At 71.8% G+C, this 108,917-nt stretch carries 108 protein-coding genes and 1 pseudogene (2 of these 109 running past the window's edge); 65 read left to right on the top strand and 44 right to left on the bottom strand.

Annotation, left to right across the window (positions count from 1 at the left end):
* Positions 1–559, top strand: the 3' portion of a protein-coding gene (locus tag ACFYUV_RS15305; protein WP_387669090.1) for a YihY/virulence factor BrkB family protein. 452 nt of this gene lie to the left of the window's left edge; only the last 559 of its 1,011 coding nucleotides appear in the window; its start codon lies off the left edge, out of view; it ends in the stop codon at positions 557–559.
* A 25-nt stretch (positions 560–584) separates the two neighbouring features.
* Here the strand turns inward: ACFYUV_RS15305 and ACFYUV_RS15300 are convergent, their stop codons facing one another.
* A complete protein-coding gene (locus tag ACFYUV_RS15300) occupies positions 585–1,514 on the bottom strand; it encodes a D-alanyl-D-alanine carboxypeptidase family protein (RefSeq protein ID WP_387669089.1) in 930 nt (309 codons plus the stop codon).
* 261 nt (positions 1,515–1,775) lie between these two features.
* Between ACFYUV_RS15300 and ACFYUV_RS15295 the strand changes: the two genes are divergently transcribed.
* Complete coding sequence (locus tag ACFYUV_RS15295; RefSeq protein WP_352326812.1) at positions 1,776–2,006, top strand: SCO4848 family membrane protein; 231 nt, start codon at positions 1,776–1,778, stop codon at positions 2,004–2,006.
* Here ACFYUV_RS15295 and ACFYUV_RS15290 read toward each other — a convergent pair.
* Entirely contained in the window at positions 1,978–3,369 is a 1,392-nt protein-coding gene (locus tag ACFYUV_RS15290) for a peptide ligase PGM1-related protein (RefSeq protein ID WP_387669088.1), read from the bottom strand. The genes ACFYUV_RS15295 and ACFYUV_RS15290 overlap by 29 nt on opposite strands.
* 486 nt (positions 3,370–3,855) lie before the next feature.
* On the opposite strand from ACFYUV_RS15290, the gene ACFYUV_RS15285 reads away from it, so the two are divergent.
* Entirely contained in the window at positions 3,856–5,079 is a 1,224-nt protein-coding gene (locus ACFYUV_RS15285) for a M20 family metallopeptidase (protein WP_364389280.1), read from the top strand.
* Positions 5,080–5,126: 47 nt separating this feature from the next.
* Here the strand turns inward: ACFYUV_RS15285 and ACFYUV_RS15280 are convergent, their stop codons facing one another.
* Positions 5,127–7,007: a Xaa-Pro dipeptidyl-peptidase gene (locus ACFYUV_RS15280; RefSeq protein WP_387669086.1), complete on the bottom strand. Its 1,881-nt coding sequence runs from the start codon at positions 7,005–7,007 to the stop codon at positions 5,127–5,129.
* 288 nt (positions 7,008–7,295) lie between these two features.
* Here ACFYUV_RS15280 and ACFYUV_RS15275 point away from each other — a divergent pair, with 288 nt between their 5' ends.
* From ACFYUV_RS15275 to ACFYUV_RS15250, 6 genes are all read left to right on the top strand, one after another.
* On the top strand, positions 7,296–8,363 hold the full coding sequence (locus ACFYUV_RS15275) for a BMP family protein (protein ID WP_387669084.1): 1,068 nt from the start codon (positions 7,296–7,298) through the stop codon (positions 8,361–8,363).
* A 95-nt stretch (positions 8,364–8,458) separates the two neighbouring features.
* A complete protein-coding gene (locus ACFYUV_RS15270) occupies positions 8,459–10,066 on the top strand; it encodes an ABC transporter ATP-binding protein (protein WP_387669082.1) in 1,608 nt (535 codons plus the stop codon).
* On the top strand, positions 10,066–11,208 hold the full coding sequence (locus ACFYUV_RS15265; RefSeq protein WP_387669080.1) for an ABC transporter permease: 1,143 nt from the start codon (positions 10,066–10,068) through the stop codon (positions 11,206–11,208). Before ACFYUV_RS15270 ends, ACFYUV_RS15265 begins: the two co-directional genes overlap by 1 nt.
* The gene (locus ACFYUV_RS15260) at positions 11,205–12,494 is read left to right on the top strand and encodes an ABC transporter permease (RefSeq protein WP_387669078.1); all 1,290 of its coding nucleotides are present in this window, start codon (positions 11,205–11,207) and stop codon (positions 12,492–12,494) included. Before ACFYUV_RS15265 ends, ACFYUV_RS15260 begins: the two co-directional genes overlap by 4 nt.
* Positions 12,491–12,886, top strand: a complete 396-nt coding sequence (locus tag ACFYUV_RS15255; RefSeq protein WP_387669077.1) for a cytidine deaminase — start codon at positions 12,491–12,493, stop codon at positions 12,884–12,886. Before ACFYUV_RS15260 ends, ACFYUV_RS15255 begins: the two co-directional genes overlap by 4 nt.
* A 2-nt stretch (positions 12,887–12,888) precedes the next feature.
* Positions 12,889–14,160: a thymidine phosphorylase gene (locus tag ACFYUV_RS15250; protein ID WP_364338263.1), complete on the top strand. Its 1,272-nt coding sequence runs from the start codon at positions 12,889–12,891 to the stop codon at positions 14,158–14,160.
* Positions 14,161–14,221: 61 nt separating this feature from the next.
* Here the strand turns inward: ACFYUV_RS15250 and ACFYUV_RS15245 are convergent, their stop codons facing one another.
* A complete protein-coding gene (locus ACFYUV_RS15245) occupies positions 14,222–14,617 on the bottom strand; it encodes a MarR family transcriptional regulator (protein WP_358282389.1) in 396 nt (131 codons plus the stop codon).
* 87 nt (positions 14,618–14,704) lie between these two features.
* Here ACFYUV_RS15245 and ACFYUV_RS15240 point away from each other — a divergent pair, with 87 nt between their 5' ends.
* Positions 14,705–16,111 carry an MFS transporter gene (locus tag ACFYUV_RS15240; protein ID WP_387669075.1) on the top strand — a complete coding sequence of 469 codons (1,407 nt, stop codon included), beginning with the start codon at positions 14,705–14,707 and terminating at the stop codon, positions 16,109–16,111.
* A gap of 70 nt (positions 16,112–16,181) precedes the next feature.
* Here ACFYUV_RS15240 and ACFYUV_RS15235 read toward each other — a convergent pair whose 3' ends face one another.
* On the bottom strand, positions 16,182–18,068 hold the full coding sequence (locus ACFYUV_RS15235; RefSeq protein ID WP_387669073.1) for a hypothetical protein: 1,887 nt from the start codon (positions 18,066–18,068) through the stop codon (positions 16,182–16,184).
* Between the two features lie 124 nt (positions 18,069–18,192).
* Between ACFYUV_RS15235 and ACFYUV_RS15230 the strand changes: the two genes are divergently transcribed.
* The 4 genes from ACFYUV_RS15230 (at position 18,193) to ACFYUV_RS15215 (ending at position 21,067) form a co-directional block, all read left to right on the top strand.
* The gene (locus tag ACFYUV_RS15230) at positions 18,193–18,795 is read left to right on the top strand and encodes a hypothetical protein (RefSeq protein ID WP_364338266.1); all 603 of its coding nucleotides are present in this window, start codon (positions 18,193–18,195) and stop codon (positions 18,793–18,795) included.
* Positions 18,796–18,800: 5 nt separating this feature from the next.
* A complete protein-coding gene (locus ACFYUV_RS15225) occupies positions 18,801–19,151 on the top strand; it encodes a cupin domain-containing protein (RefSeq protein ID WP_387669071.1) in 351 nt (116 codons plus the stop codon).
* Positions 19,152–19,358: 207 nt separating this feature from the next.
* Positions 19,359–20,432: an adenosine deaminase gene (locus ACFYUV_RS15220; RefSeq protein ID WP_364338267.1), complete on the top strand. Its 1,074-nt coding sequence runs from the start codon at positions 19,359–19,361 to the stop codon at positions 20,430–20,432.
* The gene (locus ACFYUV_RS15215) at positions 20,429–21,067 is read left to right on the top strand and encodes a PH domain-containing protein (protein ID WP_387669070.1); all 639 of its coding nucleotides are present in this window, start codon (positions 20,429–20,431) and stop codon (positions 21,065–21,067) included. The genes ACFYUV_RS15220 and ACFYUV_RS15215 overlap by 4 nt, the downstream gene beginning before the upstream one ends.
* A gap of 79 nt (positions 21,068–21,146) precedes the next feature.
* Here ACFYUV_RS15215 and ACFYUV_RS15210 read toward each other — a convergent pair whose 3' ends face one another.
* The 3 genes from ACFYUV_RS15210 to ACFYUV_RS15200 are packed head-to-tail and all read right to left on the bottom strand — an operon-like array spanning position 21,147 to position 23,996.
* On the bottom strand, positions 21,147–21,875 hold the full coding sequence (locus ACFYUV_RS15210; protein ID WP_387669069.1) for an enoyl-CoA hydratase/isomerase family protein: 729 nt from the start codon (positions 21,873–21,875) through the stop codon (positions 21,147–21,149).
* On the bottom strand, positions 21,872–23,359 hold the full coding sequence (locus tag ACFYUV_RS15205) for an AMP-binding protein (protein ID WP_387669067.1): 1,488 nt from the start codon (positions 23,357–23,359) through the stop codon (positions 21,872–21,874). The genes ACFYUV_RS15210 and ACFYUV_RS15205 overlap by 4 nt, the downstream gene beginning before the upstream one ends.
* Positions 23,319–23,996 (bottom strand): TetR/AcrR family transcriptional regulator, encoded by a 678-nt coding sequence (locus ACFYUV_RS15200; RefSeq protein ID WP_387669066.1) that lies wholly within the window; start codon positions 23,994–23,996, stop codon positions 23,319–23,321. The genes ACFYUV_RS15205 and ACFYUV_RS15200 overlap by 41 nt, the downstream gene beginning before the upstream one ends.
* A gap of 111 nt (positions 23,997–24,107) precedes the next feature.
* On the opposite strand from ACFYUV_RS15200, the gene ACFYUV_RS15195 reads away from it, so the two are divergent.
* The 4 genes and pseudogenes from ACFYUV_RS15195 to ACFYUV_RS15180 all read left to right on the top strand — a co-directional run bounded on the left by ACFYUV_RS15195 (position 24,108) and on the right by ACFYUV_RS15180 (position 26,078).
* Positions 24,108–24,926 carry a MerR family transcriptional regulator gene (locus tag ACFYUV_RS15195; protein ID WP_387669064.1) on the top strand — a complete coding sequence of 273 codons (819 nt, stop codon included), beginning with the start codon at positions 24,108–24,110 and terminating at the stop codon, positions 24,924–24,926.
* Positions 24,887–25,075 (top strand): annotated as a pseudogene (locus ACFYUV_RS15190) (sigma factor); the annotation flags it as partial. The gene ACFYUV_RS15195 and the pseudogene ACFYUV_RS15190, both read left to right, overlap by 40 nt.
* Before the next feature lie 68 nt (positions 25,076–25,143).
* Positions 25,144–25,578, top strand: a complete 435-nt coding sequence (locus ACFYUV_RS15185) for a nuclear transport factor 2 family protein (RefSeq protein WP_387669063.1) — start codon at positions 25,144–25,146, stop codon at positions 25,576–25,578.
* Positions 25,579–25,592: 14 nt separating this feature from the next.
* Positions 25,593–26,078 carry a GyrI-like domain-containing protein gene (locus ACFYUV_RS15180; protein ID WP_387669061.1) on the top strand — a complete coding sequence of 162 codons (486 nt, stop codon included), beginning with the start codon at positions 25,593–25,595 and terminating at the stop codon, positions 26,076–26,078.
* An 8-nt stretch (positions 26,079–26,086) separates the two neighbouring features.
* On the opposite strand, the gene ACFYUV_RS15175 is transcribed toward ACFYUV_RS15180, so the two are convergent.
* On the bottom strand, positions 26,087–27,592 hold the full coding sequence (locus ACFYUV_RS15175) for an MFS transporter (RefSeq protein WP_387669060.1): 1,506 nt from the start codon (positions 27,590–27,592) through the stop codon (positions 26,087–26,089).
* Between the two features lie 157 nt (positions 27,593–27,749).
* Here ACFYUV_RS15175 and ACFYUV_RS15170 point away from each other — a divergent pair, with 157 nt between their 5' ends.
* The gene (locus tag ACFYUV_RS15170; RefSeq protein WP_364338275.1) at positions 27,750–28,118 is read left to right on the top strand and encodes a YciI family protein; all 369 of its coding nucleotides are present in this window, start codon (positions 27,750–27,752) and stop codon (positions 28,116–28,118) included.
* Between the two features lie 34 nt (positions 28,119–28,152).
* Here ACFYUV_RS15170 and ACFYUV_RS15165 read toward each other — a convergent pair whose 3' ends face one another.
* Genes ACFYUV_RS15165 through ACFYUV_RS15150 form a run of 4 tightly spaced genes read right to left on the bottom strand, consistent with a single transcriptional unit; the run spans position 28,153 to position 32,923 of the window.
* Positions 28,153–29,787 (bottom strand): phospho-sugar mutase, encoded by a 1,635-nt coding sequence (locus ACFYUV_RS15165; RefSeq protein ID WP_387669272.1) that lies wholly within the window; start codon positions 29,785–29,787, stop codon positions 28,153–28,155.
* Positions 29,788–29,834: 47 nt separating this feature from the next.
* Complete coding sequence (locus ACFYUV_RS15160; protein WP_352361985.1) at positions 29,835–30,638, bottom strand: purine-nucleoside phosphorylase; 804 nt, start codon at positions 30,636–30,638, stop codon at positions 29,835–29,837.
* 3 nt (positions 30,639–30,641) lie between these two features.
* A complete protein-coding gene (locus tag ACFYUV_RS15155) occupies positions 30,642–31,946 on the bottom strand; it encodes a M20/M25/M40 family metallo-hydrolase (protein WP_358282414.1) in 1,305 nt (434 codons plus the stop codon).
* A complete protein-coding gene (locus tag ACFYUV_RS15150) occupies positions 31,943–32,923 on the bottom strand; it encodes an Lrp/AsnC family transcriptional regulator (protein WP_352361981.1) in 981 nt (326 codons plus the stop codon). The genes ACFYUV_RS15155 and ACFYUV_RS15150 overlap by 4 nt, the downstream gene beginning before the upstream one ends.
* Before the next feature lie 114 nt (positions 32,924–33,037).
* Between ACFYUV_RS15150 and ACFYUV_RS15145 the strand changes: the two genes are divergently transcribed.
* On the top strand, positions 33,038–34,342 hold the full coding sequence (locus ACFYUV_RS15145; protein ID WP_358282416.1) for an MFS transporter: 1,305 nt from the start codon (positions 33,038–33,040) through the stop codon (positions 34,340–34,342).
* On the opposite strand, the gene ACFYUV_RS15140 is transcribed toward ACFYUV_RS15145, so the two are convergent.
* A complete protein-coding gene (locus tag ACFYUV_RS15140) occupies positions 34,339–34,764 on the bottom strand; it encodes a gamma-glutamylcyclotransferase (protein ID WP_387669057.1) in 426 nt (141 codons plus the stop codon). The genes ACFYUV_RS15145 and ACFYUV_RS15140 overlap by 4 nt on opposite strands.
* Positions 34,765–35,011: 247 nt before the next feature.
* Between ACFYUV_RS15140 and ACFYUV_RS15135 the strand changes: the two genes are divergently transcribed.
* On the top strand, positions 35,012–36,406 hold the full coding sequence (locus ACFYUV_RS15135; protein WP_352325471.1) for an NAD(P)H-quinone dehydrogenase: 1,395 nt from the start codon (positions 35,012–35,014) through the stop codon (positions 36,404–36,406).
* A 138-nt stretch (positions 36,407–36,544) separates the two neighbouring features.
* Positions 36,545–37,051, top strand: a complete 507-nt coding sequence (locus tag ACFYUV_RS15130) for a hypothetical protein (RefSeq protein WP_387669055.1) — start codon at positions 36,545–36,547, stop codon at positions 37,049–37,051.
* 28 nt (positions 37,052–37,079) lie between these two features.
* On the opposite strand, the gene ACFYUV_RS15125 is transcribed toward ACFYUV_RS15130, so the two are convergent.
* On the bottom strand, positions 37,080–37,625 hold the full coding sequence (locus ACFYUV_RS15125; protein WP_352361973.1) for a TIGR03086 family metal-binding protein: 546 nt from the start codon (positions 37,623–37,625) through the stop codon (positions 37,080–37,082).
* Here ACFYUV_RS15125 and ACFYUV_RS15120 point away from each other — a divergent pair.
* Positions 37,624–38,451 (top strand): DUF6597 domain-containing transcriptional factor, encoded by an 828-nt coding sequence (locus tag ACFYUV_RS15120; protein WP_387669053.1) that lies wholly within the window; start codon positions 37,624–37,626, stop codon positions 38,449–38,451. The genes ACFYUV_RS15125 and ACFYUV_RS15120 overlap by 2 nt on opposite strands.
* A gap of 4 nt (positions 38,452–38,455) precedes the next feature.
* Here the strand turns inward: ACFYUV_RS15120 and ACFYUV_RS15115 are convergent, their stop codons facing one another.
* Together ACFYUV_RS15115 and ACFYUV_RS15110 are read right to left on the bottom strand one after the other, a co-directional pair.
* The gene (locus ACFYUV_RS15115; RefSeq protein WP_387669052.1) at positions 38,456–38,797 is read right to left on the bottom strand and encodes a DUF5713 family protein; all 342 of its coding nucleotides are present in this window, start codon (positions 38,795–38,797) and stop codon (positions 38,456–38,458) included.
* Between the two features lie 83 nt (positions 38,798–38,880).
* Positions 38,881–39,327 (bottom strand): hypothetical protein, encoded by a 447-nt coding sequence (locus ACFYUV_RS15110; protein WP_387669050.1) that lies wholly within the window; start codon positions 39,325–39,327, stop codon positions 38,881–38,883.
* Between the two features lie 90 nt (positions 39,328–39,417).
* On the opposite strand from ACFYUV_RS15110, the gene ACFYUV_RS15105 reads away from it, so the two are divergent.
* The 3 genes from ACFYUV_RS15105 (at position 39,418) to ACFYUV_RS15095 (ending at position 41,264) form a co-directional block, all read left to right on the top strand.
* Positions 39,418–40,230, top strand: a complete 813-nt coding sequence (locus ACFYUV_RS15105) for a helix-turn-helix domain-containing protein (RefSeq protein ID WP_387669049.1) — start codon at positions 39,418–39,420, stop codon at positions 40,228–40,230.
* Between the two features lie 80 nt (positions 40,231–40,310).
* On the top strand, positions 40,311–40,700 hold the full coding sequence (locus tag ACFYUV_RS15100; protein ID WP_387669048.1) for a VOC family protein: 390 nt from the start codon (positions 40,311–40,313) through the stop codon (positions 40,698–40,700).
* Between the two features lie 60 nt (positions 40,701–40,760).
* Positions 40,761–41,264, top strand: a complete 504-nt coding sequence (locus ACFYUV_RS15095; protein ID WP_387669046.1) for a GNAT family N-acetyltransferase — start codon at positions 40,761–40,763, stop codon at positions 41,262–41,264.
* Here ACFYUV_RS15095 and ACFYUV_RS15090 read toward each other — a convergent pair.
* Positions 41,198–41,575 (bottom strand): hypothetical protein, encoded by a 378-nt coding sequence (locus ACFYUV_RS15090; RefSeq protein WP_387669045.1) that lies wholly within the window; start codon positions 41,573–41,575, stop codon positions 41,198–41,200. The genes ACFYUV_RS15095 and ACFYUV_RS15090 overlap by 67 nt on opposite strands.
* Before the next feature lie 169 nt (positions 41,576–41,744).
* On the opposite strand from ACFYUV_RS15090, the gene sigJ reads away from it, so the two are divergent.
* Both sigJ and ACFYUV_RS15080 read left to right on the top strand, forming a co-directional pair.
* A complete protein-coding gene (gene sigJ / locus ACFYUV_RS15085) occupies positions 41,745–42,638 on the top strand; it encodes an RNA polymerase sigma factor SigJ (RefSeq protein ID WP_387669044.1) in 894 nt (297 codons plus the stop codon).
* 66 nt (positions 42,639–42,704) lie between these two features.
* Positions 42,705–43,205: a carboxymuconolactone decarboxylase family protein gene (locus tag ACFYUV_RS15080; RefSeq protein ID WP_387669043.1), complete on the top strand. Its 501-nt coding sequence runs from the start codon at positions 42,705–42,707 to the stop codon at positions 43,203–43,205.
* A gap of 10 nt (positions 43,206–43,215) precedes the next feature.
* On the opposite strand, the gene ACFYUV_RS15075 is transcribed toward ACFYUV_RS15080, so the two are convergent.
* The 7 genes from ACFYUV_RS15075 to ACFYUV_RS15045 form a co-directional block, all read right to left on the bottom strand.
* The gene (locus tag ACFYUV_RS15075) at positions 43,216–43,977 is read right to left on the bottom strand and encodes a PIG-L deacetylase family protein (RefSeq protein ID WP_387669042.1); all 762 of its coding nucleotides are present in this window, start codon (positions 43,975–43,977) and stop codon (positions 43,216–43,218) included.
* 8 nt (positions 43,978–43,985) lie between these two features.
* Positions 43,986–45,122, bottom strand: a complete 1,137-nt coding sequence (locus tag ACFYUV_RS15070; RefSeq protein WP_387669039.1) for an ROK family protein — start codon at positions 45,120–45,122, stop codon at positions 43,986–43,988.
* Between the two features lie 2 nt (positions 45,123–45,124).
* Positions 45,125–45,901 (bottom strand): carbohydrate ABC transporter permease, encoded by a 777-nt coding sequence (locus ACFYUV_RS15065; RefSeq protein WP_387669037.1) that lies wholly within the window; start codon positions 45,899–45,901, stop codon positions 45,125–45,127.
* 46 nt (positions 45,902–45,947) lie between these two features.
* Complete coding sequence (locus ACFYUV_RS15060) at positions 45,948–46,829, bottom strand: sugar ABC transporter permease (RefSeq protein ID WP_352325487.1); 882 nt, start codon at positions 46,827–46,829, stop codon at positions 45,948–45,950.
* A 3-nt stretch (positions 46,830–46,832) separates the two neighbouring features.
* Positions 46,833–48,260: an N-acetylglucosamine/diacetylchitobiose ABC transporter substrate-binding protein gene (gene ngcE, locus ACFYUV_RS15055; protein WP_387669034.1), complete on the bottom strand. Its 1,428-nt coding sequence runs from the start codon at positions 48,258–48,260 to the stop codon at positions 46,833–46,835.
* 112 nt (positions 48,261–48,372) lie between these two features.
* Complete coding sequence (locus ACFYUV_RS15050) at positions 48,373–49,350, bottom strand: N-acetylglucosamine kinase (protein WP_387669031.1); 978 nt, start codon at positions 49,348–49,350, stop codon at positions 48,373–48,375.
* A complete protein-coding gene (locus tag ACFYUV_RS15045) occupies positions 49,344–50,594 on the bottom strand; it encodes a 6-phospho-beta-glucosidase (RefSeq protein ID WP_387669028.1) in 1,251 nt (416 codons plus the stop codon). Before ACFYUV_RS15045 ends, ACFYUV_RS15050 begins: the two co-directional genes overlap by 7 nt.
* A 179-nt stretch (positions 50,595–50,773) precedes the next feature.
* On the opposite strand from ACFYUV_RS15045, the gene ACFYUV_RS15040 reads away from it, so the two are divergent.
* On the top strand, positions 50,774–51,373 hold the full coding sequence (locus ACFYUV_RS15040; protein WP_387669026.1) for a dihydrofolate reductase family protein: 600 nt from the start codon (positions 50,774–50,776) through the stop codon (positions 51,371–51,373).
* Here ACFYUV_RS15040 and ACFYUV_RS15035 read toward each other — a convergent pair.
* Complete coding sequence (locus ACFYUV_RS15035) at positions 51,342–51,788, bottom strand: ATP-binding protein (RefSeq protein WP_387669023.1); 447 nt, start codon at positions 51,786–51,788, stop codon at positions 51,342–51,344. The genes ACFYUV_RS15040 and ACFYUV_RS15035 overlap by 32 nt on opposite strands.
* A gap of 220 nt (positions 51,789–52,008) precedes the next feature.
* Here ACFYUV_RS15035 and ACFYUV_RS15030 point away from each other — a divergent pair, with 220 nt between their 5' ends.
* The 4 genes from ACFYUV_RS15030 (at position 52,009) to ACFYUV_RS15015 (ending at position 54,838) form a co-directional block, all read left to right on the top strand.
* On the top strand, positions 52,009–52,824 hold the full coding sequence (locus ACFYUV_RS15030; protein ID WP_387669021.1) for a Scr1 family TA system antitoxin-like transcriptional regulator: 816 nt from the start codon (positions 52,009–52,011) through the stop codon (positions 52,822–52,824).
* The gene (locus ACFYUV_RS15025; RefSeq protein WP_387669019.1) at positions 52,812–53,018 is read left to right on the top strand and encodes a DUF397 domain-containing protein; all 207 of its coding nucleotides are present in this window, start codon (positions 52,812–52,814) and stop codon (positions 53,016–53,018) included. Before ACFYUV_RS15030 ends, ACFYUV_RS15025 begins: the two co-directional genes overlap by 13 nt.
* A gap of 220 nt (positions 53,019–53,238) precedes the next feature.
* Positions 53,239–53,844, top strand: a complete 606-nt coding sequence (locus ACFYUV_RS15020; RefSeq protein ID WP_387669017.1) for an RNA polymerase sigma factor — start codon at positions 53,239–53,241, stop codon at positions 53,842–53,844.
* Positions 53,834–54,838 (top strand): CU044_5270 family protein, encoded by a 1,005-nt coding sequence (locus ACFYUV_RS15015; protein ID WP_387669014.1) that lies wholly within the window; start codon positions 53,834–53,836, stop codon positions 54,836–54,838. The genes ACFYUV_RS15020 and ACFYUV_RS15015 overlap by 11 nt, the downstream gene beginning before the upstream one ends.
* A 190-nt stretch (positions 54,839–55,028) precedes the next feature.
* Here ACFYUV_RS15015 and ACFYUV_RS15010 read toward each other — a convergent pair whose 3' ends face one another.
* The 3 genes from ACFYUV_RS15010 to ACFYUV_RS15000 all read right to left on the bottom strand — a co-directional run bounded on the left by ACFYUV_RS15010 (position 55,029) and on the right by ACFYUV_RS15000 (position 59,060).
* Positions 55,029–56,429 (bottom strand): hypothetical protein, encoded by a 1,401-nt coding sequence (locus ACFYUV_RS15010; RefSeq protein WP_387669012.1) that lies wholly within the window; start codon positions 56,427–56,429, stop codon positions 55,029–55,031.
* 105 nt (positions 56,430–56,534) lie between these two features.
* Positions 56,535–58,286 (bottom strand): acetyl/propionyl/methylcrotonyl-CoA carboxylase subunit alpha, encoded by a 1,752-nt coding sequence (locus ACFYUV_RS15005; RefSeq protein WP_387669010.1) that lies wholly within the window; start codon positions 58,284–58,286, stop codon positions 56,535–56,537.
* Between the two features lie 54 nt (positions 58,287–58,340).
* Complete coding sequence (locus ACFYUV_RS15000) at positions 58,341–59,060, bottom strand: SDR family NAD(P)-dependent oxidoreductase (protein WP_387669007.1); 720 nt, start codon at positions 59,058–59,060, stop codon at positions 58,341–58,343.
* Between the two features lie 124 nt (positions 59,061–59,184).
* Between ACFYUV_RS15000 and ACFYUV_RS14995 the strand changes: the two genes are divergently transcribed.
* The 3 genes from ACFYUV_RS14995 to ACFYUV_RS14985 all read left to right on the top strand — a co-directional run bounded on the left by ACFYUV_RS14995 (position 59,185) and on the right by ACFYUV_RS14985 (position 63,138).
* Positions 59,185–59,457, top strand: coding sequence for a WXG100 family type VII secretion target (locus tag ACFYUV_RS14995; RefSeq protein WP_352326956.1), 273 nt, complete (start codon positions 59,185–59,187; stop codon positions 59,455–59,457).
* Positions 59,458–59,547: 90 nt separating this feature from the next.
* Positions 59,548–60,696, top strand: a complete 1,149-nt coding sequence (locus ACFYUV_RS14990) for a S8 family serine peptidase (RefSeq protein ID WP_387669005.1) — start codon at positions 59,548–59,550, stop codon at positions 60,694–60,696.
* 150 nt (positions 60,697–60,846) lie between these two features.
* The gene (locus ACFYUV_RS14985; protein ID WP_387669003.1) at positions 60,847–63,138 is read left to right on the top strand and encodes a protein kinase; all 2,292 of its coding nucleotides are present in this window, start codon (positions 60,847–60,849) and stop codon (positions 63,136–63,138) included.
* A 149-nt stretch (positions 63,139–63,287) separates the two neighbouring features.
* On the opposite strand, the gene ACFYUV_RS14980 is transcribed toward ACFYUV_RS14985, so the two are convergent.
* From ACFYUV_RS14980 to eccCa, 3 genes are read right to left on the bottom strand one after another with little or no spacing between them, the layout of a single operon-like run.
* Positions 63,288–64,358, bottom strand: coding sequence for a transglycosylase SLT domain-containing protein (locus tag ACFYUV_RS14980; RefSeq protein WP_387669000.1), 1,071 nt, complete (start codon positions 64,356–64,358; stop codon positions 63,288–63,290).
* Positions 64,355–64,639 carry a hypothetical protein gene (locus ACFYUV_RS14975; RefSeq protein ID WP_358282484.1) on the bottom strand — a complete coding sequence of 95 codons (285 nt, stop codon included), beginning with the start codon at positions 64,637–64,639 and terminating at the stop codon, positions 64,355–64,357. Before ACFYUV_RS14975 ends, ACFYUV_RS14980 begins: the two co-directional genes overlap by 4 nt.
* The gene (eccCa, locus tag ACFYUV_RS14970) at positions 64,639–68,628 is read right to left on the bottom strand and encodes a type VII secretion protein EccCa (protein ID WP_387668998.1); all 3,990 of its coding nucleotides are present in this window, start codon (positions 68,626–68,628) and stop codon (positions 64,639–64,641) included. Before eccCa ends, ACFYUV_RS14975 begins: the two co-directional genes overlap by 1 nt.
* A 183-nt stretch (positions 68,629–68,811) precedes the next feature.
* Here eccCa and eccD point away from each other — a divergent pair, with 183 nt between their 5' ends.
* Positions 68,812–70,167, top strand: a complete 1,356-nt coding sequence (gene eccD, locus ACFYUV_RS14965; RefSeq protein WP_387668995.1) for a type VII secretion integral membrane protein EccD — start codon at positions 68,812–68,814, stop codon at positions 70,165–70,167.
* A 5-nt stretch (positions 70,168–70,172) separates the two neighbouring features.
* On the opposite strand, the gene ACFYUV_RS14960 is transcribed toward eccD, so the two are convergent.
* Positions 70,173–70,601: a YbaB/EbfC family nucleoid-associated protein gene (locus tag ACFYUV_RS14960; protein WP_387668993.1), complete on the bottom strand. Its 429-nt coding sequence runs from the start codon at positions 70,599–70,601 to the stop codon at positions 70,173–70,175.
* A 125-nt stretch (positions 70,602–70,726) separates the two neighbouring features.
* Between ACFYUV_RS14960 and ACFYUV_RS14955 the strand changes: the two genes are divergently transcribed.
* The 9 genes from ACFYUV_RS14955 to ACFYUV_RS14915 all read left to right on the top strand — a co-directional run bounded on the left by ACFYUV_RS14955 (position 70,727) and on the right by ACFYUV_RS14915 (position 76,857).
* Positions 70,727–71,041 carry a hypothetical protein gene (locus ACFYUV_RS14955; RefSeq protein ID WP_387668991.1) on the top strand — a complete coding sequence of 105 codons (315 nt, stop codon included), beginning with the start codon at positions 70,727–70,729 and terminating at the stop codon, positions 71,039–71,041.
* Positions 71,038–71,952: a WXG100 family type VII secretion target gene (locus ACFYUV_RS14950; protein ID WP_387668989.1), complete on the top strand. Its 915-nt coding sequence runs from the start codon at positions 71,038–71,040 to the stop codon at positions 71,950–71,952. The genes ACFYUV_RS14955 and ACFYUV_RS14950 overlap by 4 nt, the downstream gene beginning before the upstream one ends.
* A 46-nt stretch (positions 71,953–71,998) precedes the next feature.
* Entirely contained in the window at positions 71,999–72,442 is a 444-nt protein-coding gene (locus ACFYUV_RS14945; RefSeq protein ID WP_387668986.1) for a YbaB/EbfC family nucleoid-associated protein, read from the top strand.
* Between the two features lie 126 nt (positions 72,443–72,568).
* Positions 72,569–72,895 (top strand): WXG100 family type VII secretion target, encoded by a 327-nt coding sequence (locus ACFYUV_RS14940; RefSeq protein ID WP_358282492.1) that lies wholly within the window; start codon positions 72,569–72,571, stop codon positions 72,893–72,895.
* 13 nt (positions 72,896–72,908) lie between these two features.
* Positions 72,909–73,223 carry a WXG100 family type VII secretion target gene (locus tag ACFYUV_RS14935; protein ID WP_357994585.1) on the top strand — a complete coding sequence of 105 codons (315 nt, stop codon included), beginning with the start codon at positions 72,909–72,911 and terminating at the stop codon, positions 73,221–73,223.
* 52 nt (positions 73,224–73,275) lie between these two features.
* Entirely contained in the window at positions 73,276–73,680 is a 405-nt protein-coding gene (locus ACFYUV_RS14930) for a hypothetical protein (RefSeq protein WP_387668983.1), read from the top strand.
* 6 nt (positions 73,681–73,686) lie between these two features.
* On the top strand, positions 73,687–75,111 hold the full coding sequence (locus tag ACFYUV_RS14925; protein WP_387668980.1) for a hypothetical protein: 1,425 nt from the start codon (positions 73,687–73,689) through the stop codon (positions 75,109–75,111).
* 10 nt (positions 75,112–75,121) lie between these two features.
* A complete protein-coding gene (locus tag ACFYUV_RS14920; RefSeq protein WP_387668978.1) occupies positions 75,122–75,580 on the top strand; it encodes a hypothetical protein in 459 nt (152 codons plus the stop codon).
* A 5-nt stretch (positions 75,581–75,585) separates the two neighbouring features.
* A complete protein-coding gene (locus ACFYUV_RS14915; RefSeq protein WP_387668975.1) occupies positions 75,586–76,857 on the top strand; it encodes a hypothetical protein in 1,272 nt (423 codons plus the stop codon).
* A 181-nt stretch (positions 76,858–77,038) separates the two neighbouring features.
* Here the strand turns inward: ACFYUV_RS14915 and ACFYUV_RS14910 are convergent, their stop codons facing one another.
* Positions 77,039–77,962: a M23 family metallopeptidase gene (locus tag ACFYUV_RS14910; RefSeq protein WP_387668973.1), complete on the bottom strand. Its 924-nt coding sequence runs from the start codon at positions 77,960–77,962 to the stop codon at positions 77,039–77,041.
* 130 nt (positions 77,963–78,092) lie between these two features.
* Here ACFYUV_RS14910 and ACFYUV_RS14905 point away from each other — a divergent pair, with 130 nt between their 5' ends.
* Entirely contained in the window at positions 78,093–79,154 is a 1,062-nt protein-coding gene (locus ACFYUV_RS14905) for a hypothetical protein (RefSeq protein ID WP_387668971.1), read from the top strand.
* Between the two features lie 13 nt (positions 79,155–79,167).
* Complete coding sequence (locus ACFYUV_RS14900; RefSeq protein WP_387668969.1) at positions 79,168–79,926, top strand: hypothetical protein; 759 nt, start codon at positions 79,168–79,170, stop codon at positions 79,924–79,926.
* Positions 79,927–79,986: 60 nt separating this feature from the next.
* Here ACFYUV_RS14900 and eccB read toward each other — a convergent pair whose 3' ends face one another.
* Positions 79,987–81,393 carry a type VII secretion protein EccB gene (gene eccB, locus ACFYUV_RS14895; RefSeq protein WP_387668966.1) on the bottom strand — a complete coding sequence of 469 codons (1,407 nt, stop codon included), beginning with the start codon at positions 81,391–81,393 and terminating at the stop codon, positions 79,987–79,989.
* Between the two features lie 55 nt (positions 81,394–81,448).
* Positions 81,449–83,062 (bottom strand): prolyl oligopeptidase family serine peptidase, encoded by a 1,614-nt coding sequence (locus ACFYUV_RS14890; protein WP_387668964.1) that lies wholly within the window; start codon positions 83,060–83,062, stop codon positions 81,449–81,451.
* Between the two features lie 3 nt (positions 83,063–83,065).
* Between ACFYUV_RS14890 and ACFYUV_RS14885 the strand changes: the two genes are divergently transcribed.
* Positions 83,066–83,341 carry a hypothetical protein gene (locus tag ACFYUV_RS14885; RefSeq protein WP_387668961.1) on the top strand — a complete coding sequence of 92 codons (276 nt, stop codon included), beginning with the start codon at positions 83,066–83,068 and terminating at the stop codon, positions 83,339–83,341.
* A 139-nt stretch (positions 83,342–83,480) separates the two neighbouring features.
* Positions 83,481–84,044, top strand: coding sequence for an ArsR/SmtB family transcription factor (locus tag ACFYUV_RS14880; RefSeq protein ID WP_387668959.1), 564 nt, complete (start codon positions 83,481–83,483; stop codon positions 84,042–84,044).
* Between the two features lie 217 nt (positions 84,045–84,261).
* Here the strand turns inward: ACFYUV_RS14880 and ACFYUV_RS14875 are convergent, their stop codons facing one another.
* The gene (locus tag ACFYUV_RS14875) at positions 84,262–89,004 is read right to left on the bottom strand and encodes an FtsK/SpoIIIE domain-containing protein (protein WP_387668957.1); all 4,743 of its coding nucleotides are present in this window, start codon (positions 89,002–89,004) and stop codon (positions 84,262–84,264) included.
* A 351-nt stretch (positions 89,005–89,355) separates the two neighbouring features.
* On the opposite strand from ACFYUV_RS14875, the gene ACFYUV_RS14870 reads away from it, so the two are divergent.
* From ACFYUV_RS14870 to ACFYUV_RS14815, 12 genes are all read left to right on the top strand, one after another.
* A complete protein-coding gene (locus ACFYUV_RS14870; RefSeq protein WP_387668954.1) occupies positions 89,356–90,033 on the top strand; it encodes a hypothetical protein in 678 nt (225 codons plus the stop codon).
* 1 nt (position 90,034) lies between these two features.
* Positions 90,035–90,751, top strand: a complete 717-nt coding sequence (locus tag ACFYUV_RS14865; protein WP_357969990.1) for a hypothetical protein — start codon at positions 90,035–90,037, stop codon at positions 90,749–90,751.
* Positions 90,748–92,043, top strand: coding sequence for a CpaF family protein (locus ACFYUV_RS14860; RefSeq protein ID WP_387668951.1), 1,296 nt, complete (start codon positions 90,748–90,750; stop codon positions 92,041–92,043). Before ACFYUV_RS14865 ends, ACFYUV_RS14860 begins: the two co-directional genes overlap by 4 nt.
* Before the next feature lie 2 nt (positions 92,044–92,045).
* Positions 92,046–92,894 (top strand): type II secretion system F family protein, encoded by an 849-nt coding sequence (locus ACFYUV_RS14855; RefSeq protein ID WP_352325815.1) that lies wholly within the window; start codon positions 92,046–92,048, stop codon positions 92,892–92,894.
* Complete coding sequence (locus ACFYUV_RS14850) at positions 92,887–93,807, top strand: type II secretion system protein (RefSeq protein WP_358282519.1); 921 nt, start codon at positions 92,887–92,889, stop codon at positions 93,805–93,807. Before ACFYUV_RS14855 ends, ACFYUV_RS14850 begins: the two co-directional genes overlap by 8 nt.
* Positions 93,807–94,040, top strand: a complete 234-nt coding sequence (locus ACFYUV_RS14845) for a hypothetical protein (RefSeq protein WP_357969997.1) — start codon at positions 93,807–93,809, stop codon at positions 94,038–94,040. The genes ACFYUV_RS14850 and ACFYUV_RS14845 overlap by 1 nt, the downstream gene beginning before the upstream one ends.
* Positions 94,024–94,446 (top strand): TadE/TadG family type IV pilus assembly protein, encoded by a 423-nt coding sequence (locus ACFYUV_RS14840; protein WP_357969999.1) that lies wholly within the window; start codon positions 94,024–94,026, stop codon positions 94,444–94,446. Before ACFYUV_RS14845 ends, ACFYUV_RS14840 begins: the two co-directional genes overlap by 17 nt.
* Positions 94,443–94,838, top strand: a complete 396-nt coding sequence (locus tag ACFYUV_RS14835; RefSeq protein ID WP_387668947.1) for a TadE family protein — start codon at positions 94,443–94,445, stop codon at positions 94,836–94,838. Before ACFYUV_RS14840 ends, ACFYUV_RS14835 begins: the two co-directional genes overlap by 4 nt.
* A gap of 20 nt (positions 94,839–94,858) precedes the next feature.
* The gene (locus ACFYUV_RS14830; protein WP_387668944.1) at positions 94,859–95,245 is read left to right on the top strand and encodes a pilus assembly protein TadG-related protein; all 387 of its coding nucleotides are present in this window, start codon (positions 94,859–94,861) and stop codon (positions 95,243–95,245) included.
* A gap of 70 nt (positions 95,246–95,315) precedes the next feature.
* The gene (locus ACFYUV_RS14825) at positions 95,316–98,063 is read left to right on the top strand and encodes a BTAD domain-containing putative transcriptional regulator (RefSeq protein ID WP_387668942.1); all 2,748 of its coding nucleotides are present in this window, start codon (positions 95,316–95,318) and stop codon (positions 98,061–98,063) included.
* Positions 98,060–98,680 carry a hypothetical protein gene (locus tag ACFYUV_RS14820; protein ID WP_387668939.1) on the top strand — a complete coding sequence of 207 codons (621 nt, stop codon included), beginning with the start codon at positions 98,060–98,062 and terminating at the stop codon, positions 98,678–98,680. Before ACFYUV_RS14825 ends, ACFYUV_RS14820 begins: the two co-directional genes overlap by 4 nt.
* A complete protein-coding gene (locus tag ACFYUV_RS14815) occupies positions 98,677–99,609 on the top strand; it encodes a hypothetical protein (protein ID WP_387668937.1) in 933 nt (310 codons plus the stop codon). The genes ACFYUV_RS14820 and ACFYUV_RS14815 overlap by 4 nt, the downstream gene beginning before the upstream one ends.
* A gap of 63 nt (positions 99,610–99,672) precedes the next feature.
* Here ACFYUV_RS14815 and ACFYUV_RS14810 read toward each other — a convergent pair whose 3' ends face one another.
* The 4 genes from ACFYUV_RS14810 to ACFYUV_RS14795 form a co-directional block, all read right to left on the bottom strand.
* Positions 99,673–100,104, bottom strand: coding sequence for a MarR family transcriptional regulator (locus ACFYUV_RS14810; RefSeq protein WP_352361855.1), 432 nt, complete (start codon positions 100,102–100,104; stop codon positions 99,673–99,675).
* Between the two features lie 116 nt (positions 100,105–100,220).
* Positions 100,221–100,730, bottom strand: a complete 510-nt coding sequence (locus ACFYUV_RS14805; RefSeq protein WP_387668934.1) for a methylated-DNA--[protein]-cysteine S-methyltransferase — start codon at positions 100,728–100,730, stop codon at positions 100,221–100,223.
* Entirely contained in the window at positions 100,727–102,130 is a 1,404-nt protein-coding gene (locus ACFYUV_RS14800) for an AlkA N-terminal domain-containing protein (protein WP_358282535.1), read from the bottom strand. Before ACFYUV_RS14800 ends, ACFYUV_RS14805 begins: the two co-directional genes overlap by 4 nt.
* A gap of 77 nt (positions 102,131–102,207) precedes the next feature.
* Positions 102,208–103,434, bottom strand: a complete 1,227-nt coding sequence (locus ACFYUV_RS14795) for an MFS transporter (protein WP_387668931.1) — start codon at positions 103,432–103,434, stop codon at positions 102,208–102,210.
* A 90-nt stretch (positions 103,435–103,524) separates the two neighbouring features.
* Between ACFYUV_RS14795 and ACFYUV_RS14790 the strand changes: the two genes are divergently transcribed.
* Entirely contained in the window at positions 103,525–104,523 is a 999-nt protein-coding gene (locus ACFYUV_RS14790; protein ID WP_387668929.1) for a DUF5937 family protein, read from the top strand.
* Here ACFYUV_RS14790 and ACFYUV_RS14785 read toward each other — a convergent pair.
* From ACFYUV_RS14785 to ACFYUV_RS14775, 3 genes are all read right to left on the bottom strand, one after another.
* Positions 104,481–105,422, bottom strand: a complete 942-nt coding sequence (locus ACFYUV_RS14785; protein ID WP_352361843.1) for an NYN domain-containing protein — start codon at positions 105,420–105,422, stop codon at positions 104,481–104,483. The genes ACFYUV_RS14790 and ACFYUV_RS14785 overlap by 43 nt on opposite strands.
* Before the next feature lie 107 nt (positions 105,423–105,529).
* A complete protein-coding gene (locus tag ACFYUV_RS14780) occupies positions 105,530–105,730 on the bottom strand; it encodes an acyl-CoA carboxylase subunit epsilon (protein WP_352361841.1) in 201 nt (66 codons plus the stop codon).
* Entirely contained in the window at positions 105,727–107,316 is a 1,590-nt protein-coding gene (locus tag ACFYUV_RS14775; RefSeq protein WP_364325929.1) for an acyl-CoA carboxylase subunit beta, read from the bottom strand. The genes ACFYUV_RS14780 and ACFYUV_RS14775 overlap by 4 nt, the downstream gene beginning before the upstream one ends.
* Before the next feature lie 36 nt (positions 107,317–107,352).
* Here ACFYUV_RS14775 and ACFYUV_RS14770 point away from each other — a divergent pair, with 36 nt between their 5' ends.
* Complete coding sequence (locus tag ACFYUV_RS14770; protein ID WP_387668924.1) at positions 107,353–108,222, top strand: ABC transporter ATP-binding protein; 870 nt, start codon at positions 107,353–107,355, stop codon at positions 108,220–108,222.
* Positions 108,219–108,917 carry the 5' end (the start) of a hypothetical protein gene (locus tag ACFYUV_RS14765; protein WP_387668921.1) on the top strand. 954 nt of this gene lie beyond the right edge of the window, so 699 of the gene's 1,653 nt are visible here — the first part of the coding sequence; it begins with the start codon at positions 108,219–108,221; its stop codon lies off the right edge, out of view. The genes ACFYUV_RS14770 and ACFYUV_RS14765 overlap by 4 nt, the downstream gene beginning before the upstream one ends.

Below are 108,917 nucleotides of genomic sequence, written 5' to 3'. Positions count from 1 at the left end.
ACTGCGCGACCTGATCTCGGTCATCCTGCTCGGGGCGACGCTGGTCGTGTCCACGCTGGTGTCCGGGGCTGCCACCACGGTCACGGACAAGGTGCTCGACCACGTCTTCGGCGACAACTCGCCGCTCAGCACCGAGGCGTTCCGGATCTTCGTGGTGATGGCGAGCGTCGTGGCCGACTGGGTGCTGTTCGTGATCCTGCTCGGCTGGGTCGCCAAGCCGGCCGAGCCGTTCAAGGTCATCGTCAGGGGCGCGCTGCTCGGCGCGATCGGGTTCGGGCTGCTCAAGCAGGTGGCGAGCCTGCTGCTCAGCACCACGCTCAGCAACCCCGTCTACGGCGCGTTCGCCGCCATCGTGGGGTTGCTGGTGTGGATGAACTTCTCGGCCAGGCTCGTGCTGCTGGCCGCCGCGTGGACGTCCACCACGGGGTTGTGCCCGCCGCCGTCCCCGTCGCCGATCCCGTCGATCGGCGACCCGCTGGAGGTGCCGGCGGCCGATCCGCGCCAGGCGGCCCGCCCCGAGTGCAGGGGCACGACCCCGCACCCGACCTCGGAGCCCTGACCCGGCCCTGACGCGCCCCCTGGCGTCAGAGGCGGGACCTGTTGCGCTTGCGGCGGATGCCGAAGCCGAGCCAGACCAGCCCGAACAGCAGGCCGCCGCCGATGACGGCCGAGCCGACCGTCCGGGTGGAGTCGGTCTGCTTGGAGGCCGCCGCGTCCAGCAGCGGCGGCTGGGCGGCCGGCGTCACCCGCGACATGGGCGCCGACGCCTGCGGCGCGGCCCGCACCTGCTCGGGCACCGGCTCGACGAGCCGCCCGACGGGGGTCGCCTTCCCCCTGACCGTGAAGCCCCAGTCGAGCAGCTTGGCCACCTCGTCCCAGAAGTAGCCCTCGTGCCGCATGATCGTGACGAGGATCGTGTGGCCGCCGCGGGTGGCCGCGCCGACGAAGCTGCCCTGCGCCTTGGACGTCCAGCCGTTCTTGACGCCGATCATGCCCTGGTAGCGCCAGAGCAGCTTGTTGTGGTTGCTGATCTCGTAGTAGTCCTTGGGCGCCGGAAACTTGGCAACCTTTGTACTGATATATCGCCGGAAATCGGGGTTTGCGAGGCCAGCACGGGCGATGAGCGCCAAGTCGTACGCCGAGCTGCTCTGGCCGGGCTTGTCCAGGCCACTCGGGGTCTTGGCCACCGTGTCGTACGCCTGCAGCCGCCTGGCCTCGGCGTTCATGTCGCGCATGGTCTGGGCCACGCCGCCGTTCGTCTCGGCCAGGGCCATGGCCGCGTCGTTGCCGGAGGACATCATCAGCGCCCGGAACAGGTCGTCGACCTTGTACGTCATCTTGGGCGTCAGCCCGACCGCCGTGCCCTCCTGGTTGCAGGCGTTCTGGCTGGGCCGGACCCTGCGGTTCTTGTCGAGCTTCGGCAGCAGCGTCAGCGCCGTGAGCGTCTTGAGCGTGCTCGCCGGCAGGTAGCGGCCGTGCGCGTCCTTCGCGGCGAGCACCTGACCCGTCTCCACGTCCGCGATGACGTAGGAAGTAGCCTTGCTCTCGGGGGGCGCTTTGACACCCTTGGGTTGCACCAGCCCACGGCTTCCCAGCGCGTCACCGCCGACGGGTGTCGCCGGGGCGGCGGATGCGGTCCCGCTCGTGAGCGTGACCGCGGCGAGAAGTGCCGTAACCGGCACAAATTTCGTCCACATGGCGGTCTCAGCGTAGCTCCGTGTGAATGCCCATGTGGCGACACATTCCCCGGATGATCCGCCTTCGATACTGGAGAGATGACCATGTCACCAAAGATCGCCGGTTTCCTCGTCATCCTCGGCGTGTTCATGATCGTCGAGTGGATCAACCTCGGGTTTAACTTGGCCGACGGGCATCCCACCGGCTTCTACGTCGTGCACGGGATCCTGATCGGGGTCAACGTGATCCTCGGTGCGGTGCTGGCCGTGATCGGGTGGCGCGGACTGCGGGAGGCGGGGATCAGGCGTCGCAGAGAAGGCGGCGGGTGAGCGCGTGCAGCTCGTCGGCCTCCTCGCGGGAGTCGCCGATGGAGGTGAAGCCCAGCTTGCCGTACTCGGGGATGGCGCCGAGCAGGTGGAAGACGTTGCCCGTGCGCCGGTCGGCGTCGAAGCCGATCCCGAGCCGCCGGGCGGTGCGCATGACCTCGCCCGGCGTGCGGCCGCGCAGGCAGGAGGAGGAGCAGTTGTCGGTCGCGGTGTAGTACTTCGGCTGGTCCCCGGCCATCAGGAGGCCGGTGACCGGGTCGTACCTGGCCCCGGTCGTCAGCACCACCGCGCCGTACGGGTGCGTCGTGCCGCCGATCCGCAGGTTGATCTCGCACAGCAGCGCGGCGTACCCGGCGTCGGCCTTGAGGGCGAAGAAGTCCATGCCGAACAGGCCGACCACGCCCCGCTCGGCCAGGATGCCGGCGATGCGCGCGGCCGACTCGCCCACCTCGTGCCGGTACTCGGGGGCGGCGGGGAACGTGCAGCCCTGGTAGACGTCGTTGTTGGGGCCGCCGAGCACCTGGTCGTGCGTGGCCAGCACGGCCGCGTGCCCGCCGGGCGTGATTCGGGCCAGGGCGCTCGGGTAGTAGAGCGGGCGATGTTCGATGAACTCCTCCACCACCGCGCCGCGTTCCCTGATCTTCGTCGTGAAGCTCGTCCAGGTCTCCCCGGCCGCCGAAAATCGGGTCAGCGAGCGGTCGGCCTTGTCGACGATGGCGTTGCCGAGGCCCGAGTAGCCGTCGTTGAGCTTGACGATCACCCGTTCGCCGGGGAGCGAGTCGATGGCCTCATCGATCGCGATGATGCTGTGCACGTCGCCGAAACCGCGTGCCATGGGCACGCCGGCCTCGTGCCCGACCTCGCGGGCGCCGCTCTTGGAGCCGTAGTAGGCCAGCGCGGTGGCGGGGCCGTAGATGGGGACGTTGAGTGACGCGGCCAGCTCCTCCTCGGTCTCGCTGAGGACGAACGGCACCAGCCAGGTGTCGGCGTCGATCGCCGACCGTAACCGGTCGAGGACGTCGGGTCGGCGCAGCAGCGTCCGGGTGAGGGGTTGCGACCAGGGCTCGTCGAGACTGATGAGCTCCAGGCGCTTGGCGGCGTCGTCCGGGTCGGGGAGGAAGCCGAGGTAGTAGTCGATGATGTCGGGATCGATCGGCGCGGAGGAGAGGTAGATCACCTTGACCCCGGGTTCCCGGAGCGTCAGGAGGAGGAAGAGCAGGCGCTCCTCGTACGACCGGGCTGCCGTGATGCGGCGCAGCTCGTCCTGCGGCAGGGAGAGCGAGGGTACGACCACCAGGGTCCCCTCGCTCGGCTCGAAGATGCTCAACCCGGCATACTTCTCCCCGAACGGGATATTAGTGATCATATAGCGAGTGAAACACGCATTCTTCACAAATGCAGCAAGCGCCAAAGTGTCATGACCATGACAGAAGGTGACAGGATTCGAAATCGGTGAGCACGTTTGGAAGTGGCGACATCGGGTCACCATCTAATGATCCCTTGTGACTATTTTCCGGATCAGGTAGGCATGTGCGGAACGTGACCACCTGCGGTTACGGGCATGCCGTCGGCCAACTTTTGGTGTATCTGTCGGCGCGAAGGCGCACGGGAGCGATAAAGTCAGAAGCATCGCCACCGGGCTCGCGGCTTACCGCCGTGCACCCGGGCTGCTGCGACCGATGAACGCGAAGCCCGTGCTGACGATCTCGCACCGAAACCTACGGGTGTGGCTTTTGATTCGCCGAACGGCCGCCTCAACCAGGTGGCTGCCGCAGGATGGACTTTTTCGAGAGCGTTATGAGCCGACGTCCGTGCGTGGGACGCGCGGCCTCGACGGGATGGATGGTGACATATGCGGGGACGTGAGCTGCGGGGAGAGCTGGACGCGTTCCTGGCGGAGATCGAGCAGGAGCTGGTGGCGTTCCGTCGCGACCTTCACATGCATCCTGAGCTCGCCTTCGCCGAATACCGCACGACCCAGCGCATCGCCGACCGGCTGACCGCCGCGGGGCTGACGCCCTCGGTGCTGCCGCGCGGCACCGGTCTCATCTGCGACGTGGGCAGCGGCGACGGGCCGACCATCGCGCTGCGGGCCGACATCGACGCGCTGCCGCTCCAGGACGAGAAGGACGTGCCCTACCGCTCCACCGTCCCCGGCGCGTGCCACGCCTGCGGGCACGACGTGCACACCACCGTCCTGCTCGGCACCTCGCTCTTCCTGGCCCAGCAGGCCGCCGCCGGGCTGCTGCCCGGCCGGGTCCGGCTGATCTTCCAGCCCGCCGAGGAGCTGCCCGGCGGCGCCCTTGAGGTCATGGCCCACGGCGGCATCAGCGGCGTCGACCGCATCTTCGGCCTCCACTGCGACCCGCGCGTCGACGTCGGCCAGCTCGGCCTCCGGAGCGGCCCGATCACCTCGGCCTGCGACAAGATCGTGGTCAGGGTCTCCGGCCCCGGCGGCCATACGGCCCGTCCCCACCTGACGGCCGACCTGGTCTTCGCCCTGGCCAAGATCCTCACCGAGCTGCCCGCCGCGCTCTCCCGCCGGATCGACCCGCGCTCCTCGCTCAGCCTCGTCTGGGGCCGGGTCGAGGCGGGCTCGGCGGCCAACGCCATCCCCGACGACGGCATCGCCGAGGGCACGATCCGCTGCCTCGACGAGAACGCCTGGCACGCCGCCCCCGACCTGATCAAGGCCCTGCTGGAGTCCGTCGCCGGCGCGTACGGCGTCGAGGCCGTCATGGACTACACGCGCGGCGTGCCCCCGGTCGTCAACGACGAGGTCAGCGTCGAGATGCTGGCCGAGGCGGCCGAGCGGGCCCTCGGCGCGGGCGCGGTGGTGCCCACCCAGCAGTCGCTCGGCGGCGAGGACTTCGCCTGGTACCTGGAGTCGATCCCCGGCGCCTTCGCCCGGCTCGGCACGCGCTCGCCCGACGGCGTCACGTACGACATCCACCAGGGCACCTTCGACGTCGACGAGAAGGCGATCGCGATGGGCGTGCGGGTGATGGCCGCCACCGCGCTGACCGCGCTGTGGGACGTCGGCCCGATCGACTCCATCAGCAACGCCATGGCCTGAGCGCCGCTCCGACGGCCCGCCGCGTCGCGCGGCGGGCCGTCGGCATGTCAGCCGAGCCTGCCGAACACCACCGGCAGCCGCAGGGACGAGTGCCCCGGCGACACGGTGACCCGGGTGCCCGCCGGATAGCGCAGGGTGTAGTCGCGGTCGGTCGAGATGATCACCAGGCCCAGCCGGTGGCCCTTCTTGAACAGGTAGTCCTTGGGCTGGAAGTCCCAGGTGAAGGTGTACTCCTTGCCGGGGCGCAGCGGCTGCGTGCGGTCGGCGCGGTGGCGGTTGCGCACGTCGAGCCACCCTCTGGAGACGATCTTGTACGCGGTCGTCGCCGTGCCGAGCCGCCTGAGCGTCGTGCAGCCCGTGTCACCCGGGACGCCCTCGCCGTAGCAGTAGGTCTGGCCGGTCGACAGCAGGGTGCCGTCCGGGCGCACGTCGGTGCCGTAGTCCACCAGCAACGCCGTCAGGTACGGCGAGGCGCCGTCCTTGAACGAGGCCCGCACCGAGACCGTCGGCGTGCCGGAGATGCGCACGTCGGCGGGCAGCTCGCCGGTCCGGTACGCCAGCCGGTTCGGGTCCGGCCCGGCCGCCTCCACCAGTTGCTCGGCCGTCCGCGCGCTCTGGTCCACGAAGGACTCCGCGGGCGACAGCGGCCGGGGCAGCAGGCCGAGCCGTTCGCCCGCGGCCGGGTGCAGCGCGACCGTGGTGGCCCCGGGCAGCGGCCAGGAGGAGTGCTGCTGCCACTCGCCGACGCCGATCTCGACGTCGGCCTGCGGCTCGCGCATGATGCCCGAGTCGATGCCCTGCAGCCAGTAGTCGAACCAGCCGTGCAACTGGCGCAGCCACTCGACGGTGCGCAGGTTGAAGGGGTTCATGTGGGTGCCCTGGTGCAGCCAGATCTTGCGCGGCACGTGCCGCTCGGCCAGGGCGTACCACCATTGGGCGAACTGCTTGGTCTTGACGTTCCAGTCGTTGAGCCCGTGCACGAGGAAGACGCTGGCCTTCACCTTGTCCACGTCGTTGAGGTAGTTGCGGGCGTCCCAGAGCGGGCCGTAGTCGCCGGTGATCCGGTCCTGGCTCGCGGTCAGCGCGTCCATCTTGGCGCCGCAGACCTCGAAGCCCCGGTCCCTGGTCAGCACGAACTTGGCCAGGACGTCCAGGTCCTCGCCCTGGTAGCCGCCGGGGGCCAGGACGCCGCCGTTGGCCCGGTAGTAGTCGTACCAGCTGGAGATGGCGGCGATCGGCACGATGGTCTTCAGGCCCTCGACGCCGGTCGAGGCGACGGCGTTGGGCAGGGTGCCGTTGTAGGAGACGCCGATCATGCCGACCTTGCCGGTGGACCAGGTGGCGCTGACCTCGTTGCCGTCGGCGTCGAAGCCGCGGGCGCGGCCGTTCAGCCAGTCGATGGCGGCCTTCGGGCCGGCCGTCTCGTTCCGGTCGCCGGTGGACGGGCAGCCGGTGGCGCGGGCGCTGCCGACGTTCTCGACCAGGGCGATGGCGTAGCCGCGGGGCACGAAGTAGTTGTCGTAGTAGCCGTCGAAGGGCTCGCCGGCGAGCTTGTTCGACAGGGACTTCAGGGTGGGCAGCGGGTTGCCGTTCGCGTCGACGTCCACCGGGTGGTTGGGCACGTCGTTGCCGGGGGCGTAGTAGGGGCTGGCCTCCATGATCACCGGGACCTTGAGGCCCTGGTCGGTCTCCTTGGGGCGCAGGATGTCCATGGCGACGCGGTCGGGCTGCCCGTCGTCGTCGCTGTCGGTCCCGGCCACCTCGACGAAGACCGTCTGCTTGACGGCGTCGGCGCGGGAGAAGACGGGCTGGGTGGCGTTGTTCTCGATCTTGAGGGTGGGGGTGGCGGCCGTCGCCGGGGCGGGCCCGCCCAAGGTCACGGCGAGGATCGCGACCAGCGGTACGGCCAGTGTCTTCCAAGGCTGCATACGGGGCTCCGATACGAAATTTCCACCGTTGATCGGAATCTCTGCCATGATCGACCGCTCGGCAAGGGCCCCTCCCATACCAAACTTGGGCAAAACTCTGCGGGAGCCGTCCCAAGTGCCTGAACCCAGATTCAGGTCACGGACGCGCTTGATGTCGATAACGGAGCGGTTGCGACCCTGTGTGCCGGTTTGGTCTGCCCTGGTCAAGCAACTATCTTCCGTGCAGGTGCCGTACGTTTCTTCGCGCCTGCGATGAAGTTCGACGGCGAGGAAATGGAAGGAGTCGCCTTGCTCGGCAAGCGATTCAGCAGGATTGCCGTCGGCTCGGTAGCCGGCGTCATGCTCATGGCAGTCGCGGCCTGTGGCGGCGATGGTGGCGGCACCTCGGCGAGCACGCAGCCGAGCTCCGGCGCCAGCAGCGAGGCCCCCAAGGGCGGCCTGAAGGTCGGTCTGACGTTCGACGTCGGCGGCCGCGGCGACAAGTCGTTCAACGACGCCGCCTACGCCGGCCTGGAGAAGGCCAAGACGGAGCTGAACGCCGACATCAAGGAGCTCAGCCCGGCGGCCGACGGCTCCAACCGCGGCGACCTGCTGCGCCAGCTCGCGGACGCGGGCTACAACCCCATCGTCGCCGTCGGCTTCGCCTACGGCGACGACGTCAAGAAGACCGCCGCCGAGTACCCCGACGTGCAGTTCGCCATCGTCGACTCGGCCTCCAACGGCCCGAACGTGACCGGCCTGCTGTTCGCCGAGGAGCAGGGCTCCTACCTGGCGGGCGTCGCCGCGGCGACCAAGTCGGAGGCCGGCCACGTCGGCTTCGTGGGCGGCGTCGAGAACGACCTGATCAAGAAGTTCCAGGCGGGCTTCGTGATGGGCGCCAAGTCCGTCAAGCCGGACATCAAGATCGACATCAAGTACCTCACCCCCGACGGTGACTTCTCCGGCTTCAAGGCCCCCGACAAGGGCAAGGTCGCGGCCGAGAAGATGTACCAGGACGGCGCGGACATCGTCTACCACGCCGCCGGCGACTCCGGCCTCGGCGTGTTCCAGGCGGCGGCCGCGGCCAAGAAGAAGGCCATCGGCGTCGACTCCGACCAGCGCCAGACGGTCAAGGAGGCCGACCTGCAGTCGGTCATCATGACCTCGATGATCAAGCGCGTGGACGTCGGCGTGTTCGAGTTCGTCAAGGCTGTCCAGGGCGGCACCAAGGGCGGCAGCAACACCGTCTACGACCTCAAGGTCGACGGTGTGGGCCTGTCCACCACCGGTGGCGAGATCGACGACATCAAGGACAAGCTCGACGCTGCCAAGAAGGACATCGTCGACGGCAAAATCACGGTTCCGTCCAAGCCGTAATCTGGGTAGGAACGGACGACCGAGGGCCCGGAGTCCCCACTTCGGGCCTTCTGGCTATCCGCCCCGTCCGCCCCCCATGCTCTAGGAGAGGCGAAATGAGCTCGGACACCCTCGCCGCGGTGCAACCCGCCGTAGAGCTGGAGGGCATCACCAAGCGTTTCCCCGGCGTCGTCGCCAACCACGACATCCGCATCACCGTCGAACCCGGCACGGTCCACGCGATCGTCGGGGAGAACGGCGCGGGCAAGTCGACCCTGATGAAGATCCTCTACGGCATGCAGAAGCCGGACGAGGGCACGATCAGGGTCAACGGCCGGGAGGTCAGCTTCCGCACCCCCAGCGACGCCATCGACGTCGGCATCGGCATGGTCCACCAGCACTTCATGCTGGCCGACAACTTCACCGTGCTGGAGAACATCGTCCTCGGCGCCGAGCCCACCAGGGCCGGCGTGCTCGACACCGGCAGGGCGCGGGCCCGCATCGCCGAGCTGGCCAGCAGCCACGGCCTGCGCGTCGACCCCGACGCGCTGGTGGAGGACCTCGGCGTCGGCGACCGCCAGCGGGTGGAGATCCTCAAGGTCCTCTACCGCGGCGCCCGCATCCTCATCCTCGACGAGCCGACGGCGGTCCTCGTGCCGCAGGAGGTCGAGGAGCTGTTCGAGAACCTGCGCGAGCTCAAGGCCGAGGGCCTGACCGTCATCTTCATCTCGCACAAGCTCGACGAGGTGCTGAACATCGCCGACGCGATCACCGTGATCCGCCGCGGCACCACCGTCGCCAGCGTCAACCCCGCCGAGGTGACCGCCCGCCGGCTCGCCGAGCTGATGGTCGGCAGCGAGCTGCCCACGCCGGAGACCCGCGAGTCCACCGTGCGCGAGAGCGTCACGCTGAGCGTGTCGCGGCTGACGATGGAGGCCGACGGCTTCCGTCCCGTCCCCAGGGGCGCCTCCGTCGACCTGTACGTCGACAAGCTGCGCGAAGAGGGCAAGCGCCTGATCCTCGACGACGTCTCCTTCGACATCCACGCGGGCCAGATCCTGGGCATCGCCGGCGTCGAGGGCAACGGGCAGTCCGAGCTGATCGAGGCGATCATGGGCATGCGTGCCGCCCACGGCACGATCACTCTCGGCGGCGTGGACATCAGCGCCTGGTCCACGCTGAAGCGCAGGGAGGCCGGCATCGGCTACATCCCCGAGGACCGCCACCGGCAGGGCCTGCTGCTGGAGGCGTCCCTGTGGGAGAACCGGGTGCTCGGCCACCAGACCAGGCCCCCGGCGCGCAGCGGCATCTGGGTCGACCGCCGCGCCTCCAAGGCCGACACCGAGCGCATCGTCAAGGAGTACGACGTGCGCACCCCCAGCGTGGAGACCCTGGCCCTGGCCCTGTCCGGCGGCAACCAGCAGAAGCTGATCGTCGGACGCGAGATGAGCGGCGAGCCCTCGTTCCTCATCGCCGCCCACCCCACCCGCGGCGTGGACGTCGGCGCCCAGGCCGCCATCTGGGACCACCTGCGCAACGCGCGGGCCGCCGGCCTGGCCGTGCTGCTGATCTCGGCCGACCTCGACGAGCTGATCGGCCTGTCCGACACGATCAGGGTCATCCTGCGCGGCCGGCTCGTGGCCGAACTCGATCCTTCCGACGTCACGCCCGAGCGGCTTGGCGGTTACATGACCGGCGCCATCGCCGGCACTGAGGAGACGTGATGCCCGCCGGGCTCAACCGGGCGCTGCTCACCGTCGCAGGCGCCGTCGTCGCCATCGTCCTGGCGATCGCGATCTCCAGCGTGGCCATCATCGCGGCGGGCGCCAGCCCGATCGACGCGTTCGCCGCCTTCTTCAACTTCGGCGAGACCGAGCGGGCGGTGTCCAACGGCATCGCGGCGTTCCTCAACCGGGCGGTGCCGCTGTTCATCGCGGGTCTGGCGGTGGCCGTCGGCTTCCGCATGAACCTGTTCAACATCGGCGTCGAGGGTCAGTACCGCATCGCGGCCATCTGCGCGGCCTACGTCGGTTCGACGTTCACCGCGCCGAAGCCGATCCAGATCCTGGTGATCATCGTGGTCGCGGCCGTCGTGGGCGGCGCGTACGCGCTGATCCCCGCGGTGATGAAGGTGACCCGCGGCGTGAACGAGGTGATCTCCACGATCATGCTCAACTACATCGCGATCGCCCTGGCCTCCTACCTGGTCCGCGGCCCGTTCGCGGGCCAGCGGGCGGCCGGCCAGCTCACCACGACCACGCCGCAGCTGCCCGAGTCGGCCATGTTCCCCAACCTGAACTTCGTCTTCGACTGGTTCGGGCTGCTGGCGCCCACCCGCGGCGGTGGCGTGTGGGGCTTCCTGCTCGTGGCCGTCGTGCTCGGCCTGGTGGTCTGGGTCGTGCTGGAGCGCACCCGCTTCGGCTTCAACGTCAAGGCCAGCGGGCTCAACGGCCCGGCCGCCTTCGCCTCGGGCGTCAACCCGAAGAAGATGGTCATCGCGGCCATGGTGCTGTCCGGCGCGATCGCGGGGCTCATCGGCCTGCCCGAGATCCTCGGCGACAAGGGCGCCTTCAACTCCAACTTCACCGCCGGCCTCGGCTTCCTCGGCATCGCGGTGGCGCTGCTGGGCAGGAACAAGCCCGTCGGCATCGCGATCGCCGCGCTGCTGTTCGCCTTCCTCGACCGGGCGCAGGGCGCGCTGCAGATCGCGGACGTGCCCTCGTCGGTCATCACGATCATCCAGGGCGTCATCGTCCTGCTGGTGGTCATCGCGAACGAGGTGACCAACCGCATCGCCATGCGGCTTGAGGAGCAGCGGGCCGCCCGGCAGCTCGACACGAACAGACCGGTTGAGGTGGCAGCATGAGCAGGGTCGGCAAATACCATCTGGCGCTGCTCGGCGTCGCCGCGCTCATCCTGCTGCTGTCGCTGGTGCGGATCATCTCCGGCCAGGACGACCTGACCTCCTCCGGCACGTTCAACGCGGCGCTGCTGCTCGCGGTGCCGATCGGCCTGGCCGGGCTCGGCGGCCTGTGGGCCGAGCGGGCCGGCGTGGTCAACATCGGCCTCGAAGGCATGATGGTGCTCGGCACCTGGTTCGCCGGCTGGGCCGGATACCAGTGGGGCGCCGTGGCCGCGCTGGTCGCCGGGCTGCTCGGCGGCGCGCTCGGCGGGCTCATCCACGCGATCGCGACCGTCACGTTCGGCGTCGACCACATCATCAGCGGCGTCGCCATCAACCTGCTCGGCCCCGGCATCACCCGCTTCCTGTCCGAGGTCCTCTACGGCGAGGGCACCTCGGCCAGCGCGAAGGGCGCCGGCATCACCACCTCGCCGGCGATCAGCTCGGGTGCGCCCGAGGTGAGCCTGCCCGTCCTGTCCGACGGCCCCGACCTGCTCGGCAAGCTGGAGAGCACCCACTGGTTCCTGCTCTCCGACCTGGCCGGCATCCTGCGCGGGCTCACCCACGACGTGAACGCGCTGGTCATCCTGGCCGTGCTGCTGCTGCCGGTGACGTACCTGGTGCTCTGGCGCACGTCGTTCGGGCTGCGGCTGCGGTCGGCGGGGGAGAACCCGTGGGCGGCCGAGTCGCTGGGCGTGAACGTCTACCGGATCAAGTACCTCGCGGTCGTCGTCTCCGGCGCGTTCGCCGGGCTCGGCGGCGTGTTCCTGGTCTTCGTCTCCAACAAGTACGTCGAGGGCCAGACGCAGGGACGCGGCTTCATCGGCCTGGCCGCCATGATCTTCGGCAACTGGCGGCCCGGCGGGCTCGCGGCCGGCTCGTCCCTGTTCGGCTACGCCAGCGGTCTGCAGCTGCGCAGCTCCGGCGAGGCCAACGCGGTCACCACGTTCTTCCTGTTCGGCGCGCTGCTGCTGGTGGTCTACCTCGCGCTGCAGATCCGCAGGCTGGTCGTGCCGAGCCAGCCGGCCGAGATCGTGGCCAGGGGCGTCAAGGACTACACCGTGATCGCCGCCGCGGCGGTCGGCGCGCTCCTGCTGTTCTGGCTCTGGCGGACCGTGGAGACGCTGCCGGGCGAGTTCGTCTTCATCACGCCACACGTGCTCACGCTGCTCGTGCTCCTGGTCGCCTCGCAGCGTCTGCGGATGCCCAAGGCCGACGGCGTACGCTTCCGTCGGGGGGATCAACATTGAACATCGATTGGGACGGCCTGCGCGCCGAGGCCGCCACGGCCATGCGCAACGCCTACGCGCCGTACTCCAAGTTCCCGGTGGGGGCGGCGGCGGTCGTCGACGACGGCCGGATCGTCACCGGCTGCAACGTCGAGAACGCCTCGTACGGGCTCGGCCTGTGCGCCGAGTGCGGCCTGGTGTCGGCGCTGCAGATGTCGGGCGGCGGCCGGCTGGTGGCCTTCACCTGCGTGGACGGCCACGGCGAGCTGCTCATGCCGTGCGGGCGCTGCCGTCAGCTGCTGTACGAGTTCGGCGGTGAGAACCTGCTGGTCGAGACCGTCGACGGCCCCAAGCGCATGGCGCAGATCCTGCCGTACGCGTTCGGCCCCGACGACCTCAGCAGGAGTACGTGACCATGGACGCCATCGAGGTCATCCGCGCCAAGCGCGACGGCGGCGAGCTCACCACCGCCCAGATCGACTGGGTGATCGCCGCCTACACCCGCGGTGACGTGGCCGACGAGCAGATGTCCGCCCTGGCCATGGCCATCCTGCTCAACGGCATGAACCGGCGCGAGATCGCCGACTGGACGCAGGCCATGATCCGGTCGGGCGAGCGCATGGACTGGTCGATGCTCGACCGGCCCACGGCCGACAAGCACTCCACGGGCGGCGTCGGCGACAAGATCACCCTGCCGCTGGCGCCTCTGGTGGCGGCGTGCGGGGCGTACGTGCCGCAGCTGTCCGGGCGCGGGCTCGGGCACACCGGCGGCACCCTGGACAAGCTGGAGTCCATCCCCGGCTGGCTGGCCTCGCTCTCCAACGACCAGATGCTGCACGTCCTGCGCACGGCCGGCGCGGTGGTCTGCGCGGCGGGCTCCGGGCTGGCCCCGGCCGACAAGAAGCTCTACGCGCTGCGCGACGTCACCGGCACCGTCGAGTCGATCCCGCTGATCGCCTCGTCGATCATGTCGAAGAAGATCGCCGAGGGCACCGGCTCGCTGGTGCTCGACGTGAAGGTGGGCTCCGGGGCGTTCATGAAGACGACCGAGAGCGCCCGCGAGCTGGCCGAGACCATGGTCGCGCTCGGGAGCGACGCGGGCGTGCGCACGGTCGCCCTGCTGACGGCCATGGACCGGCCGCTCGGCCGGGCGGTGGGCAACGCGCTGGAGGTCGAGGAGTCGATCGAGGTGCTGGCCGGCGGCGGGCCGTCCGACGTGGTCGAGCTGACCGTACGGCTGGCGCGCGAGATGCTGGCGGCGGCCGGGGTCTCCGGCAAGGACCCGGCCGACGCGCTGCGCGACGGCTCGGCCATGGACGCGTGGCGGCGGATGATCTCCGCCCAGGGCGGCAACCCCGACGCGGTCCTGCCGCGGGCGGCCGAGAGCATGACGGTGGCGGCGCCGTCGTCCGGCGTGCTGGCCCACCTCGACGCGTACGCCGTGGGGCTGGCCGCCTGGCGGCTGGGCGCCGGACGGGCGCGCAAGGAGGACCCGGTGTCGTTCGGGGCCGGGATCGTGCTGCACGCCAAGCCCGGCGACCTGGTGCGCGAGGGCCAGCCGCTGCTGACGCTGCACGCGGACGAGACGGCCAGGTTCGAGCGGGCGCTGGACGCGCTGGACGGCGGCTACGAGGTCGCCGAGTCGGGGCGCGAGCTGCTGCCCCTGGTCATCGACCGCATCGGCTGACCGCCGGAAGCACGCGTGTGCGGCGGCCGGACCCCTGCCCCGGGGACGGCCGCCGCCGCCTTCAGGTGGTGACGGCGGGGACCTCGGGCACGTCGGTGAACACGCCCGCGAGCACCGCGCGCTGCGTGGGCAGCGCCTCGGTGTACCGGGCGCGCCCCTCGTCGGTGATGCAGACGAACACGCCCCGGCGGTCGGAGTCGCACGTGCCGCGGGTGACGAACCCGCTCTTCTCCAGCCTGGCCACGACCCTGGACAGGGCGCTCTGGCTCAGGTGGACCTCTTCGCAGAGCTCCTGGATGCGCAGCTTCCTGTCGTGGTGGACGATCCGGTCGAGCACCTCGAACTCGCTGGGCCCGAGCCCGTGCCGCTCGCCCAGCTCCCGCTCCAGCGCGCACATGGCCTTCGCGTGTTTGGCCAGGACGTAATGCCAGGTCTCGACCACGAACTCCTCGTCCATGTCGCGGAGGTTACCATCTCGGGAAGATTCATGCAACGGCATTAAATGCGCTTGCATTAGATGCTGGTGCATGTATTGTTCTGACTCATGTCCTCTTCCTCATCCCGTTGGGGCGCGCTCGCCGTGCTCTGTGCAGTGATCTTCCTTGACGCCCTTGATGTCTCCATGGTCGGTGTCGCCCTGCCGGCCATCCAGCACGATCTGGGCCTCAGCACCTCTTCCCTGCAGTGGGTGGTCAGCGGCTACGTGCTCGGCTATGGCGGTCTTCTGTTGCTCGGGGGCAGGACCGCCGACCTGCTCGGGCGGCGCAGGGTGTTCCTGGTCGCTCTGGGCGTCTTCGCCGTCGCGTCGTTGCTGGGTGGCGTCGTGGACGACGGGGGCCTGCTGATCGCCGCCCGGTTCGTCAAGGGCGTGGCCGCCGCGTTCACCGCGCCCGCCGCTTTGTCGATCATCACCACCACGTTCCCGGAGGGTCCGGAGCGCAACAAGGCGTTGAGCATCTTCACCGCCTGCGGCGCGAGCGGCTACTCGCTCGGCCTCGTGCTCTCCGGCCTGCTGACCGAGATCGGCTGGCGGTGGACGCTCCTCATGCCGGTGCCGGTCGCGGTCATCGCGCTGATCGCCGCATTGAAGGTGCTGCCGAAGGGCCGGGAGGAGCGCGCCGAGGGCGGCCACGACCTCGTCGGCGCCGTGCTGATCACGGCCTCGATGCTGCTGCTGGTCTTCACCGTCGTGCAGGCTCCCGAGGCCGGTTGGGCCTCGTTCCAGACGATCGGCTCGCTGGTCGCCGTGGCGGTGCTGCTCGGCCTGTTCGTCCTCACCGAGCTGCGGATGAAGCACCCGCTGGTGCGGCTCGGCATCCTGCGCTCGGGCCACATCGTCCGGGCCAACCTGGGGCTGCTCATCCTGATGGGCTCGTACGTGGCCTTCCAGTTCGTGGCCATGCAGTACTTCCAGAACCTGCTCCACTGGTCGGCGCTCGGCACCGCCCTGGCGTTCCTGCCCGCGGGCCTGCTCGTCGCGGTCAGCTCGACCAAGATGGGCGACTTCGCCGACAGGTTCGGCACCGGCAAGCTGATCGTCATCGGCGCCGCGGCCCTGGCCGGCGGTTACGCGATCTTCCTGGGCATCGACGAGACGCCGAGCCTGGGCGGCATGGTGCTCCCCGGCATGGTCCTGCTGGGCATCGCGTTCGCTCTGTCCTTCCCCTCGCTGAACATCCAGGCCACCAACGGTGTGGACGACGACGAACAGGGCCTGGCCTCCGGGCTGCTCAACACCTCCGGCCAGGTCGGCGGCGCGATCGTGCTGGCCGTGGTGACCGCCGTGCTGACCTCGGGCGGCGAGACGCTGTCGATCGGCGCGCTGCGCTCGGCGATCGTGGTCGCGCTGGTGCTGGCCCTGGTCGGGCTGGTGATCTCGGCCACCGGGCTGCGCTCGCGCAAGGCCGCCGCGGTCGAGGCGGAGGACGTGAAGGTCTTCGAGGCCGTCTGACCTCCCTGTGATCGGGAAGAGGGTTCCGCCGGGGGGCGGGGCCCTCTTCCTCGTTTCTCCAGGGCCTTCCTCATCTCTCCAGGGCGCCGAGCGGGTCGGAGTAGTCGATCCACTCCGTCGCCGAGTCGCCGAGGTCGGCGCTCTCACCGGTGCGGACGTCCACCTGGACCAGGTGGACGTCCTCCTCGTCCCACAGGCGCACGAGGACCTTGTCGCGGCTCAGCCAGCGCTCCACCCGGATCACTTCGAGGTCGTCGACGTCCAGGCGGGGGCGGGGGCCGGTGACGCGGCCGGTGCGGGCGTCCATGGTGACCAGCCGGTCGTCGGCCGTCACCAGGGCCAGCGAGCGGCCGTCGGGGGCGAGCGCGGCGCCGTGCTCGATGAGGGCGGGGTCGATCCGGAAGCCCTTCGTACGGGCGCCCGCGCCGTCCAGCCTCAGCGTGCTGACGGAGGCGTGGCCGGGGACGGCGGTGGTGTCCCGGCGTTCGGCGACCACCCGCGTGCCGTCGTCGTGGACGGCCAGGATCTCGACGTCCGCGCCGCGTACCGTGCGGGTCGTGCCCGTGCGGAAGTCGAGCACCGCGCTGTCGTCCGCGTCGCCGAAGGACAGCGCGAAGTAGCGGCCGTCCGGGGACGAGCTGATGTGCGCCTCGCCGTCCCCCGCCCTGGCGTCGATGCGCTTGACCACACCCGTGGGCAGGTCGTGGACCAGGTAACGGCCCTGCGGGTTCTGGTAGAGGAGCCGGTGGCCGTCCTGGCTGAGGGCCAGCGGCATGTACTCGCCGGTGGCCGGGTCGTAGCCGGCCCGCGCGTCCGGCAGCCGCCACTCCGCGCCCGAGCGGGTCGTGAGCACCCACTGGCCGCAGGGTTGCGGGTCGCGGGCGTCGGCCTCGGCGTCGCGGCAGTAGCCCGGGTAGGCGAAGCGGACCGGTTCGGGGAGCGCGGCGGGCAGCGGGTCGCGGATCTCCTGGGCGGGGGCCCGCGTCCCGGGGGCGAAGGGGGAGCGGTCCGTCGCCTCGTCCATGCGGGCGGCCAGCGCGGACAGCCCCGCGGCGGCCGCCGCGACCATCGCGGCGACCAGGCCGAGGGAGGCGAGCGTCCACACCGACGCCCGGATCCGGCGCCGCGCCGTGACCCGGCGCAGCACGGTCTCGGCGAGGTCGGCGAGGCCGGCGCGCGGCATCCCGGCGGCCAGGGCGAGCAGGGCGGCCCGCAGGGCCGGATCCCCGGGGGCGGCGTCGTGGAGGCCCGCCGCCGGGGCGGCGAGCTCGGGAGCGGGGGCGAGCGTCCAGGGGGAGGCGGATTCGGGAGCGGGTGCGAGCGTCCAGGGGGAGGCGGACGTCGCGCCTTCCCGCGACCGGTCGCCCTGGCGACCCCCGGCCGGGTCCGCATGGTCCTCGGCCGGGTTCGCGCGTTCCTCGGCCGGGTTCGCACGTTCCTCGGCCGGGTTCGCGCGTTCCTCGGCCGGGTCCGCCGGGTTCTCGGACGGGTTCGCGCGTTCCTCGGGCGGGTTCGCGGGGTCCTTGGTCAGGTCTGCGGGGTTCTCGAACAAGGTCGGGTGGGTGGCGCGGAGCTGGGTGTGGGCTCTTTGCAGCTCGTCGTCCAGCGCGCCGATCCACAGGCCCGTGACCTGGGCCGCGTGCGGCAGGCTCAGCCCGTCGTGGAAGGTGACGACGACGGCCGCGCGGGTCCTCGGGGCGAGCCCGGCGAGCAGGTGGCCCGCCGGGACCGGCCAGGGCGCGCCCGTCGCGCCCAGGAACCGTCCGTACAGCTCGCGCAGCACCGCGTCGGCCGGGCGGTGGTAGCGGATCGCGGACCACCGGCGGCAGGACGCGACGAGGGACGCGGTGGCCAGCTCGCGGGCCTTGTCCGCGTCGCCCGTCAGCAGGTAGGCCGTGCGAGCGAAAGAGGGGGCATAAGACGCCAGAAAAGCCGATAAGTCGTGGGATTTGCTCACTTGTATGACTCCTTGGAGGTTGATCAGCGTAGAGGCAGTCCCGGCTCCGCGGAAGTGCCCGGGAAACCCGGGCCGATCCGTCGCCAAGCCGCTTGCAGGCCCGTGGGCTGGGCATCTACCGGGCATGCGCCCGTCATCCCCGGCCGGCGAGCGGTCGTCGCGCCTTCGCCTCGCCGTCCCGCTCGCCTGCCTCGCCGTCCTGACCGCGTGCGGCACCTCCTCGCAGACCGCCCGGCTGGACACCCCCGCGGACACCGGTCCCGGCACCGCCACCCCCCGCAGCGCCCCCTCGGACGTCCCCACCAGCACCGCCGAGGTGGACGTCGAGCGCGACGGCCTCGACCCGGCCGTGGTGACCGGCGTCCGGTACGCGACCCACGACGGCTACGACCGGGTGGTGATCGACCTCAAGGGCGACATCCCCGGCTACAAGGTGAAATGGGTGGACGAATTCCTCCAGGACGGTTCCGGCGAGCCCATGGGCGTCCAGGGCGGCGCGTACCTGCAGCTCACCCTCTTCCCCGCCAACGCGCACGACGACGACGGCTACCCCACCTGGAAGGGCGGGCCCGTCTACCGGGCCGGCCTCAGGAACGTCTCCCACGTCGTCAGGACTGGCGACTTCGAGGGACGCGTGGGCGTCGGCCTGGCGCTCGCCCGCCGGGCCGGCTTCCGGGTGAAGGAGCAGTCCGCGCCGAGCCGGCTGGTGCTCGACGTGGCACACTGAAGCCCGTGGTGAGAAAGATCGAGGGCCCGACCCGCATCCCCGTCCCCGGCGGCAAGATCATCGACGAGCACGTGGGGCGCGTCAACAGCGGCGACGAGCAGGTCTCGATCGCCCACATGACCGCCCCGCCCGGCTGGACCGAGCCCGCCCAGACCCCGTCGTTCGCCGAGTACACCGTGGTCCTGCGCGGCAGCCTGCTCGTCGAGCACGACGGCGGCATGGTCGAGGTCGGCGCGGGCCAGTCGGTGGTGACGTCGCCGGGGGAGAAGGTGCGCTACAGCGTGGGCCCCGACGGCGCCGAGTACGTCGCCGTGTGCCTGCCCGCCTTCACGCCGGAGAGCGCCGGCCGCGACTGACCGCCCGCGACTGGACTGGCCGCGACTGGACTGGCCGCGACTGGACTGGCCGCGACCGACCCCGCCGCGACTGACCGGGCGCGCCTCCCTGACGGGCGCGCCTCACGAGCGGGCTGACGGCCGTGCCTCACGGGTGTGTCGGAAGGGTTGTCCACAGGCGGGCGCGACGTGTGCGGCGGCGGAGGAGTGTGCTCATATCATGGCCAGATGAGCCCCACGCTTGACAAGATCCGGCAGGCTCCCAAGGTGTTGTTGCACGATCACCTCGACGGCGGGCTGCGCGCCGAGACGATCGTCGAGCTCGCACGGGAGATCGACTACGGGCGGCTGCCCTCCACCGACCCCGACAATCTGCGCCTCTGGTTCGAGGAGGCCGCCGACTCCGGCTCGCTGGAGCGCTACCTGGAGACCTTCGACCACACGGTCGCGGTCATGCAGACCCGCGAATCCCTGGTCCGGGTGGCCGCCGAGTGCGCCCGCGACCTCGCCGACGACGGCGTGGTCTACGCCGAGGTGCGCTTCGCCCCCGAGCAGCACACCACCATGGGGCTGAGCCTCGACCAGGTGGTGGAGGCGGTGCTCGAAGGGTTCACGCTGGGCTCGCAGGGTCGCGGCATCCGGGTCGGCACGCTGCTGACCGCGATGCGCCACATGGCCCGCTCGATGGAGATCGCCGAGCTGGCCGTCCGCTACCGCGATGTCGGCGTCGTGGGGTTCGACATCGCCGGGGCCGAGGCCGGCTACCCGCCCACCCGGCACCTCGACGCCTTCGAATACCTCCAGCGGGAGAACGCGCACTTCACGATCCACGCCGGCGAGGCGTTCGGGCTGCCGTCGATCTGGCAGGCCATCCAGTGGTGCGGCGCCGACCGGCTGGGCCACGGCGTCCGGATCATCGACGACATCACCGTGGCCGGCGACGGGTCGGCCAAGCTGGGGCGGCTGGCGGCGTACGTGCGCGACAAGCGCATCCCGCTGGAGATGTGCCCCACGTCCAACCTCCAGACCGGGGCCGCCGACTCGATCGCCGAGCACCCCATCGGGCTGCTGCGCAGGCTGCACTTCCGGGTCACCGTCAACACCGACAACCGGCTGATGAGCTCGACGAGCGTGTCCCTTGAGTTCGCCAAGCTGGTCGAGGCGTTCGGCTACGGCTGGGACGACCTGCAGTGGTTCACGGTCAACGCGATGAAGTCGGCCTTCCTGCCGTTCGACGAGCGGCTGGCGTTGATCAACGGCGTGATCAAGCCGGGGTTCGCGCAGATCAAGTGGCAGCCGTGAAACACACCTACCGGTCCAAGACCGGGTTCGTGCTGGGCTGCGCCTGGCTGGTCTTCGTGGCGTTCAACGTGTGGGACCTGACGGCCCACTACAACGGCAAGCCGTCCATGGTGGCGCTGGCCGTGCTCGGGGCGATGACGGCGCTCGTCTACGCGATCGCGGTCCGGCCCGCCACCGTGGTCGGCGAGGAGGGGCTGCTGGCCCGCAACCCGCTGCGCACGACGTTCCTGCCGTGGGCGTCCGTGGGCGAGGTGACGGTCACCCACTCCATCGCGGTCCGTTACGGCGGCGAGGGCGCCGACGAGCAGGTGCTGCGGTTGTGGACGCCCATGAGCAGCGCCAGAGAGCGGTCCAAGGCGCAGCGGCGCGGCGTGCCCAAGCCCCAGCGGGGCGGCGGCCGGTTCCGGGTCGAGGCCACGGTCAGCAAGGCCGAGCAGGCCGCCGCCGAGGCGTTCACCGGCAAGACCCACGCCGACTTCGTGGGCGACCAGATCCGCGACCGCGCCGAGGCCGCCCACCGCCGCGCGGACCCGGCGGCCGCGGCCGCCCCGGTCAAGGTCACCTGGTCCTACGACTCGATCGCCGTCCTCGTGGTCGCCGTCGCCCTGATCATCGCCGCCATCGTCATCGCCTGACCGCCCCCGGCCCGAAGGCGAGGGCTAGGGGGCAGGGGTTCAGCGAGCCGAAGGGCCCGGGGGCAGGAGGTTCGGCGGGTCAGGGGGTTCGGCGGGTTAGGAAGCGGGTCATGCCGGCCTGGGCGAGGCCCGACTGCTCCACCTGCCGGGCGGCCACGGTCTCGGCCTCGAAGGCGCGCTCGACCTCGGCCGGCTGCGGGCGCAGCAGCCCCAGGTGCACGGCGGTGGCGGTGCCCGGCCGGGTCCAGTGGCGCACCCGCGCGATCGCCGTCTCCACCAGCTCCTCGGCGGGCACGAGCTCGTCCAGCAGCCCGGCCGCCAGCGCGTCGGCGGCGCTCAGCCGGGCCGAGTCCAGCACCAGCCGCAGCGCGCGGCCGCCGGCCAGCCGGAGCAGCAGGTGGCTTGCGGCGTTCGAGATCGACAGGCCGAGGTGGTTCTCGGGGAAGAAGTACTCGGCGGCGGGGGCGCCGATGCGGCTGTCGAAGCAGAGCGTCCACTCGGCGGCGCCGCCGACGGCCAGGCCGTTGACCGCGGCGACCACGGGCACCGGGGTCTCCAGCACGGCCCTGGTCATGTCGTGGAACAGCTCGACCTCCGCCTCCAGCGGCTTGCCCGCCGCCTCGGCGATGTCCTCGCCCGCCGAGAACGCCCGGCCGGTGCCGGTCACCACGATGCCCCTGGCGGTGCGGCCATGCGAGCGGACGGCCGCGGCCAGGTCCTTGCGCATGCCGGCGGTCAGGGCGTTCAGCTTCTCGGGGCGGGCGAGGGTGATCAGGGCCACCTCGTCGCGTACGGTCACGTCGATCATGCCGGGTCCTCCGTGGGGATGGCGGGGGCGGCGCGCTGGTCGCGGCCGGGGCGGAGCAGGTGGCGCTTCTCGATGCGGGCGGACGGGGTGAGCGTGAACGACTCCACGAACTCCACGTACGCCGGCACCTTGAAGCGGGCCAGGCGTTCCCTGGCGTGGGCGATGACGGCGGCGGCCGTGCCGGCGTCGGCGGCGTGACCGGGGCGGAGCTGGAGGAACGCCTTGGGCAGCTCGCCGAAGAGGTCGTCGGGGATGGGCACCAGGGCCGCGGACAGGACCGCGGGATGCCCGGCGAGCACGCTCTCGACCTCGGCGCACGAGATGTTCTCACCGCCCCTGCGGACCATGTCCTTCAGCCGCCCGGCGTGCCGGATGCGGCCCCGCGCGTCGCGGACGCCGAGGTCGCCGGTGTGGTACCAGCCGCCGCGGAAGGCGTGCGCGGTGGCCTCGGGGTGGTTCCAGTAGCCGGTCATCATGGGCGTGCCGCGGACCAGGATCTCGCCCGTCTCCTCGTCGAGCCGGACCTCCTTGCCGGGCGGCGGCGTGCCCAGCGCGCCGGTGCCCACGGTGTCGTCGGCGTCCGGGTCGGCCATCAGGTCGCAGCCGCTCTCGGTGGAGCCGTACAGCTCGCGCCAGGGCGCGCCCCAGCGCTCCTCGAACGCGCGGTGCAGGGCGGGCGCGATGCCCGAGCAGAGCACGAGCCGCATCCGGTTGTCGCGGTCGAGGGGGCTCGGCGGCTGCTTGTGCATCAGCAGGGGCATGGTGCCCAGCACGTACGTGAGGGTCGCGCCGTGCTCCCGGACGGCGGGCCAGAAACCCGAGGCGGAGAAGCGGGGGAGCACCACCTGCGGGATGCCGCCGAGCAGGCAGAGCAGGGTGGTCCACTGCGGGTCCATGTACGAGTACGCCTGGGCGATCAGCAGCACGTCGTCGTCGCGCAGACGGACGAGGTCGGCGACGACGCGGGCGGTCCTGACCCAGTAGTCGTGGGTGAGCAGGCAGGCTTTGGGGAACCCCGTCGTCCCCGACGTGTACTGAAAATTGGCGACATTGTCCGCAACGAGGGATATGTCGAGAGGTGGGCCATCCGTCAGCTCGTCCACGAGGTGCACCACGCCCGGCACGCGCGCGGCATGCTCCGCGCCGGTCAGGGTGGCGACCGCGCCGGAGTCGCGCAGGACGTGCTCCAGGTCGGCGGCCTGGTACCGCACGTTCACGGGGACGGTGACCGCCCCCGCCTTCAGGACGGCGAACCAGCTCAACGGCCACCACGGCTCGTTGTCCAGCATGACGGCCACCCGGTCGCCGGGGCGTACCCCCTGGCCGGCCAGCGCGCGGGCCAGACGGTCGGAGACGGCGTCGGCCTCGGCGAAGCTCAGCGAGGCCGCCGGGAGGGCGGGTGAGGAAGCGGGGAAACGGAGGAACTCGCGCTCGCCGTACGTGCTAGCGGCGTGCCTCAGCAGGTCGGGGATCGTGGTGTGCATCCGGCGGCTCCCACGGGAAGACGGGCAGCAGGCTTCGATCGAGGGGCGCCACGACCGGGCCGGCGGCGCGTACGGCGGCCAGGCCGATCGTGACGAACTCCGCGCACACCTGCTCCAGCGTCGAGTCCCCGTCGGGGCGGTACCACTCGCTGGTGCCGGTGCACATGGACATGAGGGCGAGGCGGGTCAGCTTCTGGTCGGCGACGTGGAAGACGCCTTCGGCGACGCCGTCGGCCAGGGCGCTCTTCCAGTGGCTCTCGTAGGCGTCGCGCAGGGCGATGACCTCGGTGTGCGCGGGCGAGCCGGGGGTCAGGGAGCGGAGCTCGCCGTCCATGACGCGGCTGGTCAGGGGGGTGAGCGCGTGCAGGGCGGTGAGCGAGGTGATCAGCAGGGCGAGGCGGTCGGCGGGACGGGTGGCCCCGTCCAGGACGCGGGCGGTCGAGTCGATCAGTCCTTGCAGGCCGGTCCGCATGAGGTCGGCCAGCAGGGCTTCCTTGCTGTGGACGTGGTGGTAGACGCCGGCGTTGGTCAGGTTCACCGCCCTGGCCAGGTCTCTGATGCCGGTGGCGGCGTAGCCCTGCTGGGCGAAGAGCCGCACCGCGGCCGTCCTGATCCGGAGCAGTGGGTCCACGTCCATGGTGACCTAACGAACGTTCGGTTGCTTCTTACGCTGGAAAATACCCCATGTCCCTAGAAATCGCCATAGGTTGACTCTGACACCGTGTGAGCCCCTACTTCTGGACCCGACATGTTCAGCATCGGAGATTTCGCTCGGCTGGGGCTCGTGTCCGTACGCATGCTCCGCCACTACGACGCCATCGGCCTGCTGCGCCCCGCGCACGTGGACCCGCTCACCGGTTACCGGTCCTACCAGGCCGCGCAACTGGCCAGACTCAACCGGATCGTCGCCATCAAGGACCTCGGCTTCACGCTGGAACAGGTCCGGACGATCCTGGACGAGAAGGTCAGCACCGAGGAGCTGCACGGCATGGTACGGCTCCGCCGCGCCCAGCTGGAGGCGCAGATCAACGCCGACCTGGCCAGGCTGCGCGGCGTCGAGGCGAGACTCCGCAGCATCGAGACGGAGGGGCACATGAGAACCGCGGAAGTCGTGCTGAAGAAGGTCGACCCGGTCCGGGTCGCGCAGCTCAGCGCCAGGGCGGCCAGCTACGAAGGCGAGGACGTCGGCCCGGTGATCGGGCCGCTGTTCGAGGAGATCTGCGCCCGCGTGGAGCGGGCGGACGTCCGGGTGGCCGGCCCCGGCCTGGCCTACTACCGCCAGGAGGACGACGGCTCGGTCATGGTCCACGCCTGCCTGCCGGTCAACGTGGACCCCGACCCCCGCCACGACTTCGAGATCAGGGACCTGCCCGCGATCGGCACGGCGGCCACGATCATCCACCACGGCACGATGGAGGCCGTCGGACCGACCTTCCAGGCCCTGGCCCACTGGATCGAGGAGAACGGCTACCGCTCGCTCGCCCTGGCGAGAGAGGTGTCGCTGCACTGCCCGGAGGACCGCGCGGAATGGGTGCACGAGCTGCAGATCGAGGTGGCCCCGGCCTAGTGGAGGCGAGCGAGCTGGAACACCACCGGGTCGAGCTGACCGGCTACTGCTACTGGATGCTCGGCTCGGGCTTCGAGGCCGAGGACGCGGTGCAGGAGGCGTTCGTCAGGGCGTGGCGCACGTACGAGCCCGGGCGGGGGGCGTTGCGCCCGTGGTTGTTCCGGCTCGCCACGTCCGTCTGCCTGGACATGCTGCGCGGGCCGCAGCGGCGGGCGCGTTGCAACGGGCCCGCGCCCGGCTCCCGGAGGACGCCCCGGAGGACGCCCCGGAGGACGCCGCGGTGGACGGCAGGCTGCTCGACCGCTACGTCGCCGCCTTCGAGCGGTACGACGTGGCCGCGCTGGTCTCGCTGCTGCACGAGGATGCGACGATGTCGATGCCGCCGTTCGCGTGGTGGCTGCGCGGCCGGGAGGCGGTCAGGGCGGTCCTGTCGGCCGCCGGAGCTCCCTGCGCGAACGACCGCCTGCTGCCGGCTCGGGCGAACGGCGCGCCCGCCTTCGCCCAGTACCGGGACGGGGAGGCGTTCGCCCTGGTAGTCCTGGAGATCGGCGGCGGAGTCGTCACCGGCGTGACCACCTTTCTCGATCCCCGGCTCGTGCCGTCCCTCGGCCTGCCGATGAGTTTCGGACAGCCGCTCCGTACTGACAGGTGAAGGAGGACAGACACATGCCACAGATCGTCGAACTTCCCGAGCGTCCTTACCTCGGGATCAGGAAGACCGTCACGATGACCAGTTTCGGTCTCGTCGGAGACCGGATCGCGGAGATGATCGGCTGGCTCGCCGAGCGCGGGCACACGATGGCCGGAGCCCCGTTCTTCCGGTACCACAGCATCGACATGCCGCAGGACCGGCTGGTGGTGGAGGCGGGCGTGCCCGTCACCGAGCCTGTGGAGGGCGAGGGCGAGTTCCACGCGGGCACGCTGCCCGCGGGCCGTTTCGTCACCGAGTCCCACCACGGCCACCCCGACCGGCTCTCCGGCGTCATCGAGTCGGTGCTGACGTGGGCCGCCGAGCAGGGCCTGACCTGGGACCTGACCGAGAAGGACGGCATCGAGCACTGGGGCTGCCGGCTGGAGCTCTACCAGACGGACCCGCGGATCGAGCCCGACCTGAACAACTGGGACATCGACCTGCAGTTCCGCCTGGCCTGAGCCGGCCGTCACGCCGCGTTCGCGCGGGGCAGCAGCGAGGTCAGCAGCGCGGCCAGCACGAACAGGGCCGCGCCCGCCAGGCCGATCGCCACGATCCCGTTGAAGAACGCGGCGTGACTGGCCGCCAGCAGCTCGGCGGCCTGAGCCGGGGCGAGCCTTCCGGCCACGGCCGCCGCGCCCGCCAGGGTCTCCCTGGCCGCGTCGGGCACGTGCGCGGGCAGGGCGTGGTGGTAGACGGCCGCGGCGACCGTGCCGAGCAGGGCCAGGCCGAGCGTCCCGCCCAGGAAGTTGCCCGACTCGGCCAGCGAGGCCGCCGACCCGGCCTTCTCGGGCGGCACCGAGCCGACCACGATCCCCGTGCCCAGGGCGAACAGCGGCCCGGTGCCCAGCGCCAGCACCGTGATGGCGGTGATCACCAAGGGCAGCCCGGCCTCGGCCTGCGTGAGCAGCGCCGCCCCGGCGGCCGACAACGTCAGGCCGCCCATGACGGCGGCGCGGGGGGCGACGCGGCGGGTCAGGGTCGGGGTCAGCGTGGTGCCCAGCGCGACGCCGAGCCCCATGGGCGCGAACCACAGCGCCGACTGCGCCGGGGTGTACCCCAGCACCGACTGCAGGTACTGGGTGACCAGGAGCCCGGTGCCCGCCATGGCGATGCCCGCCAGCACGAGCGCGGTCAGGATCAGGGTGAGCGGACGCTGGGCGAACAGGCGCAGGTTGAGCAGGGGAGCGTCGAGCGTGAGCTGCCGCCGTACGAACGCCGCCCCGAACGCGAGACCGACCGCGATCGCGGCGAGCGGCGCGCCGGGCCCGGCCGACGCCGACGAGGCGGCCAGCTCCTTGACGCCCCAGACCACCGGCAGGATCGCCAGCATCGACAGCGCGACGCTGGCCAGGTCCATGCGCCCGCCGTCCGGGTCGCGGAACTCCGGCAGCAGCAGCACGCCGCCCACGAGCAGCACCGCGATCACGGGGACGGCCATCAGGAACACCGACCCCCACCAGAAGCGCTCCAGCAGCAGCCCGCCGACGACCGGCCCGAGCGCGGCCCCGGCGAACTGGCAGGTGGCCCAGACGGCGATGGCCGTGCCGCGCTGCCGGGCGTCGCGGAACATGTTCGTGATGAGCGCGAGCGTGGAGGGCATGAGCGTGGCGCCGGCGACGCCCAGCACCGTCCGCGCGGCGATCAGCATGGCGGGGCCGGCCGCGTACGCCGCCACGAGGGAGGCGACGCCGAAGGCCGCCGCGCCGGTCAGCAGGAGCCGGCGGCGGCCGATCCGGTCGCCGAGGCCGCCCATCGTGATCACCAGCCCGGCGACCATGAACCCGTAGATGTCGATGATCCACAACTGCTGGACGGCGCTCGCCCCCAGCTCCACGCTCAGCCGGGGCAGCGCCAGGAACAGCGCGTTGATGTCGACCGCGACGAGCAGGGTGGGCAGGGCGAGCACCGCCAGCCCGGCCCATTCGCGCCGCCCGGCCCTGGGTTCGGCGGCGGTCTCGGTGAGATGCGGCATGTCGGGAGCCTCCTGGTGTCGTCCGTTTCACCAGGAGGTCGGAGCCCGGCTCGCGCGCTCGACGTGCTTTCCGGAAAAGTTTCGCGGGGCATGTCGAGAGGGACGCGCCGGCTCCGACCCCAGCACGACGGAACTCGCCAGACCACGAGGAGAGACGATGAAGTTTCTGTTGATCATGCAGGTGAACCAGCAGGTCATGGACACCCTGAGCGAGGAGCAGCGCGAGCTGATCATGAGCGGCCACGGCGCGTTCATGAAGACGATCCAGGAGTCGGGCGAGATGATCGGCACGCAGGCGCTCGGCGACCCGTCCACGAGCGCGGTCGTCCGCACCCGCAACGGCCTGCCGGCCGTGACCGACGGCCCCTTCCTGGAGGCCAAGGAGTACATGGGCGGCTACTACATCGTCGACTGCGAGAGCCGCGAGCGGGCGATCGAGCTGGCCGGGATGATCCCCGACAGCAAGATCGAGGGCCTGGCGATCGAGGTCCGGCCGATCATGTTCTCGGCGGGCGCCGACATGTGACCGGGCGGTGGGCCCGCGGCGCGGGCCCACCGGCCTACAGGCCCAGGCAGGCGGTCAGGTCGGCCTTGAGGGCGTCGAGGTCGCGGGCGGCGAACGCGCGCGCCTGCGCCACCTCGCCGGTCACCGGCACCACGACCTCCAGGTAGCACTTCAGCTTGGGCTCGGTGCCCGACGGGCGGACCACGACGCGCCCGCCGTCGGACAGGTGGAAGCGCAGGCCCTCGGTCGGGGGCAGGCCGCCGTCGCCGCGGCTCAGGTCGTCCACGGCCTCGACCGTGTGGTCGCCCAGCGTGGCGGGCGGGGCGGCGCGCAGGCGGTCCATCGCGCCGGAGATCAGCGACAGGTCGGCGACCCGGAAGCTGAGCTGGGACGTCGCGTGCAGGCCGTACCGGACGGCCTGGTCGTCGAGCAGGTCGAGCAGCGTGCGGCCGGCGCGCTTGGCGGCGGCGGCGACGGCGGCCACGGTCAGGGCCGCGCCGATGCCGTCCTTGTCGTGGACCGGCAGGCCGGCGTCGGAGCCGACGCAGTAGCCGATGGCCTCCTCGTAGCCGAAGACCAGGCCCTCGCCCGCCTTGACGATCCACTTGAACCCGGTCAGCGTCTCGCCGTAGCGCACGCCGTGGGCCTGCGCGATCTTGCTCAGCAGGGTCGAGGAGACGATCGTGGTGGCCACCAGCCGGTCGCCGGTGGTGTGCGTGATCACGTGCTCGGCCAGCAGGCCGCCGACCTCGTCGCCGGTCAGCATGCGGCACGTGCCGTCGGGCAGCGGCACGCCGACCGCGCACCGGTCGGCGTCGGGGTCGTTGGCCAGCACCAGGTCGGAGCCGAGCTTGGCGGCCAGCGCGACCGCCAGGTCCATCGCGCCGGGCTCCTCCGGGTTGGGGAAGGCCACCGTCGGGAAGTCGGGATCGGGGTTGCGCTGCTCCTCCACGGCCATCGGCGTCTCGAAGCCCGCCGCGAGGAAGGCCCCCGTCAGCGTCCCCGAGCCCACCCCGTGCAGCGGCGTGTACGCCACCCGCAGCTCGCGCGCCTGGCCCAGCGGCAGGGCGGTCACCGCGTCGATGTAGTCGTCGACGATGTCCTCGCCCAGCTCGGTGAGCGTGCCCGGACCGTCGAGAGGGAGCTGGTCGACCCGGCCCACCGCGTCGATGGCGGCCGAGATCTCCCGATCGACCGGCGGCACGATCTGCGAGCCGTCACCCCAGTAGACCTTGTAGCCGTTGTCCCTGGGCGGGTTGTGGCTGGCGGTGACCGTCACGCCCGCGTCGGCCCCGAGATGGCGCACGGCGAAGGCCAGCACCGGCGTGGGCAGCGGGCGCGGCAGCAACGAGACGTGCAGCCCCGCGCCGGTCAGGACGGCGGCGGTGTCCCTGGCGAACACGTCGGACTTGTGCCGGGCGTCGTAGCCGATCACGACGTGCTTGCCGGCGCCGAGCACGCCGGCCAGACCGGCGGCGGCGCGCATGACGGTGACCCGGTTCATCCGGTTGGGGCCCGCGCCCAGCTCGCCGCGCAGGCCGGCGGTGCCGAACTCCAGCTTGGCCTGGAACCGCTCGCGAAGGGCGGGCAGGTCGTCGTCCTCCAGGAGGTCGGACAGCTCGGCCCGGGTGTCGGGGTCGGGATCCTGGGCCAGCCACTGGCGGGCGCGGCGCAGCAGGTCGGCGTCCACGGGCGGGAGCGGGACGTCCCCGTCGGCCTCCGGCGGGATGCCGGCGGTCACAGGCGGTCCACCACCTTGGCCAGCAGCACGCCCATGCGGGCGGCCGTGGCGCGGCCCACCTCCAGGACCTCCTCGTGGTTGAGCGGCTCGCCGGACAGGCCCGCCCCCGGGTTGGTGACCAGGGAGACGCCGAGCACCTCCAGGTTCGCCTCGCGGGCGGCGATGGCCTCCAGCACGGTGGACATGCCCACCAGGTCGCCGCCGAGCGTGCGCAACATCCGGATCTCCGCCGGCGTCTCGTACGTCGGGCCGCGGAAGGCCACGTAGACGCCGTCGGCCAGGGTCGGGTCGATCTCGCGGACCAGGGCGCGCAGGCGGCGCGAGTAGACCTCGGTGAGGTCGATGAAGGTGGTGCCGGTGATCGGGTTGGCGCCGGTCAGGTTGATGTGGTCGCTGATCAGCACCGGGTCGCCGACGTTCTGGGTCTCCGGCCGCAGGCCGCCCGCCGCGTTGGTCAGCACGACCGTGCGCACCCCCGCCGCGGCCGCCGTGCGCACGCCGTGGACGACCGCGTCGACGCCGAGGCCCTCGTACAGATGCGTGCGGCCGAGGAAGACCAGCGCGTGCCGCCCGGACGGCGTGCGCACGACGCGGATCTTGCCGCCGTGCCCGGCCACGGCGGGGGCGCGGAAGCCGGGCAGATCGGTGAACGGGATCTCGGCCACGGTCTGCCCGATCGCGTCGGCGGCGGGGACCCACCCCGACCCCATGACGAGGGCCACGTCGAAGGTGTCGAGGCCGGCCGCGCCGGTCAGGGCGGCGGCGGCCTCTGCGGCCAGGGTGTATGCGTCGTTGCTCACATCTCAGTAGTTTAGGAGCAGCCTGTCCAGAACCCGCACCCCGAACTGCAGCGCGTCCACCGGCACCCGCTCGTCCACGCCGTGGAACATCGAGGCGAAGTCCATGTCGCCGGGCAGCCGCAGCGGCACGAACCCGAACCCGCGCACGCCCAGGTCGGCGAAGAAGGTCTTGTTGTCGGTGCCGCCCGACATGCAGTACGGCACCGCCCGCGCGGTCGGGTCCTCGGCCTTCAGCGCCGCGATCATCGACTCGACCAGCGCGCCGTCGAACGTCGTCTCCAGCGCGATGTCGTGGTGCACGAACTCGCGGCGCACGTTCGGCCCGATGAGCGAGTCGACGGTCTTGAAGAACTCCTCCTCGAAGCCGGGCAGGAAACGCCCGTCGACGACGGCGGTGGCCTGGCCGGGGATGACGTTCGACTTGTAGCCGGCGTCGAGCTGGGTCGGGTTGGTGGTGTGGCGGAGCGTCGCGCCGACGAACCGTACCAGCGGGCCGAGCTTGTCCAGCAGCGGGGCCGGGTCGTCCTCGTCGAACGGCAGGCCGAAGGCGTCGGCGACCTCGGTGAGGAACTGGCGGACGGTCGGCGTGTAGGTGAGCGGCCACTCGTGCCCGCCGAGCCGGGCCACGGCCTTGGCGACCTCGGTGACCGCGTTGTCGGAGTTGAGCATCGAGCCGTGCCCGGCGGTGCCGTCGGCGACCAGCTTCATCCAGGCCAGGCCCTTCTGGGCGGTCTCGATCAGGTACAGCCGCAGCGACGGGTCGACCTCCAGCGAGTAGCCGCCGACCTCGCTGATGGACTCGGTCACGCCCTCGAACAGCTCGCGGTTGTTGGCCGTGAGGTACTTGGCGCCGTACACGCCGCCGGCCTCCTCGTCGGCGACCCAGGCGAAGACGATGTCGCGGCGCGGACGGCGTCCCTCGCGCTTCATCTGGCGCAGCACGGCCAGCATCATCGCGTCCATGTCCTTCATGTCCACGGCGCCGCGGCCCCAGATGTAGCCGTCCTTGACCTCGCCGGCGAACGGGTCGACCGACCAGTCGGCGGCGTTGGCGGGCACCACGTCGAGGTGGCCGTGGACGAGCAGCGCGGGCAGCGACGGGTCGGTGCCCTCGACGCGGGTGACCACGTTGCCGCGGCCCGGCTCGCTCTCGACGTACGTCGCCTCGATGCCGACCTCGTCCAGCCTGGCCATGACGACCTCGGCCGCGGCCCGCTCGCCGGGGCCGCTGCCGTCCCCGTAGTTGCTGCTGTCGACGCGGATCAGCTCCACGCACAGGTCGGCGACTTCGTTCTCGGCAGGTGTCATGGCGTCTTCTCCAGGGTGAGCAGTCCGGACTTGTGGAGGTGACCGCGCTTGTACGCGCGGGTGATGAGGGTCAGATCGCTGTCGGTGATCTCGTCGAGCCGGCCCAGCACGTCGGTCATGAAACGATAGAGGTCCGCCTCGTGGGCCACCGCCACCTGCACGATGAGGGAGTGGGTGCCCGAGGTGGCGGCGCAGTAACGCACGTTGGGGTGCTCGGCCAGGCGCCGGCCGGTCTCGCCCAGCCCGTACGGCCGCACCTTCAGCCAGAGCATGGCCTCGACCTCCAGCCCGAGCAGCGCGGGCTCGACCTCGGCGCGCGGCAGCAGTAACCGGCGGTCGATGAGCGAGCCGACCCGCCGGCGCGCGGTCGGCACGGACAGGTCGAGCCGTTCGGCGATCGTGGTGAAGGCGGCCCGGCCGTCGGCCGCCAGCAGCTCGGCGATCTCCTTCTCCAGCGGCGACAGGCCGTCCTCGTCGGGCAGGTCGGGGGGCGGCGGCGCGGGGCGCAGCTCGGCCACCTCCCGCTCGGTGAGGAAGGGCGCGTGCCACTCGGCCACGGTGGTGAACGTGTGCAGCACGACCTGGGTCTGCGTCTGGAGCACGCCGTCGATCTCGCTGATGTCGTGGGCCAGGATGGTGTGCAGATCCTGCCGGGACGGCGGCACCAGCTCGCAGGCCAGGTCGGCGGCCCCGGTCAGCGCGTAGACCGACCGCGTGTCGCGCCGGTCGGTGAGCGATCTGGCCACCTGGGCCGCCGTGCCGGGCCGCACCTGGACGTGCAGGTGCGCGGGGCGGCCGTGACCGGTGCGCAGGTCGTCGTAGATCGCGGTGACGCGGACGACGCCGTCGGCGATGAGCCGCTGGAGCCGGCGGGCGACCGTGCGTTCGTGCTCGCCGACCGCCCTGCCGATCTCGCCCCACGAGGCCCGCGGGCTCACCTGCAGCGCGGCCACGAGCCGCCGGTCGAGAACGTCCACCTGCAACCGCTTCCGTGTCGGGTTTGTAAATAATTGCCCAGACATTTGACTGTTTCGGTCTTCCGAATGCACAGTAAGCCATCACTCCACGTGTCAGCAAAAGGAGCACATGCCGTGTCGACCTCCCCCGTCGTGCAATCGCCGCTCGGCATACCGAAGAGCAGGGTCCGTCAGCTCATGGCGGCCAGCATCGGCAACGTGGTCGAGTGGTACGACTGGTACGCCTACACCTTCCTGGCCACGGTCTTCTCGGCGCAGATCTTCCCCGACAGCTCCGGCAACAGCCTGGTGCCGCTGCTGAGCTCGTTCGCGGTGTTCGCGGTGGGCTTCTTCATGCGGCCCCTGGGCGGTCTGCTGGTGGGCGCGTTCGCCGACCGGTACGGCCGCAAGTCCGCGATGACCTTCACCATCATCCTGATGGGCGGCGGCTCGCTGCTGCTCGGCCTGACCCCCACCTACGAGGCCGTGGGCCTGCTGTCGCCGGTCATCCTGACGCTGGCCCGGCTGATCCAGGGCCTGTCCGTGGGCGGTGAGTTCGCCGCCGCCACCACGTTCCTCGTCGAGTCGGCCCCGCCGCGCCGCCGCGGCCTGTTCTCCTCCTTCCAGTACGTCAGCACCACCATCGGCCAGCTCATCGCCTCCGGCCTGGCCGCGGTGCTCACCTCGACGCTGGTCAAGGAGGACATGAGCTCCTACGGCTGGCGCATCCCGTTCCTGGTGGGCGCGCTGCTCAGCCTGGTCGGCCTGTGGATCCGCAAGGGCGCCGACGAGACCTCGGCCGTCGCCGAGGAGATCCAGCGGGGCGAGGTCAAGCGGCCGGGCATGTTCGAGTTCCTCAAGCACCACCCGAGGTCCGCGCTCACCATCGTCGGCATCACGATCGCGGGCACCGTCGCCTACTACACCTGGACCAGCTTCCTGCCCACCTACGCGCAGATCACGGTCTCGTTCGACAAGGCCGAGTCGCTCCAGGTCGGCACGATCTCGCTGGTGTTCTTCATGCTGCTGCAGCCGCTGCTCGGCCTGCTGTCGGACAAGATCGGGCGCAAGCCGATGCTGATCGCGTTCGGGCTCGGCTTCCTGATCCTGCCGGTGCCGCTGCTCGGCCTGCTCACCGACTCCTTCGCCAGCCTGCTCGTCGTGCAGATGATCGGCATGGTGTTCCTGGGCTGCTTCACCTCGGTCTCGGCCGCGGTGAACTCGGAGCTGTTCCCGACCCGGGTGCGGGCGGCGGGGGCCGGGTTCCCGTACTCGCTGACCGTGGCGATCTTCGGCGGCACCGCGCCGCTGATCGGCACCGCGCTGCAGAAGGCCGGCAACCCCGGGATGTTCCCGTGGTACATGTCCGCCCTGGCGCTGATCTCCACGCTCGTGTACGTCTTCGTGCTGCGCGAGACCAAGGACGAGCCGCTCCGCTAGGGCGCCGAGGTGCAGGGGCGCTCCCGAAGCTCCTTGACGTAGTCGTCGGGGGCGCCCGCGCGCTCGGCCGCGTCGGCCAGGTTGCACAGGTAGCGGGCCGAGGGCAGGCCGCCCTCGTAGCCGTCGAGCACGTAGAACCAGGCGACGACCTCGCCGTCGAGGGTCTGCACCCGCAGCCGCACCTTGTGGTAGGCCCCGCGGACCGCGCCCTCCCACTGGTCGAGCGAGGTCTCCTCCCACTCGGGCACGTCGTAGAGCACGACGAAGACGTGCTCGTCGGGGTCCTCCACGATGGTGGCGATCGAGCTCTCCCACTTGCTGTCGGTGCGGCCGAAGGTCAGCCGCCAGCCGGTCAGCCAGCCGACACCCCAGATCGGGGAGTGCGGGGCGCGCATGGCCATCTGCTCGGGGTCCATGTTCATCCCGTAGGAGGCATAAAGCCGTAGATCATTCGGCTTCCCTGATTGATCCGAAAGCCACGCCACGATCCACCCCTCTCGCCGGGTGCCGCTCGTCATCCAGCTACCGCGCCATCCTGCCACGCTGACCCGGTGTGTCGGTCCATCAAGCCGGGCACGGAAGGCCCATGTGTCCCCCATGTCCGCCGGAGCGTGATCCCGTCATGGGCCGGTTGCGGCTTCCGGGGGCACGTGCGGGAGAATGGGACACGTGACGAGGATCGTGATCATTGGTGGCGGGCCGGGCGGCTACGAAGCGGCGCTGGTGGCCGCCCAACTAGGCGCACAGGTCACGATGGTCGAGCAGGACGGGCCGGGCGGGGCCTGCGTGCTCACCGACTGCGTGCCGTCCAAGACGCTGATCGCCACCTCCGTCCGCAAGCAGGCCCTGCTCGACGCGCCCTCGCTCGGCGTGTCGTTCTCGGGCGGCCCCGACGGCGACGCCGGCGTGGTCGGCGTCGACCTGCCGCTGGTCAACAAGCGGGTCAAGGAGCTGGCCCAGGCCCAGTCGGCCGACATCGCGACCCGGGTCGAGGCCGAGGGCGTCGAGATCATCAAGGCGCGGGGGCGGCTGGTCGATCCGCAGGTCGTGCGCGCGGGCGACCGTACGATCAGGGCCGACGTGGTGCTCGTGGCCACCGGCGCGACGCCGCGCGTGCTGCCGGGGGCCGAGCCCGACGGCGAGCGCATCCTCACCTGGCGGCAGCTCTACGACCTGGAGGAGCTGCCCGAGCACCTGATCGTGGTCGGCTCCGGCGTGACCGGCGCGGAGTTCGCAGGCGCCTACCGCTCGCTCGGCGCGGAGGTCACGCTGGTCTCCAGCCGCGACCGGATGATGCCCAACGAGGACGCCGACGGCGCCGAGGTCCTGGAAGAGGTCTACCGGCGGCGCGGCATGAACGTCATGGGCCGCTCGCGCGCCTCCTCCGTCAAGCGCACGGCCGACGGCGTGGTGGTGACCCTGGAGGACGGCCGCACGGCCGAGGGCTCCCACGCGCTGATGACGGTCGGCATGGTCCCCAACACCGGCGGCATCGGCCTGGAGGAGGCCGGCGTGCAGCTCGACCGCAACGGCTTCGTCAAGGTCGACAAGGTCTCGCGCACGTCCGCGCCCGGCGTCTACGCGGCCGGCGACTGCACCGGCGTGCTCATGCTGGCCTCGGTCGCCGCCATGCAGGGCCGCATCGCCGTGTGGCACGCGCTGGGCGAGGCCGTCCAGCCGCTGCGGCTGGCCACGGTGGCCTCCAACATCTTCACCGACCCCGAGATCGCGGCCGTCGGCGTGGCGCAGCGCTCGATCGAGGCGGGCGAGATCGACGCGAACGTGGTCAAGCTGCCGCTGGCCACCAACGCGCGGGCCAAGATGCAGGGCTTCAACGACGGCTTCGTCAAGCTGTTCTGCCGCCCCCACACCGGCATCGTGCTCGGCGGCGTGGTCGTGGCGCCGCGCGCCTCGGAGCTGATCCTCGCGGTGTCGCTGGCCGTGCAGCAGCGGCTGACGGTCGACCAGGTCGCCCACTCGTTCGCGGTCTACCCGTCGCTGTCGGGCTCGATCACCGAGGCGGCCCGCCGTCTCATGCAGCCCGAGGCCGCCATCGGCATCTAGCCGTCCCTCCGCAACGCGCGAAGCCGTGCGGGTCGTCCTGACCCGCACGGCTTCTTGCTGTCCGCGCTTGCTACCGCGCTCATTGGATAGTAGTGTTATCCAAAGTCGGATAACGGTACTATCCAATGAGGTGCTCCGGTGACGGTGATCGTTCTTTTGGTGGCCACGTTGGGCTTCCGGCTGCTGGGCGCGCTCGGCGTGCGGCGGTTCGGCACGTGGCAGGTGTCGGTGGCGCACGGGCTGGCCGTCATGGTGGTCATGACGGGAAGCGCGCACTTCGTCCCTGAAGGGGTGACCTTCATGCCGAACCACGGCGACCTGGTGCGCATGGTGCCGCCCTTCGTGCCGTTCCCCGCCGCCGTGGTCCACCTGACCGGCGTGCTGGAGCTGGCCGGGGCGATCGGGCTGGTGCTGCCCGCCACCCGCCGGGCGGCCGGGATCTGCCTGGCCCTGCTGTTCGTCGGCCTGCTCCCGGCGAACGTCTACGCGGCGGTCTCCGACGTGCCGTTCGCGGGCGGGGAGGCCACGCCGCTGTGGGAGCGCGTCCCGGAGCAGGTGCTGTACATCGCGGCGGCGCTCTTCGCCGCCTGGCGGCGGGCCGTGGCCGTCCGGGAGGGCGTGCGGCCCGTGCCCGCCGCCCGCTGACCCGTCCACTCCTATGCGGGTGGGCCGGTCAGGGCTTCCAGGCCGGGTCGCGGCCGATCAGGCCGAGCAGCCGGTCGAACGGCGGGGCGTCGTCCGGCACCGCCACCGGCGGCCCGAACGCCCCCCTCTGCCGGCCCATCTCCACCGACTGCTCCGTGAACCCCAGCGCGCGGGCGACGGCCTCGGCGTCCGGCTCGTACGCCTGGTCGGTGGCCCTGGCCAGGTCCCAGCCGTGCACGACCATGTCGACCAGCCACAGGTGGGCCACCATGGTCATCGGCAGGCCGCCCAGGGCGGCGCACGTGCCCTCCCACGCCTGCGGCCGCGACCAGGCGGCCAGCATGCGCTCGGCGCGTTCGGGGAAGTCGCCCGCGTACGGGCCCTGCTCGGTGCGCTCCCCGCCGTGCGCCAGCGACGCGAACATCTCCGCCACCCACTCCAGGTGGTTGACCAGCGCCTTGACGTCGAACTCCGCGCACGGCGTCGGGGACCCGAACTGCTCGGGCCGCACGGCGGCCACCAGGCCGGCGGTCCGGTGGGTGGCCCGGGTCATCAGCGGCATCATGTCTTCCATGGCAGACATGATGTCCCGCCTGCCTCGGGCGCGGCTTGTAGAAACGCGACAGCGCGGCTGGGTCAACCCCTACGCGGGGCTGGCCGCCTTCGACTTCGCGCGCCAGGCGCCGTCGCCGGAGCTGGCGGCGTACGTCGCCCACTTCTGGGTCGTCACCTGGACCGACCTCGCCGAGCCGTACGAGCAGCGCATCGTGTCGCACCCGACGGTGAACCTGACGATCGCCCAGGACTTCCACCGGATCGCGGGGGTGATCGACGGCGGGTTCTCGTACACGATGCGGGGCACCGGCCGCGCGCTCGGCACCCGCTTCCGCCCCGGCGGCTTCCGGACGTTCCTCGGCGGCCCGGTGTCCGAGCTCACCGGCCGCTTCGCGGAGATCGGCGAGATGTTCCCGGCCACCGGCCCGGCGCTGGTCGAAGGCGTGCTGGCCGAGCCGGACGCGGGCGCCGCCATCGCGCTGGTGGAGGCGTTCCTGCGGGCGCTCGGGCCGGCGCCGGACCCGCTGGCCGAGGAGGCCGCGGCCCTGGTGGGGCTGGCCGAGGACGACGTGACCGTGACCAGGGTCGACGAGCTGGCCGCGCGGGCGGGCCGGTCGGTGCGCTCGCTGCAACGGCTCTTCCGGGACTATGTCGGCATCGGCCCCAAATGGGTGATCCGCCGCTTCCGGCTGCACGAGGCCGCCGAACGCGTGCGGCAGGGCCTCGACCTCGCCACCCTCGCCGCCGAGCTGGGCTACACCGACCAGGCCCACCTGACCCGCGACTTCACCGCCGCCGTCGGCATGCCGCCCGCCGCCTACGCCCGGCTCAACGCCCGCGCCTGACGCGTCACCATTCGCGGGGGGCGATCAGCTCCTCGACGTCGGCCTCCGGGAAGCCGTAGGTGGTGGCCACGAACCAGAACTCCTCGGCGATCGCCTCGCGCGCGACGGTCTCGATCTCGCTGCCGGCCTCGTGGAACTCCTCGTCGAGCGCGTTGAACTCCTCCGTGGCGGCATGCGTCAGCGCGTAGAGGGAGGCCAGGTCGCCGGGCCGCTCGGTCTCGACGCGTTCGCACAGCCGCAGCAGGACGGCCCTGCCCTTGTCGACGACGTGGTCGGGGTAGTAGCCGTCGGCGTAGAGGGCCTTGAGGAAGGCGTGGCCGATCACCTGCGGATGCGTGGGGGACAACCCGATCTCCATTTCGTGCGGACGCGGTCGGACGGCTCGATCATGCCCGCCGCCACCGACAGAATCCGCCGGACGCGTCCAGGTCAGCGCATCAGCTCGTACGCCGCGTACGCCGTGATCCCGTACGCGAGGTGCGGGACGACGTCGGAGACCCACGCGCCAGCCGGCCACTCGCTCGGATGGGTGACGTCGAGCAACGTCAGCGGCACGTTCGAGCCGGACATGGCCAGAGCGGTGAGCGCCAGCACCCCGACCGGCCACGACCTGCGCCGCCCCGACAGGAACCCGTAGGCGATGGCCGAGGCGACGCCGGTCGCGTACCCCATGAGCGAGCCCAGCGCCTCCGTGCGGTTGGCGGCCCGGTCGCCCTCGCCGAGGTCGGTGTGCGTCAGGTCGGACAACTTCGCCACGGCCTGCCGCGGCGTGCTGCTGGCGGCCCGCGCCCGGACGAGCATGTCCAGGTAGGAGACGGTGTTGAGCGCCGTGGTGCCCGCCGCTCCCGCGATCAGTCCCTTGACGAGTGTGTGCATGCCCTGGCCGCTACCCCGACCGGCCCGCCCGTCACCCGCGCGCCGGACCTGGGGGACCGGCGCGCGGCCTTCGGGCCCTACCGTGGCAGGGTGAGCGCCGATGGAATGTCCGCCGCGCTGTCGCCGTACGTGACGACGCTGGCCGCCTACGACCTCGGGCCCGGTTCGGGCGGGGTTCATCGCGGGCTGCCGTCGTCCACGCTGTCGGTCACGATCCCCGAGGACGGCCCGGTCGACATCGCCTGGATCGGGCGGCCGGGGCCGGGGCGGCGGCTGCGCGCCGCGGTGGCCGGGCTGCACCTCGACGCGGCCGAGCTGCGGCAGCCGGCGGGCACGCGCGGGGTGTGGCTGACGCTCACCCCGCCGGGCGCCGCCGCCCTGCTCGGGGTCCCCGCCTCGGCGCTGGCCGGGGAGGTGGCCGACCTCGCCGACGTCGTCCCGGCGCTGGCCGACCTGCCGGAGCGGCTGGCGGGCTGCCGGTCCTGGGCCCAGCGCCGCGCCCTGGTCGAACACCGTCTGCTCGCGGGGCTGGCCCGCCACGGCGACCGCGCCGCCCGCCGCGCCTCGCGGGCCACGCTCGCGGCCCTGTCCGGGACCGCCCGGGTCGAGGAGGCCGCCCGGCTGCTCGGGTGCTCGCGGCGGCACCTGAGCGGGGCGGTGCGCGGCGAGTTCGGGGTGACGCCGAAGGAGTACCAGCGGCTCGTCCGCTTCGAGGCCGCCCGGCGCCGGCTGGTGGCCGCCGCGCGCTCCGGACGGACGGCGCTCGCGGAGGTGGCCGCCGCCTCGGGCTTCGCCGACCAGGCGCACCTGACCAGGGAGTGGCGCGCGATGGCCGGTTGCACGCCCACGGAATGGCTGCGCGCCGAAGGCCCGCCCGCCCCGCCCCCTCCAGTTCCACGCTGACCCCCGGGCCTCCGGCGCCCGCCGTGGTCCGTGCCCGTTTGTTCAAGACCCAGGCCGCCGCGCGCCGCCACGATGGCCGCATGAACCTGCACTTCGTTCCTCGCCTCATCGTGCCCGACCCCGACCGGGCGTCCGCCTTCTACCGGGATGCCCTGGGCAGCGAGGAGGTGTTCCGCGCCGCGCCGGGCGACGACGGGCGGCCCACCGTCATCGAGCACCGCCTCGGCCCCGCCGCCTTTCGGGTCTCGCCCGCCGTCGCCGACTGGGGCTGGCTCTCGCCGGACGACCTGGGCGGCTCCCCGGTGCTCCTGGAGATCGTCGTCGCCGACCCGGACGCCATCGGCGAGCGCATGACCGCCCAGGGCGCGCGGACGGTCGTGCCGATCGAGAACCGGCCCTACGGCCTGCGCTCCGGCCGCCTCCGCGACCCGTACGGCCACCTGTGGATCCTCACCGGCGACCCGCGCTGAGGCGCCGGGCGGCGCGGTGGCCCTTTTTTCCCGCAGGTCCGGCCTGTCATGCTGCTCGGCATGGAGGACATGGCTCAGGCGCACGTCCGCATCCGGCCCTACCGCGAAGAGGACCGTCCGGGGGTGCTGGCGCTGGCGCCCCGGCTGGCGGAGGGGGTCGCGGCCTGGCGGGACCCCGGCGCGGCCGTACGGGCGGCGGAGGGGTGGCTCGCCGGGTCGGTCGCCGCGGCGGGGGAACGACGGGGAGCGGTCTTCGTCGCCGTGCGCGGCTCCCGGGTGGTCGGCGTCGTCTCGGTGGACCGGCAGCGGCACTTCACCGGCGACAAGGACGCCTACGTCGGCGAGCTGGCCGTCGCCCCGGACGCCGTCCGCGCGGGCCTGGGCCGCCGGCTCATGGCGGCGGCCGAGGACTGGGCCCGTGACCAGGGGCTGCGCCACCTCACCCTGGAGACGGGCGCCGCCAACACCACAGCCCGCCGGTTCTACGCCGCTCTCGGCTACACGGAGGAGAGCGTGCGGCTGGCCCGGTCGCTGGACCGCGCCGTCCAGACCCGGCTGAGCTGAAGCACGCTGCCGGCGAACAGCAGCACGCCCAGCGGCACGTGCAGGGCCGTCACATGCGCGATGCCCAGCGCGACCTGGGCGCTGACCAGCACCAGGAACCCGGCCGCGGGCATGATCGGCTTCGGTGAGCCGCCGCCCGGCCGCCACGCCAGGATCGCGGCCACCAGGTGCAGCACCGCCACGACGAACACCGTGTACGCGGCGGCGCTGTGCAGCGGCTGCCCGTTGGGCACCGACAACAGCAGCCCGGCGGTGACCGGCGCGGCGAACAGGGCCAGGGTCTGCAGGATGATCGCGACACGTAGCAACATGGGGTACTCCTCGACCGCCGGGTGACGGCGGTCCGCTTCTGGGGCTTGCCTTCGAGAAGTCCGACGACGTGGCCGCCGGAAATGTGAGGTGGCGCGGTGACCTCACATCCGGGTGCGCCGTCTCGTCGGACACACTAGGGCAAATGCGACTAAGGGAGTCGTCCACATCATGACCACCGCACCCGACCCCGGCCTGGACGCGATCATGAGCGAGCGCCGGCAGCTCATCAACCTGGCCTACCGCCTCCTCGGCTCGCTGGCCGACGCCGAGGACGTCGTCCAGGAGACCTACACCCGCTGGTACGCCATGTCACCCGGGCAGCAGGAGGCCATCGAGTCGCCGGGCGCCTGGCTGACCAGGGTCGCCGGGCGCATCTGCCTCGACGTGCTCGGCTCGGCCCGCGCCCGCCGCGAGCGCTACGTAGGCGAATGGATCCCCGAGCCGCTGCCCGACCGCACGGAATGGGCCGGCGACGACCCCGCCGACCGGGTCACCCTGGACGAGTCGGTCAACATGGCCTTCCTCGTCGTGCTGGAGTCGATGACGCCGGCCGAGCGGGTCGCGTTCGTCCTGCACGACGTCTTCCGCTACCCCTTCGCCGAGGTGGCGGCGATCGTCGGCCGCACCCCGGCCGCCTGCCGCAAGCTGGCCTCCTCCGCCCGGCACCGCATCGACGCCGCGCGGACCTCGGTGACGCCGGCGGCCCGGCAGGCCGGCATCGTCCGCGAGTTCAAGCAGGCGTGGGAGGCCAAGGACATCGACGCCCTCGTCGCCCTGCTCGACCCCGGCGTGGTCGGCGTCGCCGACGGCGGCGGGGTGGTCAACGCCGTGCTGCGGCCGATCGAGGGCGCCGCACGGGTGGCCCGCTACGCCGTCGAGATCGCCACCAGGGCGCCGGCCATGACGCTGCTGGAGCGCACCGTCAACGGCCGTCCCGGCCTGGTGGCCCAGCGCGACGGGGTCACCGTGATGGTCGTGGCGTTCGACGTGGCGGAGGGCCGGATCAAGCGGCTGTGGGCGGTGCGCAACCCCGACAAGCTGCACCCCTGGACGGCGGCCTGACCCTCACATTCCCGGACGCTGCGTCGTCGGACCGCCGAGACAGGATTCGCAGAAGAAGGGAAGCCGATGTCCACGACGACCGAGCAGGAGTACCTCCAGTCGCGTCTGCCCGATCCCTCCAGGTTCTTCCCCGAGCTGGGGGAGATCGCGGTGGCCATGACCAAGGCCACCCGCAACGGCGCGATCCCGGGGAGCACCGTCGGCCTGGTGCAGCTGCGCGCCGGGCAGATCGTCGGCAGCACGTACCACACGGTCCGGCAGGCCGACCTGCTGCGCCGGGCGGGGGAGCCGGACGAGCGCCTGGCCGCCGTGGCGTCGTGGCGGGACGCCCCCTACTTCTCCGACGCCGAACGGGTGGCGCTGGAGCTGGTGGAGGCCGTCCTCACCGCGAACCCGGCCGGGGAACGCGTCCCCGACGAGCTGTACACCAGGGCGGCCGCCCACTACGACGACAAGGCCCTGTGGACGCTCGTCCTGGCGATCAGCCAGATCTGCTTCTTCATCCCCGTCGCCGTCATAGCCAAGCCGATCCCCGGCAGGCCCCCCGGCAAGAACTACACCGGCTGACGCCGGGCGGCTACGCGACCGGGACGGCGGTCCCGGCGAGCAGGCGGCCGACCTCTTCCCGGTCGGCCTTCCTGCCGTAGCCGGCGAACTGGAAGGTCTCCTCCTTCAGGAACTCCGCCCAGTGTTCGAGCACGAACGCCCGTCCGGCGGCCACGTCACCGGGCGGGGGAGCCTGGTCCAGGAAGCCCCGCTGCCACGGCGCGAACTCCAGGAACTGGGAGGCGTGGGCCAGGCACGCGTCGAGCTTGGCCGTCAGCACCGAGGACACGTCCACCACCACGTCGGGCCGGTGGACGGGGGCGGAGGCGTAGTCCGTCATGAGCAGGCACACCGGCATGCGCTGGAGGGCCGGCTTGCCCACCTCCAGGTTGCGCGTCATCGCGAACTCGACCGCGTGCGCGGCCAGTTGCCCGGCGGCCCGGTTGTCGGGGTGGCCGCCGCCGTCGGCGTGCAGGGCGATCACCAGGTCGGGCCGCCAGGCGCGGATCTGCGCCAGCACCCGCAACCGCAGCTCGACGGTGGGTTCCAGCATGCCGTCGTGCACGTCGAAAATCTCGTAGTCCACCACGCCCAGCGCGTCGGCCGCGCGCCACGCCTCCTCGGCGCGGCGGCGCGCCAGCGGGCCGCGCTCCAGCTCGTGGTGCCCGGCGTCGCCGTTGGTGAGCGTCAAAAACTTCACCGCGTGGCCGGCCTGTGCCAGCAGCGCGGCCGTGCCGCCCGCGTAGATCTCGGGCTCGTCGGGATGAGCGGCGATCACGAGGGTTCTCAACATGTGCGTCCTTAGGGGTTGGATTCACCGGTACGACCGGCCGTACCGGCTTGGAAGACCCGCTCGCGGGTCAGGTCCAGGGCGTAGCTGAGAGCGCCGCCGAGCACGGCGTTGCCGTTCACGGCGCTGAGGGCGACGGTCACCGGCACCAGCGGCGTCGAGGCCAGACGGTCGGCGACCCGCGCCCTGAGCGGCTCGCCTCCCGCGACGCACAGCGGCCCGGCCAGCACGACCAGGCCCGGGTCCAGCACCCCGATCGCGGCCGTCACGCCGAGCGCCACCCGCGCGGCGGCGTCGTCCAGGAAGCCCTGAGGGGCCTCGGCCAGCGTGCGGCTCACGGCGGTGAGCGTGGGGTCGCCGGGCAGGCCGTGCGCCTGCGCCAGCGCGGCCAGCGGCTCGGCGCCGAGCAGCGCGCCGAGCGGTCCGCCGTCCTGCCCGTAGCGGCGGCCGGTGGTCACCGGGTCGGGCACGATGACCGAGCCGACCTCGCCGCCGCGCCCGGTGACGCCCCGCCAGAGCGCGCCGTCGAGCACGACTCCCGCGCCGACCCCGCCGCCCACCCAGAACAGCACGAAACTGCTGTCGTCGTGCTCCTGGAGCTCGCGGATGGCGACCAGGTTGACGTCGTTCTCCAGGCGCACGTTGGCCGGCAGGTCGTCCAGGCCGGACCAGCCCGACAGCTGCACGGCCTGCCGCAGCCGCCGGCCGTCGGCCTCCACCACGCCCGGCACGCCCACCACGACCTGGTCGAGCCGGTCCAGCTCGAAGCCGGTCGCGGCGACCGTCTCGGCCAGCAGCCGCCGGGCGTCGCCGGTCGCCTCGGTGCGATGGGTGCCGAGCACCCGGCCGGTCAGGTCGGCGACCGACACCTCGATCGAGCTCGTGGTGAGATCGACCCCCGCGACGCGCGCGGCCGAGCCGTCGAGCTGCCACATCTGCGCGGCCGGCCCGGCGTTGCCCGGCTTGAGGCCGGCCTTCCTGGCCAGCCCGCTGTTCTCCAGCCTGCGCAGCACCTCGGCCGCCGACGCCTTGGACAGGCCCGTGTGCAGTTCCAGCTCGGCGCGGGTGAGGCCGCCGTGCTCAAGGAGCAGGGTGAGCGCGGCGCGCTCGTTGAGCGTGCGGAAGACGGTGGGGTTTCCTGAAGACATTCCTACTTCAGCGCTCCTGAGGTCAGCCCGGACTGGATATGTCGCTGGAAGACGATATAGATCAGCACGACGGGAAGCACCGTCATGCTGAGGGCGGCGAACAGTCCGGGCCAGTCGGCCTCGTACCCGGCGATGGTGGAGATGTCGGCCACGCCCTGGGTGATGACCCACAGGCTCTTGTCGCCGGGCAGCAGGACCAGCGGGATGAGGTACTGGTTCCACTGGCCGAGCACGTTGAAGATGGTCAGGCTGACCAGCGCCGGGCGGGCCATGGGCAGCATGACCTGGAAGAACGTGCGGGTGTGCGAGGCCCCGTCGATCATCGCCGCCTCGGCCACCGCGTCCGGCAGCGCCCTGAAGAAGGACGTCAGGAAGAACACCGTGAACGGCAGCGAATAGGCGATGTAGACCAACACCAGGCCGACGTGGCTGTTGAGCAGCCCGAGCCCGTCCACCACGAAGAACAGCGGCACGAGCGCCAGGAAGACCGGGAAGGCCATGCCGGAGACGAACAGGAAGTAGACCAGCCGGTTGCCCGGGAAGCGGTAGCGGGCCAGCACGTACGCGGCCATCGAGCTGAGCAGCATCGTCCCGGCCACGCCGAAGAAGACCACGATGACCGTGTTGAGCAGGTAGCGACCGATGTTGGCCCGCTCCCAGGCCCGCGCCCAGTTGTCCCAGCGCAGCTCGCCGGGCAGTTGCAGGGCGTCGCCGAAGATCTCGGCGTTGCTCTTGAACGAGGCCAGCAGGGTCCACAGCAGCGGGGCGATGATGAGCAACGCCCAGAGGCCAAGAACAGCCTGGATGCTGATTTTTCGGAACATTTCAGTAGACGACCTTCTGGCGGCGGGTCACGCGCAACGTCAGCGCGGCGAAGGTGAGGGTCAGGAAGAACAGCGCCACGCCCATGGCCGAGGCGTAGCCGAACCGGGAGTAGGAGAAAGCGTTCTTGTAGATCTCCGTGGCCAGCACGGTGGTCGCGCCGTCCGGCCCGCCCTGCTCCACCGACAGGACGTTGACCAGCGCGAACCCGTCGAACGCGGCGATCCCCAGATAGACCCAGGCCACCTGGACGGTGTCCCACACCAGGGGCAGCGTGATGGAGAAGAACGTGCGCAGCCGCCCGGCGCCGTCGAGGGCGGCCGCCTCGAACACGTCCTTCGGAATGGCCGCCATCCCGGCCGAGAACAGCACGACGTAGAAGCCGACCGCCTGCCACACCATCACCGCGATGATCGACCACAGCGCCAGGTTCTGGTCCGTCAGCCAGCCGACCGGCTCGACGCCCAGCTTCGCCAGCGCGCCGTTCAGCACGCCGCTCGCGTCCGGCCGGTAGACGGCCTTGAACAGCACCCCGACCACCGCGACCGCCAGCACCTGCGGCAGGAAGAAGATCACCCGGTAGAACCGGGCCCCCGGCGTGCCCGCCGAGTCGCCGAGCAGGTACGCGAAGACCAGCGCGAGCGCGATGGTCGCCAACGGCAGCGTGACCAGCAGGACCGCGTGGTTGCGGACCGCCTGCCAGAACGTGTCGTTGCCGAGCATCCGCCGGAAGTTGTCCAGGCCGACGAAGTTCAGGTTCGCCGACACCCCGCGCCAGTCCGTCAGCGCGATCTGGAACGCCTGGACGTACGGGCTGATCACGAACACCGCGTAAAGGACCACGGGCAGGGCGAGGAAGCCCGCGACGAAGCCGTGCCGCCTCATCGCTCAGACGCTCCTGGTCTGCTTGGCGATCGCGGAGTCCGCCTTGAGCTCGTCGGCCTTCTTCTGCATGTTCGCGCAGAACTGCTCGGGCGTGATGCGTCCGGACATCACCGAGTTGGTCTGGACCTGCCCGTGGTCGAACAGCTCCTTGTACCAGCCCTCGAAGCGGGCGTCGGTGATGATGTTCGTCCCGGCCGCCTCCTGGGCCTTGGCCGCGCTGCGCACGGCCGAGGTCAGGTCGAGGCCGTCCACCACGCCGTTGACGACGGTGAGGTTCTTGGTCAGCTCGGTGTAGCCGCGCGCGCCCTCCCGTGACAACATCATGCGCAGGTACTCCAGGCCGCCCTGCGGGTTCTTGCCCTTGGCCGCCACGAAGAACGCCTCGCTCACCCCGATCATGATCGCCTCGTACGGCATCGCGTCGGCGGCGGTGATGCTGGGCACCGGGGCGATCGCGTACTCGAACGAGGCCGGCCGGTCCTTGGCCATCTCGTTCTCCAGCCAGGAGCCGCAGGGGTAGAACAGCACCTTGTCCTGCAGGTGCTTGACCTGCGTCTGGGTGTGGTCGAGCCCGAAGTACGCCTTGTCGCCGAAGTCGCGCTGCACCTGCGCCCACGCCGCGACGGCCTGCCGTACGGGCTCGGCCTGCCAGGCGCCGTCGGCGAGGTTGTCGATGTCGACGATCACCTTGTTGCCGCCGATCTTGGCGGCGCTGTAGACCAGGTTCCAGAGCTGGTAGAACGGGCCGACCTGGCCCGGGTAGGCGAACAGCGCGATGCCGGCCTTCTTGGCCTCCTCGCCGAGGGCGTTGAACTCCGCCCACGTCTTCGGCGCCTGCCAGCCGCGCTGGTCGAACAGCTTGGCGTTGTACCACAGGGCGCGGTGGGCGACCGTGTACTGCAGCACCCGGGGCACGCCGTCGATCAGCGAGTTCTCGTAGACGCCGCCGACCAGGGTGTCGCGCACCTTCTTGGCCGGGTCGGCCAGGGAGGGGGCGTCGAACAGCGGCGTCAGGTCGGCGAGGTGCCCCTCGGCGACGAGCGACTGCAGGTCGAGGGCGTCGGGGCCGGAGTTGTTGACCACGTCGGGCGCGTCGCCGCTGATGAAGCGGGGGCGCAGCTGCGTGCCGACCTTCTGGGTGGGCACGTGCTTGATCTTGGCGGTCTTGTACGCCTTGCTGTAGAGGGCCTCGTGCAGGTCGGTCGCGTAGCCGTCGCCGTTGCCGCCGCTGAAGATCACGACTTCCAGCTGCCTGGCGGCGTCCACGCCGAGGGGGTTGGCGGCCGAGGTGGGCGCGGCCGAGGTGGAGGCGACCGGAGCGGCGGAGCGGCCCGTGGCGCACGCGGCGAGCAGCCCTGCGCCCGGGCCCGCCGTCAGGGCGGTGAGTCCGATACGTCGAAGAACCTCACGTCGGCTGGGGTTGGTGGACATGGGTGGCCTCCTTGACCGCCAACCGTCCGGATACTTTCCAGACGGTTGGCGGCTGACTCTAGACTTACCGCTCCACGTGCGTCAATACCGCTCTAGAACTGCGCTCGGATTCTCAGGACGCTGCCCGGACCTTCTGGAACTGCGCTCGAAGGTGAGCCTTGGCCTCCTCGGAGGCCCCGATGCGGTCCAGGCCGTTGAGCGCGGCCCCGACGATCGGCGGCTGGTCCGGGATCACCTGCTTGGCCAGCGGAGCCCGTACCGCGAACCGCTCCTCCAGCATCGCGACCAGCAGCGGGATGCGCGCGTGCAGCACCCCTCCGCCCAGCACCACCTCCGTCGGCGTCTCCAGCAGGTCCAGGCGGCGCAGGCACACCTCGGCCATCACCACGATCTCGTCGGCCAGCCGGGTGACCAGCTCCAGCGCGATCGCGTCAGCCGACGCGGCGGCCTCGAACACCTTGGGCGCGAGCGCGGTCAGGTGATGCCGCTCGATCTGCCCGAAGTGCACCCCGAGCACCACCTCCTCGACCGTCCGCGTGCCGAAGTGCTCCTTGATCAGGCCGGTGAGCGCGGTGGGGGCGCCCCGGCCGTCCTCGGCGCGGATGGCGTGCCACAACGCCTCCTCGGCCAGGCCGCCGCCACCGCCCCAGTCGCCGCTGATCCGGCCGAGCGCGGGGAAGCGGGCCACCCCGCCCGTGGGCGAGACGCCGACCGCGTTGATGCCCGCGCCGCACACCACCGCGACGCCGCTCGGCCCGGACGCCCCCGACCGCAGCAGCGCGAAGCTGTCGTTGCCCACGACGACGTCGGCCGCCATCCCGCGGGCGCGGAACTCGGCCGCCAGGGCCTCCTCCTCCACCGGCAGGTCGGCCCCGGCCAGGTAGGCGTAGAGCTGGTCGGCGTGCGGGGGAGCGGCCGCCGGTCCGAGCGCCCGCCGCACGGCCTCCTCCACGACGTCCACGGCCGCCGGCACGCCGACGGCCTGGGGCTCGAACGGCCCGCCGTCGCCCTGGGCCAGGATCGTGCCGTCGCCCGAGAGCACGACGACGTGCGTCTTGCTGTTGCCCGCGTCCACGGCGATGATCACCATGGCAGGTACCGCTCGTTCGCCGCCAGCAGCAGGCCGGTCAGCTCGTCCGCGACGGCCTCCTGGCCGATCAGCGGATGGCCCAGCAAGGCGTTGCGCACCCGGTCCGCGCCGCCGTGCAGCGCCGCGTCGAGGGCCAGTTCCTCGTACGCGGAGACGTTCGCGATCAGGCCCGCGTACAGCGGCTCCACCGGATCGACCGGCAGCGGCGCGGCCCCGGACGCCGAGACCCTGGCCGGGACCTCGATGACCGCCTCGTCGCGCAGGAACGGCAGCGTCCCGTCGTTGCGGGTGTTGACCACCTGGACGTCGCCCCGGTCGCCGAGCAGCGAGGCGATCAGCGCGACGGCGGCCTCGGAGTAGTAGGCGCCGCCCCGCTTGTCCAGCAGGTCCGGCTTGGTGTCCACGGCCGGGTCCGCGTACAGCTCCAGCAGCTGCTGCTCCATCGCCGCGACCTCGGCCGCGCGCGACGGCTTGGCCCGCTGTTCGCTCACCACCAGGTCGTGGGCGTAGAAGTAGCGCAGGTAGTAGGACGGGACCACCTGGAGCCTGCGCAGCAGCCCGACCGGCAGGCCGATGTCGGCGGCCAGCTCCTGCCCGTGCTCGGCGAGCAGCCGCGGCAGCACGTCCACGCCGTCGACCACCACCGACCGCTCCCACGTCAGGTGGTTGAGCCCGACGTGCCCGAGCGCGACCCGCTCCGGCGGCACGCCGAGGTGCCGGGCGAAGCGGCGCTGGAACCCGATGGCCACGTTGCACAGGCCGATCGCGCGGTGCCCGGCGTCCAGCAGCGCCCTGGTGACGATGCCGACCGGGTTGGTGAAGTCGACGATCCAGGCGTCGGGGGCGTGGGCGCGGACCTGCTCGGCCAGGTCGAGCACGACCGGGACCGTGCGCAGGGCCTTGGCGAGACCGCCCGCGCCCGTCGTCTCCTGGCCGACGCAGCCGCACTCCAGCGGCAGCGTCTCGTCCACGTTCCGCGCGGCCTGGCCGCCCACCCTGAGCTGGAAGAGCACGGCGTCCGCACCCGCGACGCCCTCGGCCACGTCGGCGGTGGCGATCACCTTCGCCGGGTGCCCGGCCCTGCGCAACATCCTGCGGGACACGCCCGCCACCAGGTCGAGCCGCGTGGCGTCGGGGTCGATCAGCGCGATCTCGGTGAGCGGCAGCTCGTCGTGCAGCCTGGCGAAGCCGTCGATGAGCTCGGGGGTGTAGGTCGAACCGCCCCCGATCACGGCGAGTCTCATGTGCAACTCCTCAATTAGGAAACTTTCCTAACCGCCGAACCTACCCGACCTCCTCCGATCCGACTCCTCCCACCCCGTTCCCGGAAATTTCCGCTCGCCATGTAGAGAGCCCGGCATCGGCTCCGACTCCCTGGTGAAGGCGCCGGACGGGCGCCACGGACAACAGGAGACGAACCAGGATGAGCAAGGTCACGTGCGACATGGGGATGTCCGTCGACGGCTACGTGGCGGGGCCGAACCAGAGCCTGGAGCAGCCGTTCGGCGACGGCGTGGGCGACCGGCTGCACGAGTGGATGTTCGCCGAGCCCGAGAAGCACGCCGAGGTCATCGAGGCCATCACGGCGGCCGGGGCGTTCATCATGGGCCGGAACATGTTCGACCCCGGCCGCGGCGCCTTCGACCCGAACTGGACCGGCTGGTGGGGGGAGGAGCCGCCGTACCACGCGCCGGTGTTCGTCCTCACCCACCACCCGCGCGAGCCGCTGCCCATGAAGGGCGGCACGACGTTCCACTTCGTCACGGACGGCATCGAGGCCGCCTTCGCCATGGCACGGGAGGCGGCGGGGGACCGCGACATCGCCATCGCCGGCGGCGCCGCCACCGTCAACCAATACCTGGCCGCCGGCCTCATCGACGAGCTCCGCCTGCACGTCGCGCCGGTGATCCTCGGCCGCGGCGAACGCCTCCTGGCCGACGCCGGCGACATCACCCTCACCCCCGCCGCCCCGCCCACGGGCACCGCCCTGGTCACGCATCTGACGTACCGGGTGGTCCGCTAGCGGTCGTTCTTTCCAGGTCGGCCCAGACGACGCGGTGGCCGTGCGGTCCGGCGGTGTGCGTGCCGCTCCTGACCGACAACGCGGCCACCAGGCCGAGGCCGCGACCTGATTCCCGCAGGGACCCCGCGTCCAGCGGGACGAAGCGCGGTTCCCGGTCCGCCGTCCCGGGGTCTACCACTTCGAGGTGTACGAATCCGTCCCCGACCCCGAGCAGCACCATGACCCAGTCGCGCTCGGGGCCCGGCGGCACATGCCGGACCGCGTTGGTGACCAGCTCTGATACGACCGTCAGGGCGTCGTCGCGAACCAGCGAGTCGACGGCCGCCAGCCAGCGCCGAATCGTCTGCCGACTTTCTCCGGGAGCTCGGTCATCGCGCCGCAGCGTCAAGCCTTGGTAGGTGTGGCAAATTGACATGGTTTCACCCCAAAGCCAATCGGGAGGTTCTGGCGGCCGTTTCTCGCGACAGAAACACTGTCGCCCGGATCAAGCATGAACGGTTACATGCTTCCGTGGTGCACCGGGCTGGCGAAACTCGTCCGACAAAGCGCTACACCCGCTCTGTATTGATTGTCGGAAGAATGTCGCAGTAGCCTGCCGTGAAGCCATCCCCTTGCTCCTGACCTGCGGAGAAGTCATGACTGTCGATGTTGGCGACCATTTGTCGCCCAGGGCGCGTTTTGCCCGCGACCTCGCGGAGCGCCGTAAAGCGGCTCGAATGACACAATCCGCGCTCGCATTGCGCATTCTCTGTCATGAATCGCTCGTCAGCCATGTCGAGAAAGGCCGCCGGGTTCCCACGCTGGAGTTCGCGCGCGAGGTGGACAAGGCGTTCGGCACCGACGGCCATTTCACCGGCCTCCACGAACGCATCTCCCAGTCGCCCGCTCTGGGCTGGTTCGCACGGTGGGTCGAGGAGATCGAACCGCAAGCCGTCATCCTGCAGTCCTGGGATCCGCTGTTGATCCCCGGCATCCTGCAGACCGCCGGCTATGCCCGCGCGATCTTCTCCGCCGCCACCCCGCCGGATCGCGTCGAAGAGCGAGTTCAGGCCCGCATCCGGCGCATGAGAATCTTCGACAGCGATTGCCCTCCGGCCTTCCTCGCGCTCATCGACGAAGGAGTCCTGCACCGCCCGATCGGAGGCCGCGAAGTCCTGGCGGAACAGCTCCGCTACCTGCTGGATCTCACCTGCCATCCCCGCATCACCATCCAGCTGGTGTCGGTTGCCGCCGGTTGCGTGGCGGGCACCATGAGCGCGTTCGCGCTGGCGCGGTTGCGTGACGGTGCGGAGGTGGTCTCCGCCGACTCGGTCCTCTCCGGTCATGTCACTGGAGATCACGACGCGGTCCGGCGTCTCAGGCAGAGGTATGACACCATCAGAGCGGACGCACAGCCGAAGAACGTCACACCACGGGCGATTGAGGATGCGATCAAAAAATGGACCCAGTAGACCTCCGCGGAGCGGAATGGCGTAAGTCCAGCGCCAGCGGCGACAACGGGCAGTGTGTCGAGGTCGCGACCAACCTCCCGGGGATCATCGCCGTCCGTGACAGCAAGAACCCGCAGGGCCCGGCGCTGATCTTCACGCCTGCGGAGTGGCAGGCGTTCTTGCATGGCGCCAACCAGGGCGAATTCAACATCTGAGGCAGGCGTCTGTCGCTTCGGAGTCGGGTTCGTCCGAGGGGTGCGGGGACCGGTAGGTCCCCGCTGGGGGGTGTGGGGGCTTGCCCCCCACATGGACGCAGCCTGAGCCCGCGTCGCGCGAAGCGCGCCCATCGGCGAAGCCCTTCGTGGCCTGTACGAGAACCGGATCCGAGTCATCGGGTGAAAGGGGGTGTTCAGTCCGAAGAACGGAGCCAAGAGTTTGACGCAGGACACCGAGGTGGACGACGCGGAGGTGATCAGACGTGCCCGCAGCGACCCCGCCGCCTTCTCGGCGTTGTACGACCGGCACGCCCCCGCGCTCCACAGATATGTCACCCGCCGCCTGGGCGATTCGCTGGCCGACGACATCGTGGCCGAGACGTTCCTGGACGCCTTCCGCCGTATCGCCCGCTACGACACCGCCCACCGCGACGCCCGCCCCTGGCTGTACGGCATCGCCGCCAACCTGATCGGCAAGCACCGCCGTACCGAGACCAGGGCCTACCGCGCCCTGGCCAGGACGGGCCTCGACGCGGTGGCCGAGAGCTACGCCGACCGGGTGGCGGCCCGCGTGTCGGCCGGGGCGGCGCACCGCGAGCTGGCGGGGGCGCTCGCGACGCTGTCGCCGCCGGACCGCGAGGTGCTGCTGATGATCGCCTGGGCGGACCTCAGTTACGAGGAGGTCGCCCGCGCGCTCGGCGTCCCGATCGGGACCGTGCGGTCGCGCCTGCACCGCGCCAGGAGGAAGACCCGGGCGGCCCTCGGCGGCATCGACCCGTCAGCCCTCTACGACACCGACGAGGAGGATCCCGGCCGTGGACGATGACCTCACGCTCCTGCGCGAGCTGCGCGCGGACGCCCCCGAACCCGACGCCGACCGCCTGCGCGCCGTGCGCGCCCGAGCCCTCGCCCCGGCGTCGGGCCGAGCCCCGGCCCGGAGGCGGCGCCGGTTCTGGGCGGTGCCGTCGCTGCTGGCCGCCGCGACAGCCGCCGCCGTCGTCGTGGCGGTGAACGCTTCCCACACCCCGGCCCCGCCCCAGCCGGACGCCGTGACCACCATGCCGGTACGGGCCGAGACCGTGCTGCGCCAAGCCGCACTGGTGGCCGAGGGACGCCGCCGGCGCCACGAGCCGCGGCCTGACCAGTGGTTGTACCGGAAGGACCTGGTCAAGCAGCCCGGCGAGGAGCGAGGCACGGTCCAGGAATACTGGACCCGGTACGACGGCACCCGCCAGGCCCTCCGCCAGAACGGCGGCCCCCTGGAATTCCAGGACATCACCCCCGACCCGGGCGACGACGACCTGACACCCCGGCAGTACGCGGCCAAGTTCGCCGACCTGCCCACCGATCCCGCCGCGCTGCTGGACCACGTCAGGGGCGACCGGCACTGGTCGACCTCGCCGAAGGGCGCGGACGCCGAGCAGCCGGACGCGCGGGCGTTCCGCGTGTTGTCGGTCTACCTCGACGCGGGCGTCCCCATGCCGCCGCGGGTCGAGGCCGCCGTCTTCCGCGCGCTCGCCGAGCTGCCCGGAGTGCGGGTGGACCTCGGCGTACGGGACGCGGCGGGCCGGGCGGGGATCGGCGTCGCCTACGAGCCGGCCGGTTCCGTCCCCGGCGGGTCGACGCGGGACGCGCAGGGGCGGATCGTCTCGCGGTCGTACCTGGTGCTGGACGCCGCGACCTACCGTTTCCTCGGCAGGCGCGTGGACAACCTCCAGGACGAGGTCCTCGGCGGCGAGGTGCTGGCCCGCAAGGGCACGTTCTACGCGAGCGCCGACCTGGCGGCGGGCGTGGTGGACGAACCAGGCCGGCTCCCCTGACCGCAGGCCGCTACGGACGTGCGCCCAGGCGGTTCACCCAGCCCATCTCCTCGTACGTGGTCTGGATCAGCGGCATGGATCACTCACCTGGCCTCAACGCGGAAGCGGGCCGGGAAGGTTGACACCGGAACGCGAAAAGGGCGCGCCCCCCGGAAAGGGAGGGCGCGCCCGTCAGGGTCGGCGCAGGGGTTTACCAGTCGCCGCCGCCGAAGTCACCGCCACCGAAGTCGCCGCCGCCGCCGAAGTCGCCCCAGCCGCCGCCTCCGCCGCCGAAGTCGCCTCCGCCGCCGAAGTCACCGCCGCCGAGGTCGCCGCCGCCGCCGTCCTGGTAGCCCTCGGCGTAGCCGGCGCCGTAGCCGCCGCCGCCCCAGCCGCCGTGGAACATGCTGCCCATCATCGTGCCGATGAACATGCCGGTCATGATGTCGCCGAAGCCGCCGTAGTAGCCGTAGGCGTACGGCTGGTAGGCCGGGCCCGCGTCGTAGTAGGGGCGACGGTGACCGTCGACCATGACCTCGCGCATCTGCGGGTCGAAGCCGCGCTCGACGGCCTCGGCGTCCATCGCGCAGGCCGGCACGTCGCGCACCGCGCCGCCGGGCGGGGCCCAGCGCACGTCACGGGCCGACGGGCCGTGCTGCGGGTTGAAGAAGCAGGGAGCGCGCCGCTCGGGGATCGGCTGGTTGTTGACCTTGGCCTTCACCACGGCCAGCGCGTAACGGCCGTCCTCAAGGGTCTGGGTGACCTCGCGGACCTGGTCGGGCCGCTGGACCGCGTTGAGCTGGACCTTGGCCTTCTCGTAGGAGTCGAGCGCCTGCTGCCACTCGGTGATGTGCCCGCCGCCCTGGCCGGCGAGGGTGACGTCGGTGTCGAGCTCGGTGATCTCCTCGCCCAGCTTGGTGACGTCCTCCTCCACGGTCTGCTTGACCGCGGCGAGGTCCTTGGCCTCCTGGATGGCGCGCTTCTTCTTCTTGTTCTTGGAGTAGAGGAAGTAGCCGCCACCGCCGACCACCAGCAGGCCGAGCAGGGCCACCAGCGCGAACTGGCCGCCGGCGCCGGGGTTGGCCTGGCTGCTGGGGCTGAGGGCGCCGCTGCGGTCGTTCTTGCCCGCCGCGTCGACCCGGTTCGCGAAGTCCTTCACGCCCGCGACGATGTCGCCCGAGTTGGCGTCCACCGAGAGCTTGACCAGCTGGCCGGCGAGGTTGTTCCGCAGGGCGTTGGACCCGGCGAACATCGTCTCGCCGTCGAACACCACCACCGTCACCCGGGGGCGACCGGCCTCGACCAGCGCCTTGCCCAGCGACGACAGGTACGGCCCGACGGTGGAGTTGTCAAAGGTGCCGTCGGGCAGCGCGACAGCGTAGATCTTGCTGTCGGCGTCCTTCAGCGCGTCGTTGATGTCACTCTGCTGGCTGGAGCTCAAGGGGGAGCCCGACACCACGTAGAGCGGGGCCTTCTTCCAGTTTTGCACCACAGTCTGTGCGTCAGGTGGCGCCGCCGCCGCGTTGGCGGCAGGGGACAGCGTGAGAACGACGAACAGCCCGGCGATCAGAGCCGCGATCGCGGCCCCTGCTCGGCGCAGCGAATGGGTCATTGGCAGCAAGCCTCCTTCGCCCATGAGGACGAACGGGCGGTCGGCAAAGTTCCTCACTGGGCACGTTACCTGCCTGCGACGGCGCGCAGGCACAGGGGAGCGGGCTCAGGCGTCCTTGATCTCGCAGATCGTGGCGCCCGACGTGACGGTCTGGCCGACGGCGGCCGACAGGCCCGTGACGGTGCCCGACTTGTGGGCCGTCAGCGGCTGCTCCATCTTCATGGCCTCCAGCACCACGACCGTGTCGCCCTCGCTCACCACGTCGCCGTCGTTCGCGACGACCTTGACGATCGTGCCCTGCATCGGGCTGACCAGCGCGTCGCCGCCGGCCGTCGCGTGCTTGCGCGCGCCGCCGGAACGGCGCGGCGCCTTGGCCGCGGCGGGCGCGGGCCCGGCCATGCCGAGCCCGGCCGGGAGCACCACCTCAAGGCGCTTGCCGCCGACCTCGACCGTCACCGTCTCGCGCGCCGCCGGCGCGGCCGGCGCGGTGGCCACCTCGCCCGCGTACGGTTCGACCGGGTTGTCCCACTCGGTCTCGATCCACCGCGTGTGCACGGCGAACGGCTCCGACGTGAACGCCGGGTCGGTCACGACCGCCCGGTGGAAGGGCAGCACCGTCGGCATGCCGTCGATCTCGAACTCGGCCAGCGCCCGCCGGGCCCGGTCGAGGGCCTCGTGACGGGTGCGCCCGGTCACGATCAGCTTGGCCACCAGCGAGTCGAACGTCTGCGGCACCGTCATCCCGGCCTCGTAGCCCGAGTCGAGGCGGACGCCGGGCCCGGCCGGGGCGCGCATGGCGGTCAGCGTGCCGGGGGCGGGCAGGAAGTTGCGGCCGGCGTCCTCGGCGTTGATCCGGAACTCGATCGAGTGGCCGCGCAGGGCCGGGTCGTCGTAGCCCAGGAGCTCGCCGTCGGCGATCCGGAACATCTCGCGCACCAGGTCGACGCCCGCGACCTCCTCGCTCACCGGGTGCTCGACCTGCAGGCGGGTGTTGACCTCCAGGAAGGAGATCGTGCCGTCCTGGCCGACGAGGAACTCGCAGGTGCCGGCGCCGACGTAGCCGGCCTCCTTCAGGATGGCCTTGGAGCTGGTGTAGAGGATGTCGATCTGCTCCGGCGACAGGAACGGCGCGGGCGCCTCCTCCACCAGCTTCTGGTGGCGGCGCTGGAGCGAGCAGTCGCGGGTGCTGACCACGACCACGTTGCCCGCGTGGTCGGCCAGGCACTGGGTCTCGACGTGCCGGGGACGGTCGAGGTAACGCTCGACGAAGCACTCGCCCCTGCCGAAGGCGGCCACGGCCTCGCGCACGGCGGACTCGTACAGCTCGGCGACCTCCTCCAGCCTGCGCGCGACCTTGATGCCGCGGCCGCCGCCGCCGTACGCGGCCTTGATCGCGATCGGCAGCCCGTGCTTCTCGGCGAAGGCCACGACCTCCTCCGCGCCGGAGACCGGGTCCTTGGTGCCGGCCACCAGCGGCGCGCCGACCTTCTGCGCGATGTGCCTGGCCTGCACCTTGTCGCCCAGCGCGGCGATGGCGGCCGGGGGCGGCCCGATCCAGGTGAGGCCGGCCTCGATGACGGCCTCGGCGAACGAGGCGTTCTCGGCCAGGAAGCCGTAGCCGGGATGGACGGCGTCGGCGCCGGAGCGCGCGGCGACGTCGAGCAGCTTGGCGATGTCGAGGTAGGTCTCGGCGGGGGACTGCCCGCCCAGCGCGTACGCCTCGTCGGCCACCCTGACGTGCAGGGCGTCGATGTCTTGGTCGGCGTAGACGGCCACGCTGCCGATCCCCGCGTCCGTGCACGCGCGGGCCACCCGTACGGCGATCTCGCCGCGATTGGCGATCAGAACCTTCCGCACCGACCTTCGTCCCTTCCTCGTGGTCCTCGTGGTCCTCGTGGTCCTCATGAGTGCTCAGCGGCCGAGGTACGCGCCGCCGTTCAGATGCAGCACCTGCCCCGTCATGTGCCCGGCTCCCGCGGATGCCAGGAAGAGAACGGTATCGGCCACGTCGGAGGGGGTGCCAGGGCGGCCGTTACGCGTGTTCTGCACGCGGGCCCTGATGCCCTCCTCGGTGAGCCTGCCGCGGAAGAACTCGGTCTCCATCACCAGGCCGGGAGCCACGACGTTGGCGGTGATGCCCCGGGGGCCCAGCTCGGCGGCCAGGTCGGCGGTCCAGGACTCGACGGCGGCCTTGGCGGCGCCGTACGAGCCGGACCCGGTGCCGCGCGCGGCGATCGAGCCGATGGAGACGATCCGGCCGCCCTCGCCCATGCGCGGCGCGAGCGCGGTCGTGACCAGCACGGCGGACAGCAGGTTGGCGTTGAGGTTGGCCTGCCACGCCCCGGCGACGTCCGCCAGGTCGCCGGACTGGTCGCGTTCCAGGTTCGTGTTGCCCCCGGCGTTGTTGACCAGGACGTCCACGTGGGCGGGCAGGCTGTCGAGTGCGCCCTGGACGGCGGCCGGGCTCGCGGCGTCGAACGGCACGTACGCCGCCCCCAGCCGCGCGGCGGCCTCCTTCAGCACGTGCTCGCGCCGGCCGGTGATCGTGACGCGGTCGCCGAGGGCGGCGAACGCCTCGGCGATCGCGTAACCGATGCCGGTGCCGCCACCCGTCACCACGACCTCGCGCATGAGTGGATCACTCCTTTAGATCCGAATAATCCTCTGGACGACCATAGCCGCTCGGCATAACGGGGGCGACGGGCGGTGGCCCGCTTTATGGTGAGGGCGCTTTCACCAGTTCCAGGAGGTATGCATGAGCCAGAGTATGCTCGGCGGCAACCCCGCGGAAATGCAGCAGATGGCCAGCCAGTTCACGCAGCAGTCAGAGGCGCTCCGCACCATCATGACCGCGCTCGACCGCGAGGCGGCCAAGGTCGGCACCGCGTGGACGGGCCCCGGAGCCCAGCGTTTCAGTCAGGCCTGGCAGAACTACCGCACGGCCTTCCAGCGCATGACCGAGGAGCTGCAGGAGGCTTCCCGGGTCATCGGCACGTACCAGCGGAACATCGAGTCCGCCACGCAGTGAGCACGGACAGGGGCCCTGGCCCGCCGCCGGGGCTTCTTCCGTCGTGAGGGGAGCTTTCCTCCCGGATCGGACAGGCTACGCTCTTTCTCCATGATTGGTCGCGCCTTGGCGGCGAGCGTGCTCGCCCTGCAGTTCGCGGCGGCGCCGGCGCAGGCCGCGCCCGTGCGGTGCACGCCCAAGAAGGCCACCATGGCGATCGCCGAGACCTGGGCGCAGCGGCGGGTCAACGCGGAGAAGGTGTGGCCGCTGACCACGGGCCGGGGCGTCACGGTCGCCGTCATCGACAGCGGCGTGGACGAGACCCACCCCCAGATCCGGCTGGGCGGCAAGGCCGACCTCACCAACACCGGCTTTCGCGACTGCGTCGGCCACGGCACGGCGGTCGCCGGGCTCATCGCCGGCCAGCCGCGCAAGGACATCCCCTTCCACGGCGTCGCCCCCGGCGTGAGCCTGCTGTCGATCAAGTACGTCACCGGCGACAGGGGCGACGTGGGCCTGCTGTCCAAGGCCATCAAGACGGCCGTGGACGAGCACGCCGACGTGATCAACGTCTCCGTCGAGGCCTCCAACACCCCCGACCTGAAGGCGGCCGTCGACTACGCGCTGGAGCGGGACGTGGTGATCGTCGCCGCCGCCGGCAACCTGTCCAACGACGACGGCACCTCGACCCCTTCCTACCCCGCCGCGTACGACGGGGTGTTGTCGGTGGGCTCGGCGACCCCGGACGGCGGGCGCTCGACGTTCTCCAACCCCAACGCGGTCGCCGTGCTCGGGCCGGGGGAGGGCGTCAGCTCGACCTGGCCGCTCAAGGGGTACCAGTCCGCCCTGAAGGGCACCAGTTACGCCGCCCCGTACGTGACGGGCGTGGTCGCGCTCGTCCGCGCGCGGCATCCCGGGCTGACGCAGCTCCAGGTGCGCAGGCGCATCACGCTGACCGCCGACGGCGCGTCCGGGACGGGCACCGGCGCCGGGATGGTGAACCCGCTGCTCGCGGTGACCGCGGTGCTGCCGTCGGAGCAGGTGGCCGTGGCGCCGCCGGTGCCGCCGCCGCTGCCCGCGACCGTCGTGCGCAAGGCCGTGCCGCCGGACCAGCGGTCGATGGAGGTCGCGACGGTGGTCGCGGCGGGCGGGTTCTCGCTGGTCGGGGTGGCGTTGGCGGCCTGGGTGTTCGTGCCCATGGGACGCAGACGGCGCTGGCGGCCCGGCTCGCCGCCGGATATCGGGAGAATTGACGGTTAACTGTAAGAGTGGCCGCCCGAAACTGCTGATGCTTATGGGGCTTATTTGGTTAAATGTCTCTGATCATGACGGACTCCTGAAAGGACGGTCATGGTGGAGAAGGACTCCCCCCAGGCAGCAGTACCGGAGCGGATCGGCGATCACGAGATCGTGAGCCTGTTGGGACAGGGCCCGCGTGGCGCCGTTCATCTGGGCAAGGAGTCCGAGGACGCCGATCCGGTCGCCATCAAGACGCTGACCGTGGACCCCGCGGCCGACCCGGACTTCGTGACCCGGCTCAAGGACGTCAGCCGGGTGTCCAGCTCGTACGTGGCCCGCACGCTCGACGCCGGCGTCCAGGACGGCCTGCTCTACGTCGTACGTGAGCACGTCGAGGGACGTTCGCTGGCCGAGACCGTCGCCGCCGACGGCCCGCTGACCGGCGACGCGCTCGAACGCGTGGCGGTCGGCATGCTCACCGCGCTGACCGCGGTGCACCTGGCCGGATTCGCGCACCGAGGGCTCACCCCCGACAACGTGATCCTCACCGGCGAGGGGCTGCGCGTCACCGACATCGAGATCGGCGACCCGGCCGGCGAGGTCGGCTACCGCGCCCCCGAGCAGCTCAACGGCCTGCAGTACGGGCCCTACGCCGACGTCTTCGCCTGGGCGGCGACCGTGGTGTTCGCTGCCACCGGCTCCGCGCCGTTCGGCCAGGACGCGCACGCCGTGCTCACGGACGAGCCCAAGGTGGACGGGCTGCCCGATCCGCTGCGCCAGACGGTCCTCGCGGCGCTGTCCAAGGACGTGTCCGGGCGGCCCACGACGTACACGGCGCTGCTGCGCCTGCTGGGGGACGACAAGGCCCCCATGCCGGCGGCGCCGATCGAGGGCGTGCCGGTGCAGATGCCGCCGTCGCCGATGGCGTCGTCCGACCCGGCGGAGCTCGTCACCCTGGTCGACGGCCAGCCGCCCGTGCCGGGCCAGCCTCCGGTCCCGGGCCAGCCGCCCGTGCCGGGCCAGCCCCCGGTGCTGCCCCTGGCCATCGAGGGCGCCCCGATCCCGAACGGCCCGATGCAGCCGGGCCCGATGGCGAACGGCCCGATCCCCAACGGCCCGATGGCGCACGACCCGATGCAGCCCGGCCCGTTCGTGCCCGGTGTGCCGCCGCAGGGCCCGATGGGGCATGAGCCCATGCAGCCCGGCCCCATGCAGCCCGGCCCCATGCAGCACCTTCCCGTGAACGACGAGCCGGTGCAGGGCGTCCCGGTGCAGTACCCGCCGGTGCCCGTGCAGGCCGCCTGGGGGCCGCCGTCCGGACCGCAGAACCCGCCCGTGGAGCCGGCGCAGCCCGCGATGGCCGGTGCGGGCAGCACCGGACCGGCGCGCAAGCCGTTCCCCATCGGCCTGGTCGCCGGTGTGGTCGCGGTCATGCTGCTGTCGGCGATCGGCCTGTGGGGCGCGAGCCGCTACTCCTCCAGCGTCACCTTCGAGCCCGCCGCTGCGGCGGGCTCGGCGTCGCCCAGCTCGGGCGCGGCGGCGGCGGCCCAGAAGGCGGTCACCACCGTGCCCACGCAGCCCCAGCCCGAGGTCACCGCCCCCTGGGCGACCACGCCGTCCCCCGACGACGACGGCGTGGGCCCGCTGGTGCTGCCGGACGACGACACCTCCGCCGACACCCCGCAGGTGCCGGTGCTGACCACGGTGCCGACGCCGACGGCGACCCAGCAGCTGACGGTGCCGACGATCCAGCCGACCGTGCAGGAGCGGAAGACCACCAAGGAGCCCGAGCCGACGGCCACGGTCACCCGGACGGTCACCCCGACCCCCTCTGCGACGCAGACGCAGCAGCCGACCGAGACGCCCACCCAGAAGCCGACGCAGAAGCCCACGGAGAAGCCGACCGAGAAGCCGACCGAGGAGCCGACGCAGAAGCCCACGGAGAAGCCGACGCAGAAGCCGACCGAGGAGCCGACGCAGAAGCCCACGGAGAAGCCGACCGAGAAGCCGACCGAGAAGCCCATCCAGGCTGCGCCGACCCAGACGCCCACGAAGGCGCCGGAGCCCAACCCCGCGAGGCCTACCCGGGCGCCGGAGCCTGCCAAGACCACCGCACCGCCGGTGACCAGGCCGACGCCGAACCCCTACACGCCGACGCAGGTGTGCGGATCCGGCTTCGTGGTCCAGCGGTCGACGCCGTTCGCCGGCGGCACGACGTACCAGCTCTACAGCAGCAGCACGGGTCAGAACTGCGTGGTCACCCTCAAGTCCGGCCCCGACGTCGGCAAGGCGACCCCGGTCAGCGCGACCCTGGAGGTGCAGGGCGGCCCGAGCAGCACCGACAGCGGCAACTACGAGTACTACGCCGGCCCGGTCAAGCTCCCCGCCAAGGGCAAGTGCGTGCGTTACGCGGGCAGCGCGGGCTCGGGCAACACCAGTGCGGACTGGGGGAACTGCGGCTAGGCCCGACACGGAGCCGAGGTCGGAAGGACCTCCTGCGCCATGCCCGGTGGCCCTGGTGGGCCATCGGGCATGGCATGACCTGCCGGACGCCTCATGGATCCGAAGCCTCCTGCGGCCGGGAGGTCCGAACCCCGTACAGGCGCCAGGTCTCAGTATCCGCGGTAGCCGGAGCCGGTCTTCATGCCGACGACCCCCGGCACCGCGGACACACTGCCGTAGCGCTCGATCGAGTAGCGCACGCCCGCGATGATGTTGTCCACCGGGTTGTAGATGTCCCGGTGGCCGTCCAGGGCGTGGGCGTTGAAGGTCGGGTCGATCGTCTGCATGAGCCCCTTGGAGGGGTGTCCGGCGGCGGCGTTGGAGTCCCACAGGTTGATCGCGTGCGGGTTCCCGCCGGACTCGTGCTGGATGATCATCCAGATGTCGTCGACGTTCATCTTCCCGACCGGGTAGCCGTGCTCCTTGAGGATGGCGACGGCCTCCTCGATCCACTGCTTCACCTTGCCCGTGGGCGCCGGCCCGCCGCCCGCGGGAGGGGGCGGGCCGCTGGAGCCGTAGCCGCCGATGATGGGGCTGCCGCCGGTGCCCGAATAGGGCGAGGTGTAGCTCTGGGTACGCCGCCAGTCGAACCGGTGCCCGGCGTCCGGCACGAACTCCTGGTCGCCGGCCGCCTTGATCTTGGCGAAGGTCGTCGTGCGCTCGCCCAGCGCCGTGCCGATGGCGCTCTTGGCGTCGGTGACGGCGTCCTTGGCGTCCTTGACCGGTTTTCTGGCGTTCTCGGTCTCCTCGCGGACCAGGCGGCCGATCTCGGCGTCCAGGTCCTCCTGCTTGGCGTCGGGGTTGGCCGTCCGGTGGTTCTGGACGCGGGTGAGCAGGCGGTCGCAGATGCCGTCCACCTGGCGCTGGGAGCTCTCCAGCACGCCGGCGGCGGCGTCGAGCGCGTCGGCGCAGGAGTTGAGCGCGTCGTGCAGGCCCTGCCCGGCCCTGCCGTAGTCCCCCATGTAGCGGACGAACGCGTCCGCCGAGTCGCCCTCCCAGGCCAGGTCCACGGTGGTGACGGCGCTGCCGAGCTGGCCGGAGTCGGCGAGCACCTTGCCCGCCGCCGTACGCCAGCGCTTGGCGATGCCGCGGATCGCGCCCGGGTCGCCGCTCACCTGCCCGGCCAGCGCGGCCAGCGTGGGGCCGCCGGGCAGGGCGTTGATCGCCTCCGGTGCGCTCATGCCGGGGAGTTCGCCTTCCGCACGTTGCTCTCCACCAGGTCCAGGGCCCGTTCGACGCTCTGGACGAGGCTCTTGGCCTTGCCGAACTCGCGGTCGGCGACGCTCTCCACCTGGTCCACGGCGGTCGCGAGGGCCGCGGAGTCGGCCAGCTTGCCGAAGATCGAGGAGTCGGCGGCGCCGGCGGGGAAGCTCTCCGCCAGGTCGCCGAACTTGCCCGCCACGGTCTTTGCCGCGATGCGGCAGTCGTCCAGGGCCTCGAAGTGAATGTCCAGTCCTGCCATCACTCCTCCTCCGCCGGCGGCCAGAACGCCGTCTGCGCCAGCCGCGAGCCGAACCTTCTGTCCACCACGAAACCGCGTCCCGGAGGCTGCGGCTGGGCGCGTACGTTGCCGAACAGGAAGCCCTCGTCCCTGCTGCCGGACAGGATCACCGCGGGGCTGGCCATGTCCTTGATGCGCTGGATCACCGGGTCGAACATGGCCCGGCCCAGGCCGCCCATGGCCCGCGACATGATCAGGTGCAGGCCGATGTCACGGGCCTGCGGCAGCAGCTCGACCAGCGGCAGCAGCGGGTTGTTGGACGTGGCCACCAGGTCGTAGTCGTCGACCACGATGTACAGGTCGGAGCCCTTCCACCAGTCGCGGGCGCGCAGCTGCTCGGGCGTGAGGTTGGCCGGCGGCAGGCGCTTGAGCAGGGCGTTGCGGGCGTCGTTGACCAGTTCGAGCGCGGCGGCGCTGGAGGCGGCGTAGCCGATGCGGTTCTCGCTGACCGCCGTGTCCAGCAGCGACCGGCGGTAGTCGATCACGATCATCATGGCCTCGCGCGGCGTGTGCCGGGCGACGACGTTCTCGGCGATCACCTTGAGCATGTTGGACTTGCCGCTCTCGGTGTCGCCGACCACGACGAAGTGCGGGTCGGCGTCGAAGTCGATCAGCACGGGCGCGAGCGCGGCCTCGTCCACGCCGATCGCGATCCGCGACTTGCCGGTCTCCTCCACGCCCGGCAGCGACGCGGCGGGCAGCACCGACGGCAGCAGCCTGACCTGCTTGGCGGGCGGGCCCTGCCAGGAGTCCCCGATCGCCTGCACCAGGCCCTGGAGGCCGGCGGCCAGGTCGTCGGAGTCCTGCACGCCGTCGATCCTGGGCAGCGCGCCGAGGAAGTGCAGGCCGTCCTTGGTCAGGCCGCGTCCGGGCACGCCCTCCGGCACGGCCAGCGACTTCTTCCTGTTGATCTCGGACTCGTACGCGTCGCCGAGCTTGAGCTCCACCCGCGTGCCGAACAGGTCCCGGATGCCGGGCCGGAACTCCGACCACTTGCCGGTGGCCGCCACCACGTGGATGCCGTAGCCGAGGCCGCGCGCCGCCAGGTCGGTGATGACCGGCTCCAGGGCCTCGAAGTCCTGCCGGATCGTCAGCCAGCCGTCCACGACGAGGAAGATGTCGCCCCAGCCGTCGCCCTGGAGCGAGCCGTCGGCGACCCGCCTGCGGTAGGTGCTCATGGAGTCGACGCCGTTCTCGGTGAACTCCCGCTCCCGGTCGCGCAGGATCGAGGCGATCTCGGCCACCGTGCGGCGCACCCGGTCGGCGTCCAGCCTGGAGGCCACGCCGCCGACGTGCGGCAGCCCCTCCAGCGAGGCCAGCGCGCCGCCGCCGAAGTCCAGGCAGTAGAACTGCACCTCGCGGGGGGTGTGCGTGAGCGCCATGCTGGTGATCAGCGTGCGCAGGATCGTGCTCTTGCCGCTCTGCGGGCCGCCGGCCACGCCCACGTGCCCGGCCGCGCCGGACAGGTCCAGCCAGTACGGGTCCCGCCGCTGCTCGAACGGCCGGTCGATGATCCCCACCACGGCCTGCAACCGCCCGCGGCCGGTCCATCCGGCCGTGGACAGCCCCAGCTCGGGCGTGACCGTCAGCGGGGGCAGCAGGTGCGCCAGCGTGGGCGGCTCGGCCAGCGGCGGCAGCCAGATGCGGTGCGCGGGCGGCCCCTGGCCCACCAGGCGGCCGACGACGATGTCCAGGAGGCTCTGCTGCGCCTTGTTGCTCTCCTCCTGCGCAGCGGGGTCCTCGGGTGGCTCCTCGACCATCGGGACGGGCACGAAGTCGGGGCCGTACTCGACGATCTCCCGGACCGTCACCGAGCCGTCGGTGGTGGCGACGTGCCGCGGGTCGACCTGGTGGGGACCGGACACGTACGCGGCCTTGAACCGGGTCATGCCGGACGTGTCGAACTTCAGGTACCCGTTGCCCGGCGCGGACGGCAGCTCGTAGGCGTCGGCCACCCCCAGCACGACCCGGCTCTCCATGGCCGAGAACGTGCGCAGACCGATCCGGTACGAAAGGTGCGTGTCGAGCCCGCGCAGCCGTCCCTCCTCCAGCCGCTGCGAGGCCAGCAGCAGGTGCACGCCGAGCGAGCGCCCGAGCCGGCCGATCATCACGAACAGGTCGATGAACTCCGGCTTGGCCGTCAGCAGCTCGCTGAACTCGTCCAGGATGACGAACAGCGTGGGCAGCGGACGCAGGTTGGCGCCCTGCTCGCGGGCCCTCTCGTAGTCGCGCAGGGAGGCGTAGTTGCCGGCCGCGCGCAGCAGCTCCTGGCGGCGCACCATCTCGCCGTGCAGGGCGTCGTGCATGCGGTCCACGAGCGGCAGCTCGTCCTCCAGGTTCGTGATGACCGCGGAGACGTGGGAGAGGCCGTCCAGGCCGAGGAAGGTCGCGCCGCCCTTGAAGTCCACGAGCACGAAGTTGAGGATCTCCGAGGAGTGCGTGACCGCCAGGCCGAGCACCAGCGTGCGCAGCAGCTCGCTCTTGCCCGAGCCGGTCGCGCCGATGACCAGGCCGTGCGGGCCCATGCCGCCCTGGGCGGACTCCTTGATGTCCAGCTCGACCAGCCGGCCGTCGGCGCCGAGGCCGATCGGCACCCGCAGCCGGTTCCGTCCGGCGCGGGGCCGCCAGGTCACCGACGGCTCCAGGCGGGTGGGGTCGCCGACGCCGAGCAGCTCGGTCAGCGTCGTGTTCACCGCCAGCACGTCCTGGGCGTCGCCGCCCTTGGCCGAGGAGGCGCGCAGCGGCGCGAGCTGGCGGGCCAGCCCCTCGGCGCGCAGGTAGTCCAGCGCGTCGGGGTCGCCGAGCCGGTTGGTGTTCTCGCGGCCCGCGTGGTCCAGCTTGACCATGTGGAAGCCGGCGGCGTCGATGCGCAGCCGCAGCGTGCTGCGCTCCTCGACGGTCCCGGCCGAGTTCGACAGGTCGATCACGGTGACGCCGTCGATGGCGTCCGCGCCGAGCTGGGAGTCCTGCGGCACGTGCCCGCCGTCCAGGATGAGCACGTGGTACGGCAGCGCGTCCGGCGAGGCGCCCGGCTTGAAGCGGGCCCGCTCCTTCAGCTCCGCGCCCACCAGGCGGTCGAGCTGGGCCAGGTTCTCGGCCATGAGCCTGACCTGGCCGGCGCCGTCGGTCTCCTCCGGGTGCAGCGCGTGCGGCAGCCACTTGACCCAGTCCCAGTGGCTCATCCACTCCTTGCTCGCGCACACCATGATCCGCATGTCGTCGGGGGAGTGGAAGACGGCCATCTGCGCGATCATGGCCCGGACCAGGTCGCGGACCAGGGCGGGGTCGCCGTCCAGCTTGATGCGGGAGAAGGAGTGCAGCGCGACGGCGACCGGGAGGCGTTCGACGGTCGAGTGGGTGCGGATGAAGCGGCGCAGCGCGCCGGCCGACAGGGCGTCCAGGTCCTCGACCGGCTTGGAGTCCGGCGGGATGAGCTGGACGGCCAGCTTCTGGATGCCGGTGCCGAGGCGTACGGTGCTGAAGTCCTCGTCGCGGGGGCGGCGCTCCCACAGGCGCGGGCCCATCGCGGTCCACCACAGGGTGTCGGGGGCCGGGCCGCTCCACTCCAGGGCCTCGCGCTGCTGGATGGCCGCCTTGCGCACCTTCTTGCGGATCTGCGCCAGGTAGCGGAAGTAGTCGCGGCGGGCGCCGTTGAGCCGGGCCTTGCGCTCGCCGGCCTGGCGGCCCATCTGGCCGACCGTCATGCCGACCATCGAGAACGCGAACAGGCCGCTGGCGACGTACATGATGGGGTTGGCGTTGGTGCCCCCGGCGGTGAACATCAGGCCCATCGCCGCCGCGCCCGCCACCATCGGCAGGTACGTCAGCACCGCCATCATGCCTTGCGACTGGACCTCTGGGATCTCCGGTGGGGACTCCAGCAGGATCTCACCGCGCGGCGGCTTCGGGCTGGGGCGGCGCTCCGGGCGCCGTACTACGACGATGCTCACCCTTGTGACAGGCCCTTCTGGTGCTCGGAAGAACCTTCTTACCAGATGTGCCTAACGTCCGAGTTGAGGTCTGAGTTAACTCTGTCTCGCTATGTTGTGTTTGTGACATCGCTGGCCGAAATCCCCCCTCCACAGCAGGGCGCGTTGCACCAGGTGCCCGCTCCGCTCCCGCCGCTGTGCCACGTGACGGTGGTAGGGCCGCGCAGGAAGGCCGACCTGGCACTGCCCGCCGACATCCCGCTGCCGCACGTCCTGCCGGGGCTGCTCAGAGCCATGGGCGAGCTGGGCGGCGACATCGCCACCGCGCCCGGCTGGACGCTTCAGCGGCTCGGCGGCCCGCCCTTCGACCTGGGACAGAGCCTTGGCGCGCTGGGCGTGCTGGACGGCGAGATCCTCTACCTGCGCCCGCGCGCGGTGTCGCTGCCGCCGACCAGGTTCGACGACGTCGCCGACGTGGTCGCCACCGGCGTGCGCGAGGGCAAGGGCAAGTGGTCACCCGACCTGACCCGCGGGCTCGGCGGCGGGGCGGCCTGCGGGCTGCTCGTCGCCGGCGCCGTGGCGCTGGCCTTCGGCGGCCTGACCCCCATGGTGACCGCGATCGTGGCCGGGGCGCTCGCGCTGCTGATCGTCGGCGTGGGGATGGCCATCTCGCGCGCGGTCGGCGACTCCGGCTCCGGCGCGCTGATCGGGTACGCCGCCCTCCCGTACGCGTTCCTGGCCGGGCTGCTGGCCCCGGCGGCCGGCGGCGGGCTGATGACCGTCGGTTCGCCGCAACTGCTCGGGGCCCTGGCCTGCACCGCGCTGGTGGCCACGCTCGGCGGCACCGCGATCGCGGACGGCGTGCCGGGCTTCCTCGGCACGGCCATCGCCTCGATGACCGGCGCGGTCTGCGCGGCCGTCGTCATGGTGACGGGGGCGTCGCCCGCGGGCGTGGCGGCCGTGGGCGCGGCCGTCGTGATGGCGCTCAGCCCGCTGGTGCCCGTGTTGTCGTTCCGGCTGGCCCGCGTGCCGCTGCCGGTCATGCCCACCAACGCCGAGGAGCTGCGCGGCGACAACCAGCGGCTCGACAGCGCCTCGGTGCTGGAGCGCACCGGCGCGGCGCGGCGGTACGCCACCGGCATGGTCGTGGGCGTCGCGCTGGTCGGGGCCGGGGCGCACGCGCTGTTCGTCGCGGACGGCCGGTGGATCTCGGTGGCGATGTCCGTGGTGCTGGCGTTCACGCAGATCATGCGGGCCCGGGTGTTCCAGGGCGTCGGGCAGCGGCTCTGGCTGCTGCTGGTCGGCCTGGCCGCGCTCGGCGCGGTGGCCGTGTCCGTCGGGGTCGGCGTGGGCGGCGTGGCCTCGGTGGCCGTGGTGCTCGGGCTGCTGTGGGCGGCCATGGTGGTCGTCGGCATGGGGGTGTGGCTGCCCGGCGGCAGGCCCTCGCCGTTCTGGGGGAGGGCCGCCGACATCCTCGAATGGGCGCTGATCGTCGCGCTGGTGCCGCTGGCGCTCGGGGTGCTGGAGGTCTACGCCTGGGTACGCGGCCTGGCCGGTTGACCGGCTCAGCCGTCCGACAGGGCGCGGCGGCGGATGGTCTCCAGGGCGTCGAGGCGGTCGTGCATCTGCCGCGAGAAGCCGTCCTGGAGGTCCTGGAAGCGCCGGGTGACGGCCTCGGCCGACAGGCCGCCGAACGAGGTGGGCGGGAGCACGTCCCTGAGCCTGCGCGCCTGGTCGTCCTGGGCGGCGCGGACGGCCTGGAGAATCTCGCCGGTCAGCTCGTCCAGCTCCATGCGGCTCGTCCTGGGCGCCAGGCGCAGGCCGTCCAGGCGGCCGCCGGCGTCCACGCGAGCGGTGACGGCGCCGCTGCGGCTCTCGCCCTGGCCGGTGACCTGGCTGAGCTCGTCCAGCGCGCCGGCCAGGTTGCGGACCGAGCGTTCGCTCTCGCTGATCACGCGGTCGAGGTCGTCGGGGTCGAAGTCGATGGGGTCCATGTCCGGCACGCCACCGCCCGGAGGTTAACGAACGGGGAGCGGCGGCTGGCCGGTCCCTGAAGTGATCAAGAAAACCGCGCAAGGACTGCTGAAACAGGGGCAAAGCGCCGCAACAATCGGGCGTCGTGGCAACGAATCTGGAAATCCATATCACCTCGGCGACCATCGGCAAGACGCGGCAACGGGTGGAGTCCGAGCTGAAGAAGGAGATCATCGGCTTCGTCAAGGGCCTGGTCCCGCTCACGGCCGTGGACGGCCTGGGCTTCGGCGTCCTGGGCAACATGATCATCGCCGGCACGTACCGGAGCGTCATGGACCGCGCCGAGGGCCTGATGACGGAGGCCGAGGACGCCCTGGACGGCTGGTGCGGCGCGCTGACCGTCTGCGAGCGCAACTGGCGCGCGGCCGAGGACGCCAGCATCATCCAGTACCGCAAATGAGCGACCCCTACCTCAAGGCCGTCAACAAGGGGCGGGGCGGCTCGGGCGGCGGCGGTTCCCTGCTGAGGGCGGTCAACAAGGGCGGCTCCGTCGGGCCGCCGCGATCGCCGTCGATCCCGCTCAACCCGGCCACCGGCAAGTTCGGCCCGATCGGCGCCGGCGCCGGCTCCGCGGAGTCGCTCAGCACGAGGGTGCTGAACCTGCTGAGGAGCGTCGGCCGGTTCTCGCCGTACCTGGTGGCCGTGGCGGGCATCGTGGCGGTGGGCGCGGCTGACGAGTTCGCCATGGCCGAGGCGGCCAACACCTGGAAGTACGGCATCAGCGCCCGCCTCGACGACGGCGTCAAGAACCTCATGCCGCAGATCCTGGCCACCTCCAGGACCGGCTGGATCGCCGCCGACCAGACGGAGTTCGGCCGCGTGCAGGCGCTGTTCCACCAGGAGATCGGGGCGCTGCGCAACTCGTTCGGCGAGATCGGCGGCGTGCTGGACGAGGTGGCCGCCGGGGTCCGCAACTACTGGATGCAGATCGGCTCGACGGTCGTGTCGGGGATCACGCTGCTGCTCGCGGCCCTGCGGATGAAGATCACGCCGGTCCCGCAGGTCGCGGCGGCCGGGATGATCCTGGAGCACCTCGTCGGCACGGCGATGATCAGCGCCGCCGCTGTCATGACGGGGGTGCTGGCGCAGCTGCTCAGGGGCGGCATGCAGGTGCTCGGGACGCTGGTCAGGAAGCAGCACCAGTTCGGCTTCGTCCTGCCGGAGGGCGCGGCCGCCATCGACTTCGGCCGGGCCACGATCGACGCCAGAAACCTGCCCTCCTTCCGGGAGCCTGCCGCGCCCGGCCAGTTGCCCGCCGGCTACCAGAACTTCGACTGGGTCGTCCCCGAAGTGAACATCACGAAGCCCTGATTGTGGTTAACTCGCACCGATGTGCCCTATGGGAGGGATGGTGTCGGTGACGGATTTCGGGGACTTCGGCAACATCGACATGGACCGGCTCCTGAACAGCATGGACGAGCAGCTGAGCAAGTCCGAGGAGCTGCAGAAGGCCATGTCCGCCCTGGTGGGCAGGGGAGAGGACGAAGGGCACCTGGTCGTCGTCGAGTACGCCCAGGAGGGGCTGCGCACCCTGGACATCCACCCGAAGGCGATGCGGCTGAGCGCGGCCGAGCTGTCGGAGCGGATCAGGGAGGCCATCGCGGCGGCGACCGCCGACCTGCAACGCCAGGCCGACGAGCTGCTGACCGAGATCTTCGGCGTGCACGGCAACCCGATGCGCATGCTGGAGAACCCCGACCGGGCGCTGCGCGAGGTCCGCAAGGCCGAGGCCAGCTACGAGCGGGCGTTTGAGGACGTAATGGGAGAACTCGACAGAATCCGCCGCGAACTGGACCTGTGATTGACCAGGGCGTTTGCTGACATGTCGAGAAGTTGTTACATCTTGGCCATTGGGTCTGCTGTTACTCCTGGGCAGTTTGGTGCTTATATGGTTTAGCGACCGAAATGATCGTTACGGAGGTGACAAGTGTCCGAATTCTTTGGGGCAAGCCCGAGCCAGATCAAGGTGGCCTCTGGCCACGTGGTGGACACCGCCCAGTACATCGAGGGTCTGAGGACGGCGGTGGAGACGACCGCCAACGGTCTTCTCGCGACCGGCTGGCTCGGCCCGGCGGCGGCCCGGTTCAAGAACGCCATGACCAACTGGGACAACTCCATGCGGAACGTACGGACCGACCTGGAGGGGATCGCCGACAAGATGGGCGTCAACGCGGTCGTCTACTCCGCGGCCGACCAGGACGTCCAGGCCGGCATGGGCCGCGTCGAGTCCCTGATCAACGTCGACATCAAGTAGGAGGGGGACCGCGGTGTCCGCTGAGCTCGACTTCACCAAAGTCAACTTTGGGCACATGGAGCTCGCCCAGGGCGACTTCATCAAGATCCTCGGCTCCTTCGAGAAGGCCACCGACGACCTGATGGCCCGGCTGAAGAACGACCTGGCCGGCCATTGGGAGGGCCCGGACGGCGCCGAGACGTTCTTCCGGCAGCACGAGCAGAAGTGGCAGGCCGCGGCCGCCCAGATGCGCGGGCAGCTGGACGAGCTGCAGAAGGCCGTCCAGATCGCGAACGAGAACTACCGCGCGGCCGAGAACCGCAACAAGTCCATCTGGTACGACGGCTGACATCTTCTGCTCGGCCACCCGCGCGGTGGCCGAGCCTGGTGATGGGAGGATCATGGCCGGGCTCGAACCCGAACCGTGGCCGGGGCTCGACGACACCGACGCCGAGCTCTACTACAACGTGGGCAGGATGCGGGCCATCGCCGACGACCTGGAGATCGCCCTGGCGCTCACGCAGGGCGCCGGCGGCAACAGGGACGGCGTCACCGGCTCGGTCGAGACCCTCACGAGGTACTTCGCGCTGGGCGAGGAGCACATAGGGCGGTGGCCGGCGGCCAGCGCCCTGGCGCACAGCGTGGGCAGCACCGGCGCGGACCCCGGCGGCCAGGTGTCGATGGAGGGCCGCGGAGCGCTGCTGACCGCCCTGTACCAGGACTACGTCGAGTGCTGCCAGAAGCTGGTCAAGGCCATCAGGGACAGCGCCGACAGTTACGCCAAGACGAACCCGGGCCGAGAGTGAGCAGCGTTGGCTGAGCGCAAGGTCGACATCCGTGACAATTCCCGGCGGCCGAAGAGCGAGCCGGTCACCGCGTCGCGGGAGCAGATCGAGGGATGGCTCAAGGCCACCTCCGCCATGGAGGTGCACGACCGGGGCCTGTCCTACAAGCAGGTGGCCAAGGTCATCCGCGGGGTGGCCGACGCGCTGCCGCAGATCGGCAAGGATCTGTCCGGCGCCTGGCGGTCGGACACCTCCGCCCAGGCGCAGCGGGCGCTCCAGCTGCTCCACGCCTCCGGGCGCGAGATCGCCGAGGCCATGGACAAGATGTCCGAGGCGCTGATCCTGTACGGGCGCGACTACCTGCCCAAGGCGATCGAGGAGGTCGAGGCCGCCAAGAACCAGAAGACGGCGGTCCCGGCGCCCTCGCCCGGCGCGGCGCCGAAGCCGCCGTCCGCGACGCCGTCGCCGTCGGTCACGCCGCCGGTGCTCGGGCCCGTGACCTCGCACAACGTGCCGGAGCCCGGGCCGGGCCCCACCAAGTCGCCCACGGAGATGCAGGCCGACGTGGCCCGGCGGGCGCTGGAGAAGCTCAACAACCACATCGTCGACCTGTACGACTTCCGGATCCCGGAGAGCGTCGTCGTCGAGCTGCCCGAGGTGAAGCCCGCCGAGGCGCCGGCTCCCGAACGGGACATGCCGCTCACCGACCGCTCGCCGTACGGGAAGGGCTCGTACTGGACCGGCGGCGGCCATGACAGCGGCGGCACGGGCGGCTCGACCGGCTCCGGCACGCACGGCGGCTCCGGGGGATCGGGCGGCTCGGGCGGTTCGGGCGGCTCCGGCGGTTCGGGCAGCGGCGGCACCGGCGGCCACGACGGCGGCACCGGCACCGACCCCCGACCCGGGGACCAGACCCCCGGCGGCGACAACCCGGGCACCGACCGCCCGGACACCCCCGGGACGGACACCCCCGGCTCCGACCAGCCGGGCGGCCAGGGCGCCGGATCAGGGACCGGCGGCTCGGCCACCACCGGCGACGGCACCACGCCTCCCGTGCTCGACAACAACACCACCGGTGACCGCGCCACCCAGTCGCAGGACGTGGACGTCCGCGACCCGCGCGCCACCGAGACCGCCGGTTACCACCCGACCACCACCCCCGGGTACCCCGGCACCCCGAACCAGCCGTTCGTGACCCAGCCCGCCTACCCCTCGCCGTCCGCGGGGACGCCCGCGGTGATCGGCGGCCCCGGGTCGTACGTCCAGGGGAGCGCGCCCGCGGCGGCGGCCAGGACGGGCGCGATGGGCGGCGCCGGCATGCCGTTCATGCCGTTCGGCGGCAGCGGCGGACCGGCCCCCGAGGAGGGACAGGTCGAGACCTCGACCCTCCTGAAGGAGGACAACGACGTGTGGAGCCACCACGAGGGCTCCATCTCACCGGTGATCGGCTAAGGAGGCGGCCATGGCGCTCGAACTGGACCCCAACTGGCCCGGTCTCGACGGGGACAAGGACAACTACACCAACCGCACGGAGATCAAGCGCATCGCCGGCGAGCTGAGTGAGATGCTCAAGAAGCTGAAGACACCCACGCTCCCGCCGGTGACGCAGTTCCTGACCGCGCCGGGGCAGAAGGCCCCCGGGCCGAAGCTGCCCGAGGGCGCCGGCTCGCTGCCCGATCTCCAGCGCTACTGCGCGCTCAGCCAGAACCAGATGGGCGAGTGGCCCGCCGCCATGCACTTCGGGCTGGCGGTCAACTCGGCCTACTCCCAGCTGATCGGCGAGCCGGGCTCCACCAGCGGCCTGTACGCCGCCATGGTCGGGCAGGGCGACAGCACGGTGGAGGCGCTGCTCGACATCTCCAAGACGTCCGACGGCGCCGAGCAGGCGACCGAGGAAGCCGCCGCGCGGCGGGAGGCCTGACACCCATGGCCGAGCCCAAGAAGCAGACGTTCAAGCTCGTCTACAACACCGGCCCGGTCGACACCTCCACCCCGGAGGTGTCGTTCATGGGGAGCATGTTCAGCGACACGCTCGAAAAGGTCATGAAGTGGATCGACGACACCGACCCGGAGTCGATCAAGCTCGCCGGCCTCTACTACACGCGGGCCGAGACGCTGCTGAACGGCTTCGCCGGTGAACTGAAGGCCAAGGCGGCCGAGCTGGCCAAGAACTACACGGGCCCGGCCGCCGTCGAGACGCAGAAGCAGCTCCAGACCCTGCACGCCAGCGTGCGCGAGCTGGCCAGGAAGCTCGGCGAGATGGGCCGCCCGGTCCATGCGTACGGCGAGACGCTGAACTGGGCGCAGGCCAACGTGGTCGAGTCGATGGACCACGACTCGCGCACCGACCGCGACGTGGACTGGGCCGGACGGGTGCCGTTCTACCGGCTGTACCGCGGGGACAAGCGGGCCGTCGAGCATCTCAAGAAGGTCAACGAGCGCATCGTCGAGCACTACAAGCAGCTGCCCGTCGAGGTCCAGACCGCGCTGCCGGACCCGAGCGTCCCGGAGCTGCCGGACTTCAACAACGGCGGCGGGAGCGTGCCGGGCGCGCCGGACCTGGACGGCAAGGGCGGGGCGGGCAACATCCCCGTCTCCTCGATCGGGCCGGACGCCGTGCCGGGCGGCCCCGGGTACATCGACGGCAAGGTGCCGGGCGACGGGGGAACGGGCGCCTACCCGGCGGTCCACTATCCCGACGGCTCGGGCACGAACGGCTCCGGCGTGAACGTCGGCGGCGTCCAGGGCTACGACGCCGGGGACAACCCGTACGGCGGGGCCGACTCCTCGGCCCTGAACGGCGCCTCGCTGGGCTCCACGCCACCGGTCTCGACCGCCGGCCTGCCGTCGGGCACCGGCGGCGACACCGCGAACCTGGCCGGGTACGACCCGTCCTTGTCGGGGATGCCCAACAGCGCCTTTCCCACGACGACGGGCGGCTCGCCCTACGGCGGCGCGGGATCGGGAGCCGGAGGCGGCTTCGGAGCGGCGGGCGTGGGCGGGGGCGGGGCGGCGGGCGCCGCCATGTACGGCGCCGGCGGCGGCTCCGGGTTCGTCGCTCCCGGCATGATGGGCGGGATGCCCGCTCGTGGCGGCGAGAGCGGCGAGAAGCACGACAGCGAGAACTCGACCTGGCTCGCCGAGGACGACGACGTGTGGGGCGGCCCGGAGGGCACCACGCCGAGCACGCTCACCTGAGGCCGCGCTGCGCGCTCGCCCGGCGCCAGGAGCCGCCGCACCACGCCTGCGGGCCGATCCTCGCGACCGGCCCGCCCCTGGCGCGCGGTCCACTGCCCGCCCGCAAGCCGCTCCCCGTGCGGGGAGCGGCGGTGCGGGGGGCGCCCGGAGGCGCCGCCCCGCTCATGGACGCGCGGTCGCGTCAGCCGCAGTGCTCGAAGGGGCTGTCGTACGCGGTCGAGCCGATCGCGCCGCCCCACTTGACGCAGGTACGCAGGGCCTTGGCCCGGACGGGACCGGCGTAGTACTGGTAGCTGCCCGCGTCGGTGCTCCTGGCCTTGCCCTTGACCTCCAGGTAGGCCCGCACGGCCGCCTTGCCCGAGCCGCTGTTGCGCAGCGTGGTGACGCAGTTCTGGCCGGTGGAGGCCGAGTACAGCAGGACGACCCGGCCCTGGTTGCCGAGCGGCGCGGAGTCGATCTGCTTGTAGCCCGCACCGCAGACCTGCTCGGCCGAGTACGGGTTGCCGCCGCCGCCGGTGCTGGGCTTGCCCGGGTCGGCGGGCGCGGGCGTGCCGCCGCCGCCCTGGCAGTTGTTCGACTTCAGCGTCTGGTGGCTGTAGCCGAAGGTGGTGCCGTTGAACTTGGCCGGCACGATCTTGCCCGACGACGTGCGCTGCTCGTAGTGCAGGTGGGCGATGATGCCCTTGTACTTGGCCGAGGTGTTGCCCACCTGGCCGATCTGCTGGCCCTGCGCGACGTTCGCGCCCGGGGAGACCGTGCGCTTCTTCATGTGGGCGTACAGCGAGACGCTGCCGTCGGAATGCCGGATCTTGACCACGTTGCCGAAGCCGTCGGCGGTCCGGTATTCCGACATGATGACCTTGCCGGCCGCCGAGGCCACCACGGTACGGCCCATGTCGGCGTTGCCGTCGCCGTACGAGCCGTTGAAGTCGATCTCGTAGCCACCGGTGTGCGCGCTGCTGTCGTTGCTGTCGCCGGTCCAGGTCTCGCCGCACGGGAACGGAAGCTGGTGGACGACGGCGGCGCTGGCGCTTGCCGCGCTCGTGCCGGTGAGGGGCAGCGCGGCGATGCCGCACACGCCCACAATCAGGGTCTTGATCCGCATGTGGGAAAGGCTGCCATCCTGATCAACGGCCAGTCTAGATCATTCGCAAAGTGTTCACGCTAAAAGTTGATATTTGTCGATATCGTAGCCAGGACTGTGCAAAACGCAGTTTTCGGACAGGGAGGGTCAGATGGGCGCAGGGGAGAACTCCGCCGCCAGCCTGGGACTATCCCCGGCGGGCCTCGGCGGGGCCACGATCCGGTTCACCGACAAGAAGATCAGCAAACTGGGCAGCGACATCGCCGACCAGGAACCGGGCATGGGCAAGATCGAGACGAACACGAAGGGGATCAACATCGAATCCCCCGGGTTCGGCATCGTCGGCCTCGGCCTCTCCTACGCCCACGAGCAGATCAAGAACGGCGCCGGCGACGCGGTCGCCATGGCCAGGTCCGTCCTGAAGGACTACAAGACGGCGCTGGAGCAGCTGGAGAAGAACTACGAGAAGGTCGACAAGGACAACGACGGCCTGATCAAGGAGTACGGCGACGGCCCTCCCCCCGGCGGCGGCATCGATCCGTCCAAGCTGGGCGGTGGCGGTGGTGGCGGCCTGCCGCCGATGAACATGCCCGACAACAAGCTGCCGGACGACAAGCTCCTGGACAACAAGCTCCCCGACAACAAGCTGCCGGACGACAAGCTTCCTGACGACAAGCTGCCGAACGACAAGTTTCCGGACGACAAGCTTCCTGACGACAAGCTGCCGGACAACAAGCTCCCGGACAACAAGCTCCCCGACAGCAACCTGCCCGACCCCAACGCCATCAACGCGAACCTGCCCAAGACGCCGTCCATCGAGGATCAGCTCAACCACAACACCGACGTCCCGGACCTCAAGAGCACGCTCCCGGACCCGTCCCAGACCAAGCTGTCCGGTCTGGACCCCAACGCCCTGAACTCCGCCATTCCCAGCACCGGCAACCTGACCGGCCGTCCCATCGATTTCCCCACCTCGGGCGGCTACGGCGGCTCGTCGGGCCCCGGCGGGACCACCACGGGCGCGGGAGCGGCCGCGGGCGGCCTGCGCGGCGCCGGCGCGGCCGGCATGTCGGGCATGCCGTTCATGCCCATGTCGGGCGGCGCGGCCGGCAACGAGCAGAACCGCGAGCGGGAGAAGCCGGAGTACGTGCGCGGCGACGAGAACGACTGGCTCGACGACATGGACATCGCGCCGCCGGTCCTCGGCGAGTGAGAAGGAAGACGACATGCCATACGAAGAAGACCGCTGGCTGATCCTCGCCGCGGCCGGCGTGGCGACCGCGAACGCCGCGGTGCTCTTCGAGTACCCGCTGGCCAGGAACGTCGCGATCATGGTAGGCGCCCTCGTGTCCAACCCCGGCGCCGTGGCGAAGGCGGCCATTGAGTGGTTGGCGCCCGTCGTCGGCGAGGACGGGTTGGACTTCGAGGCCATCAGCGGCGCGATCGTCAAGCTCGCCGAGGAGGTCGCCAGCAAGGAGTACTGGACGGGGCCGGCCTGGGAGGTGTTCAAGAAGTCCGCGGACGACTTCGCCCAGCAGGTGAAGGTGGCGTCGGCCTACTTCCAGAACGTCTCCAGCGGCATGGACACGATCGCCACGCTCTACCACTATGCCGTCTACGTCGCCTGTCTGGTGGCCGCGATCACGACGGCCCTCGCCGCCGCGAAATGGCTGACCTTCATCGTCCCCATCTTCGTCGCGGTGGTGATGCGGGGGCAGATCAACGGCATCCTGATCTCGCTCGCCCAGATCCTCAGGGGCATCGTCGGCAAGAACGTCAAGTCCGCCGCCATGCTCGCGGGCATCCTGGCCACGGTGAACGGCATGTGCGCCATGATGACCCAGGTCATCGACAAGGGGCGTCCGAATGCCAAATTCGGGCCCAGCGACCTCGAGTACGTCAGCAACGGGGAGGAGAAGCCCGGCACCCTGCAGCGCAAGAACGGCGGCATGCCTGACTTGACGACGGCCGGCGGCCTCATCTGACCCTGACCCGCACCTCGTCCGGCGGCCCCGGCCCGGCGTCCGCCGGGCTGGGGCCGCCGCTCACTGGGCCGTGACCTGCACCGGTGAGCGCGCCGCCGTCGGGTCGAGCGCCGGGCCCTCCGGGATCAGGTGGACGAGGTTGTAGGGCACCGGCGTGACGTCCTCGGCGCCGTACCCCAGCTTGTTGATCTGGTCCCCGGTCTGCAGCGGGAACCTCCTGCCCTGGTCGGTGAGCAGGAAGTAGGTCTGCACGAACGCCTTCTGGCCGTCCCCGGGCAGCAGGCCGCCCAGGGCCGCGCCGCCGGCGGGCAGCAGCACCTGGTCGAAGTGCTCCTGGTCGCTCCGGGACGTGGGCACGGGGATGGTCATCGTCGCGCCGACCGTGATCTTCGCCTGCGCTGAGCCGTTCTGCGTGTCGGCGTACACCGCGCACAGCGCCGCCGAGGACGTGACCGTTCTGGGCAGGCTCGTCGGCAGGCCGCCGACCGTGAGGGTCTGGCGGGAGGTCCGGCCGTTCGCGGTGGCGGCGTCGATCTCCAGTGGGACGGCGGCGCGCCTGCCGTACGCGGCCTTGGTCCTCGGGTCTGCGAGCAGCAGCGTCGCCTGGGTGAGGTTGACGGGGGCGAGCCCGTCGGCGAGCAGCACGTACCAGCGGTCGGGAGCCCCGCCCATGCCCTTCACGGTGTAGACCTGACCGACCGCCCCCTTGCCGCCCCCGGGGGCGGCGGCGCGCCGGCCCAGGCCGGTGATGGGCGGCGGCATGAAGTCGGGGCCGGGAGGGATCGCGTTGATCCAGGTCGAGGGCACTCTTCTGGGATGGGCGTTGAGCGCGCGCACACCCGTCTCGGTGACCTTCATGCGCCGGTCGTTCCAGACCACCCAGCCCTGCTGGCCGTCCGTGACGACCAGCGCGTCGCCGCCCACGGGCGTCCCGCCGACGTCCTGTCCGCCCACCAGCGTGACGTACGGCCCCCGCGCCCCGGCGGCCTGCGCCGGCTCGGTCACGCACGCCGACCACGGGCCCTTCACCAGCTTCTCGCGGGCCGGAAGGCTGTCCGGCGCGCCCGCGATGCCCACCAGCGGCCCGCGCGGCAGCGTCGCCAGCGACGCGGCGGAGACGTTGCGCACCTTGAAGTCGGTCGCGTCGAGCAGCAGCAGCGCCGAGACGTAGTTCGCGGTCGGCAGCAGCCGCCCCTGCTCCTGGCTGTAGACGTAGGTGGCGCCCGTCTCCTCCTCGACCAGGAGCTGGCCGGCCTCGGTGAGGTTCGTCGCCCCGCCGGGCTTGAGCAGCCCCCAGATCCCGAACACCGCCGCGATGAGCACGCCCACGAGCACGCCGCAGAACATCGCCACGTTGTGCCGCCGCATGGGCGTCTCCGGTACATCGGGCTCAGCCTGCAGCAACGCCATGCCCAGGCGCTGCTGCATCAGCCGATGAGCCTGGTAGAGGTCCTTCCGGGTCTGCATCTCACCTCTCCCGTATCGCAGGGATCAGCATAGAACGCTCTTGTGTCATGAACCCCTACGGAAGTAGCAAACCCCAATAGAACGCCCACGGAACGAAGGCCACACCCGCCGCGACGAGCAGGCCCAGCCGTACCCGCTCGCCGGTCGCGCGTTCCCGCCGCCACGTGCGCGCTGCCAGCGCCGTCGCCACGACGGTGGCCACCGCGACGGCCTGCAGCGCCAGCCAGACGAGCGGCCTGCCGAGGAGCATCGGACCGGGCGCGGCCAGCTTTCCGCCGGTGGACATCAGGTAGAACAGGTAGGCGAACCCGCCCAGCGCCGCCACGAGCCCTCCGGCGCTGACCACCCGAGCCGCCGCCGTCCCCTTGGCCGACGTGCCCCGGACCGCCGCCGTTTCTCTGGCCGGCGTGGCCCGGACCGCTGCCGCTTCTTTGGCCGGCGTGCTCCGGACCGCTGCCGTCCCTTTGGCCGGCGTGCTCCGGACCGCTGCCGTTTCCGCGGTCGGCGTGCCCCGGACCCCTCTCGCTTCGTTGGTCGGCGTGGCTTGGGCGGCTGTCGTTTCTTTGGTCGGCGTGGGCCGGGTCGCGCGGCGGCCCCGGATCCGCCGGACCACGGCGACCGCCGGATATCCGGCGAACCCGGCCAGGAACAGCGCCAGGACCGCCGTCTGAGCGAAGGCCGACTCCCACCACGCTGGGGGCGGCGTCCCGACGGAGTCCTCCGCCTGGACGGGCGCGGGTCCCGACACCTCCGCGACCGGAGCCCGCCCCGAGGTCGCCTTCGCCACCCAGCCGCCCACCAGCTCGGCGTAACCGGGAGCGAGCTCGGGCAGACGTGTGACGCCGCCGTCCGGGGTCACATGAGCCGCGTGATCGGCCTTCTCGAAGAACCGGAACGTGTACCGCCTGTTGCCGCCCTTCTCCAACGCCGCGCGGAAGATCGGCGGCGTCTCGCGAGGCGGGGTCAGCAGGTCGTGCACGCCCCAGATCGCCAGCACCGGCTGCCGCACCGCGGCCAGGACCGGCTCGGGATCGTAGTAGGGCTCGGGGAACATGTCCCCGTCCGCGATCACCCGGTACAGCTTCGGCTCGGCATGCTCGACCAGCGACCCGCCGACCCCCGCCTTGCGCAGCCCGGCCGCCACGGCCCACGTCTGCTGCCGCAGAGGCTGCAACGCGTTGGCCCCGACCACCACCACGAACGCGATGTCCTTGGACTTGGAGGCGGCGAGCGGCGCCACCCACCCGCCCTCGCTGAGCCCCCAGATGCCGACCTTGCCGGGATCGACCCCGGGCTCCTTGCGCAGCGTCGCGACCGCGCCGAGCGCGTCGTCGGCGAGTTGCGCGTACGACCGATGGAACAGCGAATAGTCCACCGAGCGCTTGTCGTAGATCAGCACGGTCAGGCCCTGCCGGGCGAAGGCGACGGCCTCACCCAGCAACTTCTCCCGAGACGTCCCCGTCCCCGCCCCATGCACCAACACAACCCCAGCCCGCCCACCCCCACCGCTCGCGCCCACCCCGGCGAGGTCGTCCCGGCCTTGCCCGGCCGCGCGCCCTGTGCCGCCGGACTGGGCCGCGCTGCCGGCGCTTGAGGAGCTGATCGCGCTGGCCGGCGGGCTGATCACGCTGCCGTGCAGCTCCAGCCCGCCGCTGCCGCGGAACGTCACCTCATGGACCGTCAGGTCACCCGGAACCGCGAGGCCACCGGGAGCCGCCTGGCCACCGAGAGCGGCGAGACCACCGGCAACCGCCAGGCCGCCGGGAACGGCGAGGCCGCCCGGAACTGCCGGTCCCGCGCGATCGGGCTCGACCGCCCCGGCCCCAGCGCCGCGCCGTCCTTCACCGGTCATTGCAGCCCTCTGGCCGAGATCAGCCGTCGTTGCGGCGTTCGAGGTGACGTCGGCGGCGGGGGCGGCACGACCCAGTCCGGGCGTACTGAGCCATAACACGACGCCGGCGACGGCGCTGAGGGAGACGGCGGCAGAGGCCGTGAAGAGGTTTCGCATATTGCCGACAGTAGTCTGCAGAGACATCTCGGCAAAGACATGTCTGCAGATATCGTCCTCAAGGACTAGCCTGCTCCTCATGAAGGACGACGAGCCCCTGGTGCTCCACGATCCCGACCGGCTCAAGGCCCTGGCCCATCCCATGCGCCGCCGCATGCTGACCCACCTGAACATCCACGGCCCAGCCACCTCCACCACCCTCGGCGAGCTGCTCGGCGCCAAGACCGGCACCACCAGCTACCACCTGCGCCAACTGGAGAAGTACGGCTTCATCGAGGAGATCCCCGAACGCTCCTCCGGCCGCGAACGCTGGTGGCGCCGCGCCGAACTCCCCAGGGACATCCGCCTCCCCGAGCCCGGCGACCTCGGCCCGGAGGATCAGGCGGTCCTGATCGAGTTCCACCGGATCGGGCTGGAGGAGGACCGCGCCCTGCTGGACCGCCTCCCCGCCGCCTTCCAGACCGACCCCGACTGGGTGAAGGGCTCCCGGGGCCTCGCCCGCATGACCAAGGACGAGCTCAGGGAGTTCCACGACGCCTACGTGGCCCTGCTCCTGAAATACAGCCACCCCGCGGACGAGGCCCCACCCGACGCCCGCCCCCTGTACGTCCGCATGTACACCCTCCCCGCCGACGACTCCTGACCCCACAACGCCGCCGCCTGCACGCATCGGAACCCAGGGAGGCCGACCCGCCGCGGTGGCGTGGGCCTGCCCCCTCCCGTCCGACGAGCCTGACCTCGGATGCCATGTCCAGGCCGCCCGGACCCGTGCGGTGCCTCAAAGGGGGCGACATGGGATGGGTCGGGTGGCTTCGGCTGAGTGGCTCGGGCGGCTCGCGGAGGGAGGTTGGGCGCGTGGGTCAGGGGGTGTCGGGGAGGGCCGTTTGGATGGGGGTGATGTTGCCGGTGGTGACCAGGAGGCCGCGGCCAGGTGGGCCGCCGCCGGCCCCGCGGGGCAGGCGGATGCTGAACAGGTCGCCGTCGGTCGGGCCCTGGACCGAGAGGAGCACGCCCGTACGGGACTTGCGGGTCTCGGCCACGAACCCGCGATAGGCGACCGCCAGGTCACCGGTGGAGCCGGCGATCAGCAGGCCGTGATCGCCGTCCCTGCCCGAGCGGAGCACCTCCTCCAGGGACGTGCCCAGCGGTGAGTCGGGGTTGACCAGTTCGGCGTCGTCCACGACCACGACGTACTGGCCCAGGTCGGCGACCAGTTCGGATAGGTCGGCGGCGTTCCCGTCGAGGACGGCGACCGCGTCCGCCAGGTCGCGCAGCGGGCTTCGTCTGGGGGCGACGGCGACGACCGGCGTGCCCGCGGCGATGAGCGACCGCGCCGCCGTCACCAGGACGGACGACCGCCCCGACCGCGACGGCCCCGCGATCACCGCGCCCGGCCCGTGGGCCAGCAGGTCGACGCCGAGCGGGGTGAGCGCGTCCCCACCCGCCCCGACCAGCGCCCACAGCGGGGACGGCGGAGTGAACGCCGGATCGAGGTCCATCGTCTGGGACGCGGTGACCCGCATCGGCAGCGCGTCGACGCGCAGCGGCTGTTCGCCCTCCCCGGGGCGCCCCCCGCGCCCGGCGGCCTGCGGGCTCGCGCTGCGGGCCAGGGCCTGGAGGGCGGCGACCTGGGCGGGGCCCGCGGGGTCGGCGGAGAGGAGGGCGATGTGGTGTTCGGTGATGCCGTGCTCGCCCAGCGACAGGGCGCGGCCCGGAGGCATGGACGCGGGCAACCCCTTGAGCGGGAACCCGGCCAGCCCGTAGTCGGCCGTGTCGGACAGGCGCAGCAGCAGGCGGTCGTCGAAGACCGTCGAGACCTGGCCGAGCAGGCCGGACCGGTCGCTGGTGACCACCGCGCGCAACCCCACCGCCGGGCCCTCGCGCAGGAGCTGGAGCAGGGCTTCGATCAGGCGGCCGTAGTCGTAGCTCTCGAACGCGGCGACGAAGCCCTCCCAGCGGTCGAGCATGAACACCAGCCACGGCAGGCGGTGACCGGCCTGGCGGTATTCGGCGAGCGAGGCGTGGCCCGCCTCGGCCAGCAGTTGCTGGCGGCGGCCCACCTCGGCGCGCAGCCGGCCGAGCAGCCGCTCCACCCGTTCGATCTGGTCGCGGGTGACGACGGCGCCGCAGTGGGGCATCGCCATGACGGGCAGCAGCGCGCCCGACCCGCAGTCCACCGCATGGACGTGCACGTCGGCGGGCGACGTCCGGGCCGCGATGGCGCCGGCGATGGTCCGCAACGCCGTCGAGCGGCCGCTGCGCGGGGCGCCCGCGATCAGCAGGTGGCCGCCGTTGGCCAGGTCGAGCGCCAGCGGGCAACGGTCCTGCCGCCACGGACGGTCGGTCACCCCGAACGCCAACGGCGCCACCTCCTCGAACCCGCCGCCGGCCCCCTCGTACGCCACCCCAGCCGCACCTTCCGGCACCCCAGCCCCCTCGTACGGCGACGCGGGACCGGCGTGCCCGGCTCCGAGCGAGCCCTCCGGCGAGGCGGGCACCGGCGTGGCGGCGGGCAGGTCGAGCACCAGGTGGGTGGGCAGGGGGTCGAGCCACGGGCTCGGCTGGGCCGGGACGCCCGCCAACCGGCCAGCCTCGACGAGCGCGTCCGCGACCAGGCCCAGATCGGTGACCGCCGACTCCTCGGCCGGCTCCGGAGGCGGCGGAAGCGGCCTGCCGAGCGAGCGCCAGTCGACGTCGAGCACCCGCACCCGCCCGGCCGGCCCCCCGGCGGACGGAGCACGCGCGGGGCTGCGCCCGCCCACCCTGGCCGTCTGGACGGCGATCGCCGCCCCCACCCCCGACCGTACGTAACACCGGCCGGGGGTGGACTTGGAGATCGCGGCCGCGTCGGGCAGGTCGATGACGTCGGTGGACTCGGCGGGCTCGGTCACCCGCAGCGCGATCCGCAGCGAGGTGTTGGCCTGGATGTCGGCCGTGACGACGCCGGCCGGCCGCTGGGTGGCCAGGATCAGGTGGATGCCCAGCGAACGGCCCCGCCGCGCGACGTCCACCAGGCCGGCCACGAAGTCGGGCAGCTCGGCCACCAGCGCGGCGAACTCGTCGATGATCAGCACCAGGCGCGGCATGGGGGCCTGGCCGGCGTAGTCGTCGATGTCCTTGGCGCCCGCCGCCAGCAGCAGGCGTTCCCTGCGCCGGATCTCGGCCGCCAGCGAGTCGAGGGCCCGCTGGGTCAGGTGCCCGTCGAGGTCGCTGACCATGCCGACGGTGTGCGGCAGGCGTACGCACTCCTTGAAGGCCGCGCCGCCCTTGTAGTCGATCAGCACGAACGTGAGCTGGTCGGGCCGGTTGGCCACCGCCAGCGAGCAGATCAGCGTCTGCAGCAGCTCGGACTTGCCCGCGCCGGTGGTGCCGGCGATCAGCCCGTGGGGGCCGTCGAGCTTGAGATCGACCGAGAACGGGCCGTCGGGGCCGACGCCGATCAGCGCCTCGGTGGTGCCGCGGGCCCGCCACCGGCCGGCCAGCTCCTTGCCGGACGGGTCGGGCATGCCCATCAGGTCGAGCAGGCGGACGGCTCCGGGCAGGTTGCCCGACGGATCGTCCCGGCTCACGTCGCGGATGGGGGACAGGGCCCTGGCCAGCCGGTCGCACCAGGCGGCCGAGACCAGGTCGCCCAGCACCGGCCCGATCACGTCGAGACCGCCGCCGAGCAGGCGGACGAGTCCGTCGGAGCCGCAGGCCGCCACCGTCTGGCACTCCTCGGGCAGCAGCCGCTGGTCGTCGTCGATGGCGAGGGTGAACACCCCGGACCGGGGGCCCTGCCGCAGGACCTGGGGCATGTTGGGCAGGCCGCGCAGGATCTGGGCGCCGTCGAGGATCACCAGGACGTCGTGCGGACGGACGTCGTAGGAGGAGAAGCTGGGCTTCTCGGGGCCGCCCAGATCGTCCCAGCCTGTGGGGATCTTGCCGAACTCGGGGATGGCGGTGTTCTGGCGTTCGTCGATGAGCGCGGCCAGCTCGGCGACGCGGCGGGCGGCCGACTCGGGGTCGGTGCCGACCAGGGCCACGCAGTCTTCGCCCGCACGCGGGGCGCAGTGCGGCAGCCAGCGCGTCCAGCCCCAGCGGCGTTCGCCGTCGGCGCGCGCGGACACGACCACGATGGCCAGGTCGCGCGGGCTGTGCAGGGTGGCGGCCTGGGCGATCAGCCAGCCGGCCAGGCTGGTCGCGGCCCCGCGCGGGCCGGTGACGCCCGCGACGCCGAGCCGGCGCATGGCCAGCGCCACGGGCACGGTGCGGCAGAGCGGCGGCTCGATCGGACCGCCCTGCTCCTCCGACAGGTCGAGGTTGGCGGGCAGGTCGGCGAGGCCGACGCGCAGCCGCAGGGAGTCGGCGTCATGGATGCGGCGCTCCCACAGACGCCTGCGCGGCCCGGTCGCCGTGAGCAGGACCTGGGCCGGGTCGGGCGCGTCGGACCTGCGCGCGGCCTCGTCGGCGGCCCTGGCCCGCTCGACCTCCTCGTCGTAGGCCCGGACGCGTTCGCCGAACTCCCTGAGCGCCTGCTTGTGCTTCTTCCTGCCGTGGCGGCGGTCGCTGACCCACTGGCCGATCATGATGATCGGCGTCATCAGGGCGACGAGCAGGTAGTAGGGGGCGTGGAGGGCGAACGCCAGCGTCACGCCGAGCACGGCGGGCAGGAGCGCGGCCAGCAACTGCAGCCGCATGCCCTCGGACCTGGTCGGCTCCTTGGGCTTGACGAACCTGCGCTCCGGCTCGGGACGGCGCAGCCTGGGCGGCCGGTTGTAGGCGAGCCCGCCCTCGCCCCTGGGCGCGAGGTGGGCGTCCTTGGGCTCGATGGAGGTGAGCACGAACACCGAGGACCCGCAGGTCAGCACCGCCTGGTCGGGCCACTCGGCGGGCCCGGTGAGCGCCCTGCCGTCGAGCTCGGGCATGTCGCCCTGCTCGGCGGCGAACTCGGCCGCCTCCCGCTCGGCGACCCGCGCGGTCAGCTCGGCCACCTCCTCGGCCCACCGCCCCTTCAGCTTCAGCCTGGAGGGCTGCTCGGAGCTCTGCCGGTGCGCCCGTTCGACGGTGATCGCGTCAGGCGTCACGCGCACGGCGACGGCCTCGGCGGCCAGGAGGGGATCGGCGACGGCCATCGCGCAGGTCGGGTCGGACCCGATGACGTGCACGCCCAGCCCCAGCCGGTGGACGGCCCCCGCCGCCGGGCCGCCGATCACGCGGATCTCGGCCACCCCGCCGGGCTCCTCCACCACGGTGGCGCGGGCCAGGCGCGGGTCGAGCGTGACCTTGTCGCCGTCGCGCAGGACGGCCGCCGCCGGCGCCCGCGGATCGAGCGGACGCCCGTCACGCCAGAGCAGCGCGCCGGAATCGCCGGGCACGTCGGCGGGGACGTCGAGCCGGTCGGGGACGCGCGGACGGGGGATGCGCGCCTCGGCCCCGCCCCGCACCCCGGCCTCGGGCGCCAGGCCGTAGGGCGCCCGCGTCCGCGGCAGGTGGACGACCTTCGCCATGGACGTGCGCCCGCTCAGCGCCTCGGTCACCCCGGCCACCGTGGCGCCGCCGTCGCCGTCGATCACGACGTCACGGTCGCCCTGCTCGCCGAGCACGGTGAGCATGATCCGCATGTGCCGTCTCCTCGCTCGACCTCGGGCGCCAAGGTAGCGCCAGAAGCGAGAGTAGGTGTCCCGGTTGACGCCACCGGCATGAGAACGCGGTTCTGTGGATAACTCGCGCGCCCAGTGTCACGATCAAGCCTGAAAAACTTGTGACTAATGCGACTGAAGATAAAACTGTGACCAGCATGCCGATAAATCGGTATTCGTCAACTTGGTAGAGACAATAGGCATCGATTATTCCGGGTTGACATCGCGCCACCTGCGAAACAAGCATGGGTCCTCGCATTCCGCCCACGCCCCACCCGGACGCCCCACATAATGGGCGTGAATTCCGCATTTCACAATGGGAGCCCCCCACCCATGAGGACCAGTGAAAAACCTGTCGCCGACAACGCGGCGGCGGGGTTGTCCGGCCCGGCCTCGCGCAAGCTCCCCGTGCCCCCACGCGAACGCAAGCCGGCCCTCGCCGCGCTGGCGGTCCTGCTCATACTCGGCGGAGCGCTGGCCACCACGCTGCTCGTGCTGCGCAGCGGCGACCGCGTCTCCGCCATCAGGATCACCCAGCAGGTCGGCGCGGGCCAGAAGTTCGTGGACGGCATGCTCGAAGAGGTGAAGATCGCCTCGGACACGGGCGTCGACTACGTCCCCTGGTCCCGGCGGTCGGAGGTGACCAAGAGCTTCGCCGCGGTCACCATCCTGCCGGGCACCCTGCTGACCAACCAGATGGGCAGCAAGGCCAGCGACGAACTGGGCCCGGGAAAGGCGACCGTCGGACTCGCCCTCAAACCCGGCCAAATGCCCGCCGGCATTCAACAGGGCGACCGCGTCCAGGTCGTGTACGTGCCGAACCGGACGGCTCAGGGGCAAAGTCGCGTACTGGCCGAGAGCGCGCTCGTGTTCAGCACGGGCGACAAGAATCGGACCGGCGGTAATTCCGGGCAGATCACCGTGATCGTCGATTCGTCGGACTCACCGCAAATACTCGCCTATGCCTCCAGCGGAGAGATCGCGGTGGCCGAGCTCCCGGGAGCGCGCTGACGTGGCGCTGATCGTTCTGGCCGCCGACAAGGGCGCGCCCGGCGTGACCACCGCGGCCACCGCCCTCGCGGCGGTGTGGCCGCGGCCCGTGCTGCTGGCCGAGTGCGACCCGGCCGGCGGCGACCTCGCCTACCGGCTGCCGGCCGCCGACGGCGGCGTGCTCAATCCGGGCAAGGGCCTGCTCACGCTCGGCGCGACCGCCCGCAGGGGCCTCGAACCCGCCCAGATCCACCAGCACACGCAGAAGATCATCGGCGGGCTCGACGTGCTGGCCGGGCTCACCCACGGCGAGCAGGCGGCCGGGCTCACCTGGCTCTGGGGCCCGCTGGGCAGATCGCTGGCCGCCATCCCCGACGCCGACGTGATCGCCGACTGCGGCCGCCTGGGCTCCCACCCGCAGATCGCCGACCTCCTCGCCGAGGCCGAGCAGGTGCTCCTGCTCACCAGGGCGACCCTCGACCACGTCGCCCACCTGCGCGAACGCCTCCAGATCACCAAGGCGCACGGCGTCGTCGTGATCGCCGACCCGCGCAACTACCGGGCCTCGATCGAAGACGTGCGCAGGATCGTCGGTCCCATCGTCCAGTTCGTCCACGGGCTGGCCCACGACGCCAAGGGCGCCGAGCTGCTGCGCGGGCAGTGGGGCGGCCGGCTCGACCGGTCCCTGCTCATCCGCACGGCCCGGGACCTCGCCGCGAGGCTGGTGAGCCACCGATGATCGACCACTCGCTCGTCAAGCGTTTCCGCCAGGAGGTCGGCGACCGGCTGGCCCAGCAGCGCCGGATCGACCAGGCGAGCGGCGTCCCGCCGATGTCCGGCGAGGACGAGCGCCAGTTCGCCAGGGCGCTGATCTCACAGGTGCTGGAGGAGCACGCGCGCAACGAGATCGGCCTCGGCCGCACGCCGCCCACCATCGAGGAGGAGGAGGCCCTGGCGGCCGGCATCCACGCCGCGCTGTTCGGCGTGGGCCGACTCCAGCCGCTGCTCGACGACCCCGAGGTCGAGAACATCGACATCAACGGCTGCGACCGCGTGTTCGTCAGCTACGCCGACGGCCAGGAGCTCATGCAGGAGCCGGTCGCCGAGTCCGACGACGAGCTGGTCGAGCTGATCCAGATCCTGGCGGCGTACTCGGGGCTGTCCAGCAGGCCGTTCGACACCGCCAACCCCCAGCTCGACCTGCGGCTGCCCGACGGCTCCCGGCTGAGCGCGGTCATGGACGTCACCGTGCGCCCGGCCGTGTCGATCCGCCGCTCCCGCCTCGGCAAGGTCTTCCTGTCCGACCTGACCGGCAACGGCACGATCAGCCCGGAGGTCGGGAGGTTCCTGACGGCCGCCGTCGCCGCCCGCAAGAACCTCATGATCGCCGGATCCACCAACGCCGGCAAGACCACCCTGCTGCGGGCGCTGGCCAACGAGATCCCGCCCAGCGAGCGCCTGATCACCGTCGAACGCGCCCTTGAGCTGGGCCTCGACCAGTTCCCCGAGCTCCACCCCAACGTGGTGGCCTTCGAGCAGCGCCTGCCCAACTCCGAGGGCCAGGGCGAGATCTCCATGGCCGAGCTGGTCAGGCGCTCGCTGCGGATGAACCCCAGCCGCGTCATCGTCGGCGAGGTGCTGGGCGACGAGATCGTCACCATGCTCAACGCGATGACCCAGGGCAACGACGGCTCGTTGTCGACGATCCACGCCAACTCCAGCATGGAGGTCTTCAACCGCATCGCCACCTACGCCCTGCAGGCCGGCGAGCGCCTGCCGATCGACGCCACCCACATGCTCATCGCGGGCGCGATCGACTTCGTCGTCTTCATCGAGAAGCGCAACGACTACCACGTCGGCGGCACCCTGCGTCGCTACGTCTCCAGCATCCGCGAGGTCAACGGCTGCGACGGCCGCGTGTTGTCGAGCGAGGTGTTCGTGCCCGGTCCCGACGGCACGGCCGTCCCGCACGCGCCGGTCTCGTGCCTGGAGGAGCTCGTCGCCCACGGCTACAACCCGGGAGGCTGGTGAGGATGGCGTTCGACCTCGACCCGCTCGCGATGGTGGCGGGCGCGGCCGCCGGCGGCGGCCTCTTCCTGTTCTTCCTCGCTCTGTACGGCCTGCGCCGCCGCCCGTCCCAGCCCAGACGGCCGCTCGTCAAGATGCTGACCACCCGCACCGCCGTCGCCGCGGTGGCCGCCGGCCTGGTCCTGGTGGTCACGGGCTGGCCCGTCATGGCGGTGGGTACGGTGCTGCTGGTGTTCGCCTGGCGCGGCCTGTCCGGCGGCGCGGCCGAGGAACGCGCCGCCATGCGCCGCCTGGAAGGGCTGGCCGCCTGGACCGAGTCGCTGCGCGACACCATCGCCGGGGCGGCCGGGCTGGAGCAGGCCATCCCGTCCTCGATCAGGGCCGCCGCGCCCACGCTCCGGCCCCACCTGCGGGCCATGGTCGACCGCCTGCACACCAGGATGGCGCTGCCGGAGGCGCTGTCCCGCTTCGCCGACGAGCTCGACGACCCCTCGGCCGACCTGGTGATCGCCGCGCTCATCCTCAACTCCCGGCTGCGCGGCCCCGGCCTGCGCGACGTGCTCGGCGCGCTCGCCGTCTCGGCCCGCGAAGAGCTCGACATGCGCCGCCGCGTCGAGGCCGAACGCCGCTCGACCAGGCGCAGCGTGCAGATCGTGGTGATCACGGCACTGGTCTTCGCCGGGCTGCTCATCCTGTTCAACCCCGCCTACGTCAGCGAGTACGGCTCCACCCTCGGCCAGGCCGTGCTCGTGGTCGTCGGCGGCCTGTTCGGCGCCGGGTTCGCGTGGATGCGGCGGCTGGCCAGGTTCGACAAGCCCACCCGGCTGCTGATGGGGGGAGGCGGCCATGGTTGAGGGCGTACTGGCCGGAGCGGTGCTCGGCCTCGGCCTGTTCGTGCTGGTACGCGCGCTGTTCCCGGCCCGTCCCGGGCTCGTGGCGCGGCTGCTGGCGCTCGACGCCGTCCGCGAGGACGCCGACGCCCCGCGCATCCAGCTCCTGCTGCCCGACGAGGAGGTCAGCGCGTTCCGCCGCGGCCTCGGCGCCCGCCTGGCCCGCCTCTACGGCGCCCGCGGCTGGGAGGCCCGCTCGGTCAAGTCCGACCTGGCCCTGCTCGGACGCTCGTTCGAGGCGTTCCTGGCCACCAAGGTGCTGCTCGCCGCGAGCGGCCTGCTGGCCTTCCCGATCCTGCTCGGCTGGCTGGCGCTCATGGGGTGGGGCGTGTCGTTCACGGTGCCGTTCTGGTCGGCCGTGCTCGTGGCGCTGCTCTTCTTCTTCCTGCCCGACCTGCAGATCCGCAAGGAGGCCGCGGCCATGCGACGCGACTTCCGGCACGTCGTGGGCGCCTTCCTCGACCTGGTCTCGATGAACCTGGCGGGCGGGCGCGGCGTGCCCGAGGCGCTGATGATGGCCGTGTCGGTCAGCGGCGAGCAGCCCAACTGGGCGATGGGCCGCATCCGCGACGCGCTCGGCGGCGCCCGGATCGTCGGCATCACCCCGTGGCAGGCGCTCGGCCAGCTCGGCGAGGAGATCAACGTCGACGAGCTGCGCGACCTGTCGGCCGCGCTCGGCCTGGTGGCCGACGACGGCGCCAAGGTGCGCGCCTCGCTCACCGCCAGGGCCGCCACCCTGCGCCGGCGCGAACTGGCCGAGATCGAGGGACGCGCGGGCGAACGTTCGCAGTCGATGCTCGTGGCCCAGCTCCTCCTGTGCGCCGGTTTCGTGATCTTTCTCAGTTTTCCCGCCGCGATGAAGATGTTGGGGGCCTGATGAACCATCCCTGGATCGTCTATCTCACCGCCTACCTGGGGGTGCGGATCCAGCGCGCCCGCACCGCGCCCAGCAGGGGCGCCTCCGCCGTCGAGTGGGTGATCATCACGGCCATCATCGCGGGCGTCGCGCTCGGGCTGGCCACGCTGATCAAGACCCTGGTCGAGCAGAAGTCCAGCGAGATCCAGGGCACGTTCGGCGGTGGCGGCGGCGGTGGTGGCGGAGACTCGTGAGCGGGGCGCGACCGTGATCGAGCTGGCGTTGCTGATGCCGGTCATCCTCGCGGTCGCGCTCCTCGTCGTGCAGGTCGCGCTCTGGTTCCACGGTCGCCAGATCGCCGAGGCGGCGGCCAGGGAAGGCGCGCGGGTGGCCAGGTCGGCGCCGTTCGACTCGGGCGACTGGCAGGGCGCGGCCACGGCGAAGGCCACCGACATCGTCAAGGCGGTCGGCCCGCGGCTGCTGGAGAACGCCGCGGCCACCACCTCCGAGCGCGACCCCGACCAGCGCTTCGTCACGGTCACGGGCAGCGCCGTGCAGGTCGTGCCGCTGCTGCCGCCGCTCACCTTCACGATCACGGCGACCGCGGGCGGGCCGATCGAGTGCTTCCGTCCCGACAACGGCGGTGATGACTGCCGATGAAGCCGGGCGAGCGCGGCTCGATGGCCGTGGAGACGGTGATGCTCGCCCCTGTCTTCCTGCTGTTCCTCATGTTCCTGGTCGGGGCGGGGGTGCTGGTGGAGACGCAGGGGCGGGTCAACGGCGCGGCCAGGGACGCCGCGCGGGCCGCGTCCGTGCAGCGGAGTTTCGACGACGCCGGCGCCGCGGCGGAGAGCACCGCCAAGACCGCGCTGGACGACAAGTGCGGCGCCAGCACGGTGAACCTGGACGGATCCACCTGGGAGGCGGGCGGCCAGGTGCAGGCGGAGGTGACCTGCGAGCTCGACCTAGGCTTCCTGGGGTTCGGCGGCACCAAGCGGCTGACGGGCACCGCCGTGGTGCCCCTTGAGCAGCTCGTCAGGAGGGAGCCGTGAAGGCGGGGGAGCGGGGGTCCATGTCGGTCTTCACCGTGCTCTTCTCGGTCGTGGTGTTCCTCCTGGCCGGGCTGCTGGTCGACGGCGGCGCGGCGATCAACGCCCGGCTGCGCGCCGCCGACGTCGCCGAGCAGGCCGCGCGGGCGGGCGCGGACGAGATCGACGTCGACCGCCTGCGCACCGGCGGCGAGGTCGCCCTGCTGGACGAGGGCCAGGTCTGCGCCAGGGCCGACGAGATCGTCGCGGCCCAGGGCGGCGACGGCGTGGCCCGCGGCTCCTGCTCGGTCCAGCAGCAGCAGGTGACGGTCAGCGTCTCGGTGCGGTGGGAGGCGTTCTTCCTCGGGGCCCTCGGGTTCCCGGGCTCGGAGATGAACGGCGAGGCCACGGCCGCCCCGGAAGCCAGGTAGACCGATTCCCGCCACTCGGTGGCCGGGGCAACGCACGAGGCAGGACGCTGGACGGAAGAAGGGAGCGGCGATGCCGACGCGAGAGCCGACGCGAGAGCCGGCGCGCCCCCCGGGGCGGCACCAGCCCAGGCGGCCGCCTGCGCGCATCCCGGCCAGGCGGACCTTCGGCGACGTGCTCGCCGGGCTCGCGGCGCTGGTGGCGCTGGTGGCGTTGGTGGGCGGGGTGCCGTACGCGCTGCTCAGGTTCGCCGGGCCGCCGGTCACGTCCGAGATGCTCGATCTGCGGTTCTTCACCGCCGAGGCCGGGCCGAGCACGATCCAGGCCGTCCTGGTGCTGCTGGTGTGGCTGGCCTGGTTCCAGCTCTTCGTGTGCGTGCTGGTCGAGGTGTACGCCGGTGTCCGAAGAGTCGGGATGCCTGCCCGCGTACCGCTGTCGGGCGGCACGCAGGCGCTGGCCAACAAGCTCGTCGGCGCGGTGCTGCTGCTGTTCACGGCCGGGGCCATGATCGCGCCCATCGCGCGGATGGCCGCGCCGCCCGCCGCGCCGCCGGTCACCGCGGTCGCCTACTCCGCGCCGATCGTCGAGCAGACGCTGGAGACCCACAAGACCAAGAAGGTGTACGTCGTGCAGCCCCCGCACGGGAGGCACCACGAGAGCCTGTGGGAGATCGCGGAGAAGTGCCTGGGAGACGGCCGCCGATATCCCGAAATTTACCGACTCAACCAGGCCAAGGAGCAGCCGGACGGCACCCGCCTGCGCATGGCCGACCTGATCAGGCCCGGCTGGGTGCTCGACATGCCGGACGACGCCAGGAACGTGCACATCGTCCCCGCCGGCCAGTCCCGCGAGCAGACGCTGCGCGAGCACCCAGGCGTGGCCCACACCCGCGCCCAGCCCGACGCCCGGCACCACGCCGCCAAGAAGGCCACGGAGGGCACGGAGGGCAGGGCCGCCGAGAAGAGCGACAAGGACCAGGCCAGGCACCGCAAGCCCGACGTCCGGCAGGACCAGCCCGAGATCACCATCAGGGAGGCCCAGAGCCTCGACCTGATCGACTACCTGGCCGGAGCGTCGCTGGCCGCCGCCGGGCTGCTGGCCCTGCTGGCCAGGCGGCGGCGGGAGCAGTTGTGGCGCAGGGTGTTCGGGCGCCGGATCGTCCGGCCGCGCGACGACGCCGCCCAGGCCGAGGTCGCGCTCAGGCTGGGCGGCGACGCGCCGGGCGCGCGCATCCTCGACATCGGGCTGCGGCTGCTCGGCGCCGAGCTGGCCGCCCAGCACCGCACCCCGCCCACCGTCTACGGCGCCCACCTGTCCCCGCGCACGCTCGACCTGTGGATCCACCCGCCGGACGACGACCCGCCCGAGCCGTGGACGGCCCAGGACGGCGGCCAGGTCTGGCGCCTGCCCGCCCACGAAGGCCGCCTGCTGGAGGAGCAGCTGGGCGGCGCGCCGTACCCGGGGCTGGTCTCGATCGGCACGGACGCGAGCGGCCGGGTGCTGATCGACCTGGAGGCCGCGCAGGGCCTGATCAACGTCCGCGGCCCGCAGACCACCGCGGCGCTGGCCGCGCTCGCCGTCGAGCTGGCCACCAACCGCTGGTCCGACCGCATGCGCATCACGCTTGTCGGGTTCGGCGAGGAGCTGACCGCGATCGCCCCCGACCGGATCAGGGCCGTCGGCGGCCTGGCCGAGGTGCTGCCCGAGCTGGAGGCGACCGCCGCGCCGCGCCGGGAGGTGCTGACCGGACGCGTCTCCGGCAGCCCGCGCGAGGCCCACTACCTGCTGTCGGCCGTGGCGCCCACGCACGAGGAGGCCCGCCGCCTGGCGCTGCTGGCCCGCCGGGACACCGCCGGGTACGTCCTGGCCGGCGACGTCCCGCACGCCACCTGGACGCTGGAGATCGGCGACGACGGCAAGGCGCGCATCGCCGAGCTGGGCTTCGAGGTCGAGGCCCAGCTCCTGCCGCGCCGCCACTACAAGGCGCTGATCGACCTCTTCCGCACCGCCGGACGGCTCGACGGCGAGGCCTACCCCGAGGCCGAGCCGCTGGAGGGCCTGCACCCGCCCGCCGTCGAGATCAGGATGCTCGGCCCGATCGAGATCGCCGGGCTCGCGCCCCTCGAAGAGGGCCGCATGGCGCTGGCCACCGAGCTGCTGATCTACCTGGCCACGCACCCCGGCGGCGTGCATCCCGTCGTGCTCGGTGGCGTGTTGTGGCCGCGCGGGGTCCAGACCATGGTCAGGGACGCCACCATCGCCCGCGTCGCCGACTGGCTCGGCCCCGAGCACCTGCACGTCGACGAGGCCGGGCGGCTCAGGCTCGGCCCCGAGGTCCGTACGGACTGGGCCCTGTTCCGCGAGCTGGTCCGCCGCTCCCAGCACGACCCGACGGCCCGCACCGTCCTGCTGGAGAAGGCGCTCGGCCTGGTACGCGGCCCGCTTTTGGCCAACCGCCCGTCCGGCCGGTACGCCTGGCTGGCGGCCGACGACCTGGAGTACGACGTCGCGGCCGGCGTGGCCGACGCGGCCCACCGGCTGTGTGAGCTGCGGCTGGCCCAGGACGAGCCGGACGCGGCGGTGGCGGCCGTCCGGGCGGCGTTGCTGCTGGCCACCGACGACGAGGGGCTCTGGCGCGACCTGCTGCGGGCCACCCACGCCACCGGGGACGCCGTCCGCATGCGGGCCGTGGTCGAGGTCCTGACCCGCAGGGCCGCCTCCCACCCGTACGGCGGCGGGATGGCCCCGGAGACCGAGGCGTTGATCGAGGAACTGCTGCCCTCGTGGCGCATCCACGTGGTGAGGGAGTCGTCCGCATGAGACGTATGACGGTGATCGCGCTCGTCCTGCTGGTGGCGGGGTGCGGGCAGGCCGAGCGGCCGTACACACCGCAGCCGGGCCCGTCAGGGACCGCCTCGGCGGCGGCGCCCACGACGGGAGGCTCGGCGCGGCCCTCCGCGGACGCGCCCGGCGTCGAGACGGTCGAGGTCGGCGGCGGGAAGCTGCGGGTCGACATCGACTGGCCCGCCCGGCGCGACCCGCTCATGCGCGTCATCACCGACTGGTACCTCGCCTCCCGCAAGGTGATGGTCTCGGGAAGCGATCGATACCTGAAGGATCTGGATCTCGAACTCCAGGCGGTGCGCCAGGCGTATGACGGAGTACGCCGGTACACCGAGGAGGACAGAAGGGTGCAGGGCGTCGCCAGACTGTACGGCCTGCGGGTCACGAAGGTGCTGGACAAGGGCGCGCAGATCGACACCTGCGTGGACGAGTCGAAGGCACGCGTGGTCAGCGCGAGCAGCGGCGAGGCCGTCTCGCCCCAGCCCTCCATCATGCGCGCCCCCTACCTCCAGAGGGCCCTCGCGCACCGCGGCGACGACGGCGTGTGGCGGATCCGGGAATTCCTCTATGACAAGGAAGGATGCGCGCGATGAACCGCGTGATCTCGCTGGCCACCGCGGCCCTGATGCTGCTGGGCCAGCTCGACGACCCCGGCGAGACGGCCGGCAGCCCCATCGAGCACGGCCGGACCAGAGGGATCGAGCTGCGCAACTCTCGGATCGTCATCTCCGGCAACGGCGCCAAGGGCGGCAACACTGACGGATACGTCCTTAAACGCCCCTGCTGGTACGAGCCCGGCATGACAGGCGCCGAGATGCTGAAGTCGCAGGAGGCCCTGCGCGACTACTGGTTCAGGTACACCAAGGACGCGTCCGAGGAGGGCTTCCAGGAGTTCCTCAAGCAGTTCAAGGACAAGGTCGGCAAGGACGGACGCTGGTGGGGCCCGGCGTACGACGCCTCCGACCCGAAGGGCCAGGTCTGCTTCGCGGCGCTCGACCCGTTCGTGTTCGTGCCGCCGGGCACGACACCGCCCGCCGGGATCACGATCCGGGAGCTCGCCGAGATCGCCAGGGCGTCCCTGACCGTGCCCGAGCCCACGATCAGGCTGAGCCCCGACGCCAAGAGCTTCGTCAACCTGCCCACCTGGGTCTGGCTGGAGGGCCTGGGCGAGCGGCGCAGATCGGTGACCGCGGAGATCCCGGGCGTCATGAGCGTGACCGTGGTGGCCACGCTGAAGAGCATCAAGATCGACCCGGGCACTACGAAGGAGCGGGCGGAGGTGCACGAGGAGGGCTGCGGGGCGGCCGGACGTCCGTACGCCAAGGGGGCCGCGTTCACCTGCGGCGTGCGTTACCTGCGGGCCTCCATCGACCAGCCGCGCGAGGCGTACCGGCTCACCGTCACCACGTCGTGGCCGGTGGAGACGACGGGTGACGCGGTGCCGTTCCAGTTCGCGCCGGTCGAGGCGGGGGCGACCCGGGACGTGCCGGTCGGCGAGATCCAGAGCAACGTGAAGCCGTAAGGAGCCGAGCGGGGCGATCACCGGTGCCGGCGGGCCTGGGCGATCAACCGCGGCCGGGCGGGCCTAGGCGATCACCGCGGCCAGCGGTGCCAGCTCGGGCTGCTCGGCCGCCTCCGCCAGCACCTCCTTCAGCACGGTGTCGTGCGTCGGGCCCGCCGCGGTCAGCAGATCGCGGCCGTCGGGGGTGACCTCGGAGTAGATGCCGCGCCGGTCGTCCTCGCACAGGTAGCGCTTGAGCAGGCCGCGCTTCTCCAGCCGGGTGACCAGCCGGGTCGTGGCGCTCTGGCTGAGCACGACCGCGCGGGCGAGCTGCTGCATGCGCATGTGCCAGCCGTCCTGGCGGGCCAGGGCGTCGAGCACCGTGTACTCGCTCACGCTCAGGCCGTGCGCCTTCTGCAGCGCCTTCTCCAGCCTGTCCTCGATCTTCGCGTGCAGGGCGGCGAGGGTGCGCCACCCCTGGGCACGCGCCTCCACGGCGTCGTCGGCCAGAGGCATGTGAACCCCCTCCTCGTGCTCGTGTCAACGATTAGCAAGCGTATGCAAATGATGCCTACGCCGTCTAACGTCGCATGAGCCCCATTCTATGCCGCCAACCCCGCCACCCGGCTCGGCTAGGAGATCGGCTTTTGTCCGCTTTCGTGGGCGAGGAGCCATTCCTTGACCGGGACGCCGTAGTAGTAGCCGCCGTAGCCGCCCGTGCTGGGCAGGACGCGGTGGCAGGGGACGAAGGGGGCGATGAGGTTCTGGGCGCAGGCGGAGCCGGCGGCGCGGGCGGCGGTACGGGGGAGGCCGGCGGCCTGGGCCAGCTCGGCGTACGAGACCGTCGTCCCCGCGCGGACCTCGCGCAGCGCTTCGTGCAGGCGCTTGCGGGTGGGGGAGCCGGGCTGCGAGACCGGGACGGCGTCCAGGGCGTCGAGGTCGCCGTCGAAGTAGGCCCGGACGGCTTCGGCGGGGGCGCCGAGGTCGTCCACCACGTCGAGACCCTCCGCCTGCAGGGCCGGGGTGAGGCGGACGAACATCTCCGCCGGGTCGGCCGTGAAGCCGCCCGCGACGAGGACGCCCTCGCGGGTGAGCAGCGAGAGCGAGCCGATCGGCGTCGGCAGGACCTGGGCGGTGATCATGAAGAGCTCCAGAGGTGCAGGGCGGCGTAGGCCCGCCAGGGCCGCCACCGTTCGATGTGGTCGTCGGGGATGCCCAGGGCGGCCATGCGCTTGTTCAGCACGAGGTCGCCCGTGGGCCAGGCGTCGGGGTCGCGCAGCGCGCGCAGCGCGATGTAGCTGGCCGTCCAGGGGCCGATGCCGGGCACCTTCAGCAGCTCGGACCCGGCCTCGGCCGGGTCCTGGCCGCCGTCGAGGTCGATGTCGCCGTCGGCGACCCGGCCCGCCAGGTCGGCGAGGGTGGCGATCCTGCGGTTGGTCAGGCCGAGGCCCGTCAGGTCGGCCTCCCGCAGCTCGGCCGCGGTGGGGAAGAGCGGGCCGCCGGTCCTGGCGACGATGCGGCCGAGCAGCGTACGGGCTCCGGCGACCGAGATCTGCTGGCCGACCACCGCGCGTACGGCCAGCTCGAAGCCGTCGAACGTGCCCGGCACCCGCAGTCCGGGCCGGGCCTCGACGAGCGGGGCCAGCGAGGTCTGGCCGAGCGCCTCGGCGATGGCGTCGGGGTCGGCGTCCAGGTCGAGCAGGCGGCGGCAGCGGGCGACGATGCGGGCGAGCTGCCGGGTGTCGGCCAGGGCCACGTCGAGCGCGATGTGGTCCGGCCGGGGGGTGAGCGTGATCGTCCCGCCCGGCACGGCCCTGGAGTACGACTCCGGGCCCGCGACCTCAAGGCCGGGGATGGCGCGGGAGGTCAGGAACCCGAACACACCCGCCACGTCGTACGGCTCGCGGCGGTGCAGCCGCAGCCTCAGCGTGACCGGCCCGGCGGCCTCGGGCTCGGGCGGCGCCGCCGGACGTCCGGCCGTGGCGCGCAGCTCGCTGGGCGTGAAGCCGTACGTCTCCCGCATCGTGGCGTTGAACTGCCGCACGCTGCCGAACCCGGCCGCGAACGCCACCTCGGTGACCGGCAGCCCGGTCTCCGTCAGCAGCTGCTTGGCCAGCAGGAGCCGCTTGGTGCGGGCCACGGCCAGCGGCCCGACGCCCAGCTCGGCCACGAACAGCCGGTGCAGGTGGCGTTCGGTGATGTGCAGCCGGCGGGCGAGCCCGGCCACGCCGCGCTCGTCGGCGGCTCCGTCGTCGATCAGCCGCAGGGCCCGGCCGATGAGGTCGCCGCGCAGGTCCCAGCCGGGATCGCCGGGCGACAGCTCGGGACGGCAGCGTTTGCACGGCCGGAACCCGGCCGCCTCGGCCGAGGCCGCGTGCCGGTAGAAGCGCACGTTCCTGGAGGAGGGGGTACGCGCCGGGCAGATCGGCCGGCAGTAGATGCGCGTGGTCGTCACCGCGGTGTAGAAGCGCCCGTCGAACCGGGAGTCCCTGGCGGAGACCGCCCGGTAACAGGAGTCGAAGTCGAGCTCTAGGGGTGACATGCCCCCGAGACTATGCGCGGGCCGCGGGTGCCGACCGGCGGAAATCGGACCTCATCATGAAAACGCAGGTCAGCAGGTCAGTACGGCCGATCGGCGGTATTCGGACCTGATCGGCGAAGGGCTGAGAAGTGGATCGGCAGCCAGCTCACGGCCATGATCACCGCACCCGCCCAGAGCGGCGCGCGCACCCCCCACACCTCGCCGAGCAGCCCGGCCAGCAGCCCGCCGAGGCCGACCGCGCCCATCAGCAGCAGCCGCATGGTGGCCGTCATCCGGCCGAGCAGGTGGTCCGGCGTGACCCGCTGCCGCATGCTGACCAGCAGCACGTTGTTCACCCCGGTACGGAACGTCAGCACGAACCACGCCGCCGTCGCGGCCCACAACCACGGCCCGGCGTCGAGGAGCGGGATCACCAGCGCGGCCGGGGCGGTGGCCAGACTGACCAGCCACACCGCGCGGCCCGTCCCGAAGCGCCGGCCGAGCAGATGGGCCGACGACGACCCGGCGAGCACACCGAGCCCGCCCACCGCCAGGTACGCCCCGAACACCCACTCCGGATAGCCGAGCCGCCCGACGATGAGCACCGGCAGCAGGACCGAGCAGAGCGGGAACGCCAGGTTCGCCATCGTGCCCTGGACCAGGGCCGCGACCAGCACCCGGTTGCCGAGGATGAATCGCACGCCCGCCGCGATCCGGGCCCGCAGGGACTCGGCTGCCTCCGGCGAGCCGTCCCCGGCAAGGGCCGGTTCGGGGACGCCGCGCAGCCAGGCCGCCGACCACAGGTAGCTCAGCGCGTCCAGCAGCACGGCCAGCGGCGCGCCCACGACCTGGGCCAGCACCCCGGCGAGGCTGCGCCCGGCGACGTCCATGCCCGCGGCCGTGCCCACCAGCAGCGAGTTGGCCGACGTCAGCCGTTCGCGCCCGACCAGCCCCGGCACGATGCTCATGGACGCCACGTCGAACAGCAGCGACCCGGCCCCCACGAGCACCGTCACCACGTAGAGCTGCGCCATGGACAACGTCCCGGCCCACCAGGCCGCCGGCACCGACAGCAGCGCCACGGCCCGTGCGGCGTCCATCGCGATCATCAGGCGGCGCCGCCGGACGCGGTCCACCCACGCCCCGGCGGGCAGTCCGATCACCAGGGCCGTGAGCGTGGCGAGCGCCGAGAGCAGCCCGACCTCGCCCGCGCCCGCCCCGAGGGCGGTCACGGCGAGCAGGGGGAGGGCGACGTAGGTGATCTGGCTGCCGAGCTGGCTGACCGCGCCGGCGACGAACAGGTTGCGGAACGCGCGAAGCCGCAAGAGAGGAGCTTCCACCAAGGTTGCTGACATGTCGGCAGGATGCTGAAATGTCGGGCAAGGCCGCTATCGATTAAGTGACAAGCAAATTCAATGACCCTCGACCTGACGTTCACCGCCCACGACCTCGCCAACATCCGCTTCGCCGTCTCCCCGCTCGGCGAGGTCGTGGCCAGCGCACGGGTGGTGAAGAACCCGGCCGCGCACCCGCTCCTGCGTCCCTGGGCCGACCAGGTGCGCCGCCGCCTCCAGGACGTGGACTGGCGGCTGCTGTCCGACCTGGTCCCGGTGCCGACCATCTCCATCGCGGGCTTCACCTGCACCCCGCCCTCGACGTCCATGCCGGACCTGGAGCTGGAACTCGCCACGATGCGGGGCGCGGCCGCCCGGGTGCGCACGGATCTGGACCACATCGGCGGTCCCCGGACGAAACGGGTGCAGGCCCTCTACGACGACCCGGAGCAGGGCCTCGAACGCCTGGCCACCGAGGTGGCCGGTTACTGGGAGGCGGCGATGGCGCCGTACTGGCCGCGGATCAGGTCGCTGCTGGAGGGCGAGATCCTGCACCGCGCCCGGCTGCTGGCCGAGGGCGGCGCCCAGCGCATGCTGGCCGACCTCGACGACACCGTCACCTGGGACGACGGCACGCTGCGGCTGGAGCACCGGTACGTGTCCGGCCGCCGGTCACTGAGAGGGCTCGGGCTGCTGCTGGTGCCGTGCGTGTTCGCCTGGCCGCGGGTCCTGTCGGTCACGACGCCGCCGTACCAGCCGACTGTGCGCTACGCGCCGCGCGGCATCGCGACGCTCTGGGAGCGCCGCGAGGTGGACCCGCCCGAGGCGCTGGCCGCCGTGCTCGGCAGGACGCGCGCCCGGCTGCTGGCCGAGCTGGACCAGCCCGCCTCGACGCGTGACCTCGCCCAGCGCGCCGGGCTCTCTGAGCCCGGCGTCAACCAGCACCTGACGGCGCTGCGCAAGGCCGGCCTGTGCACCGCGCACCGCACCGGCCGGTACGTGCTCTACGCCCGCACGGCGGTCGCCGAGACGCTGCTCTACTTGGAGGAGACCCCCACCCCCAGGTCGAACTCGCGGTAGACGCGCGCCCAGAACCCGTCGCGCAGCCAGACCCGGGCCTCCGGGTAAGGCCGCAGCGAGTGCCCGAGCTCCTTCTCCGCCTCGATCAGCAGCTCGGTGTCGATCACCGTCGGCAGGATCGGGCCGGGCAGCAGGTCGCGGATGTTGTCGCGGCCGCGGGTGAGTATCCACTTCTGGGCGACGTGCTCGCCGACGTCCTCCACGCGCGGACGGCTGGGCCCCAGCTTGGCGACCTGGCCGGGCTTGGCGTGCGGCTTGACCGGCGCGCGCCCGGCGAACACCTGGGCGGGCGAGGGAGCCGTGACGGGCGGGGTGACGGCGACCGGCTGCGGAGCGCGACTGAAAAACGGTCTCAGGAAATCGGCGGAGATCACTTCCACCGTGTCGGACTCCCACACCAGGCGCTCGGCCTGGTTGGTGCCGTAGGGCGGCTCGACGCCCCACAGGTGGATGCGCACGCCGTAAGCCTGCGCCGCCTCGACCGCCGGAACCATGTCCTCATCGCCCGCCAGCAGGATCGTGTCGGTCACCGCGTGATGCCGGGCGAGCGCCTCCAGGTCGCTCCTGATCTGCGCGTCGACGCCCTTCTGCTGGCCGCGGGCGTTGAGGTTGCCGAGGCGCACCTTGACCCATGGAAGCTGGGCGATGACACGCTGATCGACGGTCGGCACACGGTCGCGGGCGGCGTCATACCAATAGATCCGCAGAAGTTCGCCGGAAATACGTTCCTCTGCATGTTTCTGTAGACTCTGGATGAGCTCATCGGCGGCCACCCGATATTCCTTGCGTTCCTTCGCGCCGAGCAGCACCTCACCTGCCGCAGCGTAGAGATAACCGACATCCACTAGGACGGCGTACTTGGCTGCCACAGGATGCGGCATGAGGTCTGGGATGGCCATGTCGTCCTCCAGGCCGCGGTGTTAGTTGATCGGCTGACTATATACGCCTACTTTCTCTAGATAGTCCCAACTCCCGGGGAACTTGACACCCGATTCCCGGGATCTATCTAGGGTAGTGCGCTCATCCGCCAAGCCGCCTTCCCCGGCAGGCCAGGGTTACGCATACCTCTGGCGGGGTTTCGCCATGTTTGTCTACGGGGTCTCTCGGGTTCGGCGTACGAGCTCCGCCGCGTGGCGAGCACGGCCACCACGGCCGCGATCTCCTCGGGCGTGGCGTCGCCGCGGACTATGCGCAGGTGGTCGCTCATAGAGGAATGTTCCCATGCTTCTTCGGCGGCAGCGAGGCTCTCTTGTTACGCAACGCGCGAAGTGCCCGGACAACTTGCGGCCGGGTTTCGGACGGCCGAATCACCGAGTCCACATAGCCGCGTTCGGCCGCGATGTACGGATTGGCCAAAGTGTCCTCGTACTCGGTGACGAGCCGGGCGCGCTCGGCGTCGGGGTCGTCGGAGGCCGCCAGTTCGCGCCGGTAGAGGATGTTGACCGCGCCCTGCGCGCCCATGACCGCGATCTGGGCGGTGGGCCAGGCGAGGTTGACGTCCGCGCCGAGGTGCTTGGAGCCCATGACGTCGTACGCGCCGCCGTACGCCTTGCGGGTGATGACCGTGACCAGCGGGACCGTGGCCTCGGCGTAGGCGTACAGGAGCTTGGCGCCGCGGCGGATGATTCCGTTCCATTCCTGATCGGTGCCGGGGAGGAATCCCGGTACATCAACAAAAGTCAGGATCGGAATATTAAAGGCATCACAAGTTCGAATAAATCTGGCGGCCTTCTCGGAGGCGTCGATATCCAGACATCCGGCGAAATGCATCGGTTGGTTGGCGACGACCCCGACCGGCTGGCCGTCCACGCGGCCGTAGCCGACCACGATGTTCGGCGCGAACAGCGCGTGGACCTCCAGGAACTCCCCGTCGTCGAGCACGTGCTCGATCACCTGGTGCATGTCGTACGGCTGGTTGGGGGAGTCGGGGATCACCAGGTCGAGCTCGGGGTCGGGCTCCAGGTCGGCGGCGGCGGCGAAGGCCGGTGGCTCGTCCAGGTTGTTGGAGGGCAGGTAGGACAGCAGCGCCTTGACGTAGTCGAGGGCGTCCTCCTCGTCGGCGGCCTGGTAGTGGGCCACGCCCGACTTCGTGTTGTGCGCGCGGGCCCCGCCCAGCTCCTCGAACGTGACCTCCTCGCCGGTCACCGTCTTGATCACGTCGGGGCCCGTGATGAACATGTGGGACGTCTGGTCCACCATCACCACGAAGTCGGTCAGGGCGGGCGAGTAGACGTGTCCGCCCGCCGCGGCGCCCATGATGAGCGAGATCTGCGGGATCACGCCGGAGGCGTGCACGTTCCGCTTGAAGATCTCCGCGTAGAGGCCGAGCGCGACCACGCCCTCCTGGATGCGCGCGCCGCCGCCCTCGTTGATGCCGATGATCGGGCAGCCGGTCTTGAGCGCCAGGTCGATCACCTTGACGATCTTCTCGCCGTACACCTCGCCGAGGGAGCCGCCGAAGACCGTGACGTCCTGGGAGAACACGCAGACCTGGCGGCCGTCGATCGTGCCGTGGCCGGTGATGACGCCGTCGCCGTACGGACGCCGCTTCTCCAGCCCGAACATCGTGGACCGGTGGCGGGCGAACTCGTCGAACTCCACGAACGAGCCCTCGTCGAGCAGCGCGAGCACCCGCTCGCGCGCGGTCATCTTGCCCTTGGCGTGCTGTTTGTCCACCGCCGACGACGAGCCGGCGTGCACGGCCTCGTCGAGTCTTCGCTCCAGGTCGGCGATCTTGCCCGCGGTGGTGTGGATGTCCGGCATCTCCGGCATGGGATCGGCGGCTGCGCTCATGCGCGTTAGGCTAACCCGTCCTCCTAGAGTGGATCCATGACGGATGCGGTTCGCTCCCACGGCCTGTACAAGCGCTACGGCGCGCAGGTCGCGGTGGCCGGGGTCGACCTCGTGGTCCCGGCGGGCAGCTTCGCGGGCCTGGTCGGTCCCAACGGGGCCGGCAAGACCACCACGCTGAGCATGATCACGGGCCTGCTGCGGCCCGACGGCGGCCAGGCCGCGATCGACGGGTTCGACGTCTGGCGCGACCCGGTCGCCGTCAAGGCGCGCATCGGCGTGCTGCCCGAGGGGCTGCGGCTGTTCGAGCGGCTGTCGGGCCGCGAGCTGCTGCTCTACAACGGCCGGCTGCGCGGCATCCCCAAGGCCGACGTCGAACAGCGCGCGGGCGAGCTGCTCGACGTCATGGACCTGACCGGGGCCGCCGACAAGCTCGTCGTCGACTACTCCACCGGCATGCGCAAGAAGATCGGGCTGGCCGCCGCGCTGCTGCACAACCCGTCCGTGCTCTTCCTCGACGAGCCGTTCGAGGGGGTCGACCCGGTCAGCTCCAACACCCTGACCGAGGTGCTGCGGCGTTTCACCGCCTCCGGCTCGACGGTCATCTTCTCCAGCCACGTCATGGACCTCGTCGAGCGGCTGTGCGACTGGGTGTCGGTGATGAGCGGCGGCCACATCGTCGCCCAGGGGCCGCTGGAGCAGGTGCGCGGCGGCTCCAGCCTCAACGAGGCGTTCATGCGGCTGGTCGGCGGCGCCTCCCGCGCTCACGGCGAGGCCGGGCTGAGCTGGCTCGGCGCCCGCCCCGGCAACCAGCCCCCGACCGCACCCCCGGCCATGCCCCCGGCCGCACCCCCGGCCATGCCCCCGACCGTGCCCCCGGCCGCCGCCGCGCCCCAGGACACGCCGTGAGCGCCGCCGGGAAGGCTCCGGGGAGCCCCGGCGGGGCCGTCCCGGACAGAGCCGCCGGGGCGTCCGCCGTCACGGGGTCGCCCATGGCGACGGCCGCGCTGTTCGCGCGGCTCAAGCTGCGCCTGATGGCCGGCAACCTGCGCGGCGACGTGCAGCGCAAGCTCGGCTTCGTCTTCACCCTGCTCGCCGCGGCCGGCCTGGCCGTGCTCGGGTTCCTGCTGATGAGCCTGCTCAGGCTGGCGCCCTCCGACGTCGCCGCCGAGCTGGTGATCGTCGCGTTCGCGTTCTTCCTGGTGAGCTGGATGATCGTGCCGCTGCTGGCGTTCGGGCTCGACGACACGCTCGACCCGGCGCGGCTGTCGCTGTTCCCGCTGCGTACGCGCGAGCTGGCCGTCGGGCTGTTCACCGCGTCCGCGACGGGCGCGTGGCCGCTGGCGATGCTGGTCGTCACGGCCGGCGCGCTGGTCGGGCTGCCCACGGGCATCGGGGGCGTGCTGCTCGGCGTGCCCGCGGTGCTGCTGCAGTTCGCGCTCTGCGTGGTCACCTCGCGGCTGATCACCACCGCGCTGTCCGGGGCGCTGCGCAGCCGGCGCGGGCGTGACGTGCTGGCCGTGGCCGCCCTGTTCGTGGTGCTGCTGGCCCAGCTGCCCAACCTGCTGATGAACCGCGGTCTCGGCGACCCCGCCGCGATCCTC

Origin of the sequence: Nonomuraea sp. NPDC003560 (assembly GCF_042878785.1) — a bacterium.
Lineage (GTDB): Bacteria > Actinomycetota > Actinomycetes > Streptosporangiales > Streptosporangiaceae > Nonomuraea.
The sequence above is the reverse complement of the archived record's forward strand: the minus strand, read 5'-3'. Positions and strand labels throughout refer to the sequence as shown.

What these genes read in the sequence shown, in the direction of transcription:
- ACFYUV_RS14930 (WP_387668983.1), top strand. Translation starts at nt 73,276, where the DNA reads ATGGCCGGGCTCGAACCCGAACCGTGGCCGGGGCTCGACGACACCGAC.
- ACFYUV_RS14820 (WP_387668939.1), top strand. Translation starts at nt 98,060, where the DNA reads ATGAGACGTATGACGGTGATCGCGCTCGTCCTGCTGGTGGCGGGGTGC.
- ACFYUV_RS14900 (WP_387668969.1), top strand. Translation starts at nt 79,168, where the DNA reads ATGCCATACGAAGAAGACCGCTGGCTGATCCTCGCCGCGGCCGGCGTG.
- ACFYUV_RS15280 (WP_387669086.1), bottom strand. Translation starts at nt 7,007, where the DNA reads ATGCAGCCTTGGAAGACACTGGCCGTACCGCTGGTCGCGATCCTCGCC.
- ACFYUV_RS15170 (WP_364338275.1), top strand. Translation starts at nt 27,750, where the DNA reads ATGAAGTTTCTGTTGATCATGCAGGTGAACCAGCAGGTCATGGACACC.
- ACFYUV_RS14880 (WP_387668959.1), top strand. Translation starts at nt 83,481, where the DNA reads ATGAAGGACGACGAGCCCCTGGTGCTCCACGATCCCGACCGGCTCAAG.
- ACFYUV_RS14855 (WP_352325815.1), top strand. Translation starts at nt 92,046, where the DNA reads ATGGCGTTCGACCTCGACCCGCTCGCGATGGTGGCGGGCGCGGCCGCC.
- ACFYUV_RS14995 (WP_352326956.1), top strand. Translation starts at nt 59,185, where the DNA reads ATGAGCCAGAGTATGCTCGGCGGCAACCCCGCGGAAATGCAGCAGATG.
- ACFYUV_RS15265 (WP_387669080.1), top strand. Translation starts at nt 10,066, where the DNA reads ATGCCCGCCGGGCTCAACCGGGCGCTGCTCACCGTCGCAGGCGCCGTC.
- ACFYUV_RS14980 (WP_387669000.1), bottom strand. Translation starts at nt 64,358, where the DNA reads ATGAGCGCACCGGAGGCGATCAACGCCCTGCCCGGCGGCCCCACGCTG.
- ACFYUV_RS14920 (WP_387668978.1), top strand. Translation starts at nt 75,122, where the DNA reads ATGGCGCTCGAACTGGACCCCAACTGGCCCGGTCTCGACGGGGACAAG.
- ACFYUV_RS15180 (WP_387669061.1), top strand. Translation starts at nt 25,593, where the DNA reads ATGCCACAGATCGTCGAACTTCCCGAGCGTCCTTACCTCGGGATCAGG.
- ACFYUV_RS15195 (WP_387669064.1), top strand. Translation starts at nt 24,108, where the DNA reads ATGTTCAGCATCGGAGATTTCGCTCGGCTGGGGCTCGTGTCCGTACGC.
- ACFYUV_RS15070 (WP_387669039.1), bottom strand. Translation starts at nt 45,122, where the DNA reads ATGTCTTCAGGAAACCCCACCGTCTTCCGCACGCTCAACGAGCGCGCC.
- ACFYUV_RS14960 (WP_387668993.1), bottom strand. Translation starts at nt 70,601, where the DNA reads ATGGACCCCATCGACTTCGACCCCGACGACCTCGACCGCGTGATCAGC.
- ACFYUV_RS15290 (WP_387669088.1), bottom strand. Translation starts at nt 3,369, where the DNA reads ATGATCACTAATATCCCGTTCGGGGAGAAGTATGCCGGGTTGAGCATC.
- ACFYUV_RS14830 (WP_387668944.1), top strand. Translation starts at nt 94,859, where the DNA reads ATGTCGGTCTTCACCGTGCTCTTCTCGGTCGTGGTGTTCCTCCTGGCC.
- ACFYUV_RS14975 (WP_358282484.1), bottom strand. Translation starts at nt 64,639, where the DNA reads ATGGCAGGACTGGACATTCACTTCGAGGCCCTGGACGACTGCCGCATC.
- ACFYUV_RS14810 (WP_352361855.1), bottom strand. Translation starts at nt 100,104, where the DNA reads ATGCCTCTGGCCGACGACGCCGTGGAGGCGCGTGCCCAGGGGTGGCGC.
- ACFYUV_RS15210 (WP_387669069.1), bottom strand. Translation starts at nt 21,875, where the DNA reads ATGATCGACGTGACCGTACGCGACGAGGTGGCCCTGATCACCCTCGCC.
- ACFYUV_RS14885 (WP_387668961.1), top strand. Translation starts at nt 83,066, where the DNA reads ATGGACCGTCAGGTCACCCGGAACCGCGAGGCCACCGGGAGCCGCCTG.
- ACFYUV_RS15230 (WP_364338266.1), top strand. Translation starts at nt 18,193, where the DNA reads ATGCGCCCGTCATCCCCGGCCGGCGAGCGGTCGTCGCGCCTTCGCCTC.
- ACFYUV_RS14800 (WP_358282535.1), bottom strand. Translation starts at nt 102,130, where the DNA reads ATGTCACCCCTAGAGCTCGACTTCGACTCCTGTTACCGGGCGGTCTCC.
- ACFYUV_RS15120 (WP_387669053.1), top strand. Translation starts at nt 37,624, where the DNA reads ATGGCAGACATGATGTCCCGCCTGCCTCGGGCGCGGCTTGTAGAAACG.
- ACFYUV_RS15110 (WP_387669050.1), bottom strand. Translation starts at nt 39,327, where the DNA reads ATGCACACACTCGTCAAGGGACTGATCGCGGGAGCGGCGGGCACCACG.
- ACFYUV_RS14775 (WP_364325929.1), bottom strand. Translation starts at nt 107,316, where the DNA reads ATGAGCGCAGCCGCCGATCCCATGCCGGAGATGCCGGACATCCACACC.
- ACFYUV_RS15200 (WP_387669066.1), bottom strand. Translation starts at nt 23,996, where the DNA reads ATGGACGTGGACCCACTGCTCCGGATCAGGACGGCCGCGGTGCGGCTC.
- ACFYUV_RS15035 (WP_387669023.1), bottom strand. Translation starts at nt 51,788, where the DNA reads ATGTCAATTTGCCACACCTACCAAGGCTTGACGCTGCGGCGCGATGAC.
- ACFYUV_RS14815 (WP_387668937.1), top strand. Translation starts at nt 98,677, where the DNA reads ATGAACCGCGTGATCTCGCTGGCCACCGCGGCCCTGATGCTGCTGGGC.
- ACFYUV_RS14950 (WP_387668989.1), top strand. Translation starts at nt 71,038, where the DNA reads ATGAGCGACCCCTACCTCAAGGCCGTCAACAAGGGGCGGGGCGGCTCG.
- ACFYUV_RS14805 (WP_387668934.1), bottom strand. Translation starts at nt 100,730, where the DNA reads ATGATCACCGCCCAGGTCCTGCCGACGCCGATCGGCTCGCTCTCGCTG.
- ACFYUV_RS15240 (WP_387669075.1), top strand. Translation starts at nt 14,705, where the DNA reads ATGTCCTCTTCCTCATCCCGTTGGGGCGCGCTCGCCGTGCTCTGTGCA.
- ACFYUV_RS15155 (WP_358282414.1), bottom strand. Translation starts at nt 31,946, where the DNA reads ATGACACCTGCCGAGAACGAAGTCGCCGACCTGTGCGTGGAGCTGATC.
- ACFYUV_RS14785 (WP_352361843.1), bottom strand. Translation starts at nt 105,422, where the DNA reads ATGGCCATCCCAGACCTCATGCCGCATCCTGTGGCAGCCAAGTACGCC.
- eccB (WP_387668966.1), bottom strand. Translation starts at nt 81,393, where the DNA reads ATGCAGACCCGGAAGGACCTCTACCAGGCTCATCGGCTGATGCAGCAG.
- ACFYUV_RS14915 (WP_387668975.1), top strand. Translation starts at nt 75,586, where the DNA reads ATGGCCGAGCCCAAGAAGCAGACGTTCAAGCTCGTCTACAACACCGGC.
- ACFYUV_RS15205 (WP_387669067.1), bottom strand. Translation starts at nt 23,359, where the DNA reads ATGCACACCACGATCCCCGACCTGCTGAGGCACGCCGCTAGCACGTAC.
- ACFYUV_RS15030 (WP_387669021.1), top strand. Translation starts at nt 52,009, where the DNA reads ATGACTGTCGATGTTGGCGACCATTTGTCGCCCAGGGCGCGTTTTGCC.
- ACFYUV_RS15010 (WP_387669012.1), bottom strand. Translation starts at nt 56,429, where the DNA reads ATGACCCATTCGCTGCGCCGAGCAGGGGCCGCGATCGCGGCTCTGATC.
- ACFYUV_RS15000 (WP_387669007.1), bottom strand. Translation starts at nt 59,060, where the DNA reads ATGCGCGAGGTCGTGGTGACGGGTGGCGGCACCGGCATCGGTTACGCG.
- ACFYUV_RS14875 (WP_387668957.1), bottom strand. Translation starts at nt 89,004, where the DNA reads ATGCGGATCATGCTCACCGTGCTCGGCGAGCAGGGCGACCGTGACGTC.
- ngcE (WP_387669034.1), bottom strand. Translation starts at nt 48,260, where the DNA reads ATGTCCACCAACCCCAGCCGACGTGAGGTTCTTCGACGTATCGGACTC.
- ACFYUV_RS14835 (WP_387668947.1), top strand. Translation starts at nt 94,443, where the DNA reads ATGAAGCCGGGCGAGCGCGGCTCGATGGCCGTGGAGACGGTGATGCTC.
- ACFYUV_RS15060 (WP_352325487.1), bottom strand. Translation starts at nt 46,829, where the DNA reads ATGAGGCGGCACGGCTTCGTCGCGGGCTTCCTCGCCCTGCCCGTGGTC.
- ACFYUV_RS15250 (WP_364338263.1), top strand. Translation starts at nt 12,889, where the DNA reads ATGGACGCCATCGAGGTCATCCGCGCCAAGCGCGACGGCGGCGAGCTC.
- ACFYUV_RS15140 (WP_387669057.1), bottom strand. Translation starts at nt 34,764, where the DNA reads ATGAACATGGACCCCGAGCAGATGGCCATGCGCGCCCCGCACTCCCCG.
- ACFYUV_RS14850 (WP_358282519.1), top strand. Translation starts at nt 92,887, where the DNA reads ATGGTTGAGGGCGTACTGGCCGGAGCGGTGCTCGGCCTCGGCCTGTTC.
- ACFYUV_RS15175 (WP_387669060.1), bottom strand. Translation starts at nt 27,592, where the DNA reads ATGCCGCATCTCACCGAGACCGCCGCCGAACCCAGGGCCGGGCGGCGC.
- ACFYUV_RS15090 (WP_387669045.1), bottom strand. Translation starts at nt 41,575, where the DNA reads ATGTTGCTACGTGTCGCGATCATCCTGCAGACCCTGGCCCTGTTCGCC.
- ACFYUV_RS14825 (WP_387668942.1), top strand. Translation starts at nt 95,316, where the DNA reads ATGCCGACGCGAGAGCCGACGCGAGAGCCGGCGCGCCCCCCGGGGCGG.
- ACFYUV_RS14790 (WP_387668929.1), top strand. Translation starts at nt 103,525, where the DNA reads ATGACCCTCGACCTGACGTTCACCGCCCACGACCTCGCCAACATCCGC.
- ACFYUV_RS15260 (WP_387669078.1), top strand. Translation starts at nt 11,205, where the DNA reads ATGAGCAGGGTCGGCAAATACCATCTGGCGCTGCTCGGCGTCGCCGCG.
- ACFYUV_RS15220 (WP_364338267.1), top strand. Translation starts at nt 19,359, where the DNA reads ATGAGCCCCACGCTTGACAAGATCCGGCAGGCTCCCAAGGTGTTGTTG.
- ACFYUV_RS14770 (WP_387668924.1), top strand. Translation starts at nt 107,353, where the DNA reads ATGACGGATGCGGTTCGCTCCCACGGCCTGTACAAGCGCTACGGCGCG.
- ACFYUV_RS15075 (WP_387669042.1), bottom strand. Translation starts at nt 43,977, where the DNA reads ATGTTGAGAACCCTCGTGATCGCCGCTCATCCCGACGAGCCCGAGATC.
- sigJ (WP_387669044.1), top strand. Translation starts at nt 41,745, where the DNA reads ATGACCACCGCACCCGACCCCGGCCTGGACGCGATCATGAGCGAGCGC.
- ACFYUV_RS15295 (WP_352326812.1), top strand. Translation starts at nt 1,776, where the DNA reads ATGACCATGTCACCAAAGATCGCCGGTTTCCTCGTCATCCTCGGCGTG.
- ACFYUV_RS15125 (WP_352361973.1), bottom strand. Translation starts at nt 37,625, where the DNA reads ATGGAAGACATGATGCCGCTGATGACCCGGGCCACCCACCGGACCGCC.
- ACFYUV_RS15100 (WP_387669048.1), top strand. Translation starts at nt 40,311, where the DNA reads ATGAACCTGCACTTCGTTCCTCGCCTCATCGTGCCCGACCCCGACCGG.
- ACFYUV_RS15095 (WP_387669046.1), top strand. Translation starts at nt 40,761, where the DNA reads ATGGAGGACATGGCTCAGGCGCACGTCCGCATCCGGCCCTACCGCGAA.
- ACFYUV_RS14910 (WP_387668973.1), bottom strand. Translation starts at nt 77,962, where the DNA reads ATGCGGATCAAGACCCTGATTGTGGGCGTGTGCGGCATCGCCGCGCTG.
- ACFYUV_RS15080 (WP_387669043.1), top strand. Translation starts at nt 42,705, where the DNA reads ATGTCCACGACGACCGAGCAGGAGTACCTCCAGTCGCGTCTGCCCGAT.
- ACFYUV_RS15050 (WP_387669031.1), bottom strand. Translation starts at nt 49,350, where the DNA reads ATGGTGATCATCGCCGTGGACGCGGGCAACAGCAAGACGCACGTCGTC.
- ACFYUV_RS14990 (WP_387669005.1), top strand. Translation starts at nt 59,548, where the DNA reads ATGATTGGTCGCGCCTTGGCGGCGAGCGTGCTCGCCCTGCAGTTCGCG.
- ACFYUV_RS14780 (WP_352361841.1), bottom strand. Translation starts at nt 105,730, where the DNA reads ATGAGCGACCACCTGCGCATAGTCCGCGGCGACGCCACGCCCGAGGAG.
- ACFYUV_RS15285 (WP_364389280.1), top strand. Translation starts at nt 3,856, where the DNA reads ATGCGGGGACGTGAGCTGCGGGGAGAGCTGGACGCGTTCCTGGCGGAG.
- ACFYUV_RS14860 (WP_387668951.1), top strand. Translation starts at nt 90,748, where the DNA reads ATGATCGACCACTCGCTCGTCAAGCGTTTCCGCCAGGAGGTCGGCGAC.
- ACFYUV_RS14905 (WP_387668971.1), top strand. Translation starts at nt 78,093, where the DNA reads ATGGGCGCAGGGGAGAACTCCGCCGCCAGCCTGGGACTATCCCCGGCG.
- ACFYUV_RS15025 (WP_387669019.1), top strand. Translation starts at nt 52,812, where the DNA reads ATGGACCCAGTAGACCTCCGCGGAGCGGAATGGCGTAAGTCCAGCGCC.
- ACFYUV_RS15045 (WP_387669028.1), bottom strand. Translation starts at nt 50,594, where the DNA reads ATGAGACTCGCCGTGATCGGGGGCGGTTCGACCTACACCCCCGAGCTC.
- ACFYUV_RS15270 (WP_387669082.1), top strand. Translation starts at nt 8,459, where the DNA reads ATGAGCTCGGACACCCTCGCCGCGGTGCAACCCGCCGTAGAGCTGGAG.
- ACFYUV_RS14870 (WP_387668954.1), top strand. Translation starts at nt 89,356, where the DNA reads ATGAGGACCAGTGAAAAACCTGTCGCCGACAACGCGGCGGCGGGGTTG.
- ACFYUV_RS15245 (WP_358282389.1), bottom strand. Translation starts at nt 14,617, where the DNA reads ATGGACGAGGAGTTCGTGGTCGAGACCTGGCATTACGTCCTGGCCAAA.
- ACFYUV_RS14845 (WP_357969997.1), top strand. Translation starts at nt 93,807, where the DNA reads ATGAACCATCCCTGGATCGTCTATCTCACCGCCTACCTGGGGGTGCGG.
- ACFYUV_RS15040 (WP_387669026.1), top strand. Translation starts at nt 50,774, where the DNA reads ATGAGCAAGGTCACGTGCGACATGGGGATGTCCGTCGACGGCTACGTG.